The organism is Pedobacter segetis (assembly GCF_016623585.1).
Lineage (GTDB): Bacteria > Bacteroidota > Bacteroidia > Sphingobacteriales > Sphingobacteriaceae > Pseudopedobacter > Pseudopedobacter segetis.
The window spans coordinates 1-115,343 of the sequence record NZ_JAEHFY010000010.1 but is presented as its reverse complement, the minus strand read 5'-3'; the positions used below and the strand labels follow the sequence as shown (position 1 = coordinate 115,343).

Sequence of the window (115,343 nt, the reverse complement as noted above, 5' to 3'; positions counted from 1 at the left end):
ATGGCTAAGAAAGTAAGTGCTAAAACAAAAAGGTAAATAGGGGTGCTGATTAGTAAAGGGTTTTGTTTCTTTTGGTGATAATGTGTTTTAAAAACAAACTTCCAAAACAATAAAACACCCAAAAAAAGTAAAATAACTGCTGCAATTATGCTCAATAATATGGGTGAAGATGCAGTAGAAGCCAATGCTTCTGATGGCGATGAAAAAAGAAATTCTAAAGCCCTGTAATTTAGTTTTGTGCCCCATTCTCTGTAAATGTTTATATCTGCAATAGAGATTATAGAACTTATCGCCAATAAAACCAAAGTGTATATTTTTATGGGTTTTAAAAAGGCATTGGCGTTAAGTATAAAAAAGCTTATCCCAAAAAGCAAAAAAGGCAAGGCACATATATAACCTGCCATAGAGGCATCCATGTGTAAACCGTAAAAAAAAGAGGGTAAAATTTCTGATAATTTAATGCGGGAAAGGTTTTGATAAAATGCTATTTCAAAAAACAGCCTGCTAAGAAAGAAGAAGATACACCAGCAAACAAAATATTTAAGAAAAAAAGAAAGGCTCTTAAGCATGGCGCAAATTAGGTATTTACACCAAAGCTCAAAAGCCTTAACAATAAATTTACTTAATATTAACCGCCCATTTGTTTCATAACGTCCTCAAAAGTCATTGTTTCATAACCTGTTGGTATTTCCATCTTTATATCTTCTACTGGTTCTTCAGAAATGCTTTTCAAGGTCATTTTAGATTTAATCCCTCTGGCATTAGAACTAAACTCTACTGGCACACCTTTTACATTTTTAATGTTTGCAGTTAAAGAGTTTGCTGGTATGCTGATATCCGTTGTTGCCCAAACCTCTGCATCTTCTCCAGAGATTTTATCCTTTAAGATATATTTGGTGCAATTGTAGCCTCCAATTTTTTTGGTTTCGGTTGTTGGCGTTACCTCAATATCTTTTTCGCCAGATTGTAATTCTTGCATTTTATCTGTTTGCTCTTTGGTCATTTTAACTGCAATTTTTTTGTTTTGCATAGGCACATCAGTAAGACTTAAGCTTTCTTTTGTAGCATTGTTAAAAACAACTTCTGTAGCATACATTCCCATATCCATTTTAAATTTGCTGTAATCTCCTTTAAACTGCACTTTAAACTCTGATGGTAGCATTGATGCCATAGATTGCTGTGCGGCGGGTAAATCATACTCAACAGCATAAGTTGCCGTACCCTCTTTTATTACTTTTTGTGCATGAGCTGCAATGGTAGATCCTAAACAAATAAATGCTATCAGACCTGTTTTAATGTTTTTGAACATGTTCTTTTTAGTTTTAAATTTTTATTGTTAGATGAGATTTTATAAATAAAGTTACATTAAAAAATGAATTACCAAATTATTTTCTTCTTATCCAAAAATGCTTGTATTCCGTTTTTGCAGTCGTTTGTAGATCGGGCGTGTGCGTTCATTTCTGCGGCAAAATCCAAAGCCTCATCTAATGGTTGATCTTGCACTTTATTTAGCAGTTGTTTGGTTAACGCTATTGATTGGGCAGATGTGGAGACACAAAGCTTTTCTGCAAATTTCACAACTTCGTTTTCAATCTCATTGTTTGGGCAAATAAAATTGATCAGGTTTATTTGTTTTGCCCTTTCCGCATCTATTAAATCGCCACTAAAAACAAGCTCTTTTGTTAAGCCTTCCCCAATTTTTCTTAACAAGAAAACGGCAACAATTGCTGGGATAAAACCAATTTTAACTTCCGTATAACCAAATTTTGCCTCGGGTATGCTAAATATAAAATCGCAAACTGATGCTAAACCACAACCGCCAGCTATAGCATGCCCTTGTACTTGGGCGATCACTATTTTTGGTTGTTCATATATCAATTGGAATAGTTTTCTCAATTGGTTAGAGTCTTTTAAGTTTTCATCAAAAGAATTAGATTGTAGTTTTTTAAGATAATCTAAATCTGCGCCAGCACTAAAAACATCGCCCATGGCTTTTAAAACAATAACTTTTACGTTTTCATCTTGTTCTGCTTTTTCAAAAGCTTGTGTAAGTTGGGCAACCAATTCTGCGTTTAAAGCATTTCTCTTATCGGGCCTATTGATAACTATATTTGCTACTCTATTTTTTAGTTGATAATCTACAAACATCTATGCTACAATTTAATTTCTATCGCAAAATCTCTTTTAAGGACATGAGGTTTTAACCCTAAATTTTCTGCTTGGTTTTTAAGATCCTCGATCACAAAATCTCTGTTTTTACCATCTATAAACAACTCTTCAAATGTATTTGCATCAATTATAGATTTTAGGCCTTGCTTTTTATCACTACTCAATAAAAGCCAATCTTGTTTAGATACAGCAAAATTATTTAGTTTATGATTGATGATCTTAAGTTTCTTACCTTCAAAGCTAATCAATTTTTCATCTTGTATAAGATGGGGATTTATCCATTCTATATAATTGATTTGGCAACTATCCAAATACGGTTTTACCGAGAACTGATAAGTAAATTCATCTGCTTTTAGATCTGTAATTAAAACTGCGGTTTTTCCCTTGATCAATGCAACAGCCGTGTTTTTTCTTAAGGCAAAAAATACAGCTTGTTTTTGTTGTACATGATAAAATTGTTTAATGTTGATCGTTAGGATTAAAAGCAATAGACAAATACAGGCTAATTTTAGATATTTTTTGCGTTTGATAGCAGCGAAACCAAAAAGGAAGAAACCGTAAAAAAGTAAAATCTCTAATGCTCCCCACCAAATTTGGGTAATATTTGCGTGGGCTATGTTCTCGATAAGTTTTAAACCTTCGTTGGTGTATTTGATAGTTGTTTGTAAACAAAAAGCAAAAACTGCCGCAATAGGAGGGAAGCTGTAAAAAATCAAAAAGAACAAGCCAAAATACATGATGAGTATAGCCGGTAAAAAGATAAAGACATTGCTTATGATAAAATAGATAGGGAATTGATGAAAATAATATAAACTGATCGGAGCGGTTGATATTTGGGCCGCGATGGATACAGAGATTACTTTCCAAATTACATCCAACAACTTATTTGTTGTATTGTAAAAATCGTAAATGAGGGGCTGTAGATAAATAATGCCTGCAACCGCTATAAAAGATAGTTGAAAGCCAACATTTATCAATGCAAAAGGATCTGTTATCAAAATGATAAAGGCCGTAATCGCGATCACGTTAAATATATTTGCTTTAACGGAGCGGGCTTTTGCCAACATAATAAAAGTTACCATTATCGCCGCTCTTTCTATAGATGGCGCAAAACCTGTAATTAGGGCATAAAACCAAATTATAGCGATTATCGTGATGGTAGATAAAAGCCTTCCCCGTTTGGTTTTATTTAAAAAACTAAAAGCAAAAACCAATAAAACCACAACTATACCTACATGCATCCCCGAAACAGAAAGCACATGCATAGTACCTGTTTTTGTATAGGTCTCTAAAGTATCTTTATTCAATTCTGCCCTATAACCCAAGATCAATGTAGATGCCACCGCTCTTATCGCCGTATCTTTTAAATACGCATCAAACTTTAAAATTTGCCTTTCCCTAAATTTTAGCGCAAATTCTCTGATTAAATTTCCTTGGTGTTCGCCTAGTTTTTTTGTTTCTTTTTGGTTGATAAATGTTTGATGATAAACTTGTTGAAAGCTTAAGAACCTTTTGTAATTAAATTCTGCCGGATTATATGCGGGCTCTGTCTCTTTATATTTCGCCTTTAAAAGCAGCATATCGCCATAATGGAGGTCAATCTTTTTTGTCGAATCAAACCTCATGGCCAGTAATAGTTTCCCCTGCGTTCTGATGATGCGCTTATCTTGGATGTTTTGTGTTACGCTAACGTTAAACCTTGCAATATCTCCCTTAATTTTAGGTTCTTCTAATAGATAAGCGGTTAAATATTTGGCACCTATTTTTGAGAAATGGTTGCTTCTATAAATTTCTTTATGCTGGTTACAAATAATGATGCCTGATAATATCATCAAAACATAAACAAGCGTACCGAAGATATAAGAGCCAAAATAATGGGGTTTCTTTTTGTTTAGAAGGCCAAAGCCGATGCTAACCAAGATTAATATTAACCAACCTAAAGGGAATAAATTATTTGGAGCGATATCAAATAGAATGGAAATGCTTATCCCCAAAATAAAAAACAAAACCAACCTGATAAAAGGGACCTCGGTTTTATAATAGGCAATCATACCCTAAAATTGAAGCCTTAACTGCAATTTCAACTCAGATCTTAAATCTCCTTGAATTTGATCTAAACCAGAACCCACGGTTTGTTGATCGTTAAATTTGGTTAAGCTATATTTCATCCATAGATCAACCCCTCTTTTAACGTTATAACGGGCATTCAAATAATACCTTACTCCCCTGTTTTGGAAACCTGGGATAGAGAATCCGTAAAGAACATCGTTTTCATAGGCATAAATCCTAGTATCAAAACCATCGGTATCAAACAAGGCCAACCTTGTGTTACCAGACCATCTAGAGCTTAAAGGGCTATATATAACATCTTGATAGGCTAAAAATCCATATCTGTTTGCTTTGTTTTCTTCATGGTATTGAACAATCTCGATCCTGTTACGCAACGAAAAGCTTTTATTTACTTGGTACAACAAATCTGCCCTGTAATTAGATTTTTTTGCAAAAGCAAGCACATTGGTATATGTTGGTTGGGTATCATTTTGTTGTTTGTTTTGAAACTGGTACCTTAAGGTTAACCTGGTTGTTTTATTGGGCGTAAAACTAAACTGGCTAAAAATATCATATCCTTGCGATGGAGCATCGACCCCAAATTTTAAATAAGGGAACTTAAATAAATCGCTATAAAAATCTAATTCAAACTGGCGATCTGGTTTAATTTGTAAGCCTGCATAAAACCCTTTTTCGTTTACGGCAGTGCTGCTTTCGCCTATGCCCTGGTTATAAAAAGAATAATAATCTTTTTGATAATTTCTGTTGAACAAAACCGCTGAAACAGTAGGAGACAAACTGCTTATTAAACCGTTGATGTAGGCTATACCAGAATTTAAGCTATGTGCAAACTCCCCAAAAAAATAAGTGTTGTTTAACGTGTAGCTGTAATTGATCCCGACATTGTTTAAAGAGTTTCCGGTAAAATCAAACTGGTTATAAACAGAGTTGCCAGGTGCAAAATCTTGACTGTAATTGCTATGGTATCCCGTTAAACCAATAGAAAGCTTCTTATAATTGTATTGTAAATTACCTCCAAAAACCAATTGTGAAATCCTTCTCCTGTTTTTTAATTCGCTACTTGTACGGTGCAGCCCGCTTTGTTGTAATGAAGATATTTCTTCTAAATTGGTAAGCGGGTTTAATGCCAACCCAGCATCAATCTTATTATAAGATACAAAAGGCGTAAAATCAAATTTTCCAAAATTTATTTGCGTGGCTACCCCTCTAAAAAAAGAAAATTCATTGATAGAGGTATAGTTTTTTAGGCCAATGTCTTGTTTGGCCACCGTAAAAATGTCGGCACCTTTCCCAAAGCTCAATCCGCTCCATAAAGTTAAACCTTGGCCAAATTGTAAAGAATAATCGCCAATTACCAATTTTTTTACTTTGCCTAGATCTTTAATGTACAAGCTCGCCGAAGAAAAATCTGGGCCATAATTACCGTTCAAATACTTTTCTCCGGGGTCTTTTTCTAGGTTTAATGAAAACTCAATATTGTTGCTATAAGCAAACCTATACCTGGTAAAAACCCTTTCTGGTGTGCCTAAATATCTACTAGTTGATGTTGACTTAGCGGGCGAGAATCCTTGCTGCTGTTCTAAATATCTACTATATCTTACTAAAAGATCGTTTCTGCCATCTTTAAAAAGTTTATTAAAAGAGAAATTCTCAAAACCTGATGGCGTGTTGATATCTGCAAAACGGAGCAAGTTTTTGATCGTTTCAAGATCAAAACCTTTAATGCTCTGTAATTCTAATACATTTATTAATTTCCCGTTAACGGCAATATGGTTCAAAAGCGCATCTATTTGTAAAGGATTTAAAAATACCAGTTCTTGTAATTGCTCTTTAGAGGTTTTATTGAGGTTAATTTTGTTGCGTTTGTAATAGGTAAGCCTATCAATTAATTCAGAATAATCATAATCTTGGGTCTGGTTACTTGCAATAGATTCTATGATATACTCTATATCAGGGTCGTCGCTTGTTTGGGCAAAACTTACTTTGCTAAAAACCAACAAAGAAAAAAGTAAAAATAGCTTAGTTTTAAAACTCATACCCTAAAGCTACTTGTGGTGAATAACCCAAAACCGGATGAGAGGAGACGGCAAAATCGATATTAATTCTTTGATAATTAACACCAAAACCAGCGTACTGCTTAAAAGGATTTACGGATATGCCCCCTCTTAAAGCAACAAACTTAACTAGTTTGTATTCTAAACCGGCTTTAAAATCTGCTTGGGCATCTAAGATCTTTTCTACTTCGGTAGTTATCAAAAGTTGATCAGAGAATATATAATTTGCCCCAAATTGTATGTGGGCGGGTATGATCTGATCGGTATTGTTGTCGTATTTGCTTTGATTAGGGTTGGAGATATGACTGGCCAACCATAAATTAGGGAAAGCTTGGTATTGTACGCCAACATCAACAGAAACAGCCTTTGCACTACCATAATCGGTTATTTTTAGTTGATGATAATTTAAACCGATTGCTAAAAATAGTTTAGGGCCAAAAGACCTTGCCAAAGTAAGCCCGGTTTTTATCTCGTTATAATCACTAACGCCATAAGAATTAAACGATGCGCCAAGGGCATAATCTTTTACGGGGATAGAGAAAACCGCAGATTGGTTGCTTAAACCTTTTACACCAAATTTGTTTTCATAACCCGCGGCCAAAAAAGCCCTTTTTAAACCAGCAATACCAGCTTGGTTGCTTTTTACAGACCAAACATCTTGCAACGCAACTCCCGCATTGCCTAAAGCTGTTATTCTTGGGCCGTTGTTATCTTGTGCCCTGGCCGATATAAAAATAAAAACAAAGAATAATAGCAAGTAGAATTTCCCCATGGACAAATATTTGCAATGAAATTAAACAATATGAAGCATATATGTTCAAAATAAAAAATATTTATCAATTTTTTAATATCTTTTAGCAGTGGAAAAACATAGGCAAATTTATGAAATCTTATTGATAGGGGATTCTGGAAACATCAAGCGAAATGTACCTGATGAGTTGTTGGAGCTGATGAAGGTACATTTACCAAAGAGTAAAGATAGCGCAGTGATTTTTTTGGGCGATAATGTTTATCCTAAAGGTTTGCCCGCAGAAACCGATGAATTGAGGAAAGATGCCGAAACCGTAATTTTAAACCATCATAAGGCATTAGCGCATTTTGAGGGCAAGGTGGTTTTTATCTCTGGCAACCACGATTGGAACAAAGGAAAAGAAGATGGTATTGAGTACGTTTTACGTCAGCAAAATTACATAAACAAACTTTTTAACGATGATGAAACTTATATCCCAGCTAATGGCTGTCCGGGGCCTAAAGAGGTGCAGATAAATGATAAACTAGTAATAATAGCCATTAATACGCAGTGGTGGGTGCAAAAGGGGTTTAGGCCAATTGGCAAACACGAAGGTTGCGATATAGAGCATGAAGCCGATTTTTTTACCAATTTAGAAGAAATCCTAAATCGCAACAAAAAGAAAAGGGTTTTAGTGATAGGGCATTATCCAATTTACAGCAATTCTTTACACGGCGGGCGATATTCTATTAAGCACCATCTATTCCCCTTTACGCTTTACAAGAAAAGGGCTTATTTGCCATTACCCATTGTAGGCTCTTTATTGCCATTGTATAGGAAATATTTTGGGGCTAGGGAAGATCTATCGCACCCAAGGTATAAGGTTTTAAGAAAAAAACTGAAACAGATCTTTAAGAAACATCCCGGTTTAATTTACGCTGCCGGCCACGAGCATAATCTGCAGTTTATAGAGAAATATCAAAATAACTTTATTATAAGCGGTGCGGCCTCAAAAGCTACCTATGTTGTGGATAGTAAATATTCTAAGTTTGGTATATCTGCAAAAGGATTTTTTAGATTAAAGTTTTATGACGATTTAAAAGTGAAAACAGAGGTTTTGATCGTAGATGATGATAACCCTGCGGGCGAATTAATTTACGAGGGTTGGATGTATTAAATTTTTATCGATCATTACTTTTAAGGCCTTGGGCAAGATCTCTAATTCAATTTCCTTTACTTTACCAATTATTTCACCATCAACCTGTAAGGTGCTTTTTTTAGAGCAGGTAATTAGGCTTTTTTTGCACCTCAAAACCTCAAAAAATTCTGAGTAGGCTAAAGTATTATTAAACATTTGCCACGATATTTTAAAAATATGCCATTTTGGGAAAGGCTTAACGATGCAAATCTCAAAAAAACCATCGTTAAGTTTGCCTGTGGGGTTAATTACCGCACCTGTACCATATTTTGTGGCATTGGCAAAAGTTAAAGAAAATGCTTTTGTTTTAATATTATTACCGTCGGATTCAATTTTAAAGCGATGGGTTTTAAGAATGAAAACCTCAAAAAAAAGATGTTTGGCATAGGTAAGTAAACCCCTTTTTTTATCCATCTGAAATCGCTTTACGATCCTGGCGTTGATCCCGATATCTGCCAGATGGATGCTTACCTCATTATTTACCTTTAGTAGATCAATCTCTACGCATTTACCTTTTACGATCAGATCTAAGCTGTTGTTAAAATCTTCTGGTATTTGCAGCTCTTTGGCCATACCATTGGCAGAACCGAAAGGTACGATCACTAATTTGATGTTGGTTTTGTAAATTAAAGATGAAACCAGGCTTACCGTACCATCGCCGCCTAGGGCAGCAATAATATCAGGCTGGTAATTGGTTAATTCTCTCGATATCTTTGCCTCAAGATCATCTTCATCCATTAAACAGTGATTGTATTGGTAATGATGTTTTTTAGAATGCTGATCTATAATTTTCTTGACATCTAATTTTTTTTGGTCGCCAGCTTTATGATTGATCACAAATAGCACTTTTAGTGGGGTTTTCTCCATTGGTCATCAATCAAAAAAAATCATAGCTGTTCTTTTAGATCGATCATAAAAGATTTTAATTTCTCTAAAGAATCTATAATTTTTTGCTGCTCTAAAGCTTCGTTCTTGTTTTTCTTCAGAAAATCTTTGGCACCTTGTAGGGTATAGCCTTTTTCTTTGATTAGGTTGAAGATAATTTTAAGGTTATCTATATCCTCTGGCCTAAATAGCCTGTTTCCTTTTGCGTTTTTTTTGGGTTGAAGGATATCAAATTCTTTTTCATAAAACCTGATCAAAGAAGCGTTTTCTCCAAACATTTCTGCTACCTCCCCAATGGGGTAATAGAGCTTGCTGATTTCTTTTTCTTTATATGCCATGGCAAAACAGTATAATTTTAATCTAAAGATTGGTTTTCTTGCGATGCGACCTCTAACATTGTCATGTACTCGGTTGGGGTTAGATCATTAAAGAAAAAGTTGATGGGGTTAATGGGTTTGTTGTTTTTATAAACCTCATAATGGCAATGTGGGCCGGTAGATGCGCCAGTATTGCCAACAAAGCCAATTACGTCACCGCGTTTAACCCTTTGCCCTACCTTAACTTTAAATTTGCTCATGTGGGCATATTTGGTTACATAGCCATAGCCATGGCTAATCATTACCCTGTTGCCATAACCCCTTTCTTGTCCGGCTGCAATAATTACCCCATCACCGGTAGCATGTATAGCGGTGCCTATCGGTGATGCAAAATCCATCCCATCATGCATTTTCCTTATTTTATAGATGGGGTGCATCCTATATCCAAACCCAGAAATAGAACTTATTTTATTACTTTCAATAGGTTGTATGGCAGGTATAGATGCCATCATTTTACTTTTAGAGTTTACGGCTTTGGCCAGCTCATCATAAGATTTAGATTGTACGTATAGCTGTTTAGAGATGATGTCCATTTTTTTGGTGGTCTCTATCATCAAATCAGAATAATCATAGTTTTCTAAATTTTTATACCTATTAATGCCACCAAAACCTGCATTTCTAATCTCTAGCGGGATAGGCTCTGCCTCAAAAATTACCCTATAAATATTATCGTCTCTCTGTTGGAGGTCTTTTACAACCCCATCAACCTGTTTCATACGTTTGTTCAAAATATCATATTGCAAATTTAGCTCGCTAATTTCTCTTTTTAGCTGCTTTTCTTTGGGCGAATCTAGAAAGGTATATGCAAATGCGATAATTACGAAAGAAAAAACCAAAGCGGTAGAAACAAAGCCTAAGAATTTTAAAACCTTTGTACCTAAATTACTTTTAACTTTTTCATATTTAAGCGTTTGTGAGTTAAAGTAATACTTGGTTTTTGCCATCCTTTTTTTAAGATTTTGAGTTTTTATTTTTGAGCTACAAATGTAGTTAAATAAACAAACGTATCTAAAACCAAATTTGGTATAATAAAAAGGTTGTTGCAAAAAATAAGATACTTAGGCTTATGAAGTCTCAAAACCACAACGCTGCGTTTAGTGCCAGTCAGGTTAAATTTCATAAAAAAAGTGGCTGTTCCAAAACTGGATCAGCCACTTTTATTTGGTAAATTAAGTTAAATTTATTTTACCCTACCTGTTCTCTTATCTTTGTCTCTTCCAATTAAATACCCTGCACCTGCACCAGCTGCACCACCAATAATTGCGCCCCTTCCTTTTTTCTTATCAATTAAAGCACCACCAATTGCACCTGCGGCGCCACCTATTACCGCACCTTTAGCAGCAGAACTCCATCCTTTTTTCTGTGTTGTTGTAGTGCCTGTATTAGAATCATAATGGTTTACAACAACTGTTTTGGTCTCAGTTTGTTTTTTTGCTTCTGCTTTTGCAGCCTCTGCTCTTTTAAAACTGTCTAAGGTTAAGCTGTCTTTCATCATCTTAATAGAATCTGCCCTTTCTTCAGAACTTGCCTTGTATTTATTGTTACAAGCCGCAAGTGTGGCAGCTATAATCATTATACTCATCAACTTTTTCATAACATTTAATTTTTGATATATCCCAACCATGTAATTATGATGCCAATTGATTATAACCAGCTAACAATCGTTTTTAATAACGTTTAAACACCTATTATGTATGTAATTCTATACAATTTTATGTAATATCGTTTTTATCTTTATAAATCCTCAACGGGCTTCCGAATATAAAGAATAGCTTTCTTCTCCATGTTTTGGCTTCTTTAACATCTTTTATCATATCACCATATTCATGGAAATTCAAAAAAAGCGGATTAAACCTGTTCCCAATCTTATTCGTTAAACCATAATCGGGTCTCTCTTCTTCTTTTTGGTAGGTGCCAAACATCCTATCCCAGAAAATAAATGTAGCTGCATAGTTTTTATCCAAGTATTTTTCTTGTGTGCCGTGGTGTACGCGGTGGTTAGAGGGTGTAGCTAAAACATATTCAAAAGCGGGGTGCAGTTTTTTTATGTACTCTGTATGCACCCAAAACTGAAATAAAACGCTGGCCTGGCTTACCACAAAAATAATTATCGGGTGAAAACCCAAGAAAAAAATAGGTAAAAAGAATACTATTTTTATGTTTTGTACCCAACTTAACCTAAACGAAACCGAAAGATTATAATTCTCTGCAGAATGGTGTACTATATGTGTTGCCCAAAAAAAACGATTTTCATGCGATACCCTGTGGGACCAGTAACTACATAGGTCAAATAATAAATAACAAGGTATCAGCATCCACCAATTCAGTTCCATTCGCCAAGGTACTAGGTCGTAAATCCAGATTGCCATGTACAACAATCCTATTTTAACCAATAAACCTAAAGCTACATTTCCCAAGCCCACCACCGTAGATCCCAAAGTTTCTTTCAAAGGGTAGTTTTTTTTCTCTTTTTTATAAGAGTGGTAAATCTCTAAGAACGTAAGTATCGCCATTACCGGGATGGCATATATGATCAAATTGGGGGCATTTTTTTCTAAATGGATCATTTGGCTAAAAGGAATTTTATCGGCACCAAACAAGTAGAGTATTTTCATCATCCTCGTAAGCTAATAAAAAATAAAGCGCTAGGAGAATTTTAGGCCCAAATAGATAGAAACTTTGTTTATTGGATCACTAATTTGATATATTCGCAACATCAAACAGGGGTGCCTAATATTTCAGGCTGAGAACATACCCATTAGAAAGGCAAAAGGCGCAAACCTTACACCAAAAACCTTGTATCCTGATACCTTTCTATACACCTGATTCGGGTAATGCCGACGTAGGGAAACGGTTTAAGGAGAATTTTCTCCCCTCTTTGAAGATAATACATTTATTATTTTTCAAAATGAACATAACAGAATGGTTTAACTTATTGAGCGAACAATTTAAGGGCACCAGCGCTTTAGAATGGATCGCCGTTTTAACCGGTATAGCCGAAGTTTTATTGGCAAAAAAGAACAAAGTTTTGTTATATCCGGTTGGTATAATCTCTATTTTAACCTCCTCATATTTACTCATAGAAACTAAATTATACGCCGAAACCGCCTTAAATACCTATTATTTGGTAATGAGCGTTTATGGCTGGGCAATGTGGGAAACCAGAAACAATGCTGGCGCATCCAAAATTACAAAGAGCAACCAGAAAGAATTCATCGTTACCTTGGCAATCGCGATTTTTGGATGGGGATTTTTATACCTCGTCTTAAAAAAATTCACAGATTCTGATGTGCCCATTATGGATGCTTTTGTATCATCCACCGCTTGGGCGGGTATGTGGTTGCTGGCAAAAAGAAAGCTCGAAAACTGGATCTGGTTAAATATCTCTAACCTTGTTGCCATCCCGTTATTGTTTCATAAACACTTGGCAATGTTTGCCTTATTAACCGTTTTTCTTTTTGTGATAGCCATTTTTGGCTACATAGATTGGCAAAAGATCATTAAACAAAATAAAACCGATGAAAACAATTTGGGGGTTGCAACGTGAAAAACGTTGCCGGGCTTTACGCTATATCTTTATTGTCTTCCTTCCGCTCCGCTCAGGATAACAATAAAGTATGCCGCTCCAATCCCTAACCCAAAACCTAAACATGGAAGATATAGCAATCATCAACAACAATTATTCTAAAAAAGCAGAAAAATTAGGGCAACTACCCCAAGAATGGCTCAATTTAATTTATAAAGAAAGCTGGTTTAAACTATTTGTGCCCAAAAATTTGAACGGTTTGGGCTGCACTTTACCAAACGGTTTAAAGATCCAAGAGAACTTGGCCAACAAAGATGGAAGTTTAGGGTGGACCATCACTTTATGCGCCGGAGCAGCTTGGTTTGTTGGTTTTCTGGATCGGGCTTTGGCCAAAGAAGTTTTCTCTGATCCAAAGGTTTGTTTGGCGGGCAGTGGTTTTGTGGGTGGTACGGCCAATTTAGTTGGTGATAAATACCAAATCAGCGGAAACTGGACTTATGCTAGCGGGGCGTTGCATGCCACCCATTTAACCGCAAATTGCGAAATGCTAAAAGATGGTCAACACGTTTTTGATAGTAAAGGAGAGAAGCAGATAAAAGCCTTTATTTTAAAAAGAGAAGAGGTAGAAATATTAGATGGCTGGCACTATATGGGGATGGTTGCAACAGGAAGCCACGCTTTTAAGGTCCATAATTTAGAGGTTCCTATCAACAGGTGCTTCGAGATTTTGCCCGAGAAAACAACGTTAGAAGACCCTGTTTTTAAATATCCATTTTTGCAATTGGCAGAAACAACTTTGGTTGCCAACGTTTTAGGGATAAGCTTACATTTTATGGATCTGGTATCAGCCTGTTTTGAAGAAAGAAACAAGGTTAGAAAACATGATCAGCAGCACTTAACATATTTTAAAGAATTAAAATACAAGCAACAACAAAACATCTTGAACGCAAAAGCCGCATTTTATGCTATTGTAGATAGATCTTGGGAAGAATTGGTTCAAAATAGCATTATAAGTTTACAAACGCTAAAAATGGTTAGCAAATGCAGTAGAGATTTAGCGCAAATTTGCAGGGAAGCCACCTCAAAATTACACCCGTTTGCGGGTTTAGAAGCTGCTAAAAACCATACCGAGATAAATAGGGTTTGGCGAGACCTAAACACCGTTAGCCAACACGCCTTATTGATATTTCCTTTTTAAAATGCCCTGAAGCGCAATTTAAAACGGCAATCCTATACCAAATTGTATTTGTGATAAAGAATATCTATCAGGGCCGTTGGTAATGGCGTAATTATCTTTAAAAGCTTTTTTGGCACTTCTGTTAAACCAGTATTTATAAACGTATTGGTCCGATCCGCTAAATTGCGGATCTTTAAATTTAAAGCCTGCATCTAATCTAAATACAAAGAAAGAAACATCAAACCTAAGCCCAAAGCCGGTGCCAATGGCGGTTTGATCAAATAACTTGTTAAATTTAATTTGGCCGCCTTGTAAACCATTGCCTCTTAATTGCCAAACGTTACCAAAATCTATAAAAGTTGCACCTTTAACCTTAGCCCCAAAAAAATTATCCAATAGCTTAAACCGATACTCTATGTTCCCCTCAAATTTAATATCGCCAAGTTGATCAAGGTTTCTAAGATTTGCCCTTACAGAATCACTGGCCAAAGATGCCCTGTTATAGTTCCCAGGGCCCAAAGTCCTGGCCTGCCAAGCCCTAATCCCGGTAGAACCACCGGCAAAAAACTGTTTCTCAAACGGTAAGCTTTTTACGTTGCCATAAGAATACCCCAAACCAGGGTTTAACCTTAAGATAAGCTGTTTTTCTCCCCCCAAAGATTTATAAAACCTAACATCTGTTTCTAATTTCGCAAATTGATAGTAAGGAACACCGAATAGCGTTTTTTGCCCGTCGCTGTTTTTGTTGTTGCTTAAATTGCCAATTAATGCGGCAGAATTACCCCCAACTTCTATATTGCCAGAAAAGAAGGTAAAATTATTATATGACGTTAATTTTGATAAATTTAAGGTGTAATTATAATAACTGCTAGAGATTAACTGAGAGCGTAGGGTAAATAAGAAAAACGCATTTCCTTGATCAATTAAATTTTGTACCAAAGCGGGGTTAATGTCTGCTAAAGAGTATTGTACGTTTACGGGTGTAAAAGAGTGGAGTTTGTTTTTTGTCTCTACCCAATCGTAGGTTAGGTTTGCGCCCAAACTTTTTCTTAGGTAATTGTCCCTTAACTTGTAAACTTGGTAGCTGGTGCCTATCCTTGTACGTGGAATGCCGTTTCTGCCCAGTTCTGGAAAATTAAAAGGAGTGATTAACCTCGGAAAACTTAAACTAACACCCACTTGGTAATCCCTGCTCAATAACCTATCTGATAAATTGCCAGATAGCTTTTTATCAAATTGTAAACCGCCCCTTAATTTTACTTCAAACAGTTCTGCACCACCAAAAATGTTTCTGTTTTGATAGGTTAAGCCTAGGTTAACACCTGTTATGCTGCTGTTAAAGGTGTACTCGCCCTCTAACCTATTGGTTTTTTTCTTTAGAGGAACAATATCAATTAAGCCGGCAAGCGTCCTGGCTGTGCTATCGCCAACTTTTCTATAATCAACACTAATGCTTTTAAAGGCATTCATATCAAAAAAACGTTGGGTGGTAAGTTCAGAATTTTCAATGTTGTATAGCTCTCCTTTTTTAAGGAATATATAGCTCTTTAATTTTTTTGGTTTAAAGAACCTAGAATAATCAAAAAAGTGATACTGTGAATCTAAAACCGCTGTGTCTCTTTGCATCCCTTTTGTAATGATGCCACTACTAGGTTGTATGCGGATATAGGTATCTTTTAAGGTGTAGGTAAAATGTTTGTTAGCGTTAGGAGGGTTCAAGATCTCTATTTTCACATCGGCAACGCCTTTGTTAAAATTAGTGTCAACCGTTGGCCTCATATATTGGCGTATATAATCATAATAGCCGTTTTTCCTCATCATTAGATAAATCTGCTCTCTCTCATAGGCTAGGCTATCGGTGTCGTATCTTTTTCCAGAATCTATCTTTGTGAATTTTTTCCTATTGGCTAGGTACAAGGCTTTAACCGTGGTATCGGGAATGTCAAAAGATAAATTCCTGAATTTGAATTCTGTACCCATTTTGGCATTATAAATTACCGATGCTTTTTTGTTCTTAATATAGATGCTATCCGTAACTTTTGCGTTCAAATACCCTTTTATGTTTAAGAACTTCTCTATTTGTACGCGAGATGCTTCTACCAAAGCGCTATCTAAAATATGTGGCGCTTCGCCCAGTTTCTTTTTGCCCTTTTTATTTAAGGTATTATAAATGAAAAGATTAAATTTAGAGTTTGGCCTAACTTCTAGGGCAACGTAACCCTTAGCCTGTTCTGCAAATTGATCATTTACGCCATTTACTTCAAGTTTGGTAACTAAAGCTTGGTTTTTATCTAATCTTCTGGTAGATCTACAGCCTAGGGTTATAAAGGTTAAAAATAGTATTATTGCAGAAGGATAAGATATATATGCTTTCAAAGTCTCAGTTAAGTTTAGTAAAATCACTTCATCAAAAAAAGTATCGTAAAGAAAACCATCTTTTTTTTGTAGAAGGCGTTAAAGCGGTAACAGAGTTTTTAAACTCTGGTTTTTCGCTGCATTCCATTTATACAGTTTCAGAATTAGTTTCAAAATTGCCTAATTTATCTCATAAACAAAAAGTTTTTGAAGTTAGTATAAATGAATTAGAAAAAATAAGTGCATTGCAAAGCCCACAAGGTGTTTTAGCGGTGTTTGAAATACCGAAGGAAAAGGGTTTTGATATGGATAAGGTAGATGATTTGGTTATTGTTTTGGATGGAGTGCAGGATCCGGGAAATATGGGTACCATTATCCGCACCGCAGATTGGTTTGGTTTCAAAAAAATGGTCTGTTCTAAAGATACGGTAGAAATATATAATCCAAAAGTTGTGCAAGCAAGTATGGGTTCTTTGGCAAGGGTAACTGTTAGCTATTTGGATCTGGATACTTTATTTGCGAATAATGCACTACCAGTTTATGGCACATTGCTAAACGGAGATAATATTTTTGGCTATAATTTTAGTGAAAAGGGTTTTTTGGTTTTCGGTAATGAGGGTAAAGGGATTTCTGAAGAAATTAAAGGGTTTATCAACAAAGCGGTAACCATACCCGGGGGTACAAACACAGAATCTTTAAACGTGAGTATATCCGCAGCTATTTGCTGTGCAGAAGTGCGCAGAAATATGTTCAAATAAGTTGCCTTCTATTAAAATTTTACTATTTTTGCACTCCTTAAAGTAAAAGGGTCGAGTGGCCGAGTGGCTAGGCAGAGGTCTGCAAAACCTTCTACAGCGGTTCGAATCCGCTCTCGACCTCATTTAAAAATTTAATAAAAAAAAGTCATGGCAGTAACTCGTTTAAAAAGAAAAGACAGAAGAAATAAAACAGTTTCTCGCTTGGAAGTACAATTTCTAAAAAACGCTACAAACATAGAAAAAGGTAGCCGTTCAACAGAACCTAAGAATAGCCAAGTGATAAAAAATAATGCAGTACTAGCTTCATTATCTAAATAATTTTTCTAGTTCTTACGGATTATCCTGTTTATCGGCCGGTAAACAGGTTTTTTTGTTTTAAAGAGTTTCGGCCAATATCAAACCTTCTTTTAAAGAATAGGTACAGGTGGTTACTTTTTCTATATTTCCTATACCCATAGTGTACTGTGTAAGTATAGCTGCCATCAAAACCATATCGGTTCTTAAAGGGATCAAACCTTCTAAATTTTCTCTTTGTTGATGGTTACTCCTGATAATCTCATTCAACAGTTCATTAAACTGATCAATCTGGAATTGATAATCACGTTGTAAGGCAGCATCAAATAATTCGTTCTTTCTTGTTGCAATGATATTTGCGAAAGAATCAAAAGAACCCGCAGTGCCTATCAGTTCTCTTGGATGATGTTTTTCTATCGCTTTTTTTAGATCGTAGATTTTTTTCTCAAATAATCGATGCAATTCAATCACGGTTTCATCAGAAATAGCAGCATCGTTATGGTAAAAATCTGCTAACAACCTTGCAGCACCTAATTGATAGCTGTTCTTAAAAAATATTTCGTTTTGGTTGCAAATAATAAATTCTACGCTTCCACCGCCAATATCCATAATTAGCGAAGTCTCTTGGCTTAAAACACCTGCACCTTTTGCACCATTATAAATATATTCTGCCTCTTTTAAACCATCTATCAAATTGATCTTTATACCAGATTTCAGAAAGGCTTCGTCAATAAATTGTTGCCCGTTGGCAGCATCCCTTACCGCAGCAGTTGCGGTTGCAAAAACATATCCCAAACCAAATTCTTTCAATTCTTCTCGATAAAGAATAAGTGCATCTATACCTCTTTTATAAGCGGTTTCTGCGATATATCCTTTATTTACGCCGCCCTCTCCCAATTTAACGGCAATGGTGTTTTTATGGATTACCTTAATATTACTGGCTTTATCAACTTCGGCAATCAGTAGATGGAAAGTGTTTGTCCCAATGTCTATTACTGCTTTTTTAGAGGGCATATTTTATGGTTTTTGATGATAGGTACCATTAGCTTTGTTTTGTAATATTTTGCGAACGGGTAGGTTAAAGAAATTGTGAAATTAATGAAAAACCCTTCTTGCTGCGCAATAAATCTAGCAAAATTATGGGCACCTGTTTAAATTTGTATGTTGAGAATACTTATATCTTAATTTTTGAACGAAATAAAACGAACTAATAAGGATAGTTGGCATCGCCAATTAATTAATAAAGACTGTTAAATTTATTTTATTTTTTACTTGACTTATTAAAACAAGCAAACCATTCCCTAAACTTTTATGATTGCCCTTAAACCTTCTTTTTGATACAAAAAGTTAATGTAATGCTTTAAGATCAAAAATTAATTAGGTTGTATCTCTTATTTTCGAGAGAAAAGCGAAGTGCTTGTTTTAAAATTAACGATTTGTATCTTTACTAGAAATAAAAATCATGGATCAACTTTTTCGTAAAATTTACAATCATCCGCTTTTTACTTCTACAGATATGCTGGAAATCGTTTCGCTGCATAAGAGGGTAATCTTACCGAAAAATAGTTTTTTATTGGAGGAAGGAAAAACCGCCAACGCCTACTACCTGATAGAAAAAGGTTTGATACGTTTTTACGTCCATGATTATAACGGCAATGAAATCACCACACAGTTTATCTGCGAAAATGAAATAGCGAACGAAGTTTCATCTCTTTTTCAACGCATACCTTCCATCCAAAATATCCAGGCGGTTACCGATGCAGTAGTTTGGAAAATAGATTTCGAAGATTTTCAACATTTATACCATACCATGGAATCGGTAAGGGAATGGGGCCGGGAGTGGATGTCGGCACAACTCTTTCAGATACAGCAACGTTCTATAGAAATGATTACCCAATCTGCCTCTTCCCGTTACCTGCATCTGATGGAGTACCGGCCGCAAATCATTCAACAGGCACCTTTAAAACAAATAGCTTCTTATCTCGGCATTGCCGATACCTCTCTCAGTCGCATCCGTAAGGAAATTGTTGTTTCCTAACATTTCTTGACTTATGTAAAGTGCTTTCACATTTTCTGCTTTTATTTTTGGTAAAGCAAATAATCAAAATGAAACACTTAAAAACCATCTCTTTTTCTATCCAGATTAAAGCTAACCGCAAAAAAGTTTGGAAGGTACTTTGGAACCCTGAAACCTATAAAAAATGGACGGGCGTATTTGCCGAAGGCAGCCATTACGAAGGCGAGCTGAAACAAGGCAATACGATACATTTTTTGGGGAGTGGTAGTGATGGCATGATAGCTATTATCGAAAAAATGGTAGAAAACGAACAGATGGTTTTTTCCCATCAAAGGGAGGTGAAAAACGGCGTAGAAACCGATTCGCTGTGGCAAGGTGCAAAGGAAATTTATTATCTAAAAGAAGAAACCGGTACCAGTACAGAATTGCAGGTAATTATGGATGTTACCCAAGATATGGAGGAATACTTTAGTAAAGTTTTTCCTGAAGCGCTGAGGCTGGTTAAGCAAATTGCCGAACAATAATATATCGCTAAATAATAGACAGACAATAAAGTTTTTTTACGATAATTTATTGGATAGATTAATCCTAAAGTTTTATAGACTAACAATAAAAAAATATTTCAACTCATCAAAACCAAACAACATGCAAAAGATAATTCCAAATCTCTGGTTTGACGGCAATGCAAAAGAAGCCGCCGAATATTACCTCTCTGTTTTCAAAGACGCTAAAATGATTAATACCACTTACTATCCTTCAACAGAAGCAGAAGGACTGGCAGATTTTCAAAAGGATTTTGCCGGCAAAGTTTTAACGGTTGAGTTTGAGGTTTTAGGGATGCGGTTTATTGGCATAAATGCCGGACCGATGTTTAAATTTAATGAAGCAATTTCATTAATGATACCCTGCAAAGACCAGGCAGAAATTGACTATTACTGGAATGCGCTCACCGCAAATGGTGGCGAAGAAAGTGTTTGCGGCTGGTTAAAAGACAAATACGGATTAAGCTGGCAGGTATGTCCAGAAAACTGGGAAGAACTGAGCAAAAAACCAGGCGCATTCAAAAAAATGATGGGCATGAAAAAATTCATCATTGCTGATTTTTAAAAACGCTTTACTCATGAAGAAAAACAATTTATTAAGCATGAACAATGTGGGCATCGTGGTAAAATCACTTGATGATGCAATTTCATTTTTCATGGAACTTGGGCTCAAATTAGAGGGACGGGGAATGGTTGAAGGAGAATGGGCCGGGAAAGTAACCGGGCTGGGAAATCAAACCGTAGAAATTGCAATGATGGTTACGCCCGATGGACACAGCCGGCTTGAACTTTCCAGATTTTTAACACCTGCAACTATTTCGGACCATAGAACTGCGCCTGTAAACTCACTCGGTTATCTTCGGGTAATGTTCGCCGTTGACAATATCGACGAGTTGGTAGCCCGGTTGATTAAGAATGGTGCTGAACTGGTTGGCGAAATTGTTCAGTATGAAAACGTATATCGGCTTTGCTACATTCGTGGTGTGGAAGGGCTTTTAATTGGGCTTGCGGAAGAATTATCGAAAAAATAATCAATAACATAATATGGCGAACGGAAACTTTATCACCGGCAGATAAAGACTTATTAATTAATCTGAAAATCTCAAAAATAAAAATTGAAAAAAACAAAGTTATGAACCACAATCCCACGCCGGTAACCGTAGTGATAACCGGTAAAATTAAACCCGGCAAAATGGCGATGGCAAAACGAGAGCTTGAAGCGAACATCAAGATAGTAATGGCCAAAGAGCCGGCCTGCCACGGCATCCGTGTGTATGATGACCCAAAAAACCCGCAACAATTATTAATCATCGAAAATTGGGACAGCGAAGAAGTCTTTAACGGGCCTCACATGCAAACTCCTCACATGCAAACATTTTTTAAAAAGGCCGAAGAATTTCTTGATGGAGAAGCAGGGTTTCGCTTCTGGCATGAAATCATAACATCAAATCAATAAAAAATAAACAGATGAAAACGAGCATTTTTGTAGCAATTACCGCAAATGGGCAAATCTCAAATTCAAGAAATGTTGCCGATTGGTTATCGCCGGAATACGGACAGGGACTTTTTACCATTTGCCAAAAATATAAGGCGGTTATTATGGGCAAAACCACCTATAATATACTTGCACCAAATTATCTGCCTCTTACAAACGAAGGAACAACGGTTGTTTTAACAACAGACAAACAGGCAAAATCTGATAATCCAACAGTAGTTTTTACTCAAAAAAACTCATCTGAAATAGTTCAAATGCTTATAGAAAAAGGACACAAGGAAGCAGTGATTATTGGTGGAACTATGACGATGAGCGAATTTATAAATGCAGGATTAGTAGATGATATTTATCTGGTGATGGAACCTGTAATTTTTGGAAGCGGATTGCCCCTTTTAAAAAACGTAGAACTCGAATTAAAACTCAACTTATTGGAAGTAAAAAAATTGAATGACAATACCGTTCAGCTACACTACAAAGTACAAAAGCAATCTTAAAAAAAACGATTAAAAGCATAGGATGAGAAAAGTAATTGCAGCAATAAACACCACCATTGATGGTATTTGCGACCATACCGCAGGAATTCCGGATGAGGAAATACATCAGCATTATACAGAACTACTGGGGCAGGGAGGCGTAATGCTGTATGGCAGAACAACCTATCAATTGATGGAATTTTGGCGGACAGTTTTAGAAAATCCTTCTGAAGAAAAATCAATGAATGATTTTGCGGTGGCTATTAACGAAATTCCAAAACTTGTATTTTCTAACACGCTTAAAAATATAGATTGGAAAAGTGCAAAACTGGCAAACCGAAGCCTTGAAGATGAAGTGGGTGCACTCAAAAAACAAACAGGTAAAGCTATTTTTGTTGGGAGCAGGAGTTTAATTATACAGCTCATGAAACTTAACCTGATTGATGAATACCAGCTTTGCGTACACCCTGTTGTTGCAGGAAATGGTTTGCCATTATTTGAAGGTATTAACCACAGAACAGTTTTTAAACTCATCAAAACCAAGAATTTTAAAAGCGGGGCAATAACGCTCTACTATCAACCGATTACAAAAATACAATGAGCTTTAGCGCTCTACTATCAACCGATTACAAAAATACAATGAGCTTTAGCTTTTTGCTTTAAGCCTTAAGCTTTTACATAAATCAATAAAATAAACATCATGGACACAGCAGCATCAAAAAAATTGGAAATCATCATCCCGGCTTACCGGATGCATTCGCAAAGTTTCAGAAACGCTTTAGACGGTATTACCGAAGAAGCCGCATTGAAACGTATCGACAACAACACCAACCACGTCATTTGGATGACGGGAAACTTAGTGAGTTGCCGTTATTGGATTGGCAATATGTTGGGTATAGACGACAAAGACCCTTACAATGATTTGTTTAAAGAAGGCAGGGCTTTGGATGAAAGTCTCGACTATCCCACATTGGAAAAACTAAAGAAAAGTTTCGAGGCCATATCGCCAAAAAATTATCAAAAATTGTTAACCGCAACTGACGAAGATTTGGATAAAGCTTATTCTTTTGGGATGAATGTGCCCTTTATTAAAGAAAACGTATTGAACATGATTGGGATGTGCATAGCCAGGGAAGATTATCTATTTGGCCAAATAGGCCTGATGCGCAAACTACTGGGCTTAAAAGGGATGAGCTATGATATAGATAAAAACCTGACTTATTAAAAATTAAAGAGATAAATTAAACCATCATTTAAAAAAAAGAAAATGAAGAAAGAAAAAATAATATTCTGGACAGCAACAACCATCATCGCTTTATTTGAAGGGCTACTCCCAGCATTGACTTCACAAACAGAATTAGCAAAAGAAGGAATTAGACATTTGGGTTATCCCGAATATTTTGGAAACGCATTGGTTGTTTTTAAAATTTTAGGCGTATTGGCATTGATGATTCCAAAAGTCCCGAAACGAATAAAAGAATGGGCCTATGCAGGCTTTGCCTTTGATTTCATTTTTGCAACAATTAGTCATGCAGCAGTTGACGGGGTAAATGGGCAAACTTTCTTTCCCTTAATCGTCTTCGGAATTTTAGCCGTTTCATACATTTACTATCATAAATTAAACGCCATTAAAAACTAAGCATTATGTCGTTTCAAGCATACATAGACAATATCAAAACCAAGACTGGTAAAACACCGGCTGACTTTAAAAAAATGGCAGAGGAAAAGGATTTTATCATTGATGGAAAACTTAATCCTAAAATAAAGGCAACAGAAGTTACCAATTGGCTTAAAGAAGAATTTGGATTAGGACACGGACACACCATGGCTATTTACGCAACATTTAAAGAGAAAACCGAGTGATAAGAAAACAGCTAACATCAATTTGGCAATATAACTGCCGAATTGCTTAAACCAATTAAATGAGGACATAGATAAAAATCTAACCTATTGAAATTATTAAAAAACAAATTAGGGATTTAAAAACCCACCTTTTAAAAATATAGAATATATGGGAAAAATAATTTCATTTATGCACATATCGTTAGACGGTTTTGTAGCCGGGCCAAAGGGAGAGATGAACTGGATTAAGGTTAATGAAGAAATTTTTGACCACGTAGCAATGCGAATTGGCAAAAGCGATACTGCCCTTTACGGAAGGGTTACTTATCAGATGATGGAAAACTACTGGCCCACCGCAGCAGATAAACCAAGTGCAAGTAAACACGATATGGAACATTCAAAATGGTACAATAAAGCTCAAAAAGTTGTTTTATCAAAAACAATGAAAGGTGCGGTTTTGAATAACACACAAATTATTAGCGATAACCTTTCTGAAAGAATAAATGAATTAAAACAACAGTCGGGTAAAGAGATGCTGCTTTTCGGTAGCCCGTCAGCTACGCATTCATTGATGCAACACAACTTAATTGACGGTTACTGGTTATTTGTGAACCCCATTATTCTTGGACAAGGTATTCCATTGTTTGAAGACCTCAAACACAAAACAACATTAAAACTATTAACTACCAAACAATTTACTTGTGGTGTAACTGAACTTAATTATATAATTGAATCATAAAAACAACAAAATCATGGCAACTGTAAACACCTATTTAATTTTTGATGGCAATTGCGAGGCAGCTTTCAATTTTTACAAATCTGCTTTTGGCAAAGAATTTAGCGGCATAAACCGGTTTGGCGAAATGCCTCCCCAAGATGGAACGTCTCCGCTCTCTGAGGATTTAAAAAACAGGATTATGCATGTGAGCCTGCCCATAAGTGAAGAAACAATTTTGATGGGGAGCGATAATATGCCAGGCATGAGCCCTGATTTAATTACAGGCAACAATTTCTCCATTTCGGTTGGTGTAAACTCTAAAGAGGAAGCCGACAAATTATTTGCTGCCCTATCGGCCGGAGGAAATGTTACCATGCCTTTGGAGGTTACTTTTTGGAATGCTTATTTTGGGATGTGGACGGATAAATTCGGCATCAATTGGATGATTAATTACGATTTGCCGAAGTAAGCAATAAGTGGTAAACCCTAAATTTTAAACTATGGTTGAAGTATTTAAAACAAATGTTAAAGATCATGTGCAAGCAAATTTTCTATTATATCAGTTAAACAAAAGTTTTCCAGCTTATGAAATCAATTTTGACTTGGAAGATTGCGATAACATTCTTAGGATAGAATCATATACCAAAACTATTGATGCCTCACAAATTGTTGATATACTCAACAGCCATGGCTTTATCGCTCAAATACTTCCGGATATTGTAGAATATACCCAATAAATGTGAATGTTTTATCATCAATAACCAACCTTAGATAAAAGAAATTGAGGTTCTTTAAAAGTGGAATGTTTTATTAAAAAGCATTTTCAACTAAATTTTTTCTTAACCGAGGGTACAGAAAACCAAATAAAAGCACATAAAAACCATCAAATAAAAACCCAAAAATCATGAGAATAGTAAACCCTTGGATTAATTTTAACGGTAATGCCGAAGAGGCATTTACTTTCTATAAATCAGTTTTTGGTGGAGAATTCACTAAGATTATCCGTTTTAAAGATTTAGCAGGCACTGATTTTTCGATAGCCAAAAAAGAAGCCAATAAAATCATGCACATTGCTTTGCCAATAGGTAATAACAACACATTAATGGGCAATGATGTCCCAGAGATTATGGGACCAACAAACGAGAACGAAAATCGGTCTAAAATTTCAGTCAGTACAGAAAGCCGTGAAGATGCAGATAAAATTTTTAAAGGATTATCTGCTGGTGGAAATGTGGAGGGCAATATGGATGAAAGCCCTTGGGGAACATACGCTGGGATGTTTAGGGACAAATATGGTATCGAGTGGATCGTAGAGTTTAACCCAGATAAAAACAGAGAAAATGAAACAAAAAAAAGCAAAATAACTCCAGCACTTTGGTTTCACACTCAAAACGGAAAAATGGAACACGTTACGGATTATTACTCTAAAATATTTGAGAATAACTTTATGGCAAACCAACCGATGCCTTTGGGCGAAACACCTAGTGGTTATGCCGAAATGTGCAATATCAAACTTTTTGGGAACGATTATTTATGGATGACTACCGCTGTTGAGCATCATAAATTTAATGACACCTTTGCAGTAATGATCCATTGTAAAGACCAAGCAGAAATAGACAAATATTGGGATTATTTTACACGTGAAGGCAAAGAATCTATGTGCGGATGGTGTATGGATAAATTTGGATTGCGTTGGCAGATCATTCCAGAAAATTTGGGAGCATTGATGAGCAAACCCAATGCAGGGCAGGTAATGGGCAGGCAGAAAAAAATAGTGATCAAAGAATATATGCAATAGATCTAAATATTTAAAATAGTGCAGAAATAATTCTTGAACTTTAATAATCAAAATAAACATTTTTATTTTAATCATCATGAGCAATAAAGTAACCTTGCACCGAGTGCTAACCGCCTCTCCCGAAAAAGTATTCCGGGCTTTTTCTAACCCAGATGCCTATGCTTCATGGCTTCCGCCTTATGGGTTTATCTGTAAAGTACACCAGATGGAGTTTGAGGTAGGGGGAAGCTATAAGATGTCTTTCCTCAATTTCTCTATGGGTAATTCCCATTCTTTTTGGGGAGAATTCTTAGAGATCAAAACCAACGAACTCATCAAATATACCGATCGTTTTGATGACCCTAATTTACCCGGTGAGATGATCACTACCGTACAACTTAGAAAAGTGATGTGCGGAACAGAGCTTCATATTGTGCAAGAGGGAATACCTGATGCAATACCAACAGAAATGTGCTATTTGGGTTGGCAAGAATCTTTGGAAAAACTAAAAAAACTGGTAGAACCCCTAATACCAGACGCGTAACATAAATATCTTTTGCCGTTAGGCGATTGATAAATCTGCATTAGGCCGATAACCGACAAAAGTTTAGTTTAGAAAACATAAATCCTCATAATAATGCTATAAACTATGAAGAAGACAATTTTTGTAACTTTAATAACTGCGATAAGCTTTTTTATTGGTTTCGCATTTAGGGCAATTTCAACAACAGCTAATAACAAAAATGAAATGAAAAGAGTAACAGGAATTGGAGGCATCTTTTTTAAATGTAAAGACCCAAAAAAAGTAACAGAGTGGTATCAAAAGCACCTTGGTTTAGATACCAACCCTTATGGAGCAACTTTTGAGTGGTATGAAAGGCCAGATAGCACCACCAAAGCACAAACCCAATGGACACCTTTTGCCGAGACAACAAAATATTTTGAACCCTCCGATAAAGATTTTATGATAAATTATCGGGTCGAAAACTTAGAAACGCTAGTAGAGCAATTAAAAAAGGAAGGCGTTACCTTTGTTGATAGTATAGAAACATTCGATTATGGTAAGTTTGTGCATATACTTGATACAGAGGGGAACAAAATCGAACTATGGGAACCTATTGATTAAATTAAAAGAAAGCGGTTTAATTAAAAAGAGGCTATTTGTTAAGATAGCCTCTTTTGATAGGGCGGACGATGGGGCTCGAACCCACGACCCCCGGCACCACAAACCAGTGCTCTAACCAACTGAGCTACGACCGCCATTTGTTTTAGTGGATTGCAAAAATAATCTATTAATTATACTATTCAAATTTTTTGATTTCTTTTTGAGCGTTTTTAGCCTATCGGGTTGATTTATTGTGATATAAAATTATATAGCTGCTTAAAATAAGTAAATCTCTATATTCGTGAATGATCTCTATTTATACAGATGGTGCAGCTAGTGGTAACCCAGGCCCAGGAGGCTATGGTGCGATCTTGAAATCTGGGAATTATTATAAAGAAATATCAGAAGGTTTTAGGCTCACTACTAATAACCGGATGGAATTGTTGGCGGTTTGTGTGGCTTTAGAGTGTATTAAGAAACCTAACCAAGAAGTCGCCATTTATTCCGACTCTAAATATGTTATAGATTCTGTAGAAAAAAAATGGGTTTTTGGCTGGGTAAAGAAAGGTTTTACAGGTAAAAAGAACAAAGATCTTTGGTTAAGGTATTTGCAATCTCATAAAAAACATCAAATAAAGTTTATTTGGGTAAAAGGCCACGCCGGCCATTTAGAAAACGAAAGGTGCGATGAGCTTGCGGTCATCGCATCTAAAGGAAAAGATTTAAAGATCGATAGTGTTTTTGAAGCGGAAAATAAAATCCAGAAACTACTTTAAACCATTTTTAAACCAAAAATTTAATGCCCTAGATATTGCTTTTTTTACTTTATACCTTTTGCATATTGCCTTATGCCAAAACTTCTTTTGGAGAATATTCTGCCATAAATTCTTCTGCTTTTAATACCATTTTGGTAGAACCGATGAAAATGGATTCTCTTTGATGGATTTCCGTTACTTCAATGTCTAAAATTCTATCATAACCATTTGTAGCCCTGCCGCCAGCTTGCTCTATTATAAAAGCTAATGGGTTACACTCGTAAACTAACCTGAGCTTGCCATTTGGTGCGCTTGCGGTAGTAGGATAAATGTAAATGCCGCCCTTAATTAAGTTACGATGTAAATCTGCAACCATAGAACCAATGTACCTAGAAGTATAAGGGCGTGAAGTTGCATCATCTTCTACTTGGCAATATTTGATGTATTTTTTTACCCCTTCTGGGAAATGGACGTAGTTACCTTCGTTCATGCTATAAATATACCCGGTTTCGGGCATCTTGATATTTGGGTGAGACAGGCAAAACTCTCCGATAGATGGGTCTAAAGTAAAGCCATTTACGCCTTTACCGGTAGTGTAAACCAGCATGGTAGAAGAACCGTAAATGATATAGCCTGCCGCAACTTGTTCGGTACCTTTTTGTAAAATATCTTCTAATTGCCCCGGGCCGTCTTTAGATTTTCTTCTGTAAATAGAAAAAGTTGTACCAACGGCAACGTTTACATCAATATTTGATGATCCATCTAAAGGGTCTATTGCCACCGCATATTTTGCGTTTTTAGAGACCAACTTATTTAAAAGAACAATTTCCTCATTCTCTTCCGAGGCTACCAAACAACACTCTCCACCAGAACTTAAGGCAGATATAAACTGTTCATTTGCGTAAACATCCATTATTTTTTGTGCCTCGCCTTGTACATTTATTTCTCCTACTTCACCTAATTTATCCGTAAGGCCTGCCTTGTTTATTTCTCTGTTTACAATTTTTGCGGCGATACCAATGTCTCTTAAAAGTCTTGATAATTCTCCTTTTGCGTAAGGGAAGTCGGCCTGTTTTTCAATAATAAATTGTCCTAATGTTTTCAATTTTTATTTTACTTAGTGTAATTATTACGCTATCTATCAGCTAGTTCTATGGCCTCTAAAGTATGGATTTTATTTTCAGAAATACAAAATCTTATCAAAGTTCTTTTTTTATGCCAGCCTTGTTTTCCGGCAGCACCGGGGTTTATATGCAAGCATTGTATTTTCTTATCGTAAATAACCTTCAATATATGCGAATGCCCAGATATAAATAGTTGTGGGGGCTTAGTGTAAATTTCTGATTTTACTTTTGGGGCATATCTATCTGGGTAACCACCAATATGTGTAATCCAAACATCAACGTTTTCGCAATTGAACCTCAAATTTTCTGGATATACCTCTCTCACATCTTTCCCATCAATATTTCCATATACTCCCTTTAAAGGTTTAAATGCCGCTAACTTATCCGCAAGCGCTATATTCCCAAAATCTCCAGCATGCCAAATTTCGTCCCTATCATCAAAATATTTAAAAACAGCATCGTCTAAATAGCTGTGGGTATCGGATATCAGGCCTATTTTTATCATCAAAATATTTTAAAAAAGTTTTTAAGCAAAGCTTGATATTGTAACGAATAAACCCCCGGTGAGGCATAAATGCAAAAATCCTCAAACTTTAATTCCCTATTATTGGTATTTGAAAAACTGATGATGTGCCTTATGTGCGCTTTATCGGGGTATGATTTTATCTTTACGCATTTTACTGGTTTTAGCCCAAAAGAAGGAGCTAAATTCTGCAGCATCAAAGAAATATCAACTGGTACGATCAAGGTTAAATTACCGTATGGGTTTAGATGATTCTTTGTTTTTGATATTAAATCGATAAAAAACTGCTCATTGGTGTGTTTAGAAATGTTGTTTGCTAATTTGGGAGATTTTAGGGCATTTAAAAAATAAGGCGGGTTTGAGACTATTAGATCATATTTTTTTTGCGGGTTTAATTCAAAAAAAGCTATAAAGCCATGGTGATGAGCTTTTAATTGCTCGTGAAACAGAGAATTATTAAAATTCAAACTTGCTTTTTCAAAGGCAAAATGGTCAATATCAATTGCATCAACAAAAATTTCATGAGAACGCTGTGCCAACATCAACGCAATTACCCCTGTTCCCGTACCAATATCCAAAACCTTTCTAACATTTTTTAAGCCAACGGAAGCTCCCAACAAAACCCCATCGGTATTAATTTTCATTGGGCAATTTTCTTGGTCTATCACAAATTGTTTAAAATGGAATAAAGACATAAAGATTTATGATTTTAAGATGTTACTACAATCTGGGTTATTTGTCAACCTTAAAATCAAAACGCTAAATCTTTTAAAGAATTTTAAGCTATTTTTCTACTTGCTCGTACTTTCTAAACCAACTGCTGGTTTTTAGCTGTATTACGCCTAAAAAAGCTTCCCTAAAAATACGAGTACTCATTTTAGATACCCCTTCGGTACGATCTGTAAAGATTATGGGCACCTCTACCACATTAAAACCATGTTTTATGGCGGTAAATTTCATCTCGATCTGGAAAGCATAACCCACAAATTTGATCTTATCAAATTTGATGGTTTCTAAAACCCTCTTTTTGTAGCACTTAAAGCCTGCGGTAGCGTCTTGTATGTTGATTCCGGTAATAAATCTCACATAAACCGAGGCAAAATAAGACATTAAAACCCTTCCCATTGGCCAATTTACCACATTAACACCTTTTATATACCTAGATCCAATGGCAACATCAGCTCCGTTTTGGCAAGCATCCCTTAATTTTATCAGGTCTTCAGGGTTATGAGAGAAATCTGCATCCATCTCAAAAATATATTCATAATTATGGGTTAAAGCCCATTTAAAGCCATGTATATAAGCTGTACCCAACCCTAATTTTCCCTTGCGCTCTTCTATAAATAAATGCCCATTATATTCCCCTTGCAATTTTTTCACTATTTGGGCAGTTCCATCGGGCGAGCCATCATCAATGATTAAAACGTGGAATAAATGAGGCAGAGAGAAAACTTTACGAAGTATCTTTTCGATGTTTTCTTTCTCGTTGTACGTTGGGATAATGACTAAGCTATCGGGCACTATTAAATTATAGGTTTAAGAGTTGTGATTTTGATGAACAAATTAACATAAAAACTCTTGAAAATTTTAGTGTTGGATTAATTAGGCTCCATTATTTATAAGTTATTTGTTTCTGCCAACACCTCTGCTTCATCAGCCTCTATAATATAAGCTCTCTCTTTTAATCTTGGGGAAACAAATAAGTAAAGAATAAAGAACGCCATCATAAGCCCAACAAAGAACCAGAAATATAATGCGCCTTCCAGTTGTGAAAAGAAGCCGCCAGATGATATGCTTGAATTTACCAATGCGGTAAAAATGTTGCCCACGGCAACTGTTAACAACCATATTGCAGACATGGTACTTTTCATAGATTTTGGAGCTTGGGTATAAGCATATTCTAAGCCGGTTATAGAGACTAAAACCTCTGCTGCAGACAATATGAAATAAGCGAATATTTGCCACCAAACAGAAGGATGGCCGCCCGCATCTATATTTTGTTGAATTAATGCGATTACCACAAATGATAGGGCGGTTAACAATAATCCCACTCCAATCCTTCTTAGTGGAGTTGTTTTAAAGCCCATCTTATCAAATGCAGGATAGATAAAATAGTTAAAAACAGGTATCATTGATAGAAGAAATATCGGGTTTACGGTTTGTACCTGTTCTGGTAACAGCTCAAACCCTAAAATATGTCTATCCAATTTTGTTGCCTGTAAAACCCATTCAGATAAATTTTGATCCCACATGGCCCAAAAAATGGGAATGAAAGCAAATACCGCCATTACTCTGTAAACAGCTTTAATCCCTTCTACTTTTTCGGCGTCAAATTTAGCTTTAGCAATGTCTAAGATGCTTTCACCCTTTTTCTTTTTACCTAAATGAAAAAGCGCATAAAAAGAAATCCAGATAAAATTGTTTCTTTTGATTCCAGAAGGTGGTATTCTGATGTACATTTTACGGCCCAAGAAAAATATGATCGTTGCTATTGCCATTAATATGCCCGGAATACCAAAGGCCCATGATGCACCATATTTGTTATATACCCAAGGGATTAAAATAGTAGAGATTACAGAACCCGCATTTATACTAAAGTAAAACCAGCCATAGATTGTTGACATTAAATGCTGGTTTGATCTTGTGAACTGATCGCCAACGTTAGCAGAAACGCAAGATTTGATCCCGCCTGCGCCAATGGCAATTAACAAAAGCCCATAAGTAAAATATTGAAGGTTGGTATCAAAAACCGCTAAAAAAAGATGACCGATGCAATATATGATAGATACATACAATATAACTTTATATTTCCCAAAAAACCAATCGGCCATGATGGCACCAACAAAAGGTAACGTATAAGCTAAAGAAACAAAAAAATGGGTGCTTTCATTGGCTTTGGCCTCTGCCATTGTTTGCAAGGCTGGGTTTAGCGTTGGGTTAAAAAATTGTGCCACTAAAAAAGTTGCCAAGATCGACCTCATTCCGTAGAAACTAAAGCGTTCGGCGGCTTCATTCCCAATTATAAATGGAATACTTTTTGGAAATTTATTGGTTACTAATTCACTCATATTATAGAATCTTTTATGATTTACATTTTTAGATTAAATTCAAGTATAAATAAATTTTTTTAATAGATGGGTTTATAGCGATGAAATACTTTTAGAATTACAGAGAATTAGCGGTAAAAAATTCTAACGTACAATTTTAAACCGATAGAAAAATGGTTTTACCGTAAAGATTATACCTTAAGCCAGTTTTTCTTAAACCTGTATTTAACCATAATCATTATTGGTTAAAATTTAGCAATCGGTTAAATCATGAGGTTTAAGGTTTAGGTTAAAATAATCAGCTTTTTTGCGTTAAAGCGATAATGAAAACCCAACAATACTCTTAATACCCTAGCATAAATATTTAATGGTTTATAATCTCCTATTAAAACCCTCCCAAATAAAATACTTTACATTAAAATTGGTTACTAGACATCATTTTTTACTAAATTAGCAACTCATAAAATTTCGTACACAAATAAAATCAATACAATAATGGCATTTGATTTAGACATGATCAAAAAGGTTTATGCTGGCTTTGGTAGCAAGGTAGAAGCTGCCCGTAAAGCAGTTGGTAAACCATTAACTTTAACAGAAAAAATCCTTTATGCCCATATCTGGGACCAAGAAGCAAACCAAGCTTATAAAAGAGGTGTAGATTACGTAGATTTTGCACCAGACCGTGTGGCAATGCAAGATGCCACCGCTCAAATGGCGCTTTTGCAGTTTATGCAAGCTGGTCGCCCAAAAGTTGCAGTGCCTTCAACAGCGCATTGCGACCATTTGATACAAGCGAAAGTGGGTGCAGAAACAGATCTAGAAAAAGCAAATACAGAAAGTAAAGAAGTTTTTGATTTTTTGGGCTCTGTATCCAATAAATACGGTATCGGTTTTTGGAAACCAGGCGCAGGTATTATCCATCAAGTTGTTTTAGAAAATTATGCTTTCCCCGGCGGGATGATGATCGGTACAGATTCGCATACTGTAAACGCAGGCGGATTGGGTATGTTGGCCATTGGTGTTGGTGGTGCCGATGCCTGTGATGTGATGGCTGGTTTGCCTTGGGAACTTAAATTCCCTAAACTAATTGGCGTAAAATTAACTGGAAAGCTTTCTGGCTGGACAGCCCCCAAGGATGTTATCTTAAAAGTTGCCGGTATTTTAACCGTAAAAGGAGGTACAGGGGCAATTGTAGAATATTTTGGCGAAGGCGCAACTTCTATGTCTTGTACCGGAAAGGGAACCATCTGTAATATGGGTGCAGAGATTGGCGCAACTACTTCTACTTTCGGTTACGATGAATCTATGGAGCGTTACTTGCGTTCTACCGATAGAAATGATGTTGCCGATGCTGCAAATAAAATTAAGGAACATTTAACCGCAGACCCAGAGGTTTACGCTAACCCAGAAAAATACTTTGATCAAGTTGTTGAGATAGATTTATCAACTTTAGAACCTCATCTTAACGGGCCTTTTACCCCAGATCTGGCTACTCCTGTTTCTAAAATGAAAGAAGCGGCAAAGCACCACGATTGGCCTTTAACAGTAGAATGGGGCTTGATTGGTTCTTGTACAAATTCTTCTTATGAGGATTTATCTAGGGCGGCATCCATTGCTCAACAGGCAATTGATAAAGGTTTGGGTACAAAATCCTCTTTCGGGATAAACCCTGGATCAGAACAAGTGCGTTACACGGCTGATAGAGATGGCTTATTGAGTGTTTTTGAAAAATTGAACGCAACCATATTTACCAATGCTTGCGGTCCTTGTATTGGGATGTGGGACAGGGTAGGAGCAGAAAAGCAAGAAAGGAACACAATAGTTCATTCTTTTAACAGAAACTTTGCAAAAAGAGCGGATGGAAACCCAAATACTTGTGCGTTTGTGGCCTCCCCAGAAATGGTTGCTGCTATCGCGATTTCTGGTCGTTTAGATTTTAACCCTTTAACAGATACCTTAACAAACGATAAGGGCGAGCAGATTAAATTAGATGCACCAGTTGGCGATGAATTGCCAGAAAAAGGTTTCGCTGTGGAAGATGCGGGCTACCAAGCACCCGCAGAAGATGGATCTAATGTGAAGGTTGTTGTTTCGCCTACTTCACACCGTTTGCAATTGTTAGAGCCATTTCCAGAGTGGGAGGGTACAGATTTGAAAGGTTTAAAATTGTTGATTAAAGCCAAAGGAAAATGTACAACCGATCATATTTCTATGGCTGGGCCTTGGTTAAAATTCCGTGGACATTTAGACAATATTTCTAATAATATGCTTATTGGTGCGGTAAACTTTTTTAATGAAGAAACCGATAAAGTAAAAAATCAGCTTACAGGAGAATACGGCCCAGTTCCGCAAACGCAACGAGATTATAAAGCTGCCGGAATTGGTTCTGTTGTTGTTGGGGATGAAAATTATGGGGAAGGTTCTTCTAGGGAACACGCAGCTATGGAGCCCCGTTTCTTGGGTGTTAGAGCGGTTATCGTAAAGTCTTTTGCCCGTATCCACGAAACAAACTTGAAAAAGCAAGGGATGTTAGCCTTAACTTTTGCTAATCCTTCGGATTACGATAAAATTTTAGAGGATGATACCTTAGATATTATTGGTTTAACTGATTTTACCCCTAATAAACCATTAACGATCGTATTGAACCATAAGGATGGCGGTACGGATTCTTTTGAAGTAAACCATACTTACAATGCGCAACAGATAGAATGGTTTAAGGCAGGGGCCGCATTAAATATCATCCGTAAAAATATAGTTGCTTAAAATAAAAAGTAAAAAGCCCTTCTCGCAATTTTCAAGAAGGGCTTTTTTATTTGTAAATCTGTTTTTATTGTTGTGATGGGATCAGAACTACTTTAGAACTTATAGTTCCTGGAGGAGTAATGGTTGATGAGCCATCAGAGCTTTGGATCCTCAATTGTACTCTTTGATTGTTCACTTCATAAGAATAAGACACACCAAAATAAGTTTGTGGTACAGGTTCATAAACACCATCTGCAAAAGAAACATAAACCAACACCCCATCTGAGGTATTCTGATAAATATCTGTGTTTGTAAAAGAGAGGTTGGCGGTATATGTTTTACCTCCATCATTTGTTACCCAAGTACTTGCATCAATGGTATAATAAATGGTTTGGTTAGGAGTGGTTACATATTCTTTTTTGCAAGAAGTGATTCCAATTATGGAGAGACCTAAGAATAAAAATAATAGCTTTTTCATATCGATTTTGTTTTAATTGTTAACCTTGATCATTAATAATGATGCCAATAAATGAAAGACGATTATAATTTCACATTGGTTGCGTCTAAAACAAAAAAAGCGCCCAGATATTATCCAGACGCTTTGTATTTTAAAAATTAAATTTACTATTCTCCGCCCTCTTTCTCTTCTTCTTTCTTTTTCTTTTTCTTGTTGCTTTTGCCAACTATTTTAATCTCTTCTTTCTCTTTGTCAAATCCAACTTCCATTACATCGCCTTCAGATAAATCTCCTTTCAGTATTTCTTCTGCAATTGGATCCTCTAAGAATTTTTGGATGGCTCTTTTTAATGGCCTTGCCCCAAAAGCACTGTCAAAACCTTTATCGGCAATGTATTCTTTGGCTTCATTGGTTAATTTAATATCATAACCTAATGTATGTACCCTACCAAATAAAGCTTCTAATTCAATATCTATGATCTTAAATATTTCTTCTTTTGCTAAGGAGTTAAATACGATCACATCATCAACCCTGTTCAAAAACTCTGGGGCAAATGCTTTTTTCAAAGCACCTTCAATTACGGCTCTACTGTGCGTATCTGCTTGGTTTGCTTTTGCCGCGGTGGTAAAACCAACTCCTTGCCCAAAATCTTTTAACTGGCGGGCACCTATGTTAGAAGTCATGATAACGATGGTATTTCTAAAATCTACCTTTCTTCCTAAAGAATCAGTTAACTGGCCTTCATCTAATACTTGTAACAAAATATTGAACACATCTGGATGCGCTTTTTCGATTTCATCTAAAAGGATAACCGAATAAGGTTTTCTACGTACTTTTTCTGTTAACTGTCCGCCTTCTTCATAACCAACGTATCCCGGGGGCGCTCCAACCAATCTTGAAACCGCAAATTTCTCCATGTATTCGCTCATATCGATTTGGATCAAAGAGTCATCAGAATCGAACATGAAACGGGCTAGCTCTTTTGCTAATTCGGTTTTGCCCACACCTGTTGGGCCTAAGAAAATAAATGAACCGATTGGTTTTTTAGGATCTTTTAACCCGGCTCTTGTTCTTTGTATTGCCCTTGTTAATTTTTTGATGGCATCATCTTGCCCAATAATTTTCTCATTGATTTTCTCTTTCATGTTCAAGAGTTTGGCACTATCTGTTTGCCCAACCCTTTGTACAGGAATACCAGTCATCATAGAAACTACTTCGGCAACATTATCTTCTGTAACCTCGTATCTTTTACTCTTAGTATCGGCTTCCCACTCTGTTTTTGCCTTTTCTAATTCTTCTAAAAGATTTTTTTCGGTATCCCGTAATTTTGCTGCCTCTTCGTATTTTTGGCTTTTTACAACCTTATTTTTCTCGATTTTAATTTGTTCAATTTTTTGTTCAATATCAATGATGTTTTCTGGGACATGGATATTGGTTAAATGAACCCTTGAACCAGCTTCATCCAAAGCATCAATAGCTTTATCTGGTAAAAAACGATCAGTGATATACCTAGCAGTTAAACTTACACAAGCATTAATAGCTTCGTCTGTGTAGGTAACGCCATGGTGATCTTCGTATTTATCTTTAATCCTGTTTAAGATTTCAATAGTTTCTGTTGGTGTAGCAGGTTCTATCATCACCTTTTGGAAACGACGATCCAAGGCACCATCTTTTTCTATGTATTGACGGTATTCATCTAAAGTTGTTGCGCCAATGCACTGTATCTCTCCTCTTGCTAAGGCAGGTTTAAACATATTAGATGCGTCTAAAGAGCCAGAAGCGCCGCCAGCACCAACAATGGTGTGTATCTCATCAATAAATAAGATTACGTCTGGAGATTTTTCTAATTCGTTCATTACCGCTTTCATACGTTCTTCAAACTGGCCACGGTATTTTGTACCTGCCACTAAAGAGGCTAGATCTAGCGTTACCACTCTTTTATTGAACAAAACCCTAGATACTTTACGTTGGATAATCCTTAAGGCCAAACCTTCTGCAATGGCAGATTTACCAACACCCGGCTCCCCAATTAAAATTGGATTGTTCTTTTTTCTTCTCGATAAAATTTGAGAAACACGTTCTATCTCTTTCTCACGCCCAACTATCGGGTCTAGTTTTCCGTCTTCGGCCATACGTGTTAAATCACGACCGAAATTGTCTAAAACCGGCGTTTTAGATTTAATATCAGAAACTTTTTTAGGAGCAGTAAAAGCATCGTCATCTTTAAAATCTTCTTCTCCCGCAGCTGCATTTCTAATATCATCCCTAAAGCCGTCTTTGTTATTCTCTACTTCGGCCTTAAAAACCTCGTAATTTAAATTAAACTGGGCTAAAATTTGGGATGCAATATTATCTTCTTCCCTTAAAACAGAAAGTAATAAATGTTCTGTTCCAATTACATCGCTTTTAAAAATTTTGGCTTCTAGGTAAGTGATCTTTAATACTTTTTCTGCCTGTTTGGTTAAAGGGATATTCCCTAAGTTAACCGTTGTGCCAGAATTGCCCCTTACCGCGTCTTCAATTGCCCTACGTAGTTTAGCAGTATCAACACTTAAAGATTTTAAAATCTTTATAGCCATTCCGTCTCCCTCACGTATCAATCCTAGCAATAAGTGTTCTGTACCGATATAATCATGACCTAACCTTAAAGCTTCTTCTCTGCTGTAAGAAATCACGTCTTTAACTCTCGGTGAAAATTTTGCTTCCATAATAAAACCTTTCTAATATAGTGTTGAACGCCACAATGTATCAAATAGTTTTCTAAAAGATAGGTGGGTATTCAATAGTTTTTATCAACAATACTACCATTTACGTGGAAAACGCTACAATAGACGTTTTGAAGCCTTAAATTACCCTTATCTGACCAAAATTCCCATAAATAATTCTCGGTACAGAAATTATGGCAGAACTTGGTGTTTTTATGGCAAAATGGCGGTTGTTTGGTAAGTATCGAAAATCAAAATCCTCATCTTCATTTTTATATTAAGATGGTTTGGTTGTATTAAACAACGTTAGTTACGGACCAGAAGATATTTTTATCCTGTATTATTTTCAACTTTATCAGCAATACTCTTCAAAATAAACCCAAATGATAAATAAATACCTCTCTTAAATAAGGTTTTTTATATTTGTTAAAATCATAGATAAATAATTATAATGGCTAAAAAGAAAGAGCAAGAAGAAACCAAACACGTAGCAGTAGTCAATAAAAAATCGCTGGCATTTTTAGAAAAATACATTAATAACCCATCTCCAACAGGTTTTGAATGGGAAGGGCAAAAGCTTTGGTTAGATTATATTAAACCATTTGTAGATGAGCATTATGTAGATAATTATGGTACAGCGGTTGCCGTTATCAATCCAAAAGCAAAATATAAAGTTGTTATTGAGGCACATGCCGATGAAATCTCTTGGTTTGTGAATTACATTACATCTGATGGTTTGATCTATGTGATCAGAAATGGTGGCTCAGATCATCAAATAGCACCTTCTAAAAGAGTGGTGATACATACAGACAATGGCCCAGTTACTGCTGTTTTTGGCTGGCCAGCAATCCATACCCGCCATGGTGGGGAAAAGGAAGAAGCCCCTGCCTTGAAAAATATATTTTTAGATTGTGGTTGTACTTCTAAAGAAGAGGTAGAAAAAATGGGCATCCATGTGGGCTGCGTAATCACTTATGAAGATCAGTTTATGGTTTTAAACAACCGTTATTATGTGGGTAGGGCTTTAGATAATAGGGTAGGCGGTTTTATGATTGCAGAGGTTGCCCGTTTATTGCATGAGAACAAGAAAAAGCTCGATTTCGGATTGTACATTGTGAACGCGGTACAAGAAGAAATTGGTTTGCGTGGTGCAGAGATGATTGCCAACAGGATCAAACCGGATGTAGCTATTATCACTGACGTTACCCATGATACCACAACGCCAATGATCAACAAAATTACACAAGGAGATTTGGCCTGCGGGAAAGGGCCTGTTGTTTCTTACGCACCGGCTGTGCAAGTAAATTTGAATAAATTATTGGTAGAAACGGCTATAAAAAATAATATCCCCTTTCAAAGACAAGCTTCGTCGCGTTCTACAGGGACAGATACAGATGCTTTTGCATATTCTAACGATGGTGTTGTATCTGCATTGATTTCTTTATCGTTAAGATACATGCACACTACAGTAGAAATGGTTCACAAGAACGATGTGGACAATGTGATCAGCTTAATTTATCATTCTTTATTGGCTTTAAAAGAAAACCAAGATTTTAAATATATCAAATAAAAATTAATGACTTTTTATAAGATTAAAAAATGTGCTTTTTTTACATTTTTTATTGTTTCTGCATTCTCTTTAGATGTTTCTTTTGCACAAGAGGTTACGGGTTATCAAAAACCGCCAGAATCTATCGCTAAAATTGTAGATGAATCTGTTTCTAGGACGGTGATTTTAAGTGGTAGGGCAAAATACATGGCTATTTTAGAGCAACCAGGTTATCCTTCTATCAAAGAAATTGCAGCCCCTTATGAAAAATTGGCAGGCTTAAGGGTAAACCCCCAAAACTATGGAAACCAGCGGTCTGCTTTGTACACTTCTCTAAAGTTTAAAAAGATAGATAGTAATGAAGATTTCGAACTTTTGAACATCCCTAAAGATGCACAGATCAAAAATGTTGTTTTTTGCCCAGATGAATCTAAGGTGGCCTTTAGTATTACCACAGATACGGAAATAGAATTATGGTTGGGAGATCTGGAAACTAAATATGCCAAGAGGTTAACAAATTTTGCGTTGAACGATGCTTATGGGACTTTGCTTAAATGGTCTCCGGATAGCAAAACGATTTTAGCTAAATTTAAGATAGATCAAAAATCGCTGAAATCGATTTCCGCTCAATCAGCAGGGCCAAATATTCAAGAAAGTACAGGCAAACCATCCCCAAATAGAACTTATCAAGACCTCTTAAAAAACCCAAATGACGAGTTAAAGTTAGATTATTACCTAACAGCTCAGCTTAAAATGGTTTATTTAGATGGCCAAGCGGTAAATTACAGCCGCCCCGATATTTATAAATCTTTTGATTTCTCTCCAGATGGAGAGCTGGTAATGCTTTCAGTTATACATAAACCTTATTCTTACATCGTACCGATTGAAGATTTTCCTTACAAGATAGAAGTGAGGGATAGATATGGTAAGTTGGTACAAGATTTTGCCGATGTACCTTTGGCAGATAATTTACCGCAAGGTTTTGATGCAGTTATAAACGGGCCCAGGGAATTTGAGTGGCGGGCCGATAAACCGCAAACCATTTTTTGGGCAGAGGCGCAAGACGGTGGCGATCCAAACAAGCCAAGCACCATTAGGGATGTTTTATATACCCGAAAAGCAACAGAACCTTACGGAACAAAATTAAAATTGGCAGATTGTTATTTACGTTTCAACAAAATTGATTGGGGCGATGATCAGATTGCCCTAGTTACCGAGCGATGGTGGAAAACAAAGGCCGAGAGGAGGGTTTTTATCAAACCGGGAAACGACAGCTACAGGGTAAATTTATGGGATAGATATTCTGAAGATGCTTACTCTGATCCAGGGGAGTTTGTTAAGGTTAAAAATCAATATAATAGAGATGTTCTGTTGTTAGATTATAGCGTTATCAGAAGGGCTACCGATCCTAATAACATCAATATTTTTTCTATATCTGATGGTGCATCACCAATTGGCGATAGGCCTTTCTTACTGCAGTTTAACGTTAAAACCAAATTGACTGATACGCTTTTTCACTCTAGAGCACCTTTTTATGAGAAACCCATATTTTTCGATAATAAAGATAACCTCATCATCAGTAGGGAATCTGTAGCAGAACCTGCTAATTATTTCAATTTAGATTACCGCAAAGGAAAAACACAACAACTTACTTTCTTCAAAAACCCTTATCCCCAATTATTTGGAATCAATAAACAGTTACTTAACTATAAAAGAGAAGACAATTTAAACTTAACGGCAAATTTATATTTACCAATCGGTTATACTGTAGGGCAAGGTAAATTACCCGTTTTGATGTGGGCTTATCCAAAAGAATATAAAACGGCTGCGGCGGCAGGGCAGGTTAAAGGCTCTCCTTACCGTTTCAGCAAAATTTCTTGGGCATCGCCAATTTATTGGGTTACCAGGGGATATGCCGTAATGGATAATGTAGATATGCCAATAGTTGGCGAAAGCAACGATTACCCTAACGATACTTTTATAGAACAATTACAAGAAAATGCTTTGGCAGCAGTAAATAAAATTGTGGGCATGGGAATTGGAGATGCCAAAAGGATAGCTATTGGAGGGCATTCTTATGGTGCTTTTATGACGGCTAACCTTTTAGCGCACACCAATCTTTTTGCGGCGGGAATCGCAAGGAGCGGAGCTTACAACAGAACCTTAACCCCAAATGGTTTCCAAGCAGAAGAAAGAACCTATTGGCAAGCACCAGAACTGTATTATAAAATGTCGCCCTTTTCTTACGCCGATAAAATTAAGGCACCTTTATTATTGATACACGGCGAAGCCGATGATAATCCTGGCACTTTCCCTATACAAAGCGAAAGATTTTATAGTGCCTTAAAAGGGTTTGGCGCAATCACAAGATTAGTATATTTGCCTTACGAGGCACATAGTTACAGGGCTAAAGAATCTATTTTGCACATGCTTTGGGAGATGGATTCTTGGTTGGATAAATACGTGAAAAATAAATAAACCACCATGGCAAAAGACCAAAACACATTTATAGAGGCAGTAAAGAAATCTTACGCTCCAAAAGGTAGTTCCATTTATTTAGGAGCTGGTATTTTAGATGGAAATATTGTTGCAGAAGCCGAGGTAAATATTCCTTTGAGGATGATGAACCGACATGGTTTAATAGCTGGTGCTACAGGTACGGGAAAAACCAGAACATTGCAACTGATTGCAGAACAGCTTTCTGATGCAGGGGTACCTGTTTTTATGCTCGATGTTAAAGGCGATCTTTCTGGTTTAAATAAAGCTGGTACACCAAACCCAAAGTTGGTAGAACGAGGCGAGGCGTTAAAAAAGCCATTTATGCCTAGCGAATTCCCTGTTGAGCTTTATTCCCTTTCGGGTAAACTAGGTGCAACCATGCGAGCCACCGTTTCTGAATTTGGCCCTGTATTATTGGGTAAAATTTTAGATTTAAACGATACCCAAACCGGGGTTTTAGCAGCCATTTTTAAATATGCCGATGACCAAAAAATGGCAATGGTTGATTTAGAAGACCTTAAGAAATTGTTGGGCTATTTATCAGACGGTGATGGTGCAGCAGAAATCAAAGAAGATTATGGAAAGATATCTTCTTCTACATCTGGCACTATTTTACGAAAAATAGTATCTATAGAGCAGCAAGGCCTGGGCACCTTGTTTGGTGAGAAATCTTTTGATACCGAAGATCTATATCAAAAAGTAGATGGCAAAGGAGTGATCAGTTTGTTAAACATCTCTGATGTTCAAAACCAACCTTCGTTATATTCTACTTTTTTATTGAGCCTTTTAGCAGAGATTTTTAACAGTTTGCCAGAAGCTGGCGATTTAGACCAGCCTAAACTAGTATTCTTTTTTGATGAGGCACATTTACTTTTCAATAATTCTTCTAAGGCATTCTTAGAACAAATTGAACAAGTGATCAGATTAATAAGATCAAAGGGCGTGGGAGTGTTTTTTTGTACCCAGGCTGCCTCTGATGTTCCAGAAAGCGTATTAGGGCAATTAGGGAATAGGGTACAACATGCACTAAGGGCATTTACTCCAAATGATGCGGATGCTTTAAAAAAGACGGTAAAAACCTATCCCAAATCAGACTTTTATGAAATAGAAACCATTTTAACTAGTTTAGGGACCGGGCAAGCCCTAATAACCGTATTAAACGAAAAAGGAATCCCAACGGAAGTTGTTGCTACGCATTTAACTCCTCCACGGTCTGTGATGGGGCCAATGAGCAATATAGATTGTGAAGAACTGATGAAAACTTCTGATATTTTTAAAAAATACCAAGAAGCAATTAACCCAGAAAGTGCCTGTGAGATCTTAACGGCCCGCATCAACCAAAAAATGAAAGAGCATGAAACCCAACAAGAAATTATACAAGAGCAAAAGACAACCAAAGCTACAAAACCAGAAAAGAGTATGTTAGAAGAAGCCCTAAATGCACCCATTACCCGCCAAATAGGAAGGGAAATTGTAAGGGGTATTTTTGGAATGATAACAGGAAAAAAAACGAGAACAAACAGCGGAGGATTATTCGGGTTTTAAGACCCATTAACATAAACACGTAAAATGAAAAAACCAACCTTATTAATTTTAGCAGCAGGAATGGCAAGCCGTTACGGCAGTATGAAACAGATTGATGGCTTTGGCCCAAATGGCGAAACTATTATAGATTATTCTATCCACGATGCCATAAAAGCAGGTTTCGGGAAAATCAGTTTTATCATAAGAGAAGAGTTTTTAGATAGCTTTAAATCTATTTTTGAACCTAAGCTTGCCGGTAAGATAGAAACTGATTACGTTTTCCAGACATTTGATTTAAAAAAGTACGGGATTGATAAAGAGATTGAAAGAGCAAAGCCATGGGGAACAGGCCATGCTATTTTAGAAGCTAAAAATCAAATTCATGAACCTTTTTGTGTGATCAATGCCGATGATTATTATGGCTATGAAGCTTTTGAAAATATGGTGCATTTTTTAACCACCCAAGCGGCTCCCAACAAATATAGTATCGTAGGTTATAAAATTGGAAACACCCTTTCAGAAAATGGTTCTGTTTCTAGAGGGGTTTGCCAAACTGATGCGCAAGGAAATATGGCAGAAATTAACGAACGTACCAAAGTTTATAAAAAAGATGGTGGTATTGTTTATGAAAATGAAGACGGTAGTACCCATGGCTTAGATGCCAACACACCGGTTTCTATGAATTTTTGGGGCTTTACGCCAGAAGTTTTCAAGATCACAGAAAAATTATTTGTCGATTTTGTTCATCAAAACCAAACTAATCCAAAATCAGAATTCTTTATCCCTCTTATTGCCGATTATTTGATAAAGAATAATATCGCCACCTTCAAAGTTATCCCAACAGATGCTAAATGGTTTGGCGTAACTTATAAAGAGGATAAAGACATTGTTCAAGAAAACATCAATAAATTGGTAAAGGATGGCGTTTATCCATCCAAACTTTGGTAATAGTACTAAAATATATACATCAATTTTTAAAGCTCAACATTTACCGTTGGGCTTTTTTTATGGGCTTTAATGTACTTAAACCTATTATATGATATGAAATGTACGCTTTAAAATCTTTTGGCAGAGTTTTGACAACCTAATAAGAAACAATTAAAATAGGTTATGAAAACAAATCTAAAAAAAAGTATAATGCTCTTAGGGGCGGTAACAATCGCAAATTTCACATTTGCACAAGAAACAATGCCAAAGTCTAATTCTGATATGAAGTTAGATATGGCCAAAGAAAACCCCGCACCATTTTCAGGTGCTTCCGCATACAGGACATGGTCTTTCGGGGTAAATGGTGGAATTCTAGCTCCTACCGTTGTAACAGGTGGAAACAACGATTTCTCAAATTGGGAGGTAAACGCAGGATATGGTGGTTATCTAAAAAAGCAACTTACCCACAATTTTGGCTTACAAGCAGATTTTTTTAGGGGAACCCTTAAAGCCGATAATTCAACATCGAAAACAAAAGGACCGGTAATATCCAATACGCCTTACTCATCTTACAAAACAGAGATCAAATGGGACGCAACATTAAGCGGCGTATATAACATTGGTAATTTCAATATCCTACATCGCCAAAGTTACGTAACACCTTACATTTCTGCAGGTGCGGGTTTAATGGGTTTTCAACCAACAATTACAGATAATGCGGGCTTAACCACAAATTTGAACAATGGAGACAACTATCATGAATTAGTGGTTCCCGTGGCATTAGGTTTAAAGTTTATGGTTGCCAAGGGCGTTAATTTAGATTTAGGATATAAAATGAACTTTGTTGATTCTGATATTTTAGACGGATATAGCAGAGCACCCGGAAACGATAAATTTTCTTATGGTTACGGAGGTTTAGAATTTGCACTAGGGAATAAGAATAAACCGCAATTAGCATTTGTAAACCCAGCGGCAAGCCTAGAGAAAGATTATGTTGCTAAATACGATGATTTAAAGGCACAGTTAGATGCTTCTAAAAACAATACCGAAGTGAATATGCTTAAGGATAAAATAAACCAATTAATGACAGATTCTGATGGTGACGGTGTTTCTGATTTTTATGACAAATGCCCAAAAACACCAAATGGAACAGCGGTAGATGGTTCGGGTTGTCCTTTACCGGTAGCTAAAATTACAAAACCAGTAACTTATATCATCACAGATGAAGACAAAAAAGTGGTTAACGATGCGATAAAGAACTTGGAGTTTGATCTAGCAAAATCAACGATAAGGCCTTCTTCTTTTCCAACCTTAGATAAGGTTGCAAACTTGATCATTTCTAAAAACTTAAGCTTAAAATTAGCTGGCCATACAGATAGCCAAGGTAGTGATTCTTACAACATGAAACTTTCTAAGGATAGAGCAGAAGCAGTTAAAGCTTATTTGGTAAGTAAAGGAGTTAACCCATCAAGGGTTGAAGCAACCGGTTATGGTGAAACCCAACCAATTGATACCAATAAAACAGCAGCTGGCCGTCAGAACAATAGACGCGTAGAGTTTACTTTATTCAATTAATACTTATTATACCTATGAAAGAAAAGACCGGCAGAGAGGCTGGTCTTTTTTTATGCTGTAAATTTTCAGATTTGAAAGTAGGTTAAACAACAAACTCAGGATTTTGCCTCAAGGCATTCCTTTCATTGTTTACTACCTTTAAACGCACTTTTTTTAATAAAAAGTAAAAGATAGTAGCGGTAAAAATTCCCAATATACTTTGTATTAACAAGGTATTTTGTGCGCCGATATGATTGGCCGAAAAACCAGCTATAAAACTACCAATTGGCATCATCCCTTGAAAAGCCATGGCATAATAACTGATAACCCTGCCTCGCATTTTATCATCTACATGGGTTTGGATAAAACTGTTAGACCCAGAGATTTGGATCATTTGCCCAATACCAGCGAATAAAATAAATAACAAAGCTAGGCCAAACCACGGAGTAAAGGAAAAAAACAGCAAACTTACGGCATAAACAAATATGGATAGTATAATGGTTTTTGCCAAGTTCTTTAATTTTTTGGCACCTGCTAAATAAATGGCACCGCTTAAGGCACCTAGGCCCATTGCGCCCTCTAAATAGCTCAATGTTGATGCGTTCCCTTTAAAAACATCTTTTGCGAAAATAGGTAGTAAGGTTACTATTGGCATCAAGAAAAAACTGATGCAGGCCATCAACAGAATCATCAAGCGTAAATCGGGTTTGGTTTTAAGATAATTATATCCTTCTTTTAAACCTTTCCAAACGCTTTCAGCTGTTTTTTCTATTTTCTTCGGTTTGATCTTAATCAATAACAGAGAAGAAATTACGGGAATAAAAGTAAGTGTATTGATTAAAAAACACATCCCTTCGCCCACCCAAGTGATCAATAAACCTGCAACCACCGGCCCAATTAACCGGGCCATATTAACCATGCTAGAGTTTAATGCAATCGCATTGGGCAAATCCTTTTTATCGTCTATTAATTCTATCATCAAAGATTGCCTCGAAGGGATATCGAAAGCGTTGATGCAACCCAGTAAAGCGCTCAATAAAATTACACCGGTTGTGCTGTAAAATCCGGCAAGAATCATAAAAGCCAACAAACCCGCTTGCACCATAGATGCGATTTGGGTAATCAGTAAAATTTTATACCTGCTATGCCTATCGGTTACCGCACCGCCATAAGGTGATAGGATCAACGCAGGGATTTGCCCTGAAAACATGACCAACCCTAATAAGAAAGCCGAGTGAGTAACATCATAAACCAACCAACTTACGGCCAAACGCTGCATCCAGGTCCCAATTAATGAAACAGATTGACCAGCAAAATAAAGCTTAAAGTTGCGAGATTTCAAAGACCTAAAAACATTGGATAGATTTGATTTTGCCATAGGGGATAGACAAATTTAAGGTTCTTTAGTTTGTTTTTCAGTAAATATTTAATTAGAGTCAACTTAATGAGCTAAACTAAATTCTAACAAACCAAAATCAATAAGCCTGCTAATGAACCAATGAACTAAACTTACCAAATCAATGAGCCTAATGAACTAACAAACTAAACTTACCAAATCAATAAGCCTAATGAACCAAAAAGACCTAACTCACCTTCGGTTTCAAACTGTTCATCGCCAAGAAAACTGCAGCTAAAACCAAAATAGAACTTAATAGAAACGGTGCCCCAGGGAATTGTATCGAATTATCCTTATCTGTAAAATAAGCAAAAATAGTTGTCATTAAAGGTGGGGCAAAAATGGTGGTAGCACTCATTAAACTGGTTAAGGCACCTTGTATTTCTCCTTGTTGGTTGCCCGGGGCAAACCCGCTTATAATACTCTGTAGCGCAGGGCCAGCAATGCCGCCAAGTGCATAAGGAATTATAAATATGAACATCCAAAGGCCGCTTGGGGCAAAAGCAAACAGCAAAAGCCCCAAGCTATAAAACGCCAAACCAATATAAAGGCTTTTCTCTTGCCCAAATTTTGGGATTGCCCAGCGTATGATCCCAACCTGCACAATACCGATCATCAATCCAATAAACCCTAAAGAATAACCTACCCAAGCTTCGTTCCAACTAAATTTTTCCATCCCGTAATAAGCCCAAGTACTTTGTAAGCCATTCATGGCGGTGTACATTAAAATCAGAACAATGATCAAACCACCCATGGCCGGATATTTTTTTAGCTGTAAAAGAGAACCTAAGGGGTTGGCTCTTTTGATCTCAAAAGGCCTTCGTTTTTCTTCTGGCAAAGATTCTGGTAAAACAAAGAAACCGTAAATGGTATTTAACAAACTTAATCCTGCGGCAGCAAAAAATGGTATCCTAGAACCAAACTGACCTAAAATACCGCCTATAACAGGTCCTAATATAAAGCCTAAACCAAAAGCAGCACCGATCAACCCAAAGTTTTGCGCCCGTTTTTCTGGGGTGCTAATATCCGCAATATACGCCGAAGCGGTGGTAATGCTTGCTCCCGTGATCCCCGCAATAATCCTTCCTACAAAAAGCCACCAAATAGTAGGGGCGAAGGCCAAAAAGAGGTAATCTATCCCAAATCCTAGCAAAGAAAACAACAAAATTGGCCTCCTCCCAAACCTATCGCTCAAATTCCCTAAAATTGGTGCGCAAACAAATTGCATAATGGCATAAGCAAACGTGAGCCACCCACCGTAACTTGCGGCATCACTTAAATTACCATGGATCAATTGGGCTATTAAAGTAGGTAAAACGGGTATAATGATACCCAAGCCTGTAACATCAACCAATAAAGTTACGAAGATGAAACCTAATGCTGCTTTTCCGTTTTTTGCCATATTGTTTGCAAAAATGCAGAATATTTTGATTGATTAAAGTTTAAAATAATATTTTTATGGGCAACCGCCGGGCTATACATTACTCCGCTATCGCTGCGGTGCTGCGCACAAATTTTGCCAAAACCTGCAAAGCGCATGAAGGCAAAATTTTAATTCCTATCCCTGTTGCAAAACAAATGATCTAATAAGAATGCAAATTCTTTTTAGATCATTTGTTTTTAAATCTCCCTTCTATCAAATAATCGTTTAAACCCAAGAAGATCACTTTTTGGTGTTTTTTTATTTGATAAGAAACCCCGTTTGTATAGGTAAGCGTCTCTTCTCCTTGGTATAGCAAATTATCGGCCTTGGTTTTAACAATTATTTTTTTGGCTTTACCCTTTTCTAAACCAATAGTAATGCTTTGGGTTTTCAGGCTTTTGTTCTTGGCTTTATAACTAATTTTTGTGGCTGTAGAATCTTTAATATAGCTATCTTGCCAAGCAGATTTATTAATATCAGCATCAATAAATAGCGCAAATTCATTTTTCCAATCTGCTACTTTTATTTTTTTTGTTTCTTTAACACCATTTTTTGCAACGGTTTTCTCAATAATCGTATTTGTTTTGTTGAGGCTATCTGCTAAATTCTGGAAATAGCTTTTTAAATCGAAATAATAGATTTGCCTTATTTCTGCCTTTTTGCTGCCAGCATTACATCCAAACAACAAAAAGGAAACTATTAAAAGTTTATTTATTTTTTGCATTAAATTAAGGCTACGCCCCCCATTTCCTTTGGTTGTTCTAGCTTTAAGAGCTTTAGTACCGTAGGGGCAATATCTCCCAATTTGCCGTCTTTTAAGGTTTTATGATCCTCATCAATTAAAATACAGGGAACTAAATTAGTGGTATGCGCCGTATTCACAGAGCCATCTTCATTGATCATATAATCTGCATTTCCATGATCGGCTAAAATAATAAATGAATAACCATTTTTGATCCCAGCTTCAACAACTTGCTGTGTACAAGCATCAACGGTTTCTACCGCTTTAACCACTGCATCAAAAACACCCGTATGCCCTACCATATCTGGGTTGGCAAAATTTAAACAAATAAAATCTGCACTGCCTTTTTCAATTTCTGGGATAATGGCATTTCTAATTCCTTCTGCACTCATTTCTGGTTGCAGATCGTAAGTAGCCACTTTTGGCGATGGAACCATCAATCTTTTTTCTTTTTCAAATTCTTTTTCTCGGCCACCGCTAAAAAAGAAGGTAACGTGTGGGTATTTTTCTGTTTCTGCGATCCTTATCTGTGATTTATCGTTGTTCTCTAAAACTTGTCCTAATGTATTTACAAGGTCATCTTTGGTAAACATTACATCAACACCTTTAAAGGTATCGTCATAAGTGGTAAGGGTAATATAATGAAGCTTTAATGGCTTCATATCTTGTTCTGGAAAAGCTTTTTGGGTTAAAGCTTGGGTAATCTCACGCCCTCTGTCTGTTCTAAAATTAAAACAAATCACCACATCGCCATCTGCAATAACTGCTATGGGGTTTCCATTTGCATCAACCTTAACAACGGGTTTTAAAAACTCATCTGTAATGCCATTTTCATAAGATTTTTTTAGCGCACCGGTTAGGTCTTTTACTTTTTCTCCTTGGCCTTTTACCAATAAATCATAAGCAAGTTTTACCCTTTCCCATCTGTTATCGCGATCCATAGCGTAATACCTTCCAATTGCAGAAGCAATTTGCCCGCTAGAATTTTTTAGATATTCATTCAAATCGGTTAAAAAGCCAACCCCAGAATTAGGATCGGTATCTCTTCCATCGGTAAAGGCATGGATAAAAACTTGCTGCAAGCCTGCGGTTTTTGCGGCATCACACAAACCTTTGATATGCTTGGTATGGGCATGTACGCCGCCATCAGAAACCAGACCAATTAAATGGATTTTCTTATTGTTTTCCTTTGCGTATTTAAAAGCGTTTTGTAATGCAGGATTTGTATTAAAATCGCCATCTTTTACCGCTTTATGTATGCGACCAAGTTCTTGATAAACAACTCGGCCGGCACCTAAATTCATGTGTCCAACTTCAGAATTTCCCATTTGACCATCAGGTAAACCAACGGCTTCGCCAGATGCTTCTAGTTTAGAATTAGGGTACTTTTTTAAGCAGCTATCAAAAAACGGGGTTTTTGCAGCTAATATGGCGTTTGAAGAGTCGTTGTTTCCGTATCCCCAGCCATCTAATATTAATAATGCAACTTTTTTATCTTTCACAATGCAAATATAAAATTTATGATCGATTAGGGTTTGCAAGAATGTTATTTATTATCAATGGATTTACAGTAGATAAAAAAAGCCGTTGGGATGCTTATATCTCAACGGCTTTCTAATCAGATTAATCGGGAATTAATTTTTTACTTTATCTAGGGTATGATCTATACCACTTTTTATTTTTTGAAGTGCTTCACTAATAGCAATGTGCATTTCACTAGCAGTTGCACTGGCAAAAATTGGTTCATGCCCTTCTAAACGAGCTTCAACATTACATTTCTTATCATCAGACCCACCTCTGCCAGCGTTTTCATCACTTAAATGCACTTCAATTCTAGTTAGGTGAGCATCAAATCTTTTTAATTTATCATTAAATAAATCTTTAATGTAAGTGTTAAAATCCTCTTTTCCATCAATGTGGTTGTCTGTATTAACCTGTATCGTCATCATAATTTTAAATTTATTAAAATTGTTCAATTTGCATACCAATATTGGTTTTCTTTAGGTTAATCTACTGGTTTGCCTTTTACCTTAAGTATCAAAATTAAAAGGGCATTAATGTTGTTAACTTGATGTCTAAACTATTCAATAATGAAATTTAAACAGATACTAACTTTAATTTTTATATCCTCTATGCTATTTATGTCCTGTTCTAAGGGCAGGCATGAAGAATTTGGAAGAGATTTAGCCAAAGCTTTTAAAAGTAAAAAATATAAAAACTTTGACACTACCGCTTACAATAAGATATTTAAAGCAGAACTCAAAAAACTAAGGCCTCAATTACATGACCCCAACTGGATAAGCAAAATTTACCAAGATGAAGATAAGGGGCTAACATTAGTTGGTGCGTTTTTGATCAATGGTAAATTAGATAGCCTTCACCAGTATTTATTAAACTCAAAATATCAAGGTTTGAATCCTCAATTTTTTCATGCTGATAAATTGACAGCTATCTTAGATATCGTGAAAACGAAAAAATTTAAAAACGTTGAGGAAAGCTACCCATATTTGGCACAGCTAGAACTGTATTCTGCCGATGGTTTGATCAATTACGCCAATATTTTAAAATATGGGGCCATAAACCCTAAAACGGTTTTAAGCAGGTATTATGTAAGTGTAGAACGCCCTGCCATTATTGATGCAAAAAAAGCTTTGGACCAGATAGATTTAACAAAATTTTTAGATGATGTGCAACCAAAAAATGGTTATTATCAGAGGTTATCAAACCTGTTAATCAATGACGATAAACCAGATAACACTCAAAAATTGAACAAAGAGGATAAAGAGAAGATTTATCTTTCTATGGAGCGTTTGAGATGGCCCGTTAAAGAATATAAGGGTAAATATTTATTGGTAAACATCCCAGAGTTTACCTTGCGCCTGATAGAAAACAACACTACGGATCTAAAAATGAAGGTTTGCGTTGGCGAGGCGGGCGGGCATGAGACCCCTATCTTAAGTGGAATGGTTGATAGGATGCAGATCAACCCCGTTTGGAACATCCCAAAAAGTATTGCTTCAACAGAGATTTTCAATAGCTTAAAAAACGACCCTTATTATTTAGAGTCTAAAAACATGGTGGCCTATAAAAACGGGGAGTTGGTAGAATCTGCTAACGTTGATTGGAACAATGCTAATATTGACGAGTATTCTTTTAAGCAAAACCCAGGGGCCGATAATTCTTTAGGGCAAATAAAGTTTATTTTCCAAAACCCTTATGCCATTTATTTACATGATACACCTGCACAGGCCATGTTTAAGCAAGATATGAGAGCTGTAAGCCATGGTTGTGTAAGGGTACAAGAACCTATGAAACTGCAAGAATTTTTATTGAACAATAAATCAAAATCTGAGGAAATTGTTAAAGAAACCAAAGCTGCCTCTTCGGGCGCAAAAGTAGAGGCAAGATGGGTAAAAATTAAGGACCCAGTTCCGGTGTTTATAGCTTATTATACCGCATGGACAAATGATGACGGACAGTTGATTTCTTCTAAAGATGTTTATGGTTACGATAAACTGTTATTGCCTAAATTTAAAGCGTATATGGCCACTTTATGATTTTGGTTTGTATTTTATCTTGAGGGATAGGATGATTACGGCCAATACCAATGTTATTCCGTTAGCTAACATTACGGGGGTATCGCTTTTCAAATAGCCGTATAAGAGCCATAAGAACACACCGCTAGAAAACATCAAGTACATCGAAAGCGAAATGCCTTCGGTGTTTTTTGTTTTTATGATTTTTATAGCTTGGGGGAGAAAGGAAAATGTTGTCCCAAAGGCAGCCAAGAGCCCTATTAAAGTTGTTAAATCCACTATTTTTTATCAAAATCTAAACGGATTGAAAAGACGTTACTGTACAAACCATCGCTTTGGTTGCCAATATCAGTAAGGGCATAATCAATAGAAAAATTTTTGATCTTGATACCAACGCCTAAATTTGGTTGTACGCTATAACTTTGTTTTCCGGTAAAATCCGTTATTTTTTGGATGTTTCCGATGCCTGTTCTTAAAAAAACCAATTTTTTATAATTGGCTTCTAAACCTAGGGTTGGATCAATACTTACCGGATCTGCCGAAACCAAAACGTTTCTTCTACCATCTGTGGTAAAATTGAAGTTAGCCTCTGATAATAAACCGATGTTTTTTGAGATTTGCGTATCATAAGCTGCTCCTAAAACAATTCTGGGCAAGGTGGTCTCGGTAGAATTTTTTGGAATGTCGTTCCCGGTAGCAGTATAAATACTAGAAAATTTATCGGGATTATAGCTCCAAGCATTAAAGGTTGTGGTAATGTCTCTTCCTACTGCGGCAAAAGTGAATTTGTTGAGTTTATATTGTGCCCCAACATCTAAACCAAAGCCCCAAGATTTACCATAATCCCCAACTATTCTGTGTATTACTTTAACATTGGCCCCATAGCTTAAACCGTTTCCTCCTTCTTTGCGGTTCTTTGCGTTTCTGGCGTAACTGAATAAAAAGGCATAATCTGCAGCCGAGAAAGATTTTACCCGATCGTAGTTAATATTACCGTCAGCATCGATCAATTCGGAGGTATCGGGTATGTCATCTACCCCAAATCTTATTAATGAAGCACTTACTACGGCAGTATTATCAGCTACAAAAGTTGCAAAACCGGCATAATCATATTTTGCTATGCCCGCAAAATATTCTGAGTGCATTAAGCTAGCTTGGGTCTGCGATTTCATATTTACCAATCCGGCAGGGTTCCAATAGCCAGAAGTTACATCGCTAGTAGAGGCAACCACAGAACCCGACATTCCAAAAGCCCTTGATCCTACGCCTATCTGTAAAAATTCATTAGAATATTTTCTGGTCTGGGCAAAAATTAGGGCAGGTAATAATAAGAAAAGTAAGAAGGTAAAGCGTTTATTCATTAATTTAATTGTGAATCAATCAGTTCAAATATATGAAGAAATTCTTCTGATAATTTACTTTTATAAAGTATTAAACTTTTGGTTAAGGTGTTTTTTTGTTCTTCTGTAAACGGGTCTTTCCACAATCTTTTACAAATCCGCTCTAAGGCATACGTAATTTTCTCTGGATTGGTATAACTGAACAAATATTTTTCTTTTTTAAAGATATTGAAAAAATGAAAAAACCTATCTGTATCTCCTATTCCGTTTTGGTAGATAAATTGTTTTAGCGTTTCTTCATTTACCTCGTTTATCAAACCGTAGAAGTGTTGGGCATTAATTAAATCTTCTGTGAGCAATAGGCTATCTAGCATTAATTCTAAACTTATATGCCCTAAAAAGAAAGGTTTTACGGGCGATCCCGCTATGGCATTTCTAATTAACAATTTAATTTGGTGCTGATGGTGCAAAAAGAAAGTAGAGCCATGAAAAAGTTGATCTACCTTTAAATGCCTTTTCCATCCTTTTAGTAATGATTTTTGATCTTCATCTTTAAATAAGCTGGAGTTTTTTTCTGGATATATGTTCCAAGATTTATCCGCATTCTTGATTAAATCTGGCAATACCATTCCAAGCACTTCATAAGGGTTATGGTTGTGCCTATCGAAATAATAATGAGATAAAAAATTCATACGTTATTTACCAATACGCAAATACAATTTAAACGATACATTAAAAGTGAATTGATATATTTGCGCTTTTACAATATAACACAATTTTTAAAAGATATTTCACATGAATTTTGTTGAAGAATTACGCTGGAGAGGTTTGCTACATGATATAATGCCGGGGACAGAAGAAGAACTTGCAAAAGGCATGGTAGCCGGATACATTGGTTTTGACCCTACCGCAGATTCTTTACACGTAGGTAGTTTGTTGCAAATCATCACATTGGTTAGGTTTCAACAGGCTGGGCACAAGCCTGTTGCATTGGTTGGGGGCGCTACCGGGATGGTGGGCGATCCATCGGGCAAATCGCAAGAAAGAAACTTGTTATCAGAAGAAATCCTTCATCATAATTTAAAAGGAATACAGGCGCAATTAGAACGTTTTTTAGATTTTGATCGTGGTGCCAATAGTGCAGAGATTGTAAATAATTATGATTGGTTCAAGAGTTTTACCTTCTTAGATTTTATACGTGATGTTGGTAAACATATTACGGTAAATTATATGATGGCGAAAGACTCTGTGAAGAAAAGACTAGAGAGTGAAGTTGGGATGTCTTTTACAGAATTTAGCTATCAGTTGGTACAGGGTTATGATTTTTATTATCTGTGGAAACATAAAAACTGTGTTTTGCAGATGGGAGGATCGGATCAATGGGGCAACATTGTAACCGGGACCGAATTGATCAGAAGGAAAGACGGTGGACAAGCTTTTGCGATAACTTCGCCGTTGATAAAAAAATCTGACGGCACAAAATTTGGTAAAACCGAGGGCGGTAACGTTTGGTTGGATGCCAATAAAACAAGCCCTTATCAATTTTATCAATTTTGGCTAAGCGCATCTGATGACGATGCTGCAAATTATATCAGGATATTCACTTTCTTCGATCAGCAAGAAATAGAAGGTTTTATTGCCGAACATTCCAAGGTTCCTCATCAAAGAAACTTACAAAAGATATTGGCAAAAGATATTACAGAGAGGGTTCATGGGGTAAAAGCTTTAGAAACGGCTTTAAAAACCACTGATTTCCTCTTTGGGTCTGGTTCTTTAGACTTTTTAAGATCCTTAACCGATAATGAGGTGTTTAATGTTTTTGAAGGGATTCCGCAATTTGAAATTTCTAGGCCAGATTTTGTGAATGGCTATGATGCTTTAACTTTGTTAGCAGATAAGACTTCTATTTTTCCATCAAAAGGGGAAGCGAGAAAGATGATCGTTGGCGGAGGAGTTTCTTTAAATAGGGAGAAATTAGGAGATGTGGATAAAGTTTTTACCGTTTTAGACCTCATAAACAATCAATTTTTAGTTGCCCAAAAAGGCAAGAAAAATTATTTTTTAATTGTTGTTAAATAAATTATATATTAGACAAAAATACATTATCTTTGTATAGATGTCTGATTTTGATAATAACAATTTAGTTTCTGAGCCAATTGCAGAGTATATTACTTCGTTTAGCAATTCGATACAGTTAACCCTTGCTTTTTTTGGGGGTTTAGCTGCTTTAAATTTGAATGATAAAATTGCTTCGGATTTTGATTTGATGCGATTGACTAGAAGAGGTATTCCCAAAAACGCCATGCTCAACTTTGTTAAAAAGATTTCTATCACTTTACAAGAATTTTCTAACATCATGCATATCTCTGATCGTACCTTTCAGCGTTTTGATGATACAACTTTGATAAAGTCAGAATATTCTGAAAAGGCATTAGAGCTTGCCCGTTTATATGCCCACGGCGAGGAGGTTTTTGGTTCTTTGGATAAATTTAAAATTTGGGTAAAAATGCCATCTCATGTATTTAAAAATGAGACACCGTTCTCTTTATTAGATACTTCTATAGGTTTTGATTTGGTTAAAAAAGAGTTGGGAAGGATACAACATGGCATATTTTCTTAAATGGAGCTTTACAGGTTAGGATCTTGCCAGTATGTAAATAATTTAAGCGGCGAAGGCTCTAGGATCTATGGCGGAAGATGGAATTCTGTTGGTATTGCTGCCGTTTATTTTACAACATCAAAAGCTTTGGCTGTTTTAGAATGTTTGGTCCATTTGCCGCCAAGGTTATTGCCTTACAATTTTTGTATGGCTAAATTTGAGTGTAATTTGCCTTTCCTCAAAATTGATGAAACAACATTGCCAACAGATTGGAATTCTTTTCCTTTTTTGGTTGATGTGCAGATAGTGGGGGATAAATTTCTCAAATATAACCAACTTGCTCTGCTTAGGGTTCCTTCTGCCATAGTGAAGGGCGAGTTCAATTTTATTTTAAACCCATTAAAAATAAAAGCTGATGATGTAATGAGTGTTGAGACTGAGGCTTTTTCTTTTGATGAAAGGTTGGTTTAGTTACCCACCATTAGATTACATCCCCTAATATCGCTGTCATCAAACCTGCCTAAAACTTCAAAAGTTCCATCGTTAAAGATTTTTCCCAAATCTTGGGTTGCTATAAAAGAACAAGAATGTACGTTTGCCAGGTCAATTATATTGATCCCCCCAGATTTCCCGTTTTCTAAAAATGTTAGTGGGTCATTTGTGTCCCTAATTAAAACTTTCATCCAAGGGGGTGTCTCAAAAATCCCTTCTCCTTCAGAATAAGCTTGCGAAAGTAGCTCTGTCATCCCATATTCAGAATGGATTTGTTTTACACCAAAACCTGCGCAAAGTATTTGATGCAGTTCTTCACGTACCATTTCTTTTCTTTTGCCTTTCATTCCTCCTGTTTCCATTACGATCAAGTCTGGGAAATTTAAAGGAAAGCTTTCTATAAAATCCAAAAGGGCATAGGTTACCCCAATCAATATCGTTTTCTGTTTTTTGGCTTTAAGCCGATCCAGTTTTTCTGATAATTGTTGATGATCATATAGGTAAAAACCACTTTCTGCATCATTGGATTTCCTTATCAAATCTTCAACCATATAGATAAGGGAAGAGCCTTCTCTTTCTAAGTAATTAGGTAGCAAAGCCAATATGCAATAATCTTCAATATTCCCATAAAACTGCTCAAAACCTTTGGTGTAACTGTTTTCATAGATCTTTACATCTTGTACCAAATGTTGGCTCGTTACCATCCCGGTTGTGCCAGAGCTAGAAAATGTTACATCGGCAAAAGCCTTGTCTTCTATAATTTTATGCGTTTTAAAAAATGATATAGGTAAAAAAGGAACCTGCCTATAATGCGTTACTTCATCGGGTTTAACCCTTAAACTTTTAACAAATAGTTGGTAAACCTCTATTGTGTGGTATTGAAGTTTAAAAACATCTAAACAGGTTTTGTTAAAATCAATTTCATCATGGATTTTAAAAACGTTCATCAATCAAATATAATTCAAAAATCGATTTTACAAATTCAAAAACCTTTAACTATTAAGCGATCTACCCAAACAAACGTGTAAATTGATTAAACTTTTTTAACAATTAATTCAATAAAATTATTCTTTTAGCGGTTAATTTTAAAATATCTTCAGGTTTTGTTGCAATGTTTATAAAATAACCTGTTAAACTTTGTATTTGTTTTCGATAATTAAACTATAATAAGCATATTAGCATTTGATTTTTTTTTTGGATAGATGAATAAGAATAAAACAAGCCCATTGGATAACAATGCGGATATAGATATAATAAAAGACCCTAAAGATACCTCAGACCATATTGAAGTAAGTGTTGATGAATTGGATGAGGAAGAGATACACCATGTTAATAACCCAATTGTTGGGCTAAAACCTATTGAAAAGGTATTTTTGGGGGCCGTAAAGGAAGTAAGGCAAGAAAACAATAAATATATCTTTAGCGATGGAGCTGCTTCTGTTGAAGTTAGGGTGGTGAGCGATGAAATCATCAGGATTAGGATGGCACCGCACAGCGTTTTCTTAGACGATTTTTCTTACGCTGTGCCAAGTTTAGACCAAAAAGTTGCCGTTTTTAATTTTAAAGAAGAAAAAACTTTCTATTCTGTTTCTACCAATACGGTTACCTGCAGAATAAACAAAGATAACTTTCTGATTTCTTTTGTTGATAACAATAACAAAGTTACCAACGAAGACCATTTGGCAATGCACTGGGAAGAAAACGCTAAATTTGGTGGCTATTATGTTTATTGCACCAAAAAAAGCAGTGAAAACGAAGCTTATTTTGGCCTAGGCGATAAACCAACGGATTTAAACCTTAGGGGCAAAAGATTACAAAATTGGAACTCCGATACTTATTCTTTTGCAAAACATCAAGATCCATTATACAGGAGCATACCTTTCTTTATTTCTTTAAAAGATGGAGACGCACACGGTATCTTCTTAGATAATACTTACAAAACACATTTCGATTTTGCACAAGAAGATGCTACCAAATTGAGTTTTTGGGCAGATGGTGGTGAACTGCAATATTATTATATCCACGGGCCGCACATGATGGATGTGGTAAAACGTTATAATTCTATTACTGGTACGCATAAATTGCCCCCAATTTGGGCTTTGGGTTATCATCAATGCAGGTGGAGTTATTATCCAGAATCTAAGGTTAAAGATTTAGCTCATCAGTTTAGGAGTAGAAAGATCCCTTGTGATGCGCTTTATTTGGACATAGATTATATGGATGGTTACAGGTGTTTTACTTGGAACAAAAAGTATTTTCCAAACCCTAAGAAAATGATGAAAGAACTATCTGATGATGGTTTTAAAACAGTGGTAATTATTGATCCGGGTATTAAAGTGGATGATAATTACTGGGTTTTTAAAGAAGGTAAAGAAAATAAATATTTCTGTCGCCGTAGCGATGATTATTTTATGGAAGGCCATGTTTGGCCGGGGCGTTGCCAATTCCCAGATTTTACCAACCCAGAAGTTAGGCAATGGTGGGGCGGCTTGTTTAAAGAACTAATAGAAGATGGGGTGGCAGGTGTTTGGAATGATATGAACGAACCTGCGGTATTTGGCGCAGGTACTTTCCCTGATGATGTGCGCCATAATTACGATGGTTTTAGAGGCTCTCACAGAAAAGCGCACAACGTTTATGGGATGCAAATGGTAAGGGCAACTTATGATGGCCTAAAGAAAATACAGAAAAACAAAAGGCCTTTTACCATTACAAGGGCTGGTTATTCTGGTGTGCAAAGGTATAGCTCTGTTTGGACAGGCGATAACGTTGCGAGTTGGGAACATCTAAAAATCGGTAGTTTACAAATGCAAAGACTTTCTATGTCTGGTTTGCCATTTGCAGGTACGGATATTGGCGGTTTTAGCGGAGAGCCAACAGGCGAATTATTTACGAGATGGATTCAGCTAGGCGTATTTTCTCCCTTTATGAGAGCGCATTCTGCAGGCGATACCGCAGAAAGGGAACCATGGAGTTTTGGGGAACAACTAGAAAACATCAATAGAAAGTTTATAGAATTAAGGTACAAGCTCCTTCCTTATATTTATAGTACATTTTGGGAGCATCACCGCTATGGCTTTCCTATTTTGCGGCCTGTGGTAATGATCGAGCAAGAAAATGACACCAACAGGTTTCGAGAAGATGAGTTTACCTTTGGCGATAAGATATTGGTTTGCCCAATATTAGATGAGGGAGCCACATCTCGCAACGTTTATATGCCAAAAGGCAAATGGTATGATTACTGGACGCATGAATTGTACGAAGGCGGGCAAGAACATTTAATTGATGCCCCTTTAGACTCTATGCCTATATTTGTTAAAGCAGGCTCTGTTATCCCAGAATATCCTATAATGCAGCATACTAATGAATTTGAGATCGAAGAATTGAAGTTCCAGATCTATTATTCTGATTGTGAGGTCAATTCATTTCAATTTGAAGACCATGGAGACACCTTTGGGTATGAACAAGATATCTACCTAGAGCGTAAATTCATAGTTAATGGCGATAAAAAATCGATGACCATTAAAAAATCTGTTGAAGGATTGTTTACCCCAAGATATGAAACTTATGAATTAAAGTTTATAGGATTACCATTTAAACCCTCTAAGATCATTATAGACGGTAAAGACTTTAAAGAAGAAATAGTTTTTGATGAGCTAAAAAGGATAAGGATCAATGTTTCTAAGTACTTTAAAAACATTCAGATTTTGAAGTAAAGCAAAGCCCAATTAATTTTGGGCTTTTTTGTTTAGATCCATTAAACTTTATTTTTTTTAACTAAAGTATATTAAACATGATTTAATGTGTAAATTGTTCAAATAATCCTCGCAAGATTAACTAACCAAATTAATACCCAATTAACATATTCTAGCTCTATGGCCAAGAAAATAAAAGAACAATCTGTAAAATTGAACGCGGCTGATAAAAAACCTTCCGGTAAAAAGGCCACGGTTAAAAGAGAACCCCACAAAGATAAAGTAGAACCAGAAAACACCTTAGTTGTAAAAAAACGAGCGGGAAAAAAATCGATTTTAGAAAACCTAACCGATGATAAAAACATACTGATCCCTAAAAAGGAAGAAAACAGATCGGTTTACGTTTATTCGAGATTTACGGATTTTGATATTTCTTTGTTCAGATCTGGTAAGCATTACAAGCTTTATGAAAAATTTGGGAGCCATGTTATAGAGCATAGGGGTATAACAGGCACTTATTTCGCCATTTGGGCTCCCAACGCCCATTATGTTTCTGTAATGGGAAATTTTAACTATTGGGATAAAGGCACCCATCCATTGTACGTAAGATGGGATGGATCTGGGATCTGGGAAGGTTTTATTCCCAACGTAGGTAACGGCGAGGCCTATAAATACTTTATAAACTCTACCACCGGAGAAGATTTAGAAAAAGCAGACCCCTATGCCCTAAGATTTGAAGAGCCACCACGTACCGCATCTATAGTTTGGGATAATTGGTATGAATGGAAAGATGCCTCATGGATGAGAAAAAGGCATAAAAACAATGCTTTAAACCAACCAATGGCGGTTTATGAAGTCCATTTTGGCTCTTGGGCAAGAGGGATAGAATCACCAGACCAATATGTTTCTTATAGAGACATGGCCTATAAATTAGTGCCTTATGTTAAAGAAATGGGCTTTACCCATGTAGAGTTTATGCCATTGATGGAGCATCCATTTTACCCTAGTTGGGGCTACCAGATCACCGGTTATTTTGCGGCCAGTTGCAGATATGGTACCCCTCAAGATCTAATGTACCTAATAGAAGAGTTCCATAAAAATGATATTGGAGTAATAATGGATTGGGTGCCATCACATTTCCCCGGAGATGCGCATGGCCTTTATAATTTTGATGGCTCCCATCTTTATGAACATGCCGATATGAAGAAAGGTTTCCATCCCGATTGGAAATCATACATTTTTAACTATGGGCGTAATGAGGTACGTTCTTTTTTAATCTCTAATGCCATTTTTTGGTTAGATAGGTACCATGTTGATGGTTTAAGGGTAGATGCCGTAGCATCGATGTTATATTTGGATTACTCTAGAGAAGAAGGAGAATGGATACCGAATGAATTTGGCGGAAGAGAGAATTTAGAAGCCATTTCTTTATTAAAAGAATTTAACGAAGCGGTTTATGCCAATTTTCCTGATGTGCAAACGATAGCAGAAGAATCTACCTCTTTCCCAGGAGTTAGCCACCCAACTTATACAGGTGGTTTAGGTTTCGGGCAAAAATGGATGATGGGATGGATGAACGATACCCTAAGCTATTTTGCAGAAGATCCAATCAATAGAAAATACCATCATTCTGAACTTACTTTTAGTACTATTTACGCCTTTACAGAGAATTTTATGCTACCGCTATCGCATGATGAAGTGGTACATGGAAAAAAATCTTTGATCTATAAAATGCCCGGAGACGAGTGGCAGCAGTTTGCAAATTTGAGATTACTTTATAGCTATATGTGGACCCATCCTGGGACAAAATTGCTGTTTATGGGTAACGAGTTTGCACAAACAAAAGAATGGGACCCTACGCACTCTTTAGATTGGCATTTGTTAGAATATGCTCCACACCAAGGCATCAAGAAAACGGTAATGGCATTAAACAAGCTTTATAAGCAAGAACCGGCATTATACGAGCGAAGTTTTGATGGCAACGGTTTTGAATGGTTGGTTAATGATGATTGGGAAAATTCTGTTGTGGTTTTTGCCAGAAAAGGTTATGATCCAAAAAACGATTTAGTGATTGCTCTTAATTTAACCCCTGTGCCTAGATGCAATTACAGGTTTGGGGTTTCTAAGCCTGGTGTTTATAAAGAAATTTTCAATTCAGATGCTCAAGAGTTTTGGGGAAGTGGCATTACCAATTCTGTTAAAAGATCTGAGGAAAAGGGAAGTCATTGGAAAGCAAATTCCATAGAAGTAAATATACCTCCTTTAGGGATGGTGGTTTTTAAAGCACAATAGAGTTAACATTGTCATGCGATTACAAGCTTGTGTTTTATAATTTGCTTTATCAATAAAACTCTACTAATTTAGTAGTATAAATTAAAAGAAATATATTATGTTAAGATTAGGTGATATAGCTCCGAATTTTAAGGCCAAGACCTCAAACGGAGAAATAGATTTTTATGATTATTTAGGCGATAGTTGGGGGGTGCTTTTCTCTCATCCGGCAGATTATACGCCCGTTTGTACAACAGAATTGGGCCGTACGGCTTCTTTAAAACCAGAGTTTGATAAAAGAAATGTTAAAGTGATGGCTTTGAGCGTAGATTCTGTAGAATCTCACAAAGGTTGGATAAATGATATTAACGAGACCCAAAACACAGAAGTTAATTTTCCTATTATCGCAGATGAAGATAAGAGCATTTCAGAAGCTTACGGAATGCTACATCCAAACGCTTCCGCAACATTAACTGTTAGGTCTTTGTTTATCATAGCACCAGATAAAACGGTTAAATTGATAATTACCTACCCAGCATCAACGGGAAGAAATTTCCAAGAAATCTTGAGGGTGATAGATTCATTACAATTAACTGCTTACCATAGCGTAGCCACACCTGCAGATTGGAAAGATGGCGAAGATGTAGTTGTTTCACCTGCTATCAAAACAGAAGATATCCCAGCTAAATTCCCAAAAGGGCATAAAGTGATCAAGCCTTATTTGAGAACCACACCTCAACCAAATAAATAATTTAGTTTGTTTGATAGAAAATAATTATAAATTTGGGTATTAACAAAATAACAATCAAGTTCTTGTTACTTTACAGACGTTGGTTTTATTTTAACTATAAATTTTAAAAATCAATTTTTTATGGAAACAGGTACAGTAAAATGGTTTAACGCTCAAAAAGGATTTGGATTTATTATTTTCCAAGGGAAAGATATCTTTGTCCACTTCAAAGATGTAGAAGGTGGGGTTAATGGAATTAAAGATAATGATAATGTTGAGTTTGAGGTTTCTGAAGGTAAAAAAGGGCCACAAGCGGTAAACGTTAGAAAAGTATAAATCAAATATTATTTTTTAAAGCCCCGCTAATTTAGCTGGGCTTTTTTTGTTAAATACCCTTTTTCACAAAAAAAGCCGATTTTTAATAAAACCGGCCGTTAAAATATTTTATATCTATCCGTTAAATATCGAAAGAGAAATCATCATCTGATTTTACTGGTGCACCATCTGGGTTAAACTCATATTTTTTTTCTACCACTTCTTGGTTAGCCTTAATATAATCTACGGTATCTGTTAAACCTTCGGCAAACTTTTCAAAATCTTCTTTATATAAAAAGATTTTATGCTTGATGAACACACCATCCTCCAATCTTTTTTTGCTCTCTGTGATGGTAATGTAGTAATCGTTAGATCTAGTAGCTTTTACATCAAAGAAATAGGTTCTTTTGCCGGCCCTTACCTTCTTAGAGTAAACTTCTTCTCTTTCCCTGTTATCGTAATCTCCCATTATAAAATAAATTTGTGGTTTGTTGCGGTAAATAAATAAAGAAAATACCGAAGTTCCAAATAAACCATCAAAGTTTAAGATAATTCTTGCTGTTCTTCTAATAATTGTTTCTCGTAAAGCTCAAAATAAACTCCTTTTTTATCCATTAAAATATCATGTGTGCCCTGTTCTACAATTTCGCCATTATCCAATACAATAATTTTATCTGCATTTTTTATGGTAGAAACCCTGTGTGCAATTATGATACTTGTTTTGCCTTTCATAACCTTGCCCAGGCTGTTTAAGATCTCTTCTTCTGTTTTGGTATCTACGGCAGAAAGGCAATCATCAAAGATTAAGATTTGCGGAGATTTTATAATCGCCCTAGCTATGGAAACCCGTTGCTTTTGCCCACCAGATAAAGTAATCCCCCTCTCACCAATAAAGGTTTCAAACTTTTTATCAAATGCAATGATGTTTTTATAAACTGCGGCATCTTTTGCGGCTTGCTCTACCTGCTGCATATCCAATTTATCTTGCCCAAAGGCTATGTTTCTTGCGATGGTATCAGAAAACAAAAAGACCTCTTGAGGCACAAAGCCTGTTTGGCTTCTATAATCTTCTAAGTTTAGGTATTTGATGTCTGTACCATCTATTCTTATAGCGCCCTTATCAACATCGTACATCCTCATTACCAAATTGGCAATGGTAGATTTACCAGACCCCGTTCTCCCGATTATGGCCAATAATTGCCCCTCTTTAATATCAAAAGAAATATTTTTTAGGGCTTGTATGCCTGTATCGGGATAGGTAAAGCTTACATTCTCAAAAGCGATTGTGCCATTAACTTTTAAAGGGTTTGGGTTTGGATTGCTGATCTCTGGTTTAATTTTTAAGAACTGATTGATCCTTTTTTGCGATGCAGCAGCTCTTTGAATTAACGAGGTTACCCATCCTAAAGATGTAACAGGGAAGGTGAGCTGGTTTACATAAACAATAAATTCTGCAATGTTACCGCTGCTTATTTTGCCGTTTATTACCTGTATACCGCCAATATAAACGGTAATAATTGTACTTAAGCCCACCATTAAAAGCATGGTTGGGAAAAAAAAAGCTTGCACCCTAACCAGTGATAATGATTCTGATTTATAAGCTTCGCTTTCTTTGGCAAACCCTTCTCTTATGTTTTCTTCCCGCACATAAGATTTTATAACCCTAATCCCAGAAAAAGTTTCTTGCACAAAAGATGATAGCGTACTTAAACGTTTCTGAATTTTCTCGCTTTTATGGTTGATGATATTATTTACATAATAGATGGTAATTGCAAGAAGTGGGAGCGGTGCCAAACAGTATAAAGCCAATTTTACGTTTACGTTTAGCATTGCGATGATGATCAAAACGAATAATATGGAAGTGTTAATGGTGTACATGATAGCTGGCCCAACATACATCCTCACTCGGCTTACATCTTCTGTAACCCTATTCATTAAATCGCCGGTATTGTTTCTTCTGTAAAAAGCTAGAGAGAGTTTTTGGTATTGCTGGTAGATTTCGTTCTTAAGGTCGAACTCTATATGCCTGCTGGTTAAAATGATGGTTTGGCGCATAAAAAACAAGAACAGACCTCTTATTAAAGCGATAACGATAACCAATCCCCCAAAAAACAACAGGCTAGAACCAAAAATATCTAGTATCAATGCTTGTTTATCAAAACCATTAAACAGGCGGTAAAGAGCTATGTTTTCGTTAACCAAATCAAAAGCGATACGTATGATTTGTGCGGGTATAACGGCAAAGAAATTAGATATAATTACAAATACGACCCCAGGTAATAGCTTCCATTTATATTTTAAGAAGAATTTATTTAAATAGGCAAGTTCTTTCATATATTCTGTTTACAAAAGTAGGGATTTTTAAGTATAAAGCATCAAGACCGCTTCGCTTAAAGGGCCAAGAGTGAAGAACGAAGAATCGAGACCGCTTCGCTTAAAGAGGCAAGAGTGAAGAACGAAGAATCGAGACCGCTTCGCTGAAAGAGCCAAGAATGAAGGCTGTCTTATGGTAAGAATTAACCTTGCTTTGCTGCTAAAACAAAGATTAAACAGTAAAACTATGCCTTTTAAACCGATTTATTTTCTGACACCGATAAAAAAATCTACTTTTGCACCACAGATAGCTTCAATAGCTTCAATTTTTGCCGTATATGTCATCCGTTAAACTAGAAGAAAACTCAATTTTTAATCAACTTAGTGCTTGCGGTCATCAAAAAGTTGTTTTTTGTAATGATGATTACACAGGTCTAAAAGCGATCATCGCCATACATGATACCACATTGGGCCCAGCAATTGGCGGTACTAGGATGTGGTCTTACAAAACAGAGCAAGACGCATTAAACGATGTTTTGAGGTTATCCCAAGCCATGACTTATAAGGCTGCAATAACCGGCTTAAATTTAGGCGGTGGTAAAGCAGTAATCATTGGCGATAGCAGAACGGATAAATCTGAAGCAATGATGCGCAGGTTTGGCAGGTTTATAGAAGACCTAAACGGAACTTTTATTACGGCCGCAGAGGTTGGTACCGGCACAAAAGATATGGAATATATCCGTATGGAGACCGAGTATGTTACCGGGGTGCCTGAAAGTGTTGGCGGTAGTGGAGACCCTTCGCCAATTACTGCAAGAGGGGTTTTTATGGGGATAAAAGCTTGTGTAAAAGAGCTTTTTGGTACAGATAGTTTAGCCGGGAGGATCGTTGCGGTGCAAGGTGCCGGGCATGTAGGCGAGTATTTGGTAAGTTTGTTAAGGGCAGAAAACGCAAAAGTTTATGTGAGCGATATTAACGAGGAGCGTTTAGGCAAGGTGGCCAAAAGGTACGGAGCGGAGGTGGTAAACAACAATCAGCTTTTTGATCTTGATTTTGATGTTTATGCACCGTGTGCTTTGGGAGCAACCGTTAATTCAGAAACTATCGGCAAAATGAAATGCAGTATAGTTGCTGGATCTGCCAATAACCAATTGGCAGATGAAAAAATAGACGGGCAATTGCTATTGGATAAAGGTATTTTATACGCCCCAGATTATTTGATCAATGCGGGTGGTTTAATAAATTGTTACTCTGAAATAGCCGGTTATAATAAAAAGAGAACCATGCAACTGGCCGATAATATTTACGAGGCAACAAGGGAAGTACTTAAAAAATCAAAAGCAGAAAAAATACCCACTAGTTTGGCCGCCAACAAAATCGCAGAAAAGAGAATCCAAGACATCAAAAAAATAAAATCAACTTATTAATTATAATTTTACGGGTTTTAAAAACCAAATCGTTCTTTAAAAATGTTAAATAGAAGGCACCTAAGGGTAAAAGTAATGCAGGTTTTGTATGCTTTTCAACAATCAGAGGTTAAGGATATTCGGCTTCAAGAAAAAAATCTTTTAGCAAGTGTTGATAAGGTTTTTGAAATGTATATCAGTTTATTGGCATTGATCGTTGATGTTACCCAATATGCAGAAATAGATGCCATTGATAGGGCAAACAAACATTTGCCTACCGAAGATGATCTAAATGCTAACCTTAAAGTTTTAAACAATTTATTTGTTAAAATTTTACTCAACAATAATGAATACCTAACGGCAGTTAAGAAGTATAAAACCTCTTGGGATTTTGATCCCGAATTGGCTAGGTCTTTATTTGCCGCCTTGAGGGCATCTGAAGAGTATAAAGATTACATAAAAAGCTCAGAGCATGACCTCCATACCGACAAAGATTTAATCAAGTTTATCTTTAAAAAAGTTATCTTAAAATCTACTTTAGCGCAACAGGCTTTGGAAGAAAAACATCTGAACTGGCAGGTAGATCAAGATGTTTTGCAGGCCATGATCGCTAAGACCCTAAAGAACTTTGATTCTGAGACCGGTAAAAATGATTTAGCAAGTATTAGTGTTAATTGGTTAGAAGACAAAGAATTTATATTAGATCTTTTTCAGAAAACTATTGCCAACAATGATAGTTTCCAAGAGATGATCGTGGTAAAAACAAAAAATTGGGAAGCAGATAGGATTGCACTTGTAGATGTGATTTTAATGAAAATGGCTTTGGCAGAATTTGTTTTCTTTACCAGCATCCCTTTAAAAGTAACCATTAACGAATATTTAGAAATAGCCAAAGAATTTAGCACACCAAAAAGCAATTCGTTTATAAATGGTATTTTAGACAAAATTTTAGACGATTTAAAAAATCAAGGAAAAATCAAAAAATACGGAAGAGGATTATTATAATGAAAAAATTAGTTTTTAGTTTATTAACCCTGGTTGTTTTAGCATCTTGTAACAATAACAAAGCTTCAACAGCAAACCAGGATAGTTCTGTTGTTAACCAAGGATCATCTGTTAACCAAGCAAGCGCACCTAAATTTAAGTTTGAAAACAATGTACATGATTTTGGGAAGATAACAGAAGGAGAAAAGGTTTCTTACAATTATGAGTTTACCAACGTTGGAAAAACACCTTTGATCATCAAAGAGGCAATCGCGTCTTGCGGTTGTACCATCCCAGAGCCTCCAAAAGATCCAATCTCGCCAGGGGCAAAAGGTATCATCAAGGTTGTTTTTAATAGTACTGGCAAAGAAGGATTGCAAGACAAGGTAATTACCATTACCGCAAATACCATCCCAGCACAAACACAAGTTCATTTAATAGGAGAAGTAACAAAAAAATAATAAATATATAAACATGTTAAATTTGATTTTATTAGAATTACCAGCCAATATCATGAGTTTTTTACCTATGGTATTAATTGTTGTGGTGTTTTATTTTTTTATGATAAGGCCACAGATGAAAAAAGCAAAAGACCATAAAAAGTTTGTTGCAGAACTTAAAAAAGGTGATAAAGTGATTACTACGGCAGGTATTCACGGTAAAATTGCAGATATGAACGAAACTACCTTCTTGATAGAAACTGAAGGTGGCGGTAAGATCAGGTTTGATAAATCTGCAGTTTCCTTAGATGCCTCTAAGGTAATAAACGCATAATATTTAAGTTGTAGATAACAAGGATGCCGTTTTGGAAAAAACGGCATTTTTTGTTAAAAACCTTTTTATAATTCGCTAATTGATACCTTTAACGTAAAATTGTAATTATGGCTATCATTAAATTATCTGCAATAGAAAGAAGAAAACTTACCATCTTCTTTACTTGCTTAATCTTAGCAGTTTTAGCATGGTTGTTTTTTTCGCTTTCTAACAATTATGAATATGAAGTAAAGACCGCCGTAATTTTCAAAAACCCGCCTTTAAACAAAGCTTTTAATCCCTTACAGTCAGATACAGTGGTTTTAACCGTTCAAGGGACGGGCTGGCAATTGTTATTTACCAAATTAAGGATCTACCCCAAAGATGTAAAAGTTAGTTTGGCACCTCTAAAAAATAGAAATTTTATCACTTTTACCAACCAGTTGAAAGACATTAACCAAGAGTATTCTTCACAACAGCAAATTGTTAGCGTTGTGCCAGATACACTTTATTTTGATTTTACTACAAGAAAAGTTAAGAGGGTGCCTATTAAATTGGTTACCAAGCTTTCTTTTATCAAACAGTTTGGGCAATCAAACCAGGTGGTTTTAGACCCAAAAGAAGTAACCGTAACTGGGCCCCAGAAAGAGTTAGATAAAATTACTTATTGGCCAACAGATACGCTAGATAAAAATAAAGTTAATGTAGATATAATACAAAACGTTAGTTTAAAACAACCCGATGAAAACAATATTTCTGTTTTCCCCTCGCAAACATTGGCTAAAATACCGATAGAAGAATTTACAGAAAAAACATTTAAAATACCCGTTAAGGTAATCAATAATAAAGAATACTATAATATTAAGCTGATACCAGAAAAGGTTAAAATAGTTTTTATGGTTCCTTTATCGGCTTATGCCAATGTAAATGAAAGCGATTTTGTGGCAACGGTAGATTTTAATTTATGGAAAAACGATAAAATGCAACAACTGCCCATTGTTATAGAAAAGAAAAAACCTTTTTTAAAGTTTAGAAGGGTAGAACCAAATCAAATAGATTTTTTTATAAGGAAATGATGTTTAAAGTTGGTATAACCGGAGGTATCGGTAGCGGAAAAACTACTGTTTGTAAAATATTTGAGCTTTTACACATCCCGGTGTTTTATGCAGATGATGCCGCAAAAGAATTAATGATTAGCGATGGATCTTTAATGGAAGCCATAAGACAAAATTTTGGGTCTAAAGCCTATCTTGCAAACGGCAACCTAAATAGAAAGCATATTGCAAACCAAGTTTTTAATTCTCCTGAGAAGTTGAATATATTAAACTCTTTGGTACACCCAAAGGTTTTTGAAGCAATGGATATTTGGAGCCAAAAACAAAAATCTCCTTATGTAACAAAAGAAGCAGCTTTACTTTTCGAGAGTAGATCTTACTTAAAAAACAACATCAATATTTTGGTGAGCTCTCCTTTAGAATTGCGTATCAAAAGAATAATGCTGAGGGACCGTATCAGCAATGAAAAAGTGCAAGAAAGAATCAACAATCAACTTTCAGAGGCAAAAAAACAGGAGCTGGCAGATTATATCGTTTACAACAATGAGGTTGATCTTCTGATCCCCCAAGTGCTAAAACTACACCGGGTATTTTTAAATAAGGCCCAACATACCTAACATTTAATGGAAGACGATTTTTTGATTAAAACGCCACAGGGTTTATATTGTAAATACGGAGATTTTTATATTGATGCAATTTTGCCGGTAAACAATGTGGTCATTTCCCATGCCCATGGTGATCATGCAAGGCCAAACAATCACCACGTTTTTTGTACCTGCCCAACCAAAGAAATTATGGTGCTAAGGTTTAAAAAAAATGCAGGTAAACACTTTCATTTATATAATTATCATCAAGAATTTAAGATAGGAGAGGTGTTAATTTCTTTCCTATCGGCAGGGCACATCATTGGCTCTGCAATGATCAAGATGGTATATAAAAATGTAACTTACCTCTACACTGGCGATTATAAATTACAAGAAGATGCCACTTGCCAACCCATAGAATTTTGTAAAGCAGATGTTTTGATTACAGAAACAACTTTTGCAAACCCAGAAACCAAACATCCAGATCCAGCAAAAGAAATTGAAAAACTCAATAGTATCCATCAAAATATTTTACTAGGTGTTTATGGTTTGGGCAAGGCGCAGCGTATTACGCAACTCATCAATAAAATTTGTCCCCAAAAAAACGTTTTGGTTCATTATTCCATTTACCCAATACATCAACTTTATCAAAAACAAGGGTATGATTTAGGTAAATACCAATTTTATGATCGTAAATGGATAAAACAACACCAAACAAACCAGGTTTATTTAGTACCCCCGCTTACTTTTAACGCTTACGGTAAAGCGATCAATCTGGTTAAGATCTTTGCATCTGGTTGGGATAATATACAAAAAGGGAATGATGAAAAGCTCTATATTTCTGATCATGTAGATTGGGAAGGTATCTTGCAAACCATTAAAATTGTATCGCCAAAAAAAGTTTGGACACTACATGGCGATGGTAAAAATTTAAAGCATTATTTTAGCGATAGTTTAGAGGTAAAGATTCTTTAGATGTTAATAGAAAAGATAGATTATTATATTAACGCAGATGGTAACTACGTTTTTACAGAAAAATATCATTTAAACAGAGGGTATTGTTGTAAGAACGAGTGTAAACATTGTCCCTGGAAATATAAGAAAGCACAAAAAAACAATCAAAACTCCAAATAACCATCAATTATGGAAATTGAAAAAGAGATCAAGAACAATAAGTTTATCAACAATTATCACAAGGCTTCGGTAAATATCCTTTTCACATATAATTGGTTAAACTCGATGTTAAAAAAAGAGTTGAATCAACATAAAATCACAAATCAACAATTCAATATCTTAAGGATTTTAAGGGGCCAATATCCTAATCCATGTACCGTTAATATTTTAAAAGAGAGGATGTTAGATAAAATGTCTGACGCATCGCGTATTGTTGATAGGTTAGTACAAAAAGAATTGGTAACCCGCAATACCAATAAAAAAGATAGGCGATCTGTGGATATTCTAATTAGCGATAAAGGTTTATGCCTTTTAGAGAACATTCATTTAGAAGCTGAAATGTCAAAGATTTTATCCCAGAATATTTCAGAAAAAGATTGCCAACATTTAAGTAATTTATTGGATAAATTAAGAGGCTAATGCTAGATAAATTAAAACAGATAACCACCTTTATTTTTGATGTTGATGGTGTTTTAACCGATGGTAAGATCTTGATTACCGAAAACGGAGATCAATTGAGGCAATATAACATTAAAGATGGTTACGCAATCCAGTTAGCCATGGGCAAAGGTTACCATGTGTGTATCATTACAGGTGCAAAATCTAAATCTGTTGGGCTTAGGATGCAGGGTTTGGGCATTGATCATGTTTATTTGGGCGCTTCTTATAAAATGCCATTGTTTGAAGATTTTTTAAATAATGCCAATTTAAAAAGAGAAGAAATAGTTTATGTGGGAGACGATTTGCCCGATCAAGAAATTATGGAACAGGTTGCACTCTCAGTTTGTCCTGCTGATGCGGTTGAAGAGATAAAAAACTGTGCCGGCTATATTTCTGAATTTAAAGGTGGCCAAGGCGTTGTACGGGACATAATTGAAAAGGTTTTGAAAGTAAAAGGCGATTGGTTTGTAGAAAAGCCATCAGCTAATGACGGTGCACTAAAAAATAAGGGCTAGATCATATTCTTTGTTTGAATATAACCTAACCCATAATATAGATTATAATCAGTCTTGATGTGCTAATTCAAGCGATTTGATTTTGTTTAAATGCCCTTTAATTCCATCTCTCTGTTTTTTTAACAAAGCGTAATGATCTGCATGGCCTTCGTAATCTTTTAATATGGTGTCATATTTTTCTAGCGCAGCTTCTTCTCCAGTTTCAATGGCACTTAAAATTGCTCCATCTTCATTAGAAGAAAAAGCCTCTTTAATTGCTAACCAAGATCTGTGCAGGGCACCTAAAACCCCACCTTCATCATTATCAGACGAACCGCCGTGTTGTAAAATATGAGCTTTCAATTCTTCGGCATAAATTGCCCTTTCTGCAGAAAATGCTAAAAAAGTTTCTTTCAAATCTTTAGATTTTACGTGTTCTACCGCATCTTTGTAGCCTTCTTTTCCGTCATTTAAAATATTGACCAATACTTTAAGATCGTTAATGATTTCATTTTGATTTTTCATGATATTTGTTTTATGTTTTGCAATTCTCTTACAATAGAGATATTTATGCTTCATAAAACATTTAATATGCCAAAGATGGGAGTTGTTGATATTTAATAAAATATCATCGTATCAATAATTGTTGCATTCATTAAATTATTTATCGCATTTTAGCAAAAAACCTGATTTAATTGTCGATGAAAATATATTTAGCATCTAAATCGCCCAGAAGGCAAGAACTTTTAAAACTGATGGGTTTTGAGTTTGAGTTGATGATCAAAGAGATTGATGAAAGCTACCCTGCCGGATTACCTTTAATAGAAGTAGCACCATACCTATCAAAAATAAAATCGGATGCTTTTGAAATCAATTACGATGATGAAATAATTATTACCGCAGATACGGTTGTAATCATTAATGATGAGTTACTGGGTAAACCCAAGAATAATGAACACGCATTTGAAATGTTAAGTAAGTTAAACGGAAGAACCCATTTGGTAGTAACCGGCGTTACCATTAAATCCAAAAAGAAAGTACACACCTTTTCTCAAACCACAAAAGTCGCTTTTTCTAAACTTAGCGATGATCAATTATGGTTTTATATTTTAAACTACCGGCCTTTAGATAAAGCTGGAGCTTATGGCATACAAGATTGGATTGGGATGGTGGGCGTTTCTTCTATAGAAGGTTCTTATACCAATGTTATGGGTTTGCCCACAGAAAAATTGAACAGCGAGTTGATGCGATTTTTGTAATTCACTAATTTGTTAAATATTAATAATGGCCCGTTTAAAATTTATTTGATAGTTGCCTACGCTTACAACCAAATTTTGGTTAGGCAATTAGCTTAAACCACCTTGATTTTTATATACCCATTTATATTTTAAAGGTGTTCAAAATTGCTGTTTAAACTTTAAATAATAACGGCTATTTTCAAATAAATTTACCTGCTTTAGCTCAAAAATCTATGATCATAACTATACTGTTAAATACCAGTTATTTAACATGATGCTCTTGCGCATCAATACTGGCATAAATTTTTTCTATCAGGTCTTTGTTCTTACTTAAAACAACTTTTCTTTTGATGCTCAATTTAGGGGTTAATTCTCCACCGTCAATCGTAAATTCTTGAGGCAAGAGCGCAATTTTTTTTATTTGTTCCCAATGGCCAAAGTTAGTGTTCAATTTTTCTACTTCGTTCCAAATTTTTTCGCAAATAGCCTTATCTTTCACTAATTTTTCGGGATCGGTTTCGCTAATTCCATTTTTTGCTGCCCAATCTTTTAATTTTTCAAAATTGGGTACGATCAATGCAGATGGGAATTTTCGGTTTTCTCCAACAACCATAATCTGCTCTATATAAACAGATTCTTTAAATTTGTTTTCTAAAACCTGCGGAGCAACGTATTTACCGCCTGCCGTTTTGAAAACTTCTTTTTTTCTATCGGTAATGGCCAAAAAGCCATCTTTAAATTCGCCAATATCCCCCGTGTGGAACCAACCGTCAATTATGGTTTCTGCTGTTGCATCGGGTCTTTTGTAATAAGCCTTTGTTACGCTTGGGCCTTTAACCAAAATCTCACCGTCTTCTGCAATTTTAACCTGTAAATTATTTAGCACCTTCCCAACGGTTCCAAACTTAGTTTGTCCTTTAAAAGGGGCGTTTACGGCTATCACAGGCGATGTTTCTGTTAAGCCATAACCTTCTAAAACTTTAATATCAGCACTCCAAAACACCCTAGCTAGGCGTTCTTGTAGGGCTGCGCCACCAGAAACGATACACAAAATTTCTCCTCCTAAAGCTTCACGCCATTTGCTAAAAATAAGTTTTCTGGCAATTTTTAATTTTAGTTCATAGAAAAAACCGTTTTTCCCTTCAACTTCATAATTGTGCCCCAATTGTAAAGCCCAAAAGAAAAGAGATTTTTTAATGCCAGAAAGTTCATGCCCTTTGGCAACTATACGGTCATAAACTTTTTCTAATAACCTTGGTACGGTGGTAAAGCAATGCGGCTTAACTTCTACCAAATTTGCTACAATGGTATCTATACTCTCGGCATAATAAACAGAAATCCCTAGATAAAAATACATATAACAAACCATCCGCTCAAAAATATGCGAAAGGGGTAAAAAGCTTAAGGCCTTTTTTATCTCTTTGGGATACATTGGGGCAGAGTAGATCACATTACTCATTAAGTTTTCATGTGTTAGCATTACCCCTTTTGGGGTTCCGGTAGTGCCAGATGTATAGATGAGGGTTAATAGATCGTCTTTGGTGATCTGCGATTTATAGGGTTCTAAATCAATATCGCTATTTTTTTTACCTAAATTTTTCACTTCTTCCCAATGTGCAAGATCATTTATCTTATCAAAAGTGTAAATGGAGATAGGTATTGCTGATGATTCCTTTACTGTATTAATTTTATCATATATTTCTTTGGTAGAAACAAAAATGATTTTTATTTCGGCATCATTCAAAATGAATTTTATATCATTTTCAGCTAGTGTAGGGTACATGGGCACTTGTGTGGCACCAATCTGCATAATACCGAAATCACAAAAATTCCATTCGGGCCGGTTTTCAGACATGATGGCTACTTTATCGTCTTTTTTAATGCCCAAGGCAATTAACCCTTTACTTATGTAGTTAGCGTTATCAATAAATTGATCAATGCTATATTTTATCCAATTGCTGTTAACTTTTGTTGCTAAGATATCATCGGCATCAAAATGTGCTTTATGGTAAGTAAGTAAGTCAAAAACTCTGCTTATTTTCTCCATTGTTAGTTTGGTTTTATGATATTAATTGGTTGCTATAAGATAAGATTCGATTTTAAGATCTTAAAGCGGTTTATCCTAAAATATGTAAATAAATCAATAATTACACCCAATTATGCCAAAATAATTTTTCTTTCTTATAAAGGGTTCAAATCTCTCAAAAATCATGTTTTTAGCACCTGTTAAGTAAAAAAATATTTATCTGATATTTAAGTTTTTATCACAATAGGCTATAAAAATTTAGTTTTTTTGTCTCATATGGTTGGTTTTTGGCACAAAATTGGCTAATTGCAGAGTTTAACAAACAATTAAAATTATGAGAAAATTAATCTTAACTACATTCGCTTTAATCTGCTTTGCCATTAGCGCATCTGCCCAAAGTTACACCACAAGTGCTGGCTTGGGTATTGATTTCGGAACTGGCCAAACTTTGGTTGGCCCTACTTTAAAGCATTTTTTTAATGCCAACAATGCCATTGAGGCCGATATTTTGTTTGGTAGCAACAATACATTAATTGCTGCTTACTACCAATACCACCAAGATTTTAAAGGTGCTAGCGGCTTAAAGTGGTATTTAGGTGGTGGCCCTGCCGTAAATCTTTATTCTGGTGGTTCTAGTTTTTTCTTAAGGCCAATGGTTGGTTTAGATTATAAAATAGATAACGCACCGCTTGCGTTAAGTTTTGATTGGAGGCCATCAATTTATCTAGGTGATACCGTTGGCGATAGATTTACCGCAGGTAGGTTTGGCTTAGGTTTTAAGTACGTTTTTAAATAGTATAGATTTATACCAAACAAAAAAGCCTGATTGATTAATTTCAACCAGGCTTTTTTTATTAAAGATGATTTTATTTAGCTTCTAATTTCTTTTTAGCTGCTTTCTTTGCGTCGCCTTCCAATTTATCTTTCAATTGAGACAACACATCAAGATCGCCTAAAGTAGATTTCTCTACAGAATCTTTCACTTTCTTAACTGATGCGTTTGCGGCAGTAGCTTCTTTTTTCTTGTTAGCTCTTTCTTCTGCAACCTCTTCAGCTTTTACTTGTTCCCAAATTCTGGCATGAGATACAACAATCCTCTTAGAGTCTTTATTAAATTCTATAATTTTGAAATCAGCAACATCATCCGCTTTAAGCGTGGATCCGTCTTCTTTAGCTAAATGTTTAGAAGGTACAAAACCTTCAACTCCGTAAGGTAAAGCAATAATTGCCCCTTTATCTGTTACTTTAGTAACCGTTCCCTCGTGGATAGAATCAATAGTAAAGATAGTTTCAAAGGTTTCCCAAGGGTTTTCTTCTAGTTGCTTGTGCCCAAGGCTTAATTTGCGATTATCAACATCTAATTCTAGAACAACGGTATCTAACTCTTCGCCTACTTTGGTAAATTCATTAGGGTGGTTAATTTTTTTAGACCATGATAGATCAGAAATGTGGATCAATCCATCAATCCCTTCTTCAATCTCTACAAACACCCCAAAATTAGTCATGTTTTTAACTACGGCTTTATGCTTGCTTCCGATAGGATATTTTTCTGCTGCATTTTCCCAAGGATCTGGCGTTAATTGCTTAATGCCTAAAGACATCTTACGCTCGTCTCTGTCTAAGGTTAAAACAACGGCTTCAACTTCATCACCGGTTTTCATAAACTCTTGTGGGTTGCGCAAGTTTTGCGACCAAGACATTTCAGAAACGTGTATCAAACCTTCTACTCCAGGTATAATTTCTAAGAAAGCACCATAATCTGCAACGGTAACGATCTTGCCCTTCACTTTAGAACCGATAGCTAAATCAGTATCTAAAGATTCCCAAGGGTGTGCAGAAAGTTGTTTTAAACCTAAAGCGATACGTTTTTTCTCGTCATCAAAATCAAGAACAACAACGTTAACTTTCTCATCTAAAGATAATACTTCTTTCGGGTGCTCTATGCGGCCCCAAGAAATATCGGTAATATGTAATAAACCATCTACTCCGCCAAGGTCAATAAATACACCAAAATCGGTAATGTTTTTAACGGTTCCTTCTAAAACCTGTCCTTTTTCAAGTTTAGAAACTATCTCAACTTTTTGGCTTTCTAGATCGTCTTCAATTAAAACTTTGTGCGATACTACAACGTTCTTAAATTCGTGGTTTATTTTTACCACCTTAAATTCCATTGTTTTACCAACGTAAACATCGTAATCTCTAATAGGCTTAATGTCAATTTGCGATCCCGGTAAGAAAGCTTCAACGCCCATAATATCTACGATCAAACCACCTTTAGTTCTGCTTTTCACAAAACCGTTGATGATCGTATCGTTTTCTAAGGCTTCGTTGATCATCTCCCAAGAGCGCTGGGTTTTAGCTCTTTTACGAGACAATACCAACTGGCCATTTTCGTCTTCTCTTTGTTCAACAAATACATCTACGGTATCGCCTTTCTTAAGGTCGGGCATATCGCGAAATTCGTTCACGGCTACTAAACCATCAGATTTAAAACCGATGTTTAATACCACATCTTTGCTGTTAATGGTTACAACAACCCCAGAAATAATCTCGCCCCTTGTTACAGAGTTGAAAGTACCAGAGTACATTTCTTCCATTTTCTCACGTTCGGCTTTGCTGTAATTGCCAAACATTTTTTCATCAGCGTCCCAATCAAATTCATCAGGGTCTGCAATTTTTGATGAGGATTTAATCTCGTCAATAGATAATGAATCAGCTTCTGACTCATATACCTCTTTTACTTTTTTTTCAGTGTCATGAAGTTCTGCTTCTTTAGCTTTTAACTCCTTCTCTGCTACTTGTTTTTTTGCCATTAATTAATTTATCTCCTTTTTCCCGCTTTTGCGGACTGCAAAGGTAGGAATATATTATTTGAATAAAAAGTATTTTTATTTTCAATTTAATTGAAAATGAAGCATTTGGGAACTGATTTTTCTTTTTTGTTGATATTTAGAGACGCAATACGGCGAAGATGGATGGTATTGTTTGATTATTGATTTAAAAAATGAATAGAACCAGAAAAATTAAATATCTGTTTGGGCGTTCGAGCGGGCTATCCCTGCCCGTTCCATTCAGGCGGGCATTATATCTTTTTTTGTCATCCTGATTTTTTCGTTACCCTCGGCACAGTGGAAGGATGACAAAAAAGGATGCCATTCCTATCCCTAACGCAAAAAAATAATAGGTATAACCCTAAGATTTGTGCGATTACATTCTAACTAAATAGGTTTCTGCTCTTCTGTCATGGCATCCCGATCAAACTTCCTGATGATGACCCTTGAACCTCTATCGTAACTAAAATAGTTTACTATCCAATTGATTAGAGTAACCACTTTGTTTCTAAAGCCCACCAAAAATAGAAGGTGTACAAACATCCAGGTTAACCAAGCAAAAAATCCCTGAAATTTCCAATGTTTTAAATCTACAACGGCCTTGTTTCTTCCTACTGTGGCCATAGATCCTTTATCGTAATAATCAAAAGGTTGAGGTTTTTCTTTATTGATGATCTTTAGCAGATTCTCTCCTAATTGTTGCCCTTGTTGTATGGCGGTTTGCGCAACCCCGGGATGGCCATGAGGATAATCTTTGGTCTCCATATAGGCAATATCGCCTATGGCAAAAATATCATCGTAACCTTCTATAAGGTTGTAATCGTTGGTTTTTAACCTTCCTCCTTTTACCACCTCTGCTTTATCTAGTCCCGGGATGATGGCACCTTTTACACCTGCGCTCCAAATAACTCCTTTTGTATGGATGCTCTGGGTATCGTTATAGGTAACAATATCTCCATCGTAATGGTTAACCCTTACGTTTTCCATAACAATTACACCCATATCCTTTAAAAATTCTTTTGCCTTGGCCGATGCCTCTTGAGAAAATGGCGACAAAACCCTATCACTACCTTCAATTAGATAGATCTTCATGTTTTTGATATCCAATTCTGGATAATCGTTGATCAAAACATGGTTTTTCAATTCTGCTAATGCACCAGAAGTTTCTACGCCCGTTGGGCCGCCACCAACCACCACAAAGTTCATAAGTGCCTCTTTTCTTTTTGGATCTTTCTCTATTAAGGCTTCTTCAAAATTTTGTAGTATCAAAGAACGTAGGTTTAAAGCCTCCGGAACGGTTTTCATGGGCATAGAAAAATGTTCAATCTCGGCCTGACCGAAAAAATTGGTTTCAGATCCGGTAGCGATCACTAAATAATCGTAATCGAAGTCTCCGATATCCGTTGATATTTTTTTCTCGGTGGCTAAAATCTGCTTTACGTCTGCAACCCTAAAGTTTAGGTTTTTTTGATGGCGAAAAACTTTTCTAAGCGGGAAAGCAATGGAATCTGGTTCTAAACCACCTGTTGCAACCTGATACAACAAAGGTTGAAAAGTATGGTAATTATGCCTATCAACCATTAAAACATCTACTTCTTTTTTATCTAGTTTTTTTGCCAATTGAATGCCCCCAAAACCGCCACCAATGATGATGATTTTTGGGAATTGTGTATTGTTGTTATCCATGTGTGATTATAAATGTTAATTTCTTAGGGTGGGGCTTCGACTCCGCTCAGCCTGACAATCGACTCCGCTCAGCCTGACAATCGACTCCGCTCAGCCTGACAATCGACTTCGCTCAGCCTGACAATCGACTTCGCTCAGCCTGACAATCGACTTCGCTCAGCCTGTCAATCGACTTCGCTCAGCCTGTCAATCGACTTTTCTCAGCCTGAAAATCGACTTTGTTCAGCCTGTCAATCGACTTCGCTCAGCCTGTCAATCGACTTTGCTCAGCCTGACAATCTACTTTGCTCAGCCTGACAATCGACTCCGCTAGGCAAAGAATAAAGAATAAATAAAATTTTCTTTGTTTGTTCAATCGTTCTAACTCATTTTTATACGGTTATTAAACTAAGTCTCCTTTTATTTTAACTTTAATTCCCTCTAATTGTTCATTTATACGCAATTGACATGCCAGCCTACTATCACTTCCTGCATTGGGCAGGGTATCTAACATATCCATTTCTTGGTCTTGCGGTTCTGGCAATTGATCTAGGCCTTCTAAAACCTGTACATGGCAAGTGGCACAAAGCGCCATACCGCCACAGTTGGCTAATATTTCATAGTCTGAAGCTTTAAGAACTTCCATTAAATTAAGATTTATTTCTTCAGGAATTTCTAATTTTTGTTCCGTACCGTTTCTATCAACAACTGTTAATTTTATCATTATTTTTATGGTTTAAGGTTTTAGGTTGAAGGAAAAAGGAAAATCATGATGATGATAAGTTTTTAACAATCTAATTTAGAAACTATTTACGCCGTAAACGGTAGTGTATTTAAAAGATAATTTTTGATCGGGATAAACAAACTTAAAAGCACTTTGCGCCATCAGCGCACCTTCATGGAAACCGCTCAAAATCAATTTTAATTTTCCCGGATAGGTATTGATATCGCCTATGGCAAATATACCTTCAACGTTTGTGCTGTAATCTTGGGTGTTTACCATAATTTGTGATTTTTCTATGTTTAAGCCCCAATCTGCAATTGGGCCAAGTTTTGGGCTTAAACCAAACAGCGGAATCAAATAATCGGCCTCTAATGTTTTCTCTTCTTTATCCTTTCCCAATAAATTAATTTCTTTTAAATGCCCGTTACCATTGATCTTTGTTAGATGTGATGATAAGATTAGATTGATCTTGCCCATCTCGGCGAGTTTAAATACTTTTTCGGCAGAGTCTGGTGCACCTCTAAAAGTATCTCCACGATGCACCAAAGTTGTTTCTTTGGCAATATTGGCTAAAAATATTGTCCAATCTAGTGCAGAATCACCGCCACCGGCCACAACGATCTTTTTGTTGCGATAAACTTCTGGGTCTTTTACCATATAGTTTACGCCTTTGCCTTCAAATACGGCCAAATTTTCAATATCAGGTTTACGAGGTTCAAAACAACCCAAACCACCTGCAATAACAACCGCTTTACAATGGATTTCTGTGTTGTAGCTAGTGGTTACTTTAAAAACTCCGTTTTCATCTCGGTTTAGTTTTTCTACTTTCTCGCCCAAAGTAAAGCCGGGATCAAAAGGTTTTATTTGTTCCATTAAATTATCGACCAATTCTTGGGCTTTAATCTCTGGGAAACCCGGGATATCATAAATTGGTTTATGGGGATAAATCTCTGACAGTTGGCCGCCGACTTGTGGTAGCGCATCTATCAAATGGCAACGCATTTTTAATAAACCGGCTTCAAAAACGGCAAATAAGCCTACCGGGCCCGCCCCGATGACGCATAAATCTGTATGTATAGTTGTTTGATTGCTCATGATAATGATTGATAAATGGTGTTTAATATTCTTTTTAAATCGTTATAATCATCTTCGCTTAGGTTTTCCCAGGCTTTATTTCTAATTTGGGCAACAACCGGCCACCATTCCCCAAATTTTTGGATCCCTTTTTTTGTTAAGTGGATGATAAAACTGCGCCTATCATTTGTACACGCCTTGCGTTCTACTAAATCTTTTTTTACCAATAGATCTAAAATGCGGGTTAGCGTTGGGTGGTCTTTACCTGTAATTTCTGCCAACTGGCTTTGGTTTTGATCATTATTTTGGTTCAAAGCTTTTAATATAAGCCATTGATCAACCGTAATATCAAAGTTTTGCTCTTTAAAGCACTTTTGGGCATACTGTTTTATTTTCCTATTGGTGCGATCTAAAAGGTAAGAATAGGTGCTGAATTTTTCTGTTGTTTCCATAATAATTAGTGCAACAAATATATGAAAAAAATTATCTGTATCAAAAACGGGCAATGTTAATTAAACTGAGATTTAGCTGGTTGTTTTTTTAAAGACCGGTGTTTTTTGTGGTTAATTAGGTTATGCGCTAAGGATGCGCAGGGCTTGGTACATTATTTAAAAGCTTTTTTCTGCTTTTAAATAATTACGGCAACCCCGAAGCAGCCTGACCGAAGCCTTTTTCTGGCGAAGGTAGCGCCCAAATAATTATGGGGTATGTTTTAAAACAATAAATCATGAACTTTGACTTTTTAATCTCAATCATTTCAAAAAAAAACTATCTTTGTGCGGCAAATAGAGTACCCTAATTTATTTGCTATGCAACTTGATCCCACAAAATTTTTAGCCGACGGTTTAACTTATGACGATGTACTTTTGGTGCCGGCATATTCTGAAGTTTTGCCACGCGAAGTAGATACTTCTAGCTATTTAACCAAAAAGATAAAATTGAATGTCCCTATTGTTTCTGCGGCAATGGATACGGTTACCGATTCTAACCTGGCCATTGCCATTGCCCAAGCGGGCGGCATTGGCATGATCCATAAAAACATGGGCATAAATGCCCAAGCAGATGAGGTGCGCAGAGTGAAGCGATCTGAAAGCGGCATGATACAAGATCCTGTGGTTTTGCATAAAGATGCTTTGGTTGGCGATGCTTTTAAGATCATGAGGGAATATAAAATTGGTGGCATACCCGTGGTTTCGGAGGATAATGTTTTGGTGGGCATCATTACCAACCGCGACCTTAGGTTCCAAAAAAATATGTCGCAAAGAATTTCTGAAGTAATGACATCTGAAAACTTGATTACCGCACCCGAAGGAACGGATCTGGCACAAGCAGAATTAATTTTGCAAGATTATAAAATCGAGAAGCTACCTGTTGTTAACGCCAAGGGGAAATTAAGCGGTTTAATTACCTTTAAGGATATACAAAAGTTTAAGAATTTTCCTAATGCTTGTAAAGATGAGCATGGCAGGTTAAGGGTTGGCGCCGCAGTTGGCGTAACCCATGATACCATGGCTAGGGTGGATGCTCTGGTAAAAGCCGGGGTTGATGTGATAGCCATAGATACCGCACACGGACATTCTAAAGGCGTGATAGATAAATTAACCGAAGTTAAGACAAAACACCCTGATCTGCAGGTTATAGCAGGAAACGTAGCCACCGCAGCAGGTGCAAAAGCTTTGGCAGATGCAGGCGCTGATGGTGTTAAAGTAGGTATTGGACCTGGCTCTATTTGTACCACAAGGATTATTGCCGGTGTTGGTGTACCACAATTGTATGCGGTTTATGAAGCTGCTAAAGGTTTGGAGGGTACTGGCATCCCGGTAATTGCCGATGGTGGGATAAAATATACAGGCGACATTGCAAAAGCAATTGCAGCAGGGGCTAGCTCTATTATGGCTGGGTCTTTATTTGCAGGGGTAGAAGAATCGCCCGGGGAAACGATAATTTACGAGGGAAGAAAATTCAAATCATATCGTGGAATGGGCTCTGTTGAAGCAATGGAGGCGGGTTCTAAAGATCGCTATTTCCAAGATGTTGAAGACGATATAAAGAAGTTGGTACCAGAAGGTATTGTTGGGCGTGTGCCTTACAAAGGTACTTTGGCCGAGGTAATGCACCAATTTATTGGGGGTTTAAAAGCCAGTATGGGTTATTGCGGAGCAAAAAATATTGATGCTTTGCAGAAAGCGCAGTTTGTTAGGATTACAGCCTCTGGAATTAGGGAATCTCATCCGCATGATATTACGATTACTAAAGAGGCACCAAATTATAGCAGGTAGGAAATTAGTTCATTAGTATCTGCGTGATGGTTAGTTATTATAAGTTCATTAGTAGTTAGTACATTAGTATTTCCTAAATGGTAGGTTAGTTGATTAACCAATTAAAGTTTACTGTTTAATAGATACCGATTAAAGTTTACAGATTATTTAACCCAATTAAAATTTTCTATTTGATGAGCGCCGATTATTGAATACGGACTAACCGTTCACTATTTATTCATAAACTCTACAAAATTTAAAAGCATGATCAAATCACTTTGCGTTTATTGCGGTTCTAACTTTAACGGCGATCCTTATTTAAAACAAGCAGTAGAAATTTTAGCCAAAGAAATGGCAGGACACAAAATAAAATTAATTTTTGGTGGAGGAAGCGTTGGTGTGATGGGATTGATCGCAGATGCAATTTTGAACAGTGGGGGAGAAGCGATTGGGGTTATCCCTCAATTTTTAATGGATAAAGAAGTTGGGCATAAAGGCTTGACCGAAATGATCGTAACCGAAAACATGCATCAGCGTAAGCAAAAAATGGCAGATCTTTCTGATGCTTTTTTGATTTTACCCGGAGGATTTGGCACTTTGGAAGAATTTTTTGAGGTGCTAACTTGGTTACAACTGGGCTTGCATAAAAAGTCTATCGGTGTTTTAAACATTGGGGGCTTTTACGATTTTCTTTTTAAACAGATGGATGTGATGGTAGAACAACGTTTCTTGAAACAAATAAATAGAGATCTGGTGATCAATGAAAGCGACCCAGTTAGAATCATCAAAAAAATGAACAAATTTGTTGCCGAGCCAGATGAAGTTTGGTTTAAAGACAGGAATTTGATTTAATTCTGTAGTTTTTAGTCGGCAGCCCGTAGTTAGTTTGTGAATGTAAAATGGAAGTAAGTCTGCAGTTTTTGTCGGCAAAGGGTTAATTGATATGAATTTTCGGGCAGGTTTCCTATCGTCAACATGAAGCTAAAAGTAGAGATTTTTCTCAGTCTTACTTCTTACATCTATTATCTCACTTCTTAAATATCATTTCTCAAATCTCAGCTCTAATATCTATCTAACAACGCTGTGCTTAAAAGAGTAAAAGGTAAGGATAGAGAAGCCCGTGAAAAGCATTAAATGAAATGGCAATAGGGCAAAGTCTTTATAATAGAAAGCGAAGAATAAACCTAAGGCAAAATATAACACTAAAAAGAACTCGGCAAAGAAAGCTTTTGGCAAAGCCCTTTTGATGTAAATATTCTGCTCAAAATTTTGATCTAAATTAGTAATATTAAATTTAGGCGTTCTTATAAAATCTGATTTAAAACCAAATAAACCTTCTAAAACCGCCACAGAATTATGAAAACTTAAAGCCATAGAAACAGATAAAAACATTGGGTATAGTTTGGCAAAGGTTTTTATGCTTTCTTTTTTAGACGAAGTGGCAACTATGTAAAATATGGTAACGATAACAAAGCCCAACAAGAAAAAAGTCATCATATCGAAGTATATAGGATTGATATCGTGATTGTTTTTGATGATTAGGACGGGTACACTTAAAATACTGGTAATAAAAACAAATATGAATACATAAGAATTCATTAGGTGCAAGGTACCAAAAATTTTCTTTTTTAGCCCAACATCTGCCTTCCAGATCTCTTTAATCATTTTCTTAGAAGTTTCTATTGCGCCTTTGGTCCAACGATGCTGTTGAGAGCGCAAGGCATTAGACTCTACGGGCAACTCTGCTGGGGTAACCACATTTTCTACATAAATAAACTCCCATCCCTTTAATTGTGCCCTATAACTTAAATCTAGATCTTCTGTTAAGGTATCATGTTGCCAGCCGCCAGCATCAATTATACATTCTTTGCGCCAAATGCCCGCAGTACCGTTAAAGTTCATAAACAGGTTGGCTTTATTTCTACCGGTTTGCTCAACGGTAAAATGCCCATCTAAACCAAAACCCTGTATTTTTGTTAGTAAAGAATAATCTTGATTGATATGCCCCCAACGGCTTTGCACCATCCCAATTTGAGTTGCGTTGAAATAGGGTATCAATTTCTGTAAAAAATCTGCTTCAGGTAAAAAATCCGCATCGAAAATAGCAATAAATTCTCCTTTTGCACTTTTAATACCATGCTGCAAAGCACCGGCTTTAAAGCCTATGTTCTTTTCCCTTTTGATGTGCAAAATATCATAACCCAAAGTTTTCATTTTATTGATGATGCCTTCAGTTTGGATCAATGATTGGTCATCAGAATCATCTAACACCTGTATCTCTAATTTATGGCTAGGGTAATTTAGGTTACATACAGCATTTATCAATCTTTCTACCACGTATAACTCATTGTAAAGAGGAAGTTGAATAGTAACAATTGGGATTTTAGGCGGCATAACAGGGATCACATCTGTTTTTTTCTTTGCCCTTAAATAAGAAAATATAAGGTATGCCTGCCCCACACTAAATATAAATATGATAATTAGTGAGATGGTATAAAGTATTAATATTGAAATTTGCCAGATCATTTTTTGGATTGCAAAATTACAAGTTTTTAAATATCATCCAGATTATTTTATAGCCGGCCAAAACTACGCCTTTTAAAGTTCCCGATATTTTACTGATACCAATTCTTTTTCTGTATTTCACAGGGACTTCAATACACCTTAAATCAAGTTTGGCTGCTTTAATTTGCATTTCAACTGTCCACCCGTAAGTTCTATCCTTCATTCCTATAAGTACCAGGTTTTCCCAAGATATAGCTCTAAAAGGGCCTAAATCTGTAAATTTTACACCATAGAATATTTTAATTAATCTAGTTGCTAGCCAGTTGCCAAATCGTTGTGGCAATGTCATTGATCCTTTTTCTTTTACGCCAAGGGCCCTAGATCCTATTACCAGATCTGCCCTATTAAGTTGTATCGGTAATATAACATCAACTATTTCTTGTGGATAATCCGAGTAATCGCCATCGATAAAAACAACAATATCTTTACTTTTTGCTTTGCCCTTTAAATAGGATATGCCCTTTAAACAGGCATTTCCATATCCCGGAATGGTAGCATCAATAGTTGTGGCGCCTGCATTTTTGGCTTCAGCGGCAGTATTATCACTTGAGTTATTATTACAAACGATAATTTCAGTAACTAAATTTTTGGGAATGTCGTTAATGACTTTAGCAATGGATTTCTCTTCATTAAAGGCAGGGATAATTACATATACCTGTCTTGGGGTTAAATTTACAGTCATTAAAATGCTTTCTCTTCTGGCCTAACATAAGCATCAAACCTTCCTTCTTCTGCTAAATTTTCTAACTTTAAAACTCCTCTTGGGCATACTGCGGCGCAAACGCCGCAACCCACGCAAGACGATCTAATTATATTTTCTCCGTTTTGAGCATAAGCCCTTACATCAATTCCCATTTCGCAATAAGTAGAACAGTTTCCGCAAGAGATACATTGCCCTCCGTTTGTGGTGATTCTAAATCTTGATTTAAAACGTTGAACAATACCTAGATAAGCCGCCAGAGGGCAGCCAAACCTGCACCAAACCCTGCTCCCCATTACCGGGTAAAAACCGGTGCCGATTGCCCCAGCAAACATAAAACCTATCCCAAAACCATAAGCTTGTCTTATTGAATAGGTATCGATGCCTAAAATACTAGAAGATCCCGTAAAAAAGGTATATAAAACGGCGGCGGTCATTATTACGGCAAAAACCAGTACGCTATGGACAATAATCCTTTCAAATTTCCAAGCTTTTAAAGATTTATCTGATAGCTGACGGAAAGGATCCCCTAAAGTTTCTGCCAAGCCTCCACAACCGCATACCCAACTGCAATACCATCTTTTACCAAAGAAATAAACCATTACGGGTACGCCAACTACAATCAAAAATATGCCCCAACCTAGCATCCAATAGCCTAACATCCCATTTGATGTTAACTGGGTTAAATGATAATCAAAAAAGAAAGTATAATCTAATGGCCAGATGTTTTTAAAATCCATTGATGGCAATTGAAGCTTTGTTAAAATATTTGGGATCATGAAAGCAAAGGCTATCTGAAAAAACAATACCGAGCAAGTCCTTAACTTTTCATAGTTATTGTTTCTGTATTTGATAAACATCCTTACGCTCATCACGCTCATTACCAAACAATATAAAAACCCGTATAAAAACCATTGCGATGCAGCTGCGCCGGTTAATGTTGTGCTTAAACCATCTACCAACAAGATCCAATTACTTAAATATGCAGGTTGCTGGTAAATGCAGATATAAAAGGCAATAAGAAAAGCCGCAAAAAGAAAAGCGATGATACCCCTGTTGGTTATCCCACGATGATAGATGTGGTTGTTTTTGATACCGGCTACAGGTTTTAGATACAGTGCGGGAACCATGTACATCAAACCGCCTAAAGAGCTGATCAAAAAGCAAATGATAAACAGCAAGGCCAGGTTGTTTTTTACAAAACCCCCACTGCTATCTTTCACGATATTTAAAACATGGCTATCATTAATTACTTTATCCCATTCTTTTTTCTCCCTAAATTCTTTATTGGCATTATCAAAAGCTTTGTTATAATCAGAAATAAAAGAAATGTTATTACCGTACTCTTTATCAAACAAGTTTTTTAAAGAGGGTTCTAAGATCTTTTGTTGTTGCGCATCGGTAAAATTCTCTTTGAACGTTTTTTCGGTCAATTTATAGGTTCCCAAAAAAGGTAAAGAGAGAAAAACTGCAAAGCAAATCAAGAATATGCTTAAGCCGGTGTTACGGATTATTTTCATGTGTATTTAATTAAACTGCCGATGTTAAAAAACAAAGAATCTTTTTTTAGGGATATTTGCTTTGAACTTTGGATATGCGTTATTAAAGTTTTCTATTATTTCTTTATGATGGCTCTTGTAAAATTCTGGGTCAAAAAAACCTTTATTTAAATTTGATATACATTTAGAGATATCCTGATTATTCCTAATCCAATCATCGGCAACGGTTTGTTTAAACCTGATGCCAAAGAAGTTAAAGCCCCTTAAACTGCCATCAGCTTTAGCAAAATTTGCCCTCATAGAAATTTTACCGTTTTTATGTTCCCAATAAAATGTATCTTCATCATCAAAGGGTTTTTTGAGCATAAGGCCATAAGTTTGATATTCTATATCTAAGAACTTGGCAGAATTAAACCAGATCCCCCTTTCATATTCGGTTTTATTGCCACAAATGGTATTTGCCAAGGCCCTTCCCTGCATTTTACCCGTGTACCAAAGTTGCTCTACGGGCGGGTGGTTTTCTTTTGGGTTCTTAAACTGTGCACAATCGCCCAAAGCATACACGTCTTTGATGTTGGTTTCTAAAAACTCGTTTACCAAAATGCCTCTATCGGTTTCTAATTTGGTAGCCTTCAAAAAAGAAATGTTTGGGCTAACACCTGCCGTTAAGGCCACAAAGCCGCATTTAATTTCTTTGTTATCTTTAGTGATGATGGCTTTTACTTTTCCATCATCATCTGAAATGATTTCTTTTAACTCTGATCTTAACATGAGGTTCATGCCATGTTCTTTGATATGCCTGCCAACCAGTTCTGCTTCTTCTTTGGGCAATACACCACCCCAATAATGGTCATCGCGAACTAAAAAATTGACGTGTATATTTCTCGAATGCAGCATCTCTGCCATTTCGATACCTATCAAACCACCGCCAACAACCACCGCATCTGTAACGCCCCTGGTGTTCTCTTCCATTATTTCTACGTCTTGCTTGGTAATTAAACCTTGCACACCTTTTAGATCCTGCCCGGGCCAATCAAATTTGTTGTTAACCGATCCCGTAGAGAGAACTAATTTATCATAACTGATCTCTTCCCCGCGATCACTGAAAAGTTTTTTATTGTCGAAATCTATTTTTTGGATATAGGCATTTTTAAGGGCTATCCTATTTTTATCCCAAAACCAGTCTTCATAAGGTTTGGTATGTTCAAACTTCATGTGCCCCATATAAATGTACATTAAGGCGGTACGAGAGAAAAAATGATCAGATTCTGCAGAGATAACTAAAATCTCATGGTCGCTTTGTTTACGGATATACCTAGCAGTTGTTATACCAGATATTCCGTTGCCAATAATTACAATTTTCATTTTAGGTTTGGAGGTATGGATAAGGTTTTTTTAAGTTATTTGCCGTTTAATGCCCAATTATATTCCAAGTAGTCGATTTTTGTGTTTTTATCTATTTTTGTGCTAGAATATTTGTTCACAAAATTAATTACGCTTCCTTCTGCTTTAACAAAATCAGCTTTATACCAATCAAAAAGTTTTGATAATGAAGCTTTTTCTTTTGAGATTTTATTAAAAGCGGGATTGGCTAAAGCCGCTTTTGTGTTAGAAGTTAAGAAGCTTTGTATGTTAGCACCGGTATAGGCAAGGTTTTGTAATGTTGGGCAAGAAACAGCCGCACAGTTTACCGCAAAGTGTATTCTTGCATCAAATAGATCGCTACCCATTAATTTTTTCTTTTCAATATCGTTTAGGGATAAAGATTCTCCGTTAAATTTAAAAGGAAGTTTTTCATCAAAAGCCTTTCCGCCATCAATATTTTCGATAGATTTTGTAGGATAATTTCTTACAATTTTATCGATAACCGAGGCATTGTATGCGTTTACCCAATAAGCTGTTTGATCGTTCTTAGAAAGTTTAGCGGCATCAATCTTCCCTAAATAGGTAATATAGCTTTCTAACGCAGCTTTATCTTTAACAAAAGCACCGTAATCCACTTTTCCATTGCTAACGTTTTTCTTCAACAATTTATCAAATGCAGAATGATCTACGCTAGCCATTTCTGGGTTTGATGATTGGTTAGACGAAGAAGTTAGGTTGGTATCTGAAGTTTGGCTGTTATCTATGGATTTAGCTTGATTTTTTGGGGTGCCGCTTGTACAACTTGCAGAGATAAGGATTATAAATAACCCCGCTATAATATTTTGGAATTTTTTCATGATTTTGATATTGTTATAAATATTTAAACTATTTACGTTGATAAAGTTAATTAAGTTTTGATTGGTTGATAATTAAGGTGTGGTTTTTAATTATTTGTTAAATAACATCTTAAATCAAAATTAGAGCCACAAGAATAGCTTTTAAATAAAAAATCCCCTTGCGGGGAATAAAGTTATAACCTTCTAATATCTGCACCTAAAGCTTTTAACCGTGTATCAATATCTTGGTAGCCCCTTTCAATCTGTTCGATATTGTAAATGGTACTTCTGCCTGATGCCGATAGCGCTGCGATCAATAAGGAAACGCCCGCCCTAATATCTGGCGAGGTCATTTCTATCCCTTTTAATTGATACCTTTTATCTAACCCTATTACCGTTGCCCTATGAGGGTCGCAAAGAATGATCTGTGCGCCCATATCGATCAGTTTATCAACAAAAAACAAACGGCTTTCAAACATTTTCTGATGGATCAAAACAGAACCTTTTGCCTGTGTTGCAACCACTAACATAATAGATAGCAGATCGGGCGTAAAACCCGGCCAAGGGGCATCTGCAACGGTTAAGATAGAACCGTCTATAAAAGTATCAATTTCGTAACTTTTTTGAGATGGGATGTAAATATCGTCTCCACGCAACTCAAACTGGATCCCCAATCTTCTAAAAGTATCAGGGATAATTCCTAGTTCGTTATAACAAACGTTTTTAATGGTGATTTCCGATTCTGTCATCGCCGCAAGGCCAATAAAAGAGCCAATCTCGATCATATCTGGCAATAAACGATGCGCTGTGCCGCCCAATTCTTTAACCCCTTCAATAGTTAGTAAATTAGAGCCAATGCCGGTTATTTTTGCACCCATCCTGTTCAACATTTTACAAAGCTGCTGCAGATATGGCTCGCAAGCGGCATTGTAAATAGTGGTTTTACCTTGTGCTAAAACAGCGGCCATTACAATATTTGCCGTTCCGGTTACAGATGCTTCATCTAAAAGAATAAATGTGCCTTTTAATTGGGTAGCATCAATGTTAAAAAAACCGGTTTCGGCATTGTAGATAAATTTTGCGCCTAATTTTTCAAACCCCAGAAAGTGCGTATCCAAACGCCTTCTGCCAATTTTATCCCCACCAGGTTTAGGGATGGCTGCTTTACCAAAACGGGCCAAAAGCGGGCCAACGATCATAATAGATCCTCTTAAGCTACCGCCCTTCGCCTTAAAGGTTTGTGAATGGAAGAAATCTAGATTGATATTTGCTGCTTGAAACTCATAGGTATCTTTGGATACCCGTTTTACATCAACACCTAAATCACCTAAAAGCTCTATCAATTTGTTTACATCTTTAATATCTGGGATATTGCTGATGGTAATTTTTTCATTGGTTAATAAAACCGCTGATAATATCTGTAAAGCTTCATTTTTTGCTCCTTGAGGGATGATCTCTCCTTTTAAGGGTTTGCCTCCACGAATCTCAAATGCGTTCATATTTTTTGGTGATTTTACACTTGGTTTAAAAATAAAGAGGGTTTCTCAAAAATTTGTCATTCCGTTAGCCGGCTGGCTAATCGGAATCCTATCAAATGGGTTCTCATATTACTTTTTAATCTGCAAATGAGATACTGAAACAAGTTCAGTATGACACATCATCATGAGAAATCCAAAACAAGACTAAACTTAGTTAGACCTTCTGCTACCACCGTTGGTGGTGTAATTTTTTTGGCGGCCCTTGTTGTTGTTGTTTTGGCGGCCGCCAGAACCTCCTCGGTTGTTGGTCTTTTGTGATCTGGTGCCAGTATTGGTGTTAACCGGGGCCTTTACCTCTACCTTATTCAAAACTACTTCAGAAAGATCTAGGCCACCGTCAGATAATTCTCTTAAATCAGAGATTATCTGATCATCTGCTACGTGATCTTTATTCCACAGAGTATAAGCCATTTTCATAAAATTGGCGATAGAGTTTACCATGTGCTGTCTTTTGTCTGCTTCGGTAATTTCTTTAGCTCTTTTAATCATTAGCTCAACAGTATGCCCGTAGTGCTTAAACTTTATGCGCTTTTGCGGATAAGATAATGCCTCCGGCTTAAAGTTCATCTCTTCGTTGGTGGGCGATGGATAAGGGGAATCTACATCTATCTTAAATTTAGAGATGATCTGTAGGTGGTCCCAGAGTTTGTGCTTAAAATCTGGTACATCCCTCAAATGTGGGTTTAAGAAACCCATCATATCTATTACCACTTGGGCGTATCTATTGCGTTCTTCCTTGGTGGGCAAAGCAACAATATACTCTACCATATTTTGCACATTTCGGCCGTATTCGGCTAAAATCAGCTTTTCTCTTGAGGTGTTATAATCAAAAGTTTCTGTTGTATTATTGATCATTTTAGAATTTTAATTGCTTTTTTAAGGAAAGCCATAAACCTGTTTGGCAATTAGGCAACAAATTTAATAAACCTTGGGGGTTTTAACGATTATATTATCTATAATAATTTAAAAAGTAAAAACTACTGCTACTTTTACGAGTAAATTTAACATTCTTTTTTAGCTATTAAAATTAAATGAACTTAAACTATGGTTCTATTAAAGGATAAAAAACTGATAATTAGCTTATTGTTTTTCTTCTTATTCTGTTTGATCGCGATCGTAAACCATTATAGTTTAAGGACATTTTTTGATCTAGGGATGATCAACCAGGCACTTTACCAATTAGGTAACTTGCAAAATCCCTTGTTTACTTTGGGTATCGATGGGAAAGATATGCCTTTTTTAGCAACGCATTTTAGTCCAATTATCTATTTATATTATCCTTTTTTCTTGATTTTTGGGCACCTTACGCCAACTCTCATCCAAATATTAGCCATTTCCCTCGCCGGGGTTCCCATCTATAAACTGAGCTTACTGTTTTTAAACAACAATAAAACCTTGGCAAATTATTGCCTTATCCATTTTTATCTGATTTGGGGAATTTACTCGGCACTAGCGTTTGATTTCCATAATAACGTAATTGGATCTATGATGGTGCCTTGGTTAACCTTGTTTTTATTTCAAAAGAAAAACTATTTGCTAATTATTGCCAGTTTATTAATGGTTATGTGTATGGAAACTTTTGGCATTTGGCTTTTTACAGTGTTGTTGATCTTTATAATCTATCAGTTTAAACATAACAAACACTTAAATAAGATTGCATTATTGGTTGCATTTGCCGCCTTGGTTTATAGTTTGTTAGTTATAAACTTTGTGATGCCAAGTTTGCAAAATACTGCTCAGAATTTACAGTTTGGCAGGTACTCGCATTTAGGCGGTTCTTTAGCAGAGGTGTTTTTGAATTTAATCAAACACCCCAAAATAATTGTAGAAGGTTTATTTACCAATCTTAAAGACAAGAGTTTCGCCATTCAAAAAATAATTTTCTTGCTGTTTTTGTTTTTCTCTGGATGCTTTTTGATCTATAAAAACCCGCTGTTTATATTTATTTTTTTAGTACCATTAGCCTTAAAGTTTCTTTCTAATGATAGCGGTTTATTTGGGATATATCATCAATACAGCATAGAATTTGTGCCATTGTTGAGCATGGTGCTGATTTTTGGTTTAAACAAAACAAATTTTTTGATTAGGGAAAGGCTTGCGCTTGCTTGCTGTGCATTAACTGCAGTTTGTACTTTTGCATCTTTAAACTTTAGTTTGGGAGAGTATGATTATAAAGCTAATTCTTCGTTTTATAAGCCTGTGCATTTTAAACCGGGCCTAGATTTGGGAAGTGTTAAACAAAGTTTAAAATTAATACCTATTGATGCAAAAGTAAGTGCTAGTTCTTGTTTATCGCCTTACTTATTTCAAAGACGTTATCTATATCATTTCCCGATTATAAAAGATGCTAAATACATCGCAATAATCAAAAACAATAGGAGTACTTGGCCAATTTCAGAAGAAGCGCACCAACAGAAAATAGATCTACTTAAAAAAAGTGGTTTATTTAAGGTAATATCCGATCAAAAAGATATGATTATATTTAAAGCCAAAGAAAATTAAAGGTTAAGCTTTGCTTTCAAATCGGTAGAAATCTCATCAGTAATATCTAATATATGCCTTAGTTCGTTTGTAGAGTTTTCTATAATTTTATCGCAACGGTTACGATGTGGCAATAAGAAGCGGTTATATGCTGGGATCACGTGGTTATCCCACTTATACATCACATCGTCCTCAGAATAGCCCCTTTCTAAAAGATCTCTCTTTAACCTTCTCTCTAAGGCAATTTCGGCAGCGGCATCAATAAATATCCTACTATCAAAAATAGCGTCTATTTTTTCATAATGATAGATAAAAAGACCTTCTAAAATTAAAATTGGGGCAGGTTTGATCTCCATCATCTTGGGGATAGCGTTCGGATTGTTAAAAGTATATTCTTTTTTATGAACTGTTTTATGGTTTAAAAGATCATAAACATCTTTTTCAAACTGGTTAACTTCTATGCAAGTGGGTAAGTCAAAATTATGTAGGCGGTTTTGTTCTGGTGTCATTTCTCCCATTTGTATGTAATAATCATCTTGGGAAACCAAACAAACCTCTTCAGGGGTAAAATGGTTTAAGAAACAGTTTAAAAAAAAAGTTTTTCCAGAACCACTTCCTCCGGCAACTCCTAAAACGTAAGGTTTATCAATTTTCATTCGGTAAGCCGAAGGTTATGTTCACTAAAAATCTTTTGTCTAATGCGCCAATGGCCTCTGCGGTAGCTTTTGTAACTACAATAATCACATCTTTTGTGGTTTCGTTTTCTGTAAACCTGCCTACAACCTTTGCAAATACGCTTCTATTGGTCATTGGGTTGGTTATTTTTATTATCGTTCCAACTGGTGCTGTGCGGTGCAAAGCATAACTTTTGGTGGCATCTAAATTATTGTCATCGATCCAAACGGCTAATCCTTTATCGTTCATTTCGGTAATCCCGTACCTATTTTTTGGTATCTCTAAGGTGTTTTGAGAATCAACAGAATCTAAATATTTTATTTTATCAGATTTAATGGGTTTATTGTCTGTAGCCACTTCTGGCTTTCCTTTATCATTTATGGCAACTTCTTGGGTAAGGCTCACTTTATCGTTGGCTACAACTTTTAAGGTTTGCCCAACGCTTAGGCTATTGTTTTTTAAGCCGTTCAATAATTTAAGATCATCAACCCTCATGTTATATTTACTGGCAATACCGTACAATGTTTCCCCTTGGGCAACCTTATGGTTAATTTCTTTTTTTACAGGTTCATTTTCTTTTTTTGGAGGAGAGGAAAAAGAAGTTGGCGGATTTGTAAACGGGGTTTGGGTTGGTACTTTTATAATATCAGAAGGATGCAAGGCCACGCTTTTATTGTATTCCATTATAACTTGTGGGCTAATGCCGTATCTTCTGCCAATAGAATAATAAGTTTCTTTGGGCTCCACTTTGTGCAAAATCAATTTTTTGCCATTAAGGTTTTCTACCCCAATAGAATCTGTTAGGGAATTAGCTTTTGCACAAAAAATAGAGAAAGAAAATAAAATAAAAAGGAGTGTTTTATAATTCATGAAATGATTTTTATTCATTTTAAAAATTTTGCAATTATACTAAATAACTCACAATTTCCGATTTGTTTTTAATATAAATCAGTTTGTTTTGCCAGATAAAGAACGTATCAAAAGCCTTCTTTTGTATGGCTTTGTTAAGTATATCTTCAAAAATAATTTCGTTGTTTTTCTTGATGAGAATATATTGATCAAATGTGCCCTCTTTGGCTCGATAACCCGCTAGAATTTCTAGATCATCATATTTGAGTTGGTGCAGCGTTTCCCAATCTTTGTTTTCATTAAATATTTGCGGTAAAAGAATATCGTTAGCTAAATTTTTTAAAAGCGGTAAGGTGTTTATGTCCAGATCATTAATAGCATTCCCGGTATTATAATCTATTAACCTGAATTTTCTTGGAGCTATTTTAGCGTCAAAAACAACCAAACCATCTTGGGCAAATTGCTGAACTGCAATACTAAAATTTTGCCACAGATTGCGCTTAGAAATTAGATCAAAAGCGATTATCCCTTTTTGAACGGGAGCAAACTCGTTTTCAAACCCTGATAGATAAAGTATATTGTTTTTAACAGATTGTGCGCTCAAAAACCATTGTTCTTCAAAAGAGAAATCTTGTAAAAGGTACTTACCTTGTTTAAAATCATAAGCGTTAAAACAAACTCTTTTATCTTTGTCCCTACTTTCCCAAACCAATGTCCCTTCATCATCATCTAATAAGATTTTCCATATAATTTGTTTCTCTTTGTTAGAGTGTAAATGCTTTGATGTATATTTATTGGAAATCATTCTTTTTTTGAACAGATTATGAAAATAACTAAAAATGTTGCCCTGTTTTTATTGATATGCTTTTACGGCAGCCATCTTTTGGCGCAAACTAAGGTTTATCAGCTAAATTTAAAAGAAGAAATCAATCCTGCTGCTTGGCGATCAACCAAAAAAGCTTTTGAGGCGGCAAAGCAAAGCGGTGCTTCTGTTATGGTTATAGATATGAATACTTATGGCGGGATGCTGGATTATGCCGATTCTATCCGCACTAAAATTCTTAACAGTAAATTAAAGACCATTGTTTATATAGATAATAATGCGGCTTCTGCCGGGGCGCTGATTTCTATTGCTTGCGATAAAATTTATATGGTTAGGGGCGCAAGTATCGGCGCAGCAAGCGTGGTAAACGGAAACGGGGAGGTTTTGCCAGAAAAATATCAATCTTATATGCGTGGCCTTATGCGTACAACGGCCCAGGCCAAAGGCCGTGACCCAAAAATAGCCGAAGCCTTTGTGGACCCAGATGTTGAGGTAGAGAACATTAGTGAGAAAGGCAAAGTTTTAACATTAACCACTAACGAAGCTATTGCAAATGGTTTTTGTAATGGAGAGGCGGTTTCTATAAATGATGTTTTAGTTAAAGAAGGGATTTCCGATGCCCAGATTACCCAATACCATCCAACAACAACAGATTTCATTATTGGTTTTTTAACTAACCCTGCGGTAAGCAGCGTATTGATAATTTTTATAATCGGCGGGATTTATTTTGAACTACAATCTCCCGGGATAGGTTTTGCGCTTTTAGTTGCCATAGTGGCTTCTTTATTGTTTTTTGCACCGCTTTACATAGAAGGGCTAGCAGCAAATTGGGAAATTTTACTGTTTGTTGCCGGTATTGTTTTATTGATATTGGAGATATTTTTAATACCCGGATTTGGGATATTTGGCATTTTGGGAATCATATTTATGGTTATAGGTTTGGCAATGAGCCTAATCTTAAACAATTTCTTCGATTTAAGTTTCAGCGGAGACCAGCGTATTACCCAAGCTTTTTTAATCGTTCTTATATCTATGATCGCTGCCATTGCATTATCGGTGATATTTGGTGGCAACATTTTAAAAACCAGTGCTTTTAAAAGGTTGGTCTTAAGCGATGAACAACAATCTAACCAAGGTTATCAAGTAAAAAAGCCAAGGATAGAACTGTTGGGTAAAAGGGGTTTTGCCAAAACAGACCTACGGCCTTCTGGTAGGATTGATATTGATGGCGAATGGTTTGATGCCGTATCTGATGACGGCTACATAGAACATGGAACAGACATCTTGATTTCTAAAATAGAGAATTATAACTTGGTGGTTAGAAAAGCCTAAAAACAAAATGGAAACCTTTAACCTTCCACCCTTAACCTTCCACCTTTAACCTTCCACCTTAAAGCTAAATGTACTTAGTCCCAAATTTATGCTTTACGTCTGCAACAACCTGTTTAACGTGTTGTTCTTCACTTCTGGGGCAGATCATTAAAGTATTGTTAGATTCTACTACAATAAAATCATGCAACCCGTTCAAAACAACTAATTTATCGCTAGGTACGTTAACCATGCAATTAGAAGAATTATACATGATGGCCTTATCGGGGTTGATTACCGCATTGCCAACATAATCTTTATCGGCCAGATCATAAACAGAGGCCCAGGTACCTAGATCGCTCCAGCCAAATTCTGAGGGCATTACGTAAACGTTATCCGCTTTTTCCATAATTCCGTAATCTATAGAAATATTGGTGCATTTTTGAAAAGCTGTTTGGATAAATTCTTTTTCTGATCTTGAGTTATAATGGGATTTCCCATTCCTAAAAATCTCGCTCATATCTGGCAAATGGGCATCAAAAGCTTTGATGATCTCGCTTACGCTCCACACAAAAATCCCAGAGTTCCATAAGAAATCGCCACTTTCTAAAAAGGTTTTGGCAATTTCTAAGGATGGTTTTTCTGTAAAAGTTTTAACCTTATGCAAATTGTCTGTTATGGTGTTTTCTGCATATTGGATATACCCATAACCCGTATCGGGCCTAGATGGTTTAATACCCAAAGTGATCAAGCATTTATGTTCTTTGCTGGCAACCAAAGCGTGGCTAATAATGTTTAGAAAGTTTTCTGTTTCTAAAATTAAATGGTCTGATGGCGCAACAACAATTTGGGCATCTTTATCTAACTGCCTAATTTTATAGCAACCATAGGCTATACATGGTGCGGTATTCCTCATAATTGGTTCTCCAATTATTTGGTTATCTGTTAATTCTGGCAGTTGATCTTTTACCAAATCAAAATAATTCTCATTGGTTAGTATGTAGATGTTTTCAATAGGAATAATTTTTTTAAACCTTTCAAAAGTATTCTGAATTAAGCTTTTGCCAGTACCTAAAACATCTAAAAACTGTTTGGGGTAAGTGGTGCGGCTAACAGGCCAAAATCTGCTCCCAATTCCGCCGGCCATAATCAAAGCATAATTGTTGTTCATTATATTGGTTTTTATATTATTCCTTCTTTCAATAAATCATGCAAATGTACAACTCCATCGTACATTTTATCTCTTTTTACCAATAGTTGTGTAATGTTGTGTTTTTTCATTAATGTTAAAGCGTTAACAGCCATCTCATTAGCGTCTATTGTTTTTGGGTTTTTGCTTAAAATATCCGCGGCTTTCAAACTTTCAAAAGATTGGTAATTTTCCATCATCCTTCTTAAATCGCCATCGGTAATCACGCCAACCAACTTTTCATCGTCTAAAACGGCAACAATACCAAGCCGCTTTTTGGTGATTTCTAAAATTACCTCCCTGATGTTTGCGGTTAAGCCGATCTGCGGTTTTTCATTTAGGGCACTTAAATCTCCAACTTTTAAATATAGTTTCTTGCCCAATGCGCCCCCCGGATGGTATTTCGCAAAATCTTCTTTTGTAAATGCCCTGCAATCTAGCAAACAAACTGCCAAAGCATCGCCTAAAGCCAACTGGGCGGTAGTGCTTGTGGTTGGTGCCAGATTATTAGGGCAAGCCTCAGTCTTTACGCTGGCATCAATAACATAATCGGCTTGTTTTGCCAGGTATGATGTGGTATCGCCCACAATACAGGCCAATTTATTTTTCCCTTGCTTAAGCAGCGGAATTAGAACTTTTATTTCTGATGTATTGCCGCTCTTGGATAAACATAAAACAAGGTCGTCTTTTTGTATAATGCCTAAATCGCCATGTATGGCATCCGCAGCATGCATAAAAATAGCTGGTGTACCCGTGGAATTAAAGGTTGCTACTATTTTTTGGGCTATTATGGCACTTTTTCCAACACCCGTAATAATTACCCTACCTTTTAAGTTTAATATCTCTATAATTAGATGAGCAAAATCAGGCTTTAATTGCTCTAGAAGTTGCTTTAAAGCACTTGCCTCTATTAGAATTGTATTTTTGGCGACCTCTAAAATTTCTTGGACTGATTTCAAATTGTAAAAGTTTATAATTTTAATACTATTATTTCACAAAAATATGTTATTTTGATAATCAAAATCAGTATGGACTGTTTTTTTTGACTTTAATAATGCAGATTAAAAAATCTTTAATAGACAACTTACAAACTTTTTTCGGGTTTGATAATTTCAAAGGTGATCAAGAGGCCATCATTAACAGCATCTTAGAGAAAAACGATACATTCGTAATTATGCCCACGGGCGGCGGTAAATCCATCTGCTATCAGTTGCCAGCATTAATGAGCGAGGGAACGGCCCTAGTTATTTCTCCGCTTATCGCCCTAATGAAAAACCAGGTTGATCAGTTAAGGGCATTTGGTGGGAGAGATAGCATCGCACATTTCTTAAATTCATCGCTAAACAAATCTGAGACTGCAAAAGTCAAAGATGATGTTCTATCCGGTGAAACCAAACTGCTTTACGTTGCCCCAGAATCTTTAACTAAACAAGATAATATAGATTTTCTAAAATTATTGAAGATTTCTTTTGTAGCCATTGATGAAGCACATTGTATATCAGAATGGGGGCATGATTTTAGGCCAGAATACAGAAAGATCAGGCAAGTGATCAATAACATTGGAGAAAACATTTCATTAATTGCTTTAACAGCAACGGCAACACCAAAAGTTCAGTATGATATCCAGAAGAACCTGCAAATGACCAATGCTAACCTCTTCAAATCTTCATTTAATAGGCCTAATTTGTTTTATGACGTAAGGCCAAAAAGAGATGTGATCAAAGAAATTGTAAAATATATCAAAGGCAATGCGGGCAAATCTGGTATCGTTTATTGCTTAAGCCGCAAAAAAGTAGAAGAAGTTAGTAACGCTTTAGCCATAAACGGAATAAAATCATTACCATACCATGCTGGTTTAGAGCCCAAAGTGAGGGCAGATACCCAAGATAAATTCTTGATGGAGGATGTTGATGTGATTGTTGCTACCATCGCATTTGGGATGGGGATAGATAAACCAGATGTGCGTTATGTTATCCACCATGATATACCCAAAAGCATGGAGGGTTATTACCAAGAAACGGGTAGGGCAGGTAGAGATGGCGGCGAAGGGTTTTGCATTGCTTTTTACTCTGAAAAAGATATTGATAAGCTAGCCAAGTTTATGAAAGATAAGCCTGTTTCAGAACGCGAAATAGGTACCCAGATATTAAAAGAGGTTATAGACTATTCAGAATCGGCGGTTTGTAGAAGAAAACAAATTTTACATTATTTTGGAGAAAACTTTAATGAAGTTGGCTGCAATAACATGTGCGATAACTGCAGGGCAAAAAAAGAATATTTTAGTGCAGAAGAGCCTCTTAAAATTGTTTTAAACTTCATCAAAGAAAACGCGGATAAGTTTGATGATAACTACATCATCAATGTTTTAATGGGGTTAGAAACAGCGCAGATCCAGTCTTATAAGCATCATCAAACAAAGTATTTCGGTAGCGGCAAAGAACAAGGGCTTAACCTTTGGAAATCTGTTTTAAGGCAGGCACTTTTAGATAATTTCATCGTAAAAGACGTAGATAATTTCGGCTTATTAAGATTATCTAAATCTGGAGAAAAATTTTTAGAAAGCCCTTACGCTTTGCGTTTTATTTTAAACAGGGAAATGGAAACTGCCCAAACAGATGATGACGACACATCACAACAAGGGACCGGAGCGTTAGATACTCAGCTTTTGCAAATGCTCAAAGATTTAAGGAAAAAAATAGCAAAACAGAAGAATTTACCGCCATTTGTTATTTTCCAAGATCCATCTTTGGAAGAAATGTGCACCCATTATCCAATTAATATGGATGAATTGAAGCATATCTCTGGTGTTGGAAATGGCAAAGCCATCAAATTTGGGGCTGCTTTTATAGAGCTTATCAAAAAATATGTTGAAGAGAACGATATTGACCGCCCAATTGATTTTGTGGTTAAAACAACAGCAAATAAATCGGCCTTAAAAGTCTCTATCATCCAAAACATAGATCGCCATATTTCTTTAGAGGATATCGCCGCATCAAAGGGCATCAGCTACGAAGATATTTTAAAAGAAGTAGAATCAATCGTTGGATCGGGTACCAAACTAAACCTCAATTATTTTATAGATGAAGTGATAGATGAAGATAGGCAAGACGAGGTTTTTGATTATTTTAAAACCGCCGAGGTAGATTCTATAGATGATGCCTTGGCAGAACTAGGTTCCGATGATTACAATCGCGAAGAAATCCAGTTGATGCGTATCAAGTTTATGTCAGAGTTAGGGAATTGAGATTTTTTAAGTGTTTGGCAACAGCACCCGGGCTATCCTTCAAAGTTATATTAAAATTTGGGCGTTTTAACGGGCTATTCACTGTATCTTTTTTGTGGTTCTGTGCGTCTTAATTTTATAGTACAAAGAAGGGTGTTTTTGTGATCAATAAGCACAGCCGAAAAACAAAAAAGGATGCCGTTACTATCCCTAACGCAAACCTAATTCATCCATCATCAAAATAGAGCATTTTGTAAATCAAAAATCCAATCGTTCAAAATCCAATCATTCAACACAAATAAAATATGCTTAACCTATCCAAAATCAAACACAAAGATTCTAAAAACTTTTTATTAATGGCCGGGCCTTGTGCAATAGAAGGAGAGGACATTGCCCTAAGAATTGCCGAAAAAGTTGTAAAGATTGCAGATAAACTAGCAATCCCATATATTTTCAAAGGATCATTTAAAAAAGCAAACCGATCAAGGATAGATTCTTTTACAGGAATTGGTGATGAGAAAGCTTTGAAAATTTTAGAGAAAATAGGGAAACAATTTGATGTGCCAACCGTTACCGATATTCATGAAAGCACAGACGCCGCAATGGCAGCAGCCTATGTAGATGTGTTGCAAATACCAGCATTCTTATGCCGACAAACAGATTTATTGCTTGCAGCTGCAGAAACCGGCAAATATGTAAACGTTAAAAAAGGTCAGTTTTTATCTGCCTCTTCCATGAAATTTGCGGTAGATAAGATTAAAGAGAACGGGAACAATAATGTGATTTTAACCGATCGCGGCAATACGTTCGGTTATCAAGATCTAATAGTAGATTACAGGGGTATCCCTGAAATGAAGTCTTTTAATGTACCTGTTGTGATGGACTGTACGCATTCTTTACAACAACCAAATCAAACAACCGGGATAACTGGGGGCAAGCCAGCCTTGATAGAAACAATTGCTAAAGCTGCAATTGCGGTAGGTGCAGATGGCCTTTTTATAGAAACCCACGATGACATCAAAAACGCAAAATCTGATGCTGCCAATATGCTAGAACTAAATTTATTAGAAGATTTATTAGTGAAATTAATACGAGTAAGAGAAGCTATTTTATAAGAATTCATAAAAAATATAAACATTAATAAAATCCACAAATCTTTCTTCACCCAGCTCAGTGAACTCAGCGTCCTCAGCGGTTAAAGAAAGCACCTTAACTTTGTGCTCTCCGTGAAAAATCTCCGTGGCCTCTGTGATTAAACAATTCATAAACCAAAAAACAACCCAGTAAAACATATTCAACACAAACCAATGTCAAGCTTTCATCATATGGTAAAATGCGGTAAGTATAATAACTCAAACAAATCAGAACAGACCAGACCAAAGAAAACCGCCATTTTAAAAAAGGTGTAAAGGCAACCAAGATTAAAATATACCAGGGATGAACAATAGCGCTAAACATTAAATAGCTAAACATCATCCAGAAAATGCCCTCCACAATGTTTTTACTTTTAATATAGGCTATCGTAAAGCCAGCTAAAGTTAAAACGATTAAAATTTTGCTTACATAGGCTATCGGGTTGTATCCCAATATGCCCCAACCTATAAATTTAAAAATCTGATAAAAGCTACCATTAAACTCAAATTTCCCATAATAAAGTTGTATGCTAGAGATAAAGTTTTTTAGCAGTTCTATATTATATATTAACGGAAGAAATAAAATAACAATTACGGTACCGCAGATTAAACCAGCGTAAATCGTTTTTTTAAACCCAATATATCTAATGAAGAAAGGAAGAAATATAATAGGTAAAAGTTTTGTGCAAACCCCAAAGCCTAAAAAAACAGCAGCCCAAACCCATTTTTTGTTGAGTAAAAACCAAATACTCAATAAAGTGAAAAATATCATAGCTGCTTCAAAATGAAGGTTTCCCGTAAATTCTACGATAGCCAAAGGGTTTAAGGCATAAAGAAAAACAAGTTTCTCATCCTTTTTAAAATAAATCAATAGTTTTTTTATTAGATAAATGTTTCCAATATCAAAAGCTAAAATAATTACACGCATAATCATTACAGAAGCCAACAGGTTCCCTTTGCCCGTAATTGCGCTTAACATAAACACAAACTGGTTTATGGGTGGGTAAACAGAGAAATAGTTTGGAGAATTCATTTTCAAGAATAATTGGGGATCTACCCAATCAAAATGAAAAGTCATTAATTCTTTAGGCGTATAACTAAAAGGATTGATGCCATGCAAAATTTGGTTTCCATCCCAAACAAACCGATAAATATCATCGCTCAAATGAGGGAAATAGAAAAGTAAAAGTAACCTAGCAAAAATGGCCAAGAAATAATTTTGCCATTGATGTTTTGCATCGTTAAATTTATACAGAATGATAAAGTAAGAAATAAAAAGAAAGGAAAATCCCGACCAGACAGAAAAAGTATCACTTCTTTCAGGATAAAAATATCCTAAGTTTAACAACCCTATGGTATAAAATGTTAGAAGTAAAACCCATTGCAAAGATAATTTATCGTTAATCTTATCCATCAAAAATGATTGCCTTAATATATTTATCAAATGAAATTAAAAACTTTTAAAGATCAATTAGGTAAAGAAGTTACTATAAACTTTCCTCCAATAAAAATAATCTCTCTTGTACCGTCACAAACAGAATTATTGTTTGATCTAGGCTTAAGCGAAGAAATTATAGGTATTACCAAATTTTGTATCCATCCCAAAGATAAATTTAAAACCACAACCAAAATAGGAGGTACAAAAAAAATCGATATAAAAAAGATAAGGGCACTAAACCCAGATTTGATCATCGGTAATAAAGAAGAGAACCAAAAACAGGATATCGAAACCCTTACGAAAGAATTTCCGGTGTGGATGAGCGATATTTATAATTTGAAAGATGCTTTAGAGATGATAATCTCAATAGGAGAGATGACCAATAAAAATGAAGAGGCATCGGTCATAAAAAATCAGATCAAACTTAACTTTCAAAACCTGGCCACCAAAAACGATAGTTTAAAAAAGGCATTATATTTTATTTGGGAAAGCCCAAAAATGGTGGTTGGCAACCAAACTTTTATCAATGAAATGCTAAAATATTGTGGTTTAACAAATATTATTGAAGAAAAAAGGTATCCAGAATTAGCTCAAGAACAATTAAAGGCCCTAAACCCAGAAGTTGTACTGCTTTCTTCAGAACCTTATCCATTCAAAACAAAACACGTAAAACAATTTCAAAATATGTGGCCAAAAGCGATCATAAAACTGGTAGATGGAGAAATGTTCAGTTGGTACGGCAGCAGGTTATTAAAAGCGGCGTTCTATTTCCAAAAACTATCTAAATCTTTATAACCCTTAAACCTTTGTAATCACGAAAGCAAAACAATCTGTGCAATCCCCTAATCTGTGCAATCACGAAAACAAAACAAAACAATCTGTGCAATCCCCTAATCAGTGTAATCACGAAAACAAAACAAAACAATCTGTGCAATCCCCTAATCTGAGTAATAACGAAAGCAAAACAATCTGTGCAATCCCCTAATCTGAGTAATAACGAAAGCAAAACAATCTGTGCAATCCCCTAATCAGTGTAATCACGAAAACAAAACAATCTGCGCAATCCCATAATCTGAGTAATCACGAAAGCAAAACAATCTGAGCAATCCCATAATCTGAGTAATCACGAAAACAACAATCTTTTCAATCAATAAAATATAAAAAACATTTGCAACATCATTAACAAATCATATCTTTGCAATCCGAATTAGAAACATACTAATTCTTTAAAAATCCTAAATGCGGAAGTGGCGTAATTGGTAGCCGCACCAGACTTAGGATCTGGCGCTTCACGGCGTGGGGGTTCGAGTCCCTTCTTCCGCACATAAATCCAATCCCTCCCATTATACGGGGGGGATTTTTGTATCAAAACAAAACGAAAAAGAAAAACACCAAATAATGAATATTACACAGGAAAAAACCGATGATTTGAATGCGATAGTTACCGTTAAAATTTCTCCAGACGATTATCAAGAAAAAGTAAACAAAACCATCAAAGATCAGGCAAAAAAAATGAAACTCCCGGGTTTCCGTCCTGGCATGGTTCCTCCGGCACACGTTAAAAAAACTTATGGCAAAAGTATTTTGGTAGAAGAAATAAATACTTTGCTTTCAGAATCTTTAAATAACTACATACAGCAAAACGAGATTGAAATATTGGGCCAGCCATTGCCTAAAGAAGAAGACAATAATTTCAATTGGGATTATAACGATGAGTTTGTATTCAATTATGAATTAGGCCTTGCCCCAGAAGTTGATGTTGAGTTTACCTCTAAAGACAAACTAACCCAATATAACATTAAGGTTGACGAAGAAACTTTAGCTTCACGCACCAAAAGCATCAGAAGAAGCTATGGCAAAATGACAAATCCAGAAGCAGTGGCAGATGGAGACGTGATCTTTGGGGAGTTTATTCAGCTTAGCGCCGATGGTTCTGTACTAGAGAACGGGATCAACGTTACCACTTCGTTAAGGTTGGATGCAGTAAAAGACGCAAAGATCCTAAAATCTTTAATTGGCCTTAAAAAAAACGACGTAATAGATTCTTTTGATTTAGTTACCGCCGTTGATGATGAAAAACTTTTGGCTAAAATATTGAAATTAGAAGATGAAGATCCGATCATCCCAAAATCTAACTTTAAGTTAACCGTTAAAAACATAAACCGCCTAGAAGAGGCAGATCTAAACCAAGAGTTCTTCGATAAACTTTTTGGAGAAGGCACCGTTAAAACCGAAGAAGAATTTAAAGCAAAAATAACCGAAGAGCTAGAAACCATGATGGCTCAAGACGCTGATAAGAAATTAGCAGCAGACCTTTATAAGTACGGATCAGAAAAGGCCAATATGCCTTTGCCAAATGATTTTTTAAAGCGTTGGTTAAAAATAGCAAACAAAGAGGTAACTGATGAGGAGCTGGAAAAAGGATACGAAGATTTCGCTAAAAACCTTCGTTGGACTTTAGTAGAAAACAAGATCATGAAAGATCATAAAATAGAGATCAAATATGAAGACGTTTACCAATTGGCAAAAGCCAGATTAGATGCCCAGTTCAGAATGTACAGCCCCCAACCGCTTTCAGAAGAACAACTAGGCCAATACACTGCGCAGTTTATGCAAGATAAAGAAAACGCTAACCGTATTTTTGATGAAGTAAAAGCGCAAAAAGTTTTCGATTATTTAAAAACCGTGATCACTTTAGACAAAAAAGACATTACATACAATAAATTTCAAGAACTTTATTAATTACAACTGTTCTGATAATACTTTAAAGGGCAGCCCAAAAAGGCTGCCTTTTTTATAAGATATAAATTCGGATATTATTTCTAACCAATAAAATTTTACCTATACTTGATTAAGTATATTGGTAATTATTAAAACAAATATTCAATTTGGCGTTTTATAATAACAATCAATTAACATAACATAAAGATATGAAAATAGATAAAGACGAATTTCGTAAATATGCGGTAAAGCACCACAGAATCGGTGGTTTACATATAGATAAATATATCAATAATACTCAAGGCGTTTTTAGGCCTCAAGGGATGACTCCTTACATAATAGAAGAGCGTCAATTAAACGTAGCGCAAATGGATGTTTTTTCCCGTTTGATGATGGATAGGATCATCTTTTTAGGTGATGCCATATATGATCAAAACGCAAACATCATTCAAGCTCAATTGCTTTTCTTGCAATCTGCAGATGCCAAAAGAGACATTCAAATTTATATCAATTCCCCTGGCGGTTCGGTTTATGCAGGCTTAGGTATATATGATACCATGCAATTTATCTCGCCAGATGTAGCTACAATTTGTACAGGTATGGCAGCATCAATGGGTGCGGTTTTAATGTGTGCAGGTACTAAAGGCAAAAGAGCCGCGTTACCTCATGCCCGTATCATGATCCACCAACCATCAGGTGGCGCACAAGGCGTAGCATCAGATATGGAAATCAATTTACGCGAAATGCTAAAATTGAAAAAAGAATTGTATGATATCATCTCAAAACATTCTGGCCAAACTTATGAATGGGTAGAAAAAGCTTCTGATAGGGATTATTGGATGAAAGCAAACGAAGCAAAAGATTTTGGTATGGTTGATGAAATATTAGTTGCAAACTCAGAAAAATAATGACTAAAAATCAAAAAGATATAAAATGTTCGTTTTGTGGTGCTGGTAAGCAAGATAGCTTAATGCTGATTGCCGGGTTAGATGCACATATTTGTGATAAATGTGTCGGGCAAGCAAATGATATCTTGGCAGAAGAACTTACCTTAAAAAAAGGAAAGAACATGAGTCCTGTGCTCACGCTGCTAAAACCATTAGAAATCAAAGAACATCTAGATCAATATATCATTGGTCAAACCGATGCTAAAAAAGTATTAGCAGTTGCTGTTTACAATCATTATAAAAGATTAAATCAGAAAATCGGTAAAGACGAGGTAGAGATTGAAAAATCTAACATCATGATGGTTGGTGAAACCGGGACGGGCAAAACATTGTTGGCTAAAACCATCGCTAAGATTTTAAATGTTCCTTTTTGCATTTGCGATGCAACCGTTCTTACAGAAGCAGGTTATGTTGGCGAAGATGTAGAAAGCATCTTAACCAGGCTATTGCAAGCGGCAGATTACGATGTCAATGCAGCAGAAAGAGGGATAGTTTATATAGATGAAGTTGATAAAGTTGCCCGCAAAAGCGATAACCCTTCAATAACAAGAGATGTCTCTGGTGAAGGCGTTCAGCAAGCTTTATTGAAAATCTTAGAGGGTACGGTTGTAAACGTACCCCCTCAAGGCGGTAGAAAGCACCCAGATCAAAAAATGATCCCCGTTAACACCAACAACATCCTTTTTATATGCGGTGGTGCATTTGACGGTATCGAAAAGAAAATCGCCAATAGATTAAGAACTCAAACAGTTGGTTATAAATTTAAGGCAGATACGGACGATATAGATCTAAAGAACCTATATAAATACATAACACCACTAGATCTAAAGTCATTCGGTATGATACCAGAATTGATAGGCCGTGTCCCTGTTATAACGCACCTAAATCCTTTAGATAGGGAAACTTTATTGAGTATTTTAAAAGAACCTAAAAATTCTTTGGTAAAACAATACACCAAATTGTTCAGTTATGAGAACATCGAGTTAGAATTCAAAAAAGATGTTTTCGAATTCATAGTTGATAAAGCAATGGAGTTTAAGTTAGGAGCTAGGGGCTTAAGATCCATTTGTGAAGCAATCATGATTGATGCGATGTTCGAGATGCCCTCGCAGAAACAAGAAGATAAGAAATTAATTATCGATCTAAATTATGCCAGGGAGCAATTTGAAAAATCAGATCTTAAAAAATTAAAAGCTGCATAAACATAAAATCCCGAAGAAATCGGGATTTTTTTTTAAAACATAATTTTATGAATGAAGAAAAAGATATAAAAAAGCAAACAGTTAGCACATCATCCAAAGAAGTAAAAACTCCCGTCAGAAAAGGATTAAAATCTAAAGAAGATATAGTAGCCAATTGGTTACCGAGATATACTGGTAGGCCCTTAGAAGAGTTTGGGCAATATATATTGTTAACAAATTTCTCAAAATATGTACAGCTATTTTCAGAATGGCATGGTAACGCACCCATTTTTGGCCTAGATAAGCCCATGCAAAGCGTCACGGCAAACGGCATTACGATCATAAACTTTGGTATGGGCAGCCCACTTGCGGCAACCATGATGGATCTGCTAACCGCAATCCCTACAAAAGCAGTATTGTTCTTAGGTAAATGCGGTGGCCTTAAAAAGAAAAACGAAATAGGGGATCTTATTTTACCTATCGCAGCAATCCGTGGCGAAGGTACTTCTAATGATTATCTACATCCCGAAGTCCCCGCACTTCCAGCTTTTGCGCTACAAAAAGCAATATCAACAACCATACGCGAGCATTCTAGGGATTATTGGACAGGTACGGTCTATACAACCAACCGCCGTGTTTGGGAACATGATCGCGAATTTAAAAAATACCTTAAAGAATTAAGGGCAATGGCCGTTGATATGGAAACCGCAACTGTATTCGTAACAGGTTTCGCAAACAAAATCCCATCTGGTGCACTATTGCTGGTCTCAGATCAGCCAATGATACCAGAAGGAGTTAAAACGGCAGAGAACGACGCTTCCAAAACATCCGTAGAACAGGTCGAGTCTCATTTAAGAATAGGTATAGATTCATTGTTACAACTCAAAAACAATGGTCAAACAGTCAAGCATCTAAAGTTTTAATTTTTTTTTGAAAAGGTACTGCTACCATTCTTCGGCAATTGCAGCCCCGCTATACATTACAATGCCCCCCCAAAAAAGGGGCATTTTCATTGCTATCGGGTTTAGTTAACCTCCTTCGTTGCAAATAATTTAAACTTGTCTAGTTCAGCTTGCCGTATATCTAATTAATAATATAATGTGAGTTTTGGTTCTGTGGTTATTATCCAGTCTAAGCACTGATCTTAGTTGAGTCTCTTTTCGCCCTTGGCGGTTGCGGAAACCATGAAGAAATAATAGCAACCAATTGTAGCAACCGGCGTAGGCGAGAGTTTATTCAAGTATTTATTTGTTTTTATAAGCTTTCATGTGTTCTTCCCGCTCGGGTTTGGGTACTTTTCAGAAAAAATTGCCTGCCATTGCCCGGCAGAGAAGAAATACTTGTATTCTTGAGTTCCGATAAAATACCACTAAAAAAACGAAAAAGGGCTGTGTGCAAAAGCAAAAATGACCATTTTATATAGTTTTAGGCATGATACTATTTCAGGAAAAGCCCCAAAACTCACGTTAATTTACTAAAACAACAATAAATTATCTAACAACTCATCTGCTAAGAGCCGGTTTAAGTTTGTATCGTAAAAATGTTTATACCATATTTTTTTATCTTCTGTTTATTGTTCTTTTAAAGTATTCAAGAAGAAGGCTTATTGTCTTTTTGAGCGAAAAGAGGCAAATTTTATAGAGATAGTAGAAGAGCTATCTCGAAAAAAGCAGAGCTTTCTTGAGCACCGATAAAGATTGATTCTTAAGAAAACGAAAAATTTAACGCATTTACAGCCAAAAAAGCCTGACCGACCTCTGGCGGTAAGCATAAACAAATTATTAGATTAAATTTTAAACAGGCTCTTAGATTTTTAAAAAGATAAAAATCAGTTAAAACTTATTTGAGACAATCATTAATCTTCTTTAAAGCCAAATGGAATTTTTTTTTTGACACATAATCAACAGGTTAACTAAAACTTCAAAAAAAGATATAAAATACCTTGCAGCTAATAAATAAATATCCCACCTTTGCACTCCGCAATCGCAAGGAAGGCGGTAATTTGAAATGCTCTAAGCGGATAATTTTAAACAAATCCATATAAAATTATAAGCAAAAAATAATTGAAAATAGATTTGTAGAATCAAAAAATTAACCACATTTTTGCAGCCCGTTCAAAAAAGAATTTCATCAAATAAAAAGATGAAAAATAATAAAAAAAAGATTTTAAGATTAAATTAATAATCATATCTTTGCACCCCAATCAAACGGGAAAATAACTAGAGCGATTTTAGTTAACAAACTGAAAAAAACCACGTAAGTGGTAAATCATATAAAAAGCCCTGGCCGAGAGGTTACGGGGCGATAAGTTCTTTAGAGAGATACCAAGCAGCGGGCCGGAGGGAT

At 36.0% G+C, this 115,343-nt stretch carries 110 protein-coding genes and 3 tRNA genes (1 of these 113 running past the window's edge); 61 read left to right on the top strand and 52 right to left on the bottom strand.

From position 1 onward, the window contains the following. The 6 genes from I5M32_RS08655 to I5M32_RS08630 all read right to left on the bottom strand — a co-directional run. Positions 1-569: the 5' end (the start) of an LTA synthase family protein gene (locus tag I5M32_RS08655; protein ID WP_200585828.1), read on the bottom strand. The gene continues 1,303 nt to the left of window position 1, outside the view; only the first 569 of its 1,872 coding nucleotides appear in the window; its start codon is at positions 567-569; its stop codon lies off the left edge, out of view. Between the two features lie 59 nt (positions 570-628). Continuing rightward, a complete protein-coding gene (locus I5M32_RS08650) occupies positions 629-1,309 on the bottom strand; it encodes a DUF4412 domain-containing protein (protein WP_200585827.1) in 681 nt (226 codons plus the stop codon). Between the two features lie 68 nt (positions 1,310-1,377). Beyond that, positions 1,378-2,148 (bottom strand): enoyl-CoA hydratase/isomerase family protein, encoded by a 771-nt coding sequence (locus I5M32_RS08645; protein WP_200585826.1) that lies wholly within the window; start codon positions 2,146-2,148, stop codon positions 1,378-1,380. Positions 2,149-2,153: 5 nt separating this feature from the next. Further along, positions 2,154-4,220: a ComEC/Rec2 family competence protein gene (locus tag I5M32_RS08640; protein WP_200585825.1), complete on the bottom strand. Its 2,067-nt coding sequence runs from the start codon at positions 4,218-4,220 to the stop codon at positions 2,154-2,156. 3 nt (positions 4,221-4,223) lie between these two features. Beyond that, complete coding sequence (locus I5M32_RS08635) at positions 4,224-6,275, bottom strand: helix-hairpin-helix domain-containing protein (protein WP_200585824.1); 2,052 nt, start codon at positions 6,273-6,275, stop codon at positions 4,224-4,226. Continuing rightward, complete coding sequence (locus tag I5M32_RS08630) at positions 6,265-7,065, bottom strand: PorV/PorQ family protein (protein WP_200585823.1); 801 nt, start codon at positions 7,063-7,065, stop codon at positions 6,265-6,267. The genes I5M32_RS08635 and I5M32_RS08630 overlap by 11 nt, the downstream gene beginning before the upstream one ends. 88 nt (positions 7,066-7,153) lie before the next feature. Between I5M32_RS08630 and I5M32_RS08625 the strand changes: the two genes are divergently transcribed. Beyond that, positions 7,154-8,200 (top strand): metallophosphoesterase, encoded by a 1,047-nt coding sequence (locus I5M32_RS08625; RefSeq protein WP_317193114.1) that lies wholly within the window; start codon positions 7,154-7,156, stop codon positions 8,198-8,200. Here I5M32_RS08625 and I5M32_RS08620 read toward each other — a convergent pair. From I5M32_RS08620 to I5M32_RS08600, 5 genes are all read right to left on the bottom strand, one after another. Continuing rightward, the gene (locus I5M32_RS08620) at positions 8,174-9,088 is read right to left on the bottom strand and encodes a diacylglycerol/lipid kinase family protein (protein ID WP_200585822.1); all 915 of its coding nucleotides are present in this window, start codon (positions 9,086-9,088) and stop codon (positions 8,174-8,176) included. The two genes, I5M32_RS08625 and I5M32_RS08620, sit on opposite strands and share 27 nt — an antisense overlap. A 20-nt stretch (positions 9,089-9,108) precedes the next feature. Next, on the bottom strand, positions 9,109-9,444 hold the full coding sequence (locus tag I5M32_RS08615) for a MerR family transcriptional regulator (RefSeq protein WP_200585821.1): 336 nt from the start codon (positions 9,442-9,444) through the stop codon (positions 9,109-9,111). Between the two features lie 17 nt (positions 9,445-9,461). Then, positions 9,462-10,427, bottom strand: a complete 966-nt coding sequence (locus I5M32_RS08610; protein WP_200585820.1) for a M23 family metallopeptidase — start codon at positions 10,425-10,427, stop codon at positions 9,462-9,464. A gap of 236 nt (positions 10,428-10,663) precedes the next feature. Continuing rightward, positions 10,664-11,077: a YMGG-like glycine zipper-containing protein gene (locus I5M32_RS08605; RefSeq protein WP_200585819.1), complete on the bottom strand. Its 414-nt coding sequence runs from the start codon at positions 11,075-11,077 to the stop codon at positions 10,664-10,666. Between the two features lie 118 nt (positions 11,078-11,195). After that, a complete protein-coding gene (locus I5M32_RS08600; RefSeq protein ID WP_200585818.1) occupies positions 11,196-12,101 on the bottom strand; it encodes a sterol desaturase family protein in 906 nt (301 codons plus the stop codon). A gap of 290 nt (positions 12,102-12,391) precedes the next feature. On the opposite strand from I5M32_RS08600, the gene pnuC reads away from it, so the two are divergent. Further along, positions 12,392-13,030 carry a nicotinamide riboside transporter PnuC gene (gene pnuC, locus I5M32_RS08595; protein ID WP_200585817.1) on the top strand — a complete coding sequence of 213 codons (639 nt, stop codon included), beginning with the start codon at positions 12,392-12,394 and terminating at the stop codon, positions 13,028-13,030. A 103-nt stretch (positions 13,031-13,133) separates the two neighbouring features. Beyond that, the gene (locus tag I5M32_RS08590; protein ID WP_200585816.1) at positions 13,134-14,207 is read left to right on the top strand and encodes an acyl-CoA dehydrogenase family protein; all 1,074 of its coding nucleotides are present in this window, start codon (positions 13,134-13,136) and stop codon (positions 14,205-14,207) included. A gap of 18 nt (positions 14,208-14,225) precedes the next feature. Here I5M32_RS08590 and tamL read toward each other — a convergent pair whose 3' ends face one another. Beyond that, on the bottom strand, positions 14,226-16,562 hold the full coding sequence (tamL, locus tag I5M32_RS08585) for a translocation and assembly module lipoprotein TamL (protein WP_234461906.1): 2,337 nt from the start codon (positions 16,560-16,562) through the stop codon (positions 14,226-14,228). Between tamL and I5M32_RS08580 the strand changes: the two genes are divergently transcribed. From I5M32_RS08580 to I5M32_RS08570, 3 genes are all read left to right on the top strand, one after another. Continuing rightward, complete coding sequence (locus tag I5M32_RS08580; protein WP_200585815.1) at positions 16,553-17,299, top strand: TrmH family RNA methyltransferase; 747 nt, start codon at positions 16,553-16,555, stop codon at positions 17,297-17,299. The genes tamL and I5M32_RS08580 overlap by 10 nt on opposite strands. 49 nt (positions 17,300-17,348) lie before the next feature. Beyond that, a tRNA-Cys gene (locus I5M32_RS08575) sits at positions 17,349-17,419 on the top strand. 27 nt (positions 17,420-17,446) lie between these two features. After that, positions 17,447-17,617 carry a spore protein gene (locus I5M32_RS08570; protein WP_200585814.1) on the top strand — a complete coding sequence of 57 codons (171 nt, stop codon included), beginning with the start codon at positions 17,447-17,449 and terminating at the stop codon, positions 17,615-17,617. 57 nt (positions 17,618-17,674) lie between these two features. On the opposite strand, the gene I5M32_RS08565 is transcribed toward I5M32_RS08570, so the two are convergent. Beyond that, on the bottom strand, positions 17,675-18,607 hold the full coding sequence (locus I5M32_RS08565; RefSeq protein ID WP_200585813.1) for a Ppx/GppA phosphatase family protein: 933 nt from the start codon (positions 18,605-18,607) through the stop codon (positions 17,675-17,677). Positions 18,608-19,055: 448 nt separating this feature from the next. Here I5M32_RS08565 and I5M32_RS08560 point away from each other — a divergent pair, with 448 nt between their 5' ends. From I5M32_RS08560 to I5M32_RS08485, 16 genes are all read left to right on the top strand, one after another. After that, a complete protein-coding gene (locus tag I5M32_RS08560) occupies positions 19,056-19,631 on the top strand; it encodes a Crp/Fnr family transcriptional regulator (protein ID WP_200585812.1) in 576 nt (191 codons plus the stop codon). 68 nt (positions 19,632-19,699) lie between these two features. Then, on the top strand, positions 19,700-20,134 hold the full coding sequence (locus tag I5M32_RS08555; RefSeq protein ID WP_200585811.1) for an SRPBCC family protein: 435 nt from the start codon (positions 19,700-19,702) through the stop codon (positions 20,132-20,134). 121 nt (positions 20,135-20,255) lie between these two features. Next, the gene (locus I5M32_RS08550) at positions 20,256-20,717 is read left to right on the top strand and encodes a VOC family protein (RefSeq protein ID WP_200585810.1); all 462 of its coding nucleotides are present in this window, start codon (positions 20,256-20,258) and stop codon (positions 20,715-20,717) included. Between the two features lie 13 nt (positions 20,718-20,730). Beyond that, positions 20,731-21,183, top strand: a complete 453-nt coding sequence (locus I5M32_RS08545; protein WP_200585809.1) for a VOC family protein — start codon at positions 20,731-20,733, stop codon at positions 21,181-21,183. A gap of 101 nt (positions 21,184-21,284) precedes the next feature. Then, the gene (locus tag I5M32_RS08540) at positions 21,285-21,608 is read left to right on the top strand and encodes a putative quinol monooxygenase (RefSeq protein WP_200585808.1); all 324 of its coding nucleotides are present in this window, start codon (positions 21,285-21,287) and stop codon (positions 21,606-21,608) included. 11 nt (positions 21,609-21,619) lie between these two features. Continuing rightward, the gene (locus tag I5M32_RS08535) at positions 21,620-22,141 is read left to right on the top strand and encodes a dihydrofolate reductase family protein (RefSeq protein WP_200585807.1); all 522 of its coding nucleotides are present in this window, start codon (positions 21,620-21,622) and stop codon (positions 22,139-22,141) included. A gap of 22 nt (positions 22,142-22,163) precedes the next feature. Further along, positions 22,164-22,721, top strand: a complete 558-nt coding sequence (locus tag I5M32_RS08530) for a dihydrofolate reductase family protein (protein ID WP_200585806.1) — start codon at positions 22,164-22,166, stop codon at positions 22,719-22,721. A 99-nt stretch (positions 22,722-22,820) separates the two neighbouring features. Further along, positions 22,821-23,345, top strand: a complete 525-nt coding sequence (locus I5M32_RS08525; RefSeq protein ID WP_200585805.1) for a DinB family protein — start codon at positions 22,821-22,823, stop codon at positions 23,343-23,345. A 42-nt stretch (positions 23,346-23,387) separates the two neighbouring features. Further along, on the top strand, positions 23,388-23,759 hold the full coding sequence (locus I5M32_RS08520; protein ID WP_200585804.1) for a DoxX family protein: 372 nt from the start codon (positions 23,388-23,390) through the stop codon (positions 23,757-23,759). 5 nt (positions 23,760-23,764) lie between these two features. Continuing rightward, positions 23,765-23,983, top strand: coding sequence for a DUF4287 domain-containing protein (locus I5M32_RS08515; RefSeq protein ID WP_200585803.1), 219 nt, complete (start codon positions 23,765-23,767; stop codon positions 23,981-23,983). Between the two features lie 148 nt (positions 23,984-24,131). After that, positions 24,132-24,701 (top strand): dihydrofolate reductase family protein, encoded by a 570-nt coding sequence (locus I5M32_RS08510; RefSeq protein WP_200585802.1) that lies wholly within the window; start codon positions 24,132-24,134, stop codon positions 24,699-24,701. Positions 24,702-24,714: 13 nt separating this feature from the next. Continuing rightward, the gene (locus I5M32_RS08505; RefSeq protein WP_200585801.1) at positions 24,715-25,149 is read left to right on the top strand and encodes a VOC family protein; all 435 of its coding nucleotides are present in this window, start codon (positions 24,715-24,717) and stop codon (positions 25,147-25,149) included. Positions 25,150-25,180: 31 nt separating this feature from the next. Continuing rightward, a complete protein-coding gene (locus I5M32_RS08500) occupies positions 25,181-25,417 on the top strand; it encodes a hypothetical protein (RefSeq protein ID WP_200585800.1) in 237 nt (78 codons plus the stop codon). A 167-nt stretch (positions 25,418-25,584) separates the two neighbouring features. Further along, a complete protein-coding gene (locus I5M32_RS16930) occupies positions 25,585-26,478 on the top strand; it encodes a VOC family protein (RefSeq protein ID WP_200585799.1) in 894 nt (297 codons plus the stop codon). 76 nt (positions 26,479-26,554) lie between these two features. Then, positions 26,555-27,001, top strand: coding sequence for an SRPBCC family protein (locus I5M32_RS08490; protein WP_234461905.1), 447 nt, complete (start codon positions 26,555-26,557; stop codon positions 26,999-27,001). Between the two features lie 105 nt (positions 27,002-27,106). Next, a complete protein-coding gene (locus I5M32_RS08485; RefSeq protein WP_200585798.1) occupies positions 27,107-27,583 on the top strand; it encodes a VOC family protein in 477 nt (158 codons plus the stop codon). A gap of 60 nt (positions 27,584-27,643) precedes the next feature. Here I5M32_RS08485 and I5M32_RS08480 read toward each other — a convergent pair. Beyond that, positions 27,644-27,717, bottom strand: a tRNA-His gene (locus I5M32_RS08480). Positions 27,718-27,867: 150 nt separating this feature from the next. On the opposite strand from I5M32_RS08480, the gene rnhA reads away from it, so the two are divergent. Continuing rightward, positions 27,868-28,338 (top strand): ribonuclease HI, encoded by a 471-nt coding sequence (rnhA, locus tag I5M32_RS08475; protein ID WP_200585797.1) that lies wholly within the window; start codon positions 27,868-27,870, stop codon positions 28,336-28,338. Positions 28,339-28,408: 70 nt separating this feature from the next. On the opposite strand, the gene fbp is transcribed toward rnhA, so the two are convergent. The 5 genes from fbp to I5M32_RS08450 all read right to left on the bottom strand — a co-directional run bounded on the left by fbp (position 28,409) and on the right by I5M32_RS08450 (position 33,032). After that, positions 28,409-29,422, bottom strand: a complete 1,014-nt coding sequence (fbp, locus tag I5M32_RS08470) for a class 1 fructose-bisphosphatase (protein ID WP_200585796.1) — start codon at positions 29,420-29,422, stop codon at positions 28,409-28,411. A 29-nt stretch (positions 29,423-29,451) separates the two neighbouring features. Next, a complete protein-coding gene (locus I5M32_RS08465) occupies positions 29,452-29,946 on the bottom strand; it encodes a metallophosphoesterase family protein (protein ID WP_200585795.1) in 495 nt (164 codons plus the stop codon). Then, the gene (locus I5M32_RS08460; protein WP_200585794.1) at positions 29,946-30,659 is read right to left on the bottom strand and encodes a tRNA1(Val) (adenine(37)-N6)-methyltransferase; all 714 of its coding nucleotides are present in this window, start codon (positions 30,657-30,659) and stop codon (positions 29,946-29,948) included. Before I5M32_RS08460 ends, I5M32_RS08465 begins: the two co-directional genes overlap by 1 nt. 88 nt (positions 30,660-30,747) lie before the next feature. Beyond that, positions 30,748-31,485 (bottom strand): polyprenol monophosphomannose synthase, encoded by a 738-nt coding sequence (locus I5M32_RS08455; protein ID WP_200585793.1) that lies wholly within the window; start codon positions 31,483-31,485, stop codon positions 30,748-30,750. A gap of 95 nt (positions 31,486-31,580) precedes the next feature. Next, complete coding sequence (locus tag I5M32_RS08450) at positions 31,581-33,032, bottom strand: POT family MFS transporter (protein WP_200585792.1); 1,452 nt, start codon at positions 33,030-33,032, stop codon at positions 31,581-31,583. 474 nt (positions 33,033-33,506) lie between these two features. On the opposite strand from I5M32_RS08450, the gene I5M32_RS08445 reads away from it, so the two are divergent. Further along, a complete protein-coding gene (locus I5M32_RS08445; protein WP_200585791.1) occupies positions 33,507-35,774 on the top strand; it encodes an aconitate hydratase in 2,268 nt (755 codons plus the stop codon). Positions 35,775-35,838: 64 nt separating this feature from the next. On the opposite strand, the gene I5M32_RS08440 is transcribed toward I5M32_RS08445, so the two are convergent. Then, positions 35,839-36,231, bottom strand: a complete 393-nt coding sequence (locus I5M32_RS08440; RefSeq protein WP_200585790.1) for a hypothetical protein — start codon at positions 36,229-36,231, stop codon at positions 35,839-35,841. Positions 36,232-36,377: 146 nt separating this feature from the next. Further along, the gene (locus I5M32_RS08435) at positions 36,378-38,918 is read right to left on the bottom strand and encodes an ATP-dependent Clp protease ATP-binding subunit (RefSeq protein WP_200585789.1); all 2,541 of its coding nucleotides are present in this window, start codon (positions 38,916-38,918) and stop codon (positions 36,378-36,380) included. A 448-nt stretch (positions 38,919-39,366) separates the two neighbouring features. On the opposite strand from I5M32_RS08435, the gene I5M32_RS08430 reads away from it, so the two are divergent. The 5 genes from I5M32_RS08430 to I5M32_RS08410 all read left to right on the top strand — a co-directional run bounded on the left by I5M32_RS08430 (position 39,367) and on the right by I5M32_RS08410 (position 46,989). Beyond that, positions 39,367-40,485: a M42 family metallopeptidase gene (locus tag I5M32_RS08430; protein WP_200585788.1), complete on the top strand. Its 1,119-nt coding sequence runs from the start codon at positions 39,367-39,369 to the stop codon at positions 40,483-40,485. Positions 40,486-40,491: 6 nt separating this feature from the next. Beyond that, a complete protein-coding gene (locus I5M32_RS08425) occupies positions 40,492-42,942 on the top strand; it encodes a S9 family peptidase (protein WP_200585787.1) in 2,451 nt (816 codons plus the stop codon). A 6-nt stretch (positions 42,943-42,948) separates the two neighbouring features. Next, the gene (locus tag I5M32_RS08420) at positions 42,949-44,508 is read left to right on the top strand and encodes a helicase HerA-like domain-containing protein (RefSeq protein WP_200585786.1); all 1,560 of its coding nucleotides are present in this window, start codon (positions 42,949-42,951) and stop codon (positions 44,506-44,508) included. Positions 44,509-44,532: 24 nt separating this feature from the next. After that, on the top strand, positions 44,533-45,435 hold the full coding sequence (locus I5M32_RS08415; protein WP_200585785.1) for a nucleotidyltransferase family protein: 903 nt from the start codon (positions 44,533-44,535) through the stop codon (positions 45,433-45,435). Positions 45,436-45,597: 162 nt separating this feature from the next. Then, a complete protein-coding gene (locus I5M32_RS08410) occupies positions 45,598-46,989 on the top strand; it encodes an OmpA family protein (protein WP_200585784.1) in 1,392 nt (463 codons plus the stop codon). 82 nt (positions 46,990-47,071) lie between these two features. Here the strand turns inward: I5M32_RS08410 and I5M32_RS08405 are convergent, their stop codons facing one another. The 5 genes from I5M32_RS08405 to I5M32_RS08385 form a co-directional block, all read right to left on the bottom strand. Then, the gene (locus tag I5M32_RS08405; RefSeq protein WP_200585783.1) at positions 47,072-48,346 is read right to left on the bottom strand and encodes an MFS transporter; all 1,275 of its coding nucleotides are present in this window, start codon (positions 48,344-48,346) and stop codon (positions 47,072-47,074) included. 205 nt (positions 48,347-48,551) lie between these two features. Continuing rightward, positions 48,552-49,766 carry a TCR/Tet family MFS transporter gene (locus I5M32_RS08400; RefSeq protein WP_200585782.1) on the bottom strand — a complete coding sequence of 405 codons (1,215 nt, stop codon included), beginning with the start codon at positions 49,764-49,766 and terminating at the stop codon, positions 48,552-48,554. A gap of 208 nt (positions 49,767-49,974) precedes the next feature. After that, entirely contained in the window at positions 49,975-50,511 is a 537-nt protein-coding gene (locus I5M32_RS08395; RefSeq protein WP_200585781.1) for a hypothetical protein, read from the bottom strand. Next, entirely contained in the window at positions 50,511-52,031 is a 1,521-nt protein-coding gene (gpmI, locus tag I5M32_RS08390) for a 2,3-bisphosphoglycerate-independent phosphoglycerate mutase (protein ID WP_200585780.1), read from the bottom strand. The genes I5M32_RS08395 and gpmI overlap by 1 nt, the downstream gene beginning before the upstream one ends. Before the next feature lie 132 nt (positions 52,032-52,163). Next, entirely contained in the window at positions 52,164-52,478 is a 315-nt protein-coding gene (locus tag I5M32_RS08385) for an HPF/RaiA family ribosome-associated protein (protein ID WP_200585779.1), read from the bottom strand. A gap of 141 nt (positions 52,479-52,619) precedes the next feature. Between I5M32_RS08385 and I5M32_RS08380 the strand changes: the two genes are divergently transcribed. After that, positions 52,620-54,086, top strand: coding sequence for a L,D-transpeptidase family protein (locus I5M32_RS08380; RefSeq protein ID WP_234461903.1), 1,467 nt, complete (start codon positions 52,620-52,622; stop codon positions 54,084-54,086). Here I5M32_RS08380 and I5M32_RS08375 read toward each other — a convergent pair. From I5M32_RS08375 to I5M32_RS08365, 3 genes are read right to left on the bottom strand one after another with little or no spacing between them, the layout of a single operon-like run. After that, entirely contained in the window at positions 54,081-54,344 is a 264-nt protein-coding gene (locus I5M32_RS08375) for a SemiSWEET family sugar transporter (RefSeq protein ID WP_317193112.1), read from the bottom strand. The genes I5M32_RS08380 and I5M32_RS08375 overlap by 6 nt on opposite strands. After that, the gene (locus tag I5M32_RS08370; RefSeq protein WP_200585778.1) at positions 54,344-55,426 is read right to left on the bottom strand and encodes a putative type IX sorting system protein PorV2; all 1,083 of its coding nucleotides are present in this window, start codon (positions 55,424-55,426) and stop codon (positions 54,344-54,346) included. Before I5M32_RS08370 ends, I5M32_RS08375 begins: the two co-directional genes overlap by 1 nt. Continuing rightward, on the bottom strand, positions 55,426-56,097 hold the full coding sequence (locus I5M32_RS08365; protein WP_200585777.1) for a hypothetical protein: 672 nt from the start codon (positions 56,095-56,097) through the stop codon (positions 55,426-55,428). Before I5M32_RS08365 ends, I5M32_RS08370 begins: the two co-directional genes overlap by 1 nt. A 103-nt stretch (positions 56,098-56,200) precedes the next feature. Here I5M32_RS08365 and tyrS point away from each other — a divergent pair, with 103 nt between their 5' ends. From tyrS to I5M32_RS08350, 3 genes are read left to right on the top strand one after another with little or no spacing between them, the layout of a single operon-like run. Further along, positions 56,201-57,484 (top strand): tyrosine--tRNA ligase, encoded by a 1,284-nt coding sequence (tyrS, locus tag I5M32_RS08360; RefSeq protein WP_200585776.1) that lies wholly within the window; start codon positions 56,201-56,203, stop codon positions 57,482-57,484. 37 nt (positions 57,485-57,521) lie between these two features. Beyond that, positions 57,522-58,025, top strand: a complete 504-nt coding sequence (gene parS / locus I5M32_RS08355; RefSeq protein WP_200585775.1) for a type II RES/Xre toxin-antitoxin system antitoxin — start codon at positions 57,522-57,524, stop codon at positions 58,023-58,025. Next, positions 58,026-58,475, top strand: a complete 450-nt coding sequence (locus I5M32_RS08350) for an RES family NAD+ phosphorylase (RefSeq protein WP_200585774.1) — start codon at positions 58,026-58,028, stop codon at positions 58,473-58,475. On the opposite strand, the gene I5M32_RS08345 is transcribed toward I5M32_RS08350, so the two are convergent. Further along, positions 58,472-59,443 carry a LuxE/PaaK family acyltransferase gene (locus I5M32_RS08345; RefSeq protein ID WP_200585773.1) on the bottom strand — a complete coding sequence of 324 codons (972 nt, stop codon included), beginning with the start codon at positions 59,441-59,443 and terminating at the stop codon, positions 58,472-58,474. The two genes, I5M32_RS08350 and I5M32_RS08345, sit on opposite strands and share 4 nt — an antisense overlap. Positions 59,444-59,698: 255 nt before the next feature. Between I5M32_RS08345 and I5M32_RS08340 the strand changes: the two genes are divergently transcribed. The 4 genes from I5M32_RS08340 to I5M32_RS08325 all read left to right on the top strand — a co-directional run bounded on the left by I5M32_RS08340 (position 59,699) and on the right by I5M32_RS08325 (position 65,528). Beyond that, entirely contained in the window at positions 59,699-62,212 is a 2,514-nt protein-coding gene (locus I5M32_RS08340; protein ID WP_200585772.1) for a glycoside hydrolase family 31 protein, read from the top strand. Positions 62,213-62,371: 159 nt separating this feature from the next. Next, the gene (glgB, locus tag I5M32_RS08335; RefSeq protein WP_200585771.1) at positions 62,372-64,483 is read left to right on the top strand and encodes a 1,4-alpha-glucan branching protein GlgB; all 2,112 of its coding nucleotides are present in this window, start codon (positions 62,372-62,374) and stop codon (positions 64,481-64,483) included. Between the two features lie 94 nt (positions 64,484-64,577). After that, on the top strand, positions 64,578-65,213 hold the full coding sequence (locus tag I5M32_RS08330; protein ID WP_200585856.1) for a peroxiredoxin: 636 nt from the start codon (positions 64,578-64,580) through the stop codon (positions 65,211-65,213). 120 nt (positions 65,214-65,333) lie between these two features. Further along, a complete protein-coding gene (locus tag I5M32_RS08325; RefSeq protein ID WP_200585770.1) occupies positions 65,334-65,528 on the top strand; it encodes a cold-shock protein in 195 nt (64 codons plus the stop codon). Between the two features lie 121 nt (positions 65,529-65,649). Here I5M32_RS08325 and I5M32_RS08320 read toward each other — a convergent pair whose 3' ends face one another. Both I5M32_RS08320 and I5M32_RS08315 read right to left on the bottom strand, forming a co-directional pair. Then, positions 65,650-65,976 (bottom strand): DUF3276 family protein, encoded by a 327-nt coding sequence (locus I5M32_RS08320; RefSeq protein WP_200585769.1) that lies wholly within the window; start codon positions 65,974-65,976, stop codon positions 65,650-65,652. 74 nt (positions 65,977-66,050) lie between these two features. Then, positions 66,051-67,841 (bottom strand): ABC transporter ATP-binding protein, encoded by a 1,791-nt coding sequence (locus I5M32_RS08315; protein ID WP_200585768.1) that lies wholly within the window; start codon positions 67,839-67,841, stop codon positions 66,051-66,053. A gap of 317 nt (positions 67,842-68,158) precedes the next feature. On the opposite strand from I5M32_RS08315, the gene I5M32_RS08310 reads away from it, so the two are divergent. From I5M32_RS08310 to I5M32_RS08265, 10 genes are all read left to right on the top strand, one after another. Further along, the gene (locus I5M32_RS08310) at positions 68,159-69,247 is read left to right on the top strand and encodes a Glu/Leu/Phe/Val family dehydrogenase (protein ID WP_200585767.1); all 1,089 of its coding nucleotides are present in this window, start codon (positions 68,159-68,161) and stop codon (positions 69,245-69,247) included. Positions 69,248-69,289: 42 nt separating this feature from the next. Next, positions 69,290-70,231 carry a transcription antitermination factor NusB gene (gene nusB / locus I5M32_RS08305; protein WP_200585766.1) on the top strand — a complete coding sequence of 314 codons (942 nt, stop codon included), beginning with the start codon at positions 69,290-69,292 and terminating at the stop codon, positions 70,229-70,231. Next, on the top strand, positions 70,231-70,671 hold the full coding sequence (locus tag I5M32_RS08300) for a DUF1573 domain-containing protein (protein WP_200585765.1): 441 nt from the start codon (positions 70,231-70,233) through the stop codon (positions 70,669-70,671). The genes nusB and I5M32_RS08300 overlap by 1 nt, the downstream gene beginning before the upstream one ends. Before the next feature lie 13 nt (positions 70,672-70,684). After that, positions 70,685-70,984 (top strand): preprotein translocase subunit YajC, encoded by a 300-nt coding sequence (gene yajC, locus I5M32_RS08295; protein ID WP_200585764.1) that lies wholly within the window; start codon positions 70,685-70,687, stop codon positions 70,982-70,984. A 107-nt stretch (positions 70,985-71,091) separates the two neighbouring features. After that, the gene (locus I5M32_RS08290) at positions 71,092-72,039 is read left to right on the top strand and encodes a CdaR family protein (RefSeq protein WP_200585763.1); all 948 of its coding nucleotides are present in this window, start codon (positions 71,092-71,094) and stop codon (positions 72,037-72,039) included. Next, on the top strand, positions 72,036-72,635 hold the full coding sequence (coaE, locus tag I5M32_RS08285) for a dephospho-CoA kinase (RefSeq protein WP_317193110.1): 600 nt from the start codon (positions 72,036-72,038) through the stop codon (positions 72,633-72,635). The genes I5M32_RS08290 and coaE overlap by 4 nt, the downstream gene beginning before the upstream one ends. A gap of 6 nt (positions 72,636-72,641) precedes the next feature. After that, positions 72,642-73,577, top strand: coding sequence for an MBL fold metallo-hydrolase (locus I5M32_RS08280; protein WP_200585762.1), 936 nt, complete (start codon positions 72,642-72,644; stop codon positions 73,575-73,577). Further along, the gene (locus I5M32_RS08275; protein ID WP_200585761.1) at positions 73,578-73,736 is read left to right on the top strand and encodes a DUF5522 domain-containing protein; all 159 of its coding nucleotides are present in this window, start codon (positions 73,578-73,580) and stop codon (positions 73,734-73,736) included. Between the two features lie 9 nt (positions 73,737-73,745). Then, positions 73,746-74,195, top strand: a complete 450-nt coding sequence (locus I5M32_RS08270; protein ID WP_200585760.1) for a MarR family winged helix-turn-helix transcriptional regulator — start codon at positions 73,746-73,748, stop codon at positions 74,193-74,195. Then, complete coding sequence (locus I5M32_RS08265) at positions 74,195-74,731, top strand: KdsC family phosphatase (RefSeq protein ID WP_200585759.1); 537 nt, start codon at positions 74,195-74,197, stop codon at positions 74,729-74,731. Before I5M32_RS08270 ends, I5M32_RS08265 begins: the two co-directional genes overlap by 1 nt. 48 nt (positions 74,732-74,779) lie before the next feature. Here I5M32_RS08265 and I5M32_RS08260 read toward each other — a convergent pair whose 3' ends face one another. Further along, entirely contained in the window at positions 74,780-75,235 is a 456-nt protein-coding gene (locus I5M32_RS08260) for a ferritin-like domain-containing protein (protein ID WP_200585758.1), read from the bottom strand. 176 nt (positions 75,236-75,411) lie between these two features. Between I5M32_RS08260 and I5M32_RS08255 the strand changes: the two genes are divergently transcribed. Continuing rightward, entirely contained in the window at positions 75,412-75,969 is a 558-nt protein-coding gene (locus I5M32_RS08255; RefSeq protein ID WP_200585757.1) for a Maf family nucleotide pyrophosphatase, read from the top strand. A gap of 241 nt (positions 75,970-76,210) precedes the next feature. On the opposite strand, the gene I5M32_RS08250 is transcribed toward I5M32_RS08255, so the two are convergent. Beyond that, positions 76,211-77,995, bottom strand: a complete 1,785-nt coding sequence (locus I5M32_RS08250) for an AMP-dependent synthetase/ligase (protein ID WP_200585756.1) — start codon at positions 77,993-77,995, stop codon at positions 76,211-76,213. A 313-nt stretch (positions 77,996-78,308) separates the two neighbouring features. On the opposite strand from I5M32_RS08250, the gene I5M32_RS08245 reads away from it, so the two are divergent. After that, on the top strand, positions 78,309-78,770 hold the full coding sequence (locus I5M32_RS08245; protein WP_200585755.1) for a hypothetical protein: 462 nt from the start codon (positions 78,309-78,311) through the stop codon (positions 78,768-78,770). A gap of 70 nt (positions 78,771-78,840) precedes the next feature. On the opposite strand, the gene rpsA is transcribed toward I5M32_RS08245, so the two are convergent. The 5 genes from rpsA to I5M32_RS08220 form a co-directional block, all read right to left on the bottom strand. Further along, positions 78,841-80,787 (bottom strand): 30S ribosomal protein S1, encoded by a 1,947-nt coding sequence (rpsA, locus tag I5M32_RS08240; protein ID WP_200585754.1) that lies wholly within the window; start codon positions 80,785-80,787, stop codon positions 78,841-78,843. 405 nt (positions 80,788-81,192) lie between these two features. Continuing rightward, a complete protein-coding gene (locus I5M32_RS08235) occupies positions 81,193-82,491 on the bottom strand; it encodes an NAD(P)/FAD-dependent oxidoreductase (RefSeq protein WP_200585753.1) in 1,299 nt (432 codons plus the stop codon). Positions 82,492-82,873: 382 nt separating this feature from the next. Further along, positions 82,874-83,194: a 2Fe-2S iron-sulfur cluster-binding protein gene (locus tag I5M32_RS08230; protein WP_200585752.1), complete on the bottom strand. Its 321-nt coding sequence runs from the start codon at positions 83,192-83,194 to the stop codon at positions 82,874-82,876. A gap of 75 nt (positions 83,195-83,269) precedes the next feature. Continuing rightward, a complete protein-coding gene (locus I5M32_RS08225) occupies positions 83,270-84,289 on the bottom strand; it encodes an NAD(P)/FAD-dependent oxidoreductase (RefSeq protein WP_200585751.1) in 1,020 nt (339 codons plus the stop codon). Beyond that, entirely contained in the window at positions 84,286-84,720 is a 435-nt protein-coding gene (locus tag I5M32_RS08220; protein WP_200585750.1) for a MarR family winged helix-turn-helix transcriptional regulator, read from the bottom strand. Before I5M32_RS08220 ends, I5M32_RS08225 begins: the two co-directional genes overlap by 4 nt. A 357-nt stretch (positions 84,721-85,077) precedes the next feature. On the opposite strand from I5M32_RS08220, the gene guaB reads away from it, so the two are divergent. Together guaB and I5M32_RS08210 are read left to right on the top strand one after the other, a co-directional pair. Beyond that, positions 85,078-86,547 (top strand): IMP dehydrogenase, encoded by a 1,470-nt coding sequence (guaB, locus tag I5M32_RS08215; RefSeq protein ID WP_200585749.1) that lies wholly within the window; start codon positions 85,078-85,080, stop codon positions 86,545-86,547. Between the two features lie 243 nt (positions 86,548-86,790). After that, a complete protein-coding gene (locus I5M32_RS08210; protein WP_200585748.1) occupies positions 86,791-87,378 on the top strand; it encodes an LOG family protein in 588 nt (195 codons plus the stop codon). Positions 87,379-87,594: 216 nt separating this feature from the next. Here I5M32_RS08210 and I5M32_RS08205 read toward each other — a convergent pair whose 3' ends face one another. The 7 genes from I5M32_RS08205 to I5M32_RS08175 form a co-directional block, all read right to left on the bottom strand. Beyond that, complete coding sequence (locus I5M32_RS08205) at positions 87,595-89,052, bottom strand: cellulose synthase family protein (protein ID WP_200585747.1); 1,458 nt, start codon at positions 89,050-89,052, stop codon at positions 87,595-87,597. A 16-nt stretch (positions 89,053-89,068) separates the two neighbouring features. Further along, positions 89,069-89,773 (bottom strand): glycosyltransferase family 2 protein, encoded by a 705-nt coding sequence (locus I5M32_RS08200; RefSeq protein ID WP_200585746.1) that lies wholly within the window; start codon positions 89,771-89,773, stop codon positions 89,069-89,071. After that, the gene (locus I5M32_RS08195) at positions 89,773-91,311 is read right to left on the bottom strand and encodes a 4Fe-4S binding protein (protein ID WP_200585745.1); all 1,539 of its coding nucleotides are present in this window, start codon (positions 91,309-91,311) and stop codon (positions 89,773-89,775) included. Before I5M32_RS08195 ends, I5M32_RS08200 begins: the two co-directional genes overlap by 1 nt. A gap of 24 nt (positions 91,312-91,335) precedes the next feature. Further along, a complete protein-coding gene (locus tag I5M32_RS08190) occupies positions 91,336-92,655 on the bottom strand; it encodes an NAD(P)/FAD-dependent oxidoreductase (protein WP_200585744.1) in 1,320 nt (439 codons plus the stop codon). A gap of 35 nt (positions 92,656-92,690) precedes the next feature. After that, positions 92,691-93,512, bottom strand: a complete 822-nt coding sequence (locus I5M32_RS08185) for a DUF547 domain-containing protein (RefSeq protein WP_200585743.1) — start codon at positions 93,510-93,512, stop codon at positions 92,691-92,693. A 173-nt stretch (positions 93,513-93,685) separates the two neighbouring features. Then, entirely contained in the window at positions 93,686-94,990 is a 1,305-nt protein-coding gene (gene murA / locus I5M32_RS08180; RefSeq protein ID WP_200585742.1) for a UDP-N-acetylglucosamine 1-carboxyvinyltransferase, read from the bottom strand. 189 nt (positions 94,991-95,179) lie between these two features. Continuing rightward, positions 95,180-95,884, bottom strand: coding sequence for a DUF4290 domain-containing protein (locus I5M32_RS08175; RefSeq protein ID WP_200585741.1), 705 nt, complete (start codon positions 95,882-95,884; stop codon positions 95,180-95,182). Between the two features lie 189 nt (positions 95,885-96,073). Here I5M32_RS08175 and I5M32_RS08170 point away from each other — a divergent pair, with 189 nt between their 5' ends. After that, the gene (locus I5M32_RS08170; protein ID WP_200585740.1) at positions 96,074-97,531 is read left to right on the top strand and encodes a DUF2079 domain-containing protein; all 1,458 of its coding nucleotides are present in this window, start codon (positions 96,074-96,076) and stop codon (positions 97,529-97,531) included. Here the strand turns inward: I5M32_RS08170 and I5M32_RS08165 are convergent. From I5M32_RS08165 to I5M32_RS08155, 3 genes are read right to left on the bottom strand one after another with little or no spacing between them, the layout of a single operon-like run. Continuing rightward, complete coding sequence (locus I5M32_RS08165; RefSeq protein WP_200585739.1) at positions 97,528-98,166, bottom strand: uridine kinase family protein; 639 nt, start codon at positions 98,164-98,166, stop codon at positions 97,528-97,530. The genes I5M32_RS08170 and I5M32_RS08165 overlap by 4 nt on opposite strands. Then, positions 98,156-99,073, bottom strand: a complete 918-nt coding sequence (locus tag I5M32_RS08160; RefSeq protein WP_234461901.1) for a DPBB and LysM peptidoglycan-binding domain-containing protein — start codon at positions 99,071-99,073, stop codon at positions 98,156-98,158. Before I5M32_RS08160 ends, I5M32_RS08165 begins: the two co-directional genes overlap by 11 nt. A 16-nt stretch (positions 99,074-99,089) precedes the next feature. Further along, positions 99,090-99,839 (bottom strand): DUF4905 domain-containing protein, encoded by a 750-nt coding sequence (locus I5M32_RS08155; protein ID WP_200585738.1) that lies wholly within the window; start codon positions 99,837-99,839, stop codon positions 99,090-99,092. Between the two features lie 18 nt (positions 99,840-99,857). Between I5M32_RS08155 and I5M32_RS08150 the strand changes: the two genes are divergently transcribed. Beyond that, positions 99,858-101,189, top strand: a complete 1,332-nt coding sequence (locus tag I5M32_RS08150; RefSeq protein ID WP_200585737.1) for an NfeD family protein — start codon at positions 99,858-99,860, stop codon at positions 101,187-101,189. A gap of 64 nt (positions 101,190-101,253) precedes the next feature. Here the strand turns inward: I5M32_RS08150 and I5M32_RS08145 are convergent, their stop codons facing one another. Together I5M32_RS08145 and I5M32_RS08140 are read right to left on the bottom strand one after the other, a co-directional pair. After that, entirely contained in the window at positions 101,254-102,336 is a 1,083-nt protein-coding gene (locus I5M32_RS08145; RefSeq protein WP_200585736.1) for a mannose-1-phosphate guanylyltransferase, read from the bottom strand. Positions 102,337-102,347: 11 nt separating this feature from the next. Beyond that, complete coding sequence (locus I5M32_RS08140; protein ID WP_200585735.1) at positions 102,348-103,313, bottom strand: KpsF/GutQ family sugar-phosphate isomerase; 966 nt, start codon at positions 103,311-103,313, stop codon at positions 102,348-102,350. A gap of 95 nt (positions 103,314-103,408) precedes the next feature. Here I5M32_RS08140 and recQ point away from each other — a divergent pair, with 95 nt between their 5' ends. After that, entirely contained in the window at positions 103,409-105,598 is a 2,190-nt protein-coding gene (gene recQ, locus I5M32_RS08135) for a DNA helicase RecQ (protein ID WP_200585734.1), read from the top strand. A gap of 284 nt (positions 105,599-105,882) precedes the next feature. Continuing rightward, positions 105,883-106,692 (top strand): 3-deoxy-8-phosphooctulonate synthase, encoded by an 810-nt coding sequence (gene kdsA, locus I5M32_RS08130; RefSeq protein ID WP_200585733.1) that lies wholly within the window; start codon positions 105,883-105,885, stop codon positions 106,690-106,692. 94 nt (positions 106,693-106,786) lie between these two features. Here kdsA and I5M32_RS08125 read toward each other — a convergent pair whose 3' ends face one another. Next, the gene (locus tag I5M32_RS08125; RefSeq protein ID WP_200585732.1) at positions 106,787-108,124 is read right to left on the bottom strand and encodes a hypothetical protein; all 1,338 of its coding nucleotides are present in this window, start codon (positions 108,122-108,124) and stop codon (positions 106,787-106,789) included. A gap of 30 nt (positions 108,125-108,154) precedes the next feature. Here I5M32_RS08125 and I5M32_RS08120 point away from each other — a divergent pair, with 30 nt between their 5' ends. The 6 genes from I5M32_RS08120 to I5M32_RS08095 all read left to right on the top strand — a co-directional run bounded on the left by I5M32_RS08120 (position 108,155) and on the right by I5M32_RS08095 (position 113,920). After that, on the top strand, positions 108,155-108,943 hold the full coding sequence (locus tag I5M32_RS08120; protein WP_200585731.1) for an ABC transporter substrate-binding protein: 789 nt from the start codon (positions 108,155-108,157) through the stop codon (positions 108,941-108,943). A gap of 446 nt (positions 108,944-109,389) precedes the next feature. Next, positions 109,390-109,471, top strand: a tRNA-Leu gene (locus I5M32_RS08115). A gap of 75 nt (positions 109,472-109,546) precedes the next feature. Continuing rightward, complete coding sequence (gene tig / locus I5M32_RS08110) at positions 109,547-110,890, top strand: trigger factor (protein WP_200585730.1); 1,344 nt, start codon at positions 109,547-109,549, stop codon at positions 110,888-110,890. A gap of 188 nt (positions 110,891-111,078) precedes the next feature. Then, entirely contained in the window at positions 111,079-111,777 is a 699-nt protein-coding gene (locus I5M32_RS08105) for an ATP-dependent Clp protease proteolytic subunit (RefSeq protein ID WP_262895594.1), read from the top strand. Beyond that, a complete protein-coding gene (gene clpX / locus I5M32_RS08100) occupies positions 111,777-113,018 on the top strand; it encodes an ATP-dependent Clp protease ATP-binding subunit ClpX (protein WP_200585729.1) in 1,242 nt (413 codons plus the stop codon). The genes I5M32_RS08105 and clpX overlap by 1 nt, the downstream gene beginning before the upstream one ends. Positions 113,019-113,065: 47 nt before the next feature. Continuing rightward, on the top strand, positions 113,066-113,920 hold the full coding sequence (locus I5M32_RS08095; protein WP_200585728.1) for an AMP nucleosidase: 855 nt from the start codon (positions 113,066-113,068) through the stop codon (positions 113,918-113,920). The last annotated feature ends 1,423 nt before the right edge of the window (positions 113,921-115,343 follow it).

What these genes read in the sequence shown, in the direction of transcription:
- I5M32_RS08650 (WP_200585827.1), bottom strand. Translation starts at nt 1,309, where the DNA reads ATGTTCAAAAACATTAAAACAGGTCTGATAGCATTTATTTGTTTAGGA.
- I5M32_RS08645 (WP_200585826.1), bottom strand. Translation starts at nt 2,148, where the DNA reads ATGTTTGTAGATTATCAACTAAAAAATAGAGTAGCAAATATAGTTATC.
- I5M32_RS08640 (WP_200585825.1), bottom strand. Translation starts at nt 4,220, where the DNA reads ATGATTGCCTATTATAAAACCGAGGTCCCTTTTATCAGGTTGGTTTTG.
- I5M32_RS08635 (WP_200585824.1), bottom strand. Translation starts at nt 6,275, where the DNA reads ATGAGTTTTAAAACTAAGCTATTTTTACTTTTTTCTTTGTTGGTTTTT.
- I5M32_RS08630 (WP_200585823.1), bottom strand. Translation starts at nt 7,065, where the DNA reads ATGGGGAAATTCTACTTGCTATTATTCTTTGTTTTTATTTTTATATCG.
- I5M32_RS08620 (WP_200585822.1), bottom strand. Translation starts at nt 9,088, where the DNA reads ATGGAGAAAACCCCACTAAAAGTGCTATTTGTGATCAATCATAAAGCT.
- I5M32_RS08615 (WP_200585821.1), bottom strand. Translation starts at nt 9,444, where the DNA reads ATGGCATATAAAGAAAAAGAAATCAGCAAGCTCTATTACCCCATTGGG.
- I5M32_RS08610 (WP_200585820.1), bottom strand. Translation starts at nt 10,427, where the DNA reads ATGGCAAAAACCAAGTATTACTTTAACTCACAAACGCTTAAATATGAA.
- I5M32_RS08605 (WP_200585819.1), bottom strand. Translation starts at nt 11,077, where the DNA reads ATGAAAAAGTTGATGAGTATAATGATTATAGCTGCCACACTTGCGGCT.
- I5M32_RS08600 (WP_200585818.1), bottom strand. Translation starts at nt 12,101, where the DNA reads ATGATGAAAATACTCTACTTGTTTGGTGCCGATAAAATTCCTTTTAGC.
- pnuC (WP_200585817.1), top strand. Translation starts at nt 12,392, where the DNA reads ATGAACATAACAGAATGGTTTAACTTATTGAGCGAACAATTTAAGGGC.
- I5M32_RS08590 (WP_200585816.1), top strand. Translation starts at nt 13,134, where the DNA reads ATGGAAGATATAGCAATCATCAACAACAATTATTCTAAAAAAGCAGAA.
- I5M32_RS08580 (WP_200585815.1), top strand. Translation starts at nt 16,553, where the DNA reads ATGCTTTCAAAGTCTCAGTTAAGTTTAGTAAAATCACTTCATCAAAAA.
- I5M32_RS08570 (WP_200585814.1), top strand. Translation starts at nt 17,447, where the DNA reads ATGGCAGTAACTCGTTTAAAAAGAAAAGACAGAAGAAATAAAACAGTT.
- I5M32_RS08565 (WP_200585813.1), bottom strand. Translation starts at nt 18,607, where the DNA reads ATGCCCTCTAAAAAAGCAGTAATAGACATTGGGACAAACACTTTCCAT.
- I5M32_RS08560 (WP_200585812.1), top strand. Translation starts at nt 19,056, where the DNA reads ATGGATCAACTTTTTCGTAAAATTTACAATCATCCGCTTTTTACTTCT.
- I5M32_RS08555 (WP_200585811.1), top strand. Translation starts at nt 19,700, where the DNA reads ATGAAACACTTAAAAACCATCTCTTTTTCTATCCAGATTAAAGCTAAC.
- I5M32_RS08550 (WP_200585810.1), top strand. Translation starts at nt 20,256, where the DNA reads ATGCAAAAGATAATTCCAAATCTCTGGTTTGACGGCAATGCAAAAGAA.
- I5M32_RS08545 (WP_200585809.1), top strand. Translation starts at nt 20,731, where the DNA reads ATGAAGAAAAACAATTTATTAAGCATGAACAATGTGGGCATCGTGGTA.
- I5M32_RS08540 (WP_200585808.1), top strand. Translation starts at nt 21,285, where the DNA reads ATGAACCACAATCCCACGCCGGTAACCGTAGTGATAACCGGTAAAATT.
- I5M32_RS08535 (WP_200585807.1), top strand. Translation starts at nt 21,620, where the DNA reads ATGAAAACGAGCATTTTTGTAGCAATTACCGCAAATGGGCAAATCTCA.
- I5M32_RS08530 (WP_200585806.1), top strand. Translation starts at nt 22,164, where the DNA reads ATGAGAAAAGTAATTGCAGCAATAAACACCACCATTGATGGTATTTGC.
- I5M32_RS08525 (WP_200585805.1), top strand. Translation starts at nt 22,821, where the DNA reads ATGGACACAGCAGCATCAAAAAAATTGGAAATCATCATCCCGGCTTAC.
- I5M32_RS08520 (WP_200585804.1), top strand. Translation starts at nt 23,388, where the DNA reads ATGAAGAAAGAAAAAATAATATTCTGGACAGCAACAACCATCATCGCT.
- I5M32_RS08515 (WP_200585803.1), top strand. Translation starts at nt 23,765, where the DNA reads ATGTCGTTTCAAGCATACATAGACAATATCAAAACCAAGACTGGTAAA.
- I5M32_RS08510 (WP_200585802.1), top strand. Translation starts at nt 24,132, where the DNA reads ATGGGAAAAATAATTTCATTTATGCACATATCGTTAGACGGTTTTGTA.
- I5M32_RS08505 (WP_200585801.1), top strand. Translation starts at nt 24,715, where the DNA reads ATGGCAACTGTAAACACCTATTTAATTTTTGATGGCAATTGCGAGGCA.
- I5M32_RS08500 (WP_200585800.1), top strand. Translation starts at nt 25,181, where the DNA reads ATGGTTGAAGTATTTAAAACAAATGTTAAAGATCATGTGCAAGCAAAT.
- I5M32_RS16930 (WP_200585799.1), top strand. Translation starts at nt 25,585, where the DNA reads ATGAGAATAGTAAACCCTTGGATTAATTTTAACGGTAATGCCGAAGAG.
- I5M32_RS08490 (WP_234461905.1), top strand. Translation starts at nt 26,555, where the DNA reads ATGAGCAATAAAGTAACCTTGCACCGAGTGCTAACCGCCTCTCCCGAA.
- I5M32_RS08485 (WP_200585798.1), top strand. Translation starts at nt 27,107, where the DNA reads ATGAAGAAGACAATTTTTGTAACTTTAATAACTGCGATAAGCTTTTTT.
- rnhA (WP_200585797.1), top strand. Translation starts at nt 27,868, where the DNA reads ATGATCTCTATTTATACAGATGGTGCAGCTAGTGGTAACCCAGGCCCA.
- I5M32_RS08465 (WP_200585795.1), bottom strand. Translation starts at nt 29,946, where the DNA reads ATGATAAAAATAGGCCTGATATCCGATACCCACAGCTATTTAGACGAT.
- I5M32_RS08460 (WP_200585794.1), bottom strand. Translation starts at nt 30,659, where the DNA reads ATGTCTTTATTCCATTTTAAACAATTTGTGATAGACCAAGAAAATTGC.
- I5M32_RS08450 (WP_200585792.1), bottom strand. Translation starts at nt 33,032, where the DNA reads ATGAGTGAATTAGTAACCAATAAATTTCCAAAAAGTATTCCATTTATA.
- I5M32_RS08445 (WP_200585791.1), top strand. Translation starts at nt 33,507, where the DNA reads ATGGCATTTGATTTAGACATGATCAAAAAGGTTTATGCTGGCTTTGGT.
- I5M32_RS08440 (WP_200585790.1), bottom strand. Translation starts at nt 36,231, where the DNA reads ATGAAAAAGCTATTATTTTTATTCTTAGGTCTCTCCATAATTGGAATC.
- I5M32_RS08435 (WP_200585789.1), bottom strand. Translation starts at nt 38,918, where the DNA reads ATGGAAGCAAAATTTTCACCGAGAGTTAAAGACGTGATTTCTTACAGC.
- I5M32_RS08430 (WP_200585788.1), top strand. Translation starts at nt 39,367, where the DNA reads ATGGCTAAAAAGAAAGAGCAAGAAGAAACCAAACACGTAGCAGTAGTC.
- I5M32_RS08425 (WP_200585787.1), top strand. Translation starts at nt 40,492, where the DNA reads ATGACTTTTTATAAGATTAAAAAATGTGCTTTTTTTACATTTTTTATT.
- I5M32_RS08420 (WP_200585786.1), top strand. Translation starts at nt 42,949, where the DNA reads ATGGCAAAAGACCAAAACACATTTATAGAGGCAGTAAAGAAATCTTAC.
- I5M32_RS08415 (WP_200585785.1), top strand. Translation starts at nt 44,533, where the DNA reads ATGAAAAAACCAACCTTATTAATTTTAGCAGCAGGAATGGCAAGCCGT.
- I5M32_RS08410 (WP_200585784.1), top strand. Translation starts at nt 45,598, where the DNA reads ATGAAAACAAATCTAAAAAAAAGTATAATGCTCTTAGGGGCGGTAACA.
- I5M32_RS08405 (WP_200585783.1), bottom strand. Translation starts at nt 48,346, where the DNA reads ATGGCAAAATCAAATCTATCCAATGTTTTTAGGTCTTTGAAATCTCGC.
- I5M32_RS08400 (WP_200585782.1), bottom strand. Translation starts at nt 49,766, where the DNA reads ATGGCAAAAAACGGAAAAGCAGCATTAGGTTTCATCTTCGTAACTTTA.
- I5M32_RS08395 (WP_200585781.1), bottom strand. Translation starts at nt 50,511, where the DNA reads ATGCAAAAAATAAATAAACTTTTAATAGTTTCCTTTTTGTTGTTTGGA.
- I5M32_RS08385 (WP_200585779.1), bottom strand. Translation starts at nt 52,478, where the DNA reads ATGATGACGATACAGGTTAATACAGACAACCACATTGATGGAAAAGAG.
- I5M32_RS08380 (WP_234461903.1), top strand. Translation starts at nt 52,620, where the DNA reads ATGAAATTTAAACAGATACTAACTTTAATTTTTATATCCTCTATGCTA.
- I5M32_RS08370 (WP_200585778.1), bottom strand. Translation starts at nt 55,426, where the DNA reads ATGAATAAACGCTTTACCTTCTTACTTTTCTTATTATTACCTGCCCTA.
- I5M32_RS08365 (WP_200585777.1), bottom strand. Translation starts at nt 56,097, where the DNA reads ATGAATTTTTTATCTCATTATTATTTCGATAGGCACAACCATAACCCT.
- tyrS (WP_200585776.1), top strand. Translation starts at nt 56,201, where the DNA reads ATGAATTTTGTTGAAGAATTACGCTGGAGAGGTTTGCTACATGATATA.
- parS (WP_200585775.1), top strand. Translation starts at nt 57,522, where the DNA reads ATGTCTGATTTTGATAATAACAATTTAGTTTCTGAGCCAATTGCAGAG.
- I5M32_RS08350 (WP_200585774.1), top strand. Translation starts at nt 58,026, where the DNA reads ATGGAGCTTTACAGGTTAGGATCTTGCCAGTATGTAAATAATTTAAGC.
- I5M32_RS08345 (WP_200585773.1), bottom strand. Translation starts at nt 59,443, where the DNA reads ATGAACGTTTTTAAAATCCATGATGAAATTGATTTTAACAAAACCTGT.
- I5M32_RS08340 (WP_200585772.1), top strand. Translation starts at nt 59,699, where the DNA reads ATGAATAAGAATAAAACAAGCCCATTGGATAACAATGCGGATATAGAT.
- glgB (WP_200585771.1), top strand. Translation starts at nt 62,372, where the DNA reads ATGGCCAAGAAAATAAAAGAACAATCTGTAAAATTGAACGCGGCTGAT.
- I5M32_RS08325 (WP_200585770.1), top strand. Translation starts at nt 65,334, where the DNA reads ATGGAAACAGGTACAGTAAAATGGTTTAACGCTCAAAAAGGATTTGGA.
- I5M32_RS08320 (WP_200585769.1), bottom strand. Translation starts at nt 65,976, where the DNA reads ATGGGAGATTACGATAACAGGGAAAGAGAAGAAGTTTACTCTAAGAAG.
- I5M32_RS08315 (WP_200585768.1), bottom strand. Translation starts at nt 67,841, where the DNA reads ATGAAAGAACTTGCCTATTTAAATAAATTCTTCTTAAAATATAAATGG.
- I5M32_RS08310 (WP_200585767.1), top strand. Translation starts at nt 68,159, where the DNA reads ATGTCATCCGTTAAACTAGAAGAAAACTCAATTTTTAATCAACTTAGT.
- nusB (WP_200585766.1), top strand. Translation starts at nt 69,290, where the DNA reads ATGTTAAATAGAAGGCACCTAAGGGTAAAAGTAATGCAGGTTTTGTAT.
- I5M32_RS08300 (WP_200585765.1), top strand. Translation starts at nt 70,231, where the DNA reads ATGAAAAAATTAGTTTTTAGTTTATTAACCCTGGTTGTTTTAGCATCT.
- yajC (WP_200585764.1), top strand. Translation starts at nt 70,685, where the DNA reads ATGTTAAATTTGATTTTATTAGAATTACCAGCCAATATCATGAGTTTT.
- I5M32_RS08290 (WP_200585763.1), top strand. Translation starts at nt 71,092, where the DNA reads ATGGCTATCATTAAATTATCTGCAATAGAAAGAAGAAAACTTACCATC.
- coaE (WP_317193110.1), top strand. Translation starts at nt 72,036, where the DNA reads ATGATGTTTAAAGTTGGTATAACCGGAGGTATCGGTAGCGGAAAAACT.
- I5M32_RS08280 (WP_200585762.1), top strand. Translation starts at nt 72,642, where the DNA reads ATGGAAGACGATTTTTTGATTAAAACGCCACAGGGTTTATATTGTAAA.
- I5M32_RS08275 (WP_200585761.1), top strand. Translation starts at nt 73,578, where the DNA reads ATGTTAATAGAAAAGATAGATTATTATATTAACGCAGATGGTAACTAC.
- I5M32_RS08270 (WP_200585760.1), top strand. Translation starts at nt 73,746, where the DNA reads ATGGAAATTGAAAAAGAGATCAAGAACAATAAGTTTATCAACAATTAT.
- I5M32_RS08265 (WP_200585759.1), top strand. Translation starts at nt 74,195, where the DNA reads ATGCTAGATAAATTAAAACAGATAACCACCTTTATTTTTGATGTTGAT.
- I5M32_RS08260 (WP_200585758.1), bottom strand. Translation starts at nt 75,235, where the DNA reads ATGAAAAATCAAAATGAAATCATTAACGATCTTAAAGTATTGGTCAAT.
- I5M32_RS08255 (WP_200585757.1), top strand. Translation starts at nt 75,412, where the DNA reads ATGAAAATATATTTAGCATCTAAATCGCCCAGAAGGCAAGAACTTTTA.
- I5M32_RS08250 (WP_200585756.1), bottom strand. Translation starts at nt 77,995, where the DNA reads ATGGAGAAAATAAGCAGAGTTTTTGACTTACTTACTTACCATAAAGCA.
- I5M32_RS08245 (WP_200585755.1), top strand. Translation starts at nt 78,309, where the DNA reads ATGAGAAAATTAATCTTAACTACATTCGCTTTAATCTGCTTTGCCATT.
- rpsA (WP_200585754.1), bottom strand. Translation starts at nt 80,787, where the DNA reads ATGGCAAAAAAACAAGTAGCAGAGAAGGAGTTAAAAGCTAAAGAAGCA.
- I5M32_RS08235 (WP_200585753.1), bottom strand. Translation starts at nt 82,491, where the DNA reads ATGGATAACAACAATACACAATTCCCAAAAATCATCATCATTGGTGGC.
- I5M32_RS08230 (WP_200585752.1), bottom strand. Translation starts at nt 83,194, where the DNA reads ATGATAAAATTAACAGTTGTTGATAGAAACGGTACGGAACAAAAATTA.
- I5M32_RS08225 (WP_200585751.1), bottom strand. Translation starts at nt 84,289, where the DNA reads ATGAGCAATCAAACAACTATACATACAGATTTATGCGTCATCGGGGCG.
- I5M32_RS08220 (WP_200585750.1), bottom strand. Translation starts at nt 84,720, where the DNA reads ATGGAAACAACAGAAAAATTCAGCACCTATTCTTACCTTTTAGATCGC.
- guaB (WP_200585749.1), top strand. Translation starts at nt 85,078, where the DNA reads ATGCAACTTGATCCCACAAAATTTTTAGCCGACGGTTTAACTTATGAC.
- I5M32_RS08210 (WP_200585748.1), top strand. Translation starts at nt 86,791, where the DNA reads ATGATCAAATCACTTTGCGTTTATTGCGGTTCTAACTTTAACGGCGAT.
- I5M32_RS08205 (WP_200585747.1), bottom strand. Translation starts at nt 89,052, where the DNA reads ATGATCTGGCAAATTTCAATATTAATACTTTATACCATCTCACTAATT.
- I5M32_RS08200 (WP_200585746.1), bottom strand. Translation starts at nt 89,773, where the DNA reads ATGACTGTAAATTTAACCCCAAGACAGGTATATGTAATTATCCCTGCC.
- I5M32_RS08195 (WP_200585745.1), bottom strand. Translation starts at nt 91,311, where the DNA reads ATGAAAATAATCCGTAACACCGGCTTAAGCATATTCTTGATTTGCTTT.
- I5M32_RS08190 (WP_200585744.1), bottom strand. Translation starts at nt 92,655, where the DNA reads ATGAAAATTGTAATTATTGGCAACGGAATATCTGGTATAACAACTGCT.
- I5M32_RS08185 (WP_200585743.1), bottom strand. Translation starts at nt 93,512, where the DNA reads ATGAAAAAATTCCAAAATATTATAGCGGGGTTATTTATAATCCTTATC.
- murA (WP_200585742.1), bottom strand. Translation starts at nt 94,990, where the DNA reads ATGAACGCATTTGAGATTCGTGGAGGCAAACCCTTAAAAGGAGAGATC.
- I5M32_RS08175 (WP_200585741.1), bottom strand. Translation starts at nt 95,884, where the DNA reads ATGATCAATAATACAACAGAAACTTTTGATTATAACACCTCAAGAGAA.
- I5M32_RS08170 (WP_200585740.1), top strand. Translation starts at nt 96,074, where the DNA reads ATGGTTCTATTAAAGGATAAAAAACTGATAATTAGCTTATTGTTTTTC.
- I5M32_RS08165 (WP_200585739.1), bottom strand. Translation starts at nt 98,166, where the DNA reads ATGAAAATTGATAAACCTTACGTTTTAGGAGTTGCCGGAGGAAGTGGT.
- I5M32_RS08160 (WP_234461901.1), bottom strand. Translation starts at nt 99,073, where the DNA reads ATGAATAAAAATCATTTCATGAATTATAAAACACTCCTTTTTATTTTA.
- I5M32_RS08155 (WP_200585738.1), bottom strand. Translation starts at nt 99,839, where the DNA reads ATGATTTCCAATAAATATACATCAAAGCATTTACACTCTAACAAAGAG.
- I5M32_RS08150 (WP_200585737.1), top strand. Translation starts at nt 99,858, where the DNA reads ATGAAAATAACTAAAAATGTTGCCCTGTTTTTATTGATATGCTTTTAC.
- I5M32_RS08145 (WP_200585736.1), bottom strand. Translation starts at nt 102,336, where the DNA reads ATGAACAACAATTATGCTTTGATTATGGCCGGCGGAATTGGGAGCAGA.
- recQ (WP_200585734.1), top strand. Translation starts at nt 103,409, where the DNA reads ATGCAGATTAAAAAATCTTTAATAGACAACTTACAAACTTTTTTCGGG.
- kdsA (WP_200585733.1), top strand. Translation starts at nt 105,883, where the DNA reads ATGCTTAACCTATCCAAAATCAAACACAAAGATTCTAAAAACTTTTTA.
- I5M32_RS08125 (WP_200585732.1), bottom strand. Translation starts at nt 108,124, where the DNA reads ATGGATAAGATTAACGATAAATTATCTTTGCAATGGGTTTTACTTCTA.
- I5M32_RS08120 (WP_200585731.1), top strand. Translation starts at nt 108,155, where the DNA reads ATGAAATTAAAAACTTTTAAAGATCAATTAGGTAAAGAAGTTACTATA.
- tig (WP_200585730.1), top strand. Translation starts at nt 109,547, where the DNA reads ATGAATATTACACAGGAAAAAACCGATGATTTGAATGCGATAGTTACC.
- I5M32_RS08105 (WP_262895594.1), top strand. Translation starts at nt 111,079, where the DNA reads ATGAAAATAGATAAAGACGAATTTCGTAAATATGCGGTAAAGCACCAC.
- clpX (WP_200585729.1), top strand. Translation starts at nt 111,777, where the DNA reads ATGACTAAAAATCAAAAAGATATAAAATGTTCGTTTTGTGGTGCTGGT.
- I5M32_RS08095 (WP_200585728.1), top strand. Translation starts at nt 113,066, where the DNA reads ATGAATGAAGAAAAAGATATAAAAAAGCAAACAGTTAGCACATCATCC.